General features: G+C 60.3%; 109 protein-coding genes, 1 other RNA gene and 1 pseudogene (2 of these 111 only partly in view). 42 read left to right on the top strand and 69 right to left on the bottom strand.

Annotated elements, in window-relative coordinates:
• The 3 genes in view from KI612_RS13015 to KI612_RS13025 are tightly spaced (at most 23 nt apart) and all read left to right on the top strand, a layout consistent with a single transcriptional unit that may run on beyond the window.
• Positions 1–150, top strand: the 3' portion of a protein-coding gene (locus tag KI612_RS13015) for a NifB/NifX family molybdenum-iron cluster-binding protein (protein ID WP_226440503.1). 237 nt of this gene lie to the left of the window's left edge; only the last 150 of its 387 coding nucleotides appear in the window; its start codon lies off the left edge, out of view; its stop codon occupies positions 148–150.
• Positions 134–589: a DUF2141 domain-containing protein gene (locus KI612_RS13020; RefSeq protein ID WP_226440504.1), complete on the top strand. Its 456-nt coding sequence runs from the start codon at positions 134–136 to the stop codon at positions 587–589. The genes KI612_RS13015 and KI612_RS13020 overlap by 17 nt, the downstream gene beginning before the upstream one ends.
• A gap of 23 nt (positions 590–612) precedes the next feature.
• A complete protein-coding gene (locus tag KI612_RS13025) occupies positions 613–1,002 on the top strand; it encodes a DUF6858 family protein (RefSeq protein WP_226440505.1) in 390 nt (129 codons plus the stop codon).
• A 109-nt stretch (positions 1,003–1,111) separates the two neighbouring features.
• On the opposite strand, the gene KI612_RS13030 is transcribed toward KI612_RS13025, so the two are convergent.
• Complete coding sequence (locus KI612_RS13030; RefSeq protein WP_226440506.1) at positions 1,112–2,086, bottom strand: arsenic resistance protein; 975 nt, start codon at positions 2,084–2,086, stop codon at positions 1,112–1,114.
• Between the two features lie 143 nt (positions 2,087–2,229).
• Between KI612_RS13030 and KI612_RS13035 the strand changes: the two genes are divergently transcribed.
• Genes KI612_RS13035 through KI612_RS13045 form a run of 3 tightly spaced genes read left to right on the top strand, consistent with a single transcriptional unit; the run spans position 2,230 to position 5,385 of the window.
• A complete protein-coding gene (locus tag KI612_RS13035; RefSeq protein WP_226440507.1) occupies positions 2,230–3,453 on the top strand; it encodes an efflux RND transporter periplasmic adaptor subunit in 1,224 nt (407 codons plus the stop codon).
• A gap of 5 nt (positions 3,454–3,458) precedes the next feature.
• Positions 3,459–4,685, top strand: coding sequence for an ABC transporter permease (locus KI612_RS13040; RefSeq protein WP_226440508.1), 1,227 nt, complete (start codon positions 3,459–3,461; stop codon positions 4,683–4,685).
• A complete protein-coding gene (locus tag KI612_RS13045; RefSeq protein ID WP_226440509.1) occupies positions 4,678–5,385 on the top strand; it encodes an ABC transporter ATP-binding protein in 708 nt (235 codons plus the stop codon). The genes KI612_RS13040 and KI612_RS13045 overlap by 8 nt, the downstream gene beginning before the upstream one ends.
• On the opposite strand, the gene gloB is transcribed toward KI612_RS13045, so the two are convergent.
• Positions 5,382–6,164, bottom strand: a complete 783-nt coding sequence (gene gloB / locus KI612_RS13050) for a hydroxyacylglutathione hydrolase (protein ID WP_226440510.1) — start codon at positions 6,162–6,164, stop codon at positions 5,382–5,384. The two genes, KI612_RS13045 and gloB, sit on opposite strands and share 4 nt — an antisense overlap.
• A 28-nt stretch (positions 6,165–6,192) precedes the next feature.
• Between gloB and KI612_RS13055 the strand changes: the two genes are divergently transcribed.
• From KI612_RS13055 to KI612_RS13100, 10 genes are all read left to right on the top strand, one after another.
• Entirely contained in the window at positions 6,193–6,915 is a 723-nt protein-coding gene (locus KI612_RS13055; protein WP_226440511.1) for a class I SAM-dependent methyltransferase, read from the top strand.
• Positions 6,912–7,358, top strand: coding sequence for a ribonuclease HI (gene rnhA / locus KI612_RS13060; RefSeq protein WP_226440512.1), 447 nt, complete (start codon positions 6,912–6,914; stop codon positions 7,356–7,358). The genes KI612_RS13055 and rnhA overlap by 4 nt, the downstream gene beginning before the upstream one ends.
• 2 nt (positions 7,359–7,360) lie before the next feature.
• Entirely contained in the window at positions 7,361–8,074 is a 714-nt protein-coding gene (gene dnaQ, locus KI612_RS13065) for a DNA polymerase III subunit epsilon (protein WP_226440513.1), read from the top strand.
• A 2-nt stretch (positions 8,075–8,076) separates the two neighbouring features.
• Complete coding sequence (locus tag KI612_RS13070; protein WP_226440514.1) at positions 8,077–8,970, top strand: esterase/lipase family protein; 894 nt, start codon at positions 8,077–8,079, stop codon at positions 8,968–8,970.
• Positions 8,967–10,271, top strand: coding sequence for a M18 family aminopeptidase (locus tag KI612_RS13075; RefSeq protein WP_226440515.1), 1,305 nt, complete (start codon positions 8,967–8,969; stop codon positions 10,269–10,271). The genes KI612_RS13070 and KI612_RS13075 overlap by 4 nt, the downstream gene beginning before the upstream one ends.
• A gap of 232 nt (positions 10,272–10,503) precedes the next feature.
• Positions 10,504–11,040 carry a phasin family protein gene (locus tag KI612_RS13080; protein ID WP_226440516.1) on the top strand — a complete coding sequence of 179 codons (537 nt, stop codon included), beginning with the start codon at positions 10,504–10,506 and terminating at the stop codon, positions 11,038–11,040.
• A gap of 385 nt (positions 11,041–11,425) precedes the next feature.
• Positions 11,426–11,620 carry a hypothetical protein gene (locus tag KI612_RS13085; RefSeq protein WP_226440517.1) on the top strand — a complete coding sequence of 65 codons (195 nt, stop codon included), beginning with the start codon at positions 11,426–11,428 and terminating at the stop codon, positions 11,618–11,620.
• Positions 11,621–11,703: 83 nt separating this feature from the next.
• A complete protein-coding gene (locus KI612_RS13090; RefSeq protein WP_226440518.1) occupies positions 11,704–12,315 on the top strand; it encodes an HD-GYP domain-containing protein in 612 nt (203 codons plus the stop codon).
• Between the two features lie 83 nt (positions 12,316–12,398).
• Complete coding sequence (locus KI612_RS13095) at positions 12,399–13,670, top strand: ATP-binding protein (protein ID WP_226440519.1); 1,272 nt, start codon at positions 12,399–12,401, stop codon at positions 13,668–13,670.
• Positions 13,671–13,675: 5 nt separating this feature from the next.
• Positions 13,676–14,203: a response regulator transcription factor gene (locus KI612_RS13100; protein ID WP_226440520.1), complete on the top strand. Its 528-nt coding sequence runs from the start codon at positions 13,676–13,678 to the stop codon at positions 14,201–14,203.
• Between the two features lie 60 nt (positions 14,204–14,263).
• Here KI612_RS13100 and KI612_RS13105 read toward each other — a convergent pair whose 3' ends face one another.
• Genes KI612_RS13105 through KI612_RS13115 form a run of 3 tightly spaced genes read right to left on the bottom strand, consistent with a single transcriptional unit; the run spans position 14,264 to position 15,809 of the window.
• Positions 14,264–14,725 (bottom strand): copper chaperone PCu(A)C, encoded by a 462-nt coding sequence (locus KI612_RS13105; protein WP_226440521.1) that lies wholly within the window; start codon positions 14,723–14,725, stop codon positions 14,264–14,266.
• Between the two features lie 14 nt (positions 14,726–14,739).
• Positions 14,740–15,342 carry an SCO family protein gene (locus KI612_RS13110; RefSeq protein WP_226440522.1) on the bottom strand — a complete coding sequence of 201 codons (603 nt, stop codon included), beginning with the start codon at positions 15,340–15,342 and terminating at the stop codon, positions 14,740–14,742.
• Positions 15,342–15,809 (bottom strand): hypothetical protein, encoded by a 468-nt coding sequence (locus tag KI612_RS13115; RefSeq protein WP_226440523.1) that lies wholly within the window; start codon positions 15,807–15,809, stop codon positions 15,342–15,344. Before KI612_RS13115 ends, KI612_RS13110 begins: the two co-directional genes overlap by 1 nt.
• Before the next feature lie 214 nt (positions 15,810–16,023).
• Between KI612_RS13115 and KI612_RS13120 the strand changes: the two genes are divergently transcribed.
• Complete coding sequence (locus KI612_RS13120) at positions 16,024–16,581, top strand: TlpA family protein disulfide reductase (protein ID WP_226440524.1); 558 nt, start codon at positions 16,024–16,026, stop codon at positions 16,579–16,581.
• 63 nt (positions 16,582–16,644) lie between these two features.
• Here the strand turns inward: KI612_RS13120 and KI612_RS13125 are convergent, their stop codons facing one another.
• Genes KI612_RS13125 through KI612_RS13155 form a run of 7 tightly spaced genes read right to left on the bottom strand, consistent with a single transcriptional unit; the run spans position 16,645 to position 25,900 of the window.
• Positions 16,645–18,438, bottom strand: a complete 1,794-nt coding sequence (locus KI612_RS13125; protein WP_226440525.1) for an acyl-CoA dehydrogenase C-terminal domain-containing protein — start codon at positions 18,436–18,438, stop codon at positions 16,645–16,647.
• Positions 18,439–18,460: 22 nt separating this feature from the next.
• Positions 18,461–19,408 (bottom strand): NAD(P)H-dependent flavin oxidoreductase, encoded by a 948-nt coding sequence (locus tag KI612_RS13130; RefSeq protein WP_226440526.1) that lies wholly within the window; start codon positions 19,406–19,408, stop codon positions 18,461–18,463.
• A 1-nt stretch (position 19,409) separates the two neighbouring features.
• On the bottom strand, positions 19,410–21,071 hold the full coding sequence (locus KI612_RS13135) for a long-chain-fatty-acid--CoA ligase (RefSeq protein ID WP_226440527.1): 1,662 nt from the start codon (positions 21,069–21,071) through the stop codon (positions 19,410–19,412).
• A 21-nt stretch (positions 21,072–21,092) separates the two neighbouring features.
• Positions 21,093–21,671, bottom strand: coding sequence for a chalcone isomerase family protein (locus KI612_RS13140; protein WP_226440528.1), 579 nt, complete (start codon positions 21,669–21,671; stop codon positions 21,093–21,095).
• Positions 21,668–22,177 (bottom strand): DUF4442 domain-containing protein, encoded by a 510-nt coding sequence (locus KI612_RS13145; RefSeq protein ID WP_226440529.1) that lies wholly within the window; start codon positions 22,175–22,177, stop codon positions 21,668–21,670. Before KI612_RS13145 ends, KI612_RS13140 begins: the two co-directional genes overlap by 4 nt.
• Before the next feature lie 29 nt (positions 22,178–22,206).
• The gene (locus KI612_RS13150) at positions 22,207–23,406 is read right to left on the bottom strand and encodes an acetyl-CoA C-acyltransferase (RefSeq protein ID WP_226440530.1); all 1,200 of its coding nucleotides are present in this window, start codon (positions 23,404–23,406) and stop codon (positions 22,207–22,209) included.
• Positions 23,407–23,428: 22 nt separating this feature from the next.
• Positions 23,429–25,900 (bottom strand): 3-hydroxyacyl-CoA dehydrogenase/enoyl-CoA hydratase family protein, encoded by a 2,472-nt coding sequence (locus tag KI612_RS13155; RefSeq protein WP_404818101.1) that lies wholly within the window; start codon positions 25,898–25,900, stop codon positions 23,429–23,431.
• A 320-nt stretch (positions 25,901–26,220) separates the two neighbouring features.
• Here KI612_RS13155 and KI612_RS13160 point away from each other — a divergent pair, with 320 nt between their 5' ends.
• Genes KI612_RS13160 through KI612_RS13175 form a run of 4 tightly spaced genes read left to right on the top strand, consistent with a single transcriptional unit; the run spans position 26,221 to position 31,934 of the window.
• Positions 26,221–27,294 (top strand): efflux RND transporter periplasmic adaptor subunit, encoded by a 1,074-nt coding sequence (locus KI612_RS13160; RefSeq protein WP_226440532.1) that lies wholly within the window; start codon positions 26,221–26,223, stop codon positions 27,292–27,294.
• Between the two features lie 2 nt (positions 27,295–27,296).
• A complete protein-coding gene (locus KI612_RS13165) occupies positions 27,297–30,383 on the top strand; it encodes an efflux RND transporter permease subunit (protein WP_226440533.1) in 3,087 nt (1,028 codons plus the stop codon).
• Positions 30,376–30,678, top strand: a complete 303-nt coding sequence (locus KI612_RS13170) for a DUF3240 family protein (protein ID WP_226440534.1) — start codon at positions 30,376–30,378, stop codon at positions 30,676–30,678. Before KI612_RS13165 ends, KI612_RS13170 begins: the two co-directional genes overlap by 8 nt.
• Positions 30,675–31,934 (top strand): TolC family protein, encoded by a 1,260-nt coding sequence (locus KI612_RS13175; RefSeq protein ID WP_226440535.1) that lies wholly within the window; start codon positions 30,675–30,677, stop codon positions 31,932–31,934. The genes KI612_RS13170 and KI612_RS13175 overlap by 4 nt, the downstream gene beginning before the upstream one ends.
• Positions 31,935–31,959: 25 nt before the next feature.
• On the opposite strand, the gene KI612_RS13180 is transcribed toward KI612_RS13175, so the two are convergent.
• From KI612_RS13180 to KI612_RS13195, 4 genes are all read right to left on the bottom strand, one after another.
• Positions 31,960–32,157 (bottom strand): hypothetical protein, encoded by a 198-nt coding sequence (locus KI612_RS13180; RefSeq protein WP_226440536.1) that lies wholly within the window; start codon positions 32,155–32,157, stop codon positions 31,960–31,962.
• Positions 32,158–32,166: 9 nt separating this feature from the next.
• Positions 32,167–33,306, bottom strand: coding sequence for an NAD(P)/FAD-dependent oxidoreductase (locus tag KI612_RS13185; protein ID WP_226440537.1), 1,140 nt, complete (start codon positions 33,304–33,306; stop codon positions 32,167–32,169).
• Between the two features lie 200 nt (positions 33,307–33,506).
• A complete protein-coding gene (locus KI612_RS13190) occupies positions 33,507–34,115 on the bottom strand; it encodes a cytochrome b/b6 domain-containing protein (protein ID WP_226440538.1) in 609 nt (202 codons plus the stop codon).
• Entirely contained in the window at positions 34,108–35,751 is a 1,644-nt protein-coding gene (locus KI612_RS13195) for a tetrathionate reductase family octaheme c-type cytochrome (RefSeq protein ID WP_226440539.1), read from the bottom strand. The genes KI612_RS13190 and KI612_RS13195 overlap by 8 nt, the downstream gene beginning before the upstream one ends.
• A gap of 229 nt (positions 35,752–35,980) precedes the next feature.
• Between KI612_RS13195 and KI612_RS13200 the strand changes: the two genes are divergently transcribed.
• Genes KI612_RS13200 through KI612_RS13220 form a run of 5 tightly spaced genes read left to right on the top strand, consistent with a single transcriptional unit; the run spans position 35,981 to position 39,466 of the window.
• Positions 35,981–36,385: a DUF1924 domain-containing protein gene (locus KI612_RS13200; RefSeq protein ID WP_226440540.1), complete on the top strand. Its 405-nt coding sequence runs from the start codon at positions 35,981–35,983 to the stop codon at positions 36,383–36,385.
• Between the two features lies 1 nt (position 36,386).
• Positions 36,387–36,851 (top strand): diheme cytochrome c, encoded by a 465-nt coding sequence (locus tag KI612_RS13205; RefSeq protein WP_226440541.1) that lies wholly within the window; start codon positions 36,387–36,389, stop codon positions 36,849–36,851.
• Positions 36,852–36,854: 3 nt separating this feature from the next.
• Entirely contained in the window at positions 36,855–37,460 is a 606-nt protein-coding gene (locus KI612_RS13210) for a cytochrome b/b6 domain-containing protein (RefSeq protein ID WP_226440542.1), read from the top strand.
• 12 nt (positions 37,461–37,472) lie between these two features.
• Positions 37,473–38,129, top strand: a complete 657-nt coding sequence (locus KI612_RS13215) for a response regulator (protein ID WP_226440543.1) — start codon at positions 37,473–37,475, stop codon at positions 38,127–38,129.
• Positions 38,126–39,466 (top strand): ATP-binding protein, encoded by a 1,341-nt coding sequence (locus KI612_RS13220; protein ID WP_226440544.1) that lies wholly within the window; start codon positions 38,126–38,128, stop codon positions 39,464–39,466. Before KI612_RS13215 ends, KI612_RS13220 begins: the two co-directional genes overlap by 4 nt.
• A gap of 62 nt (positions 39,467–39,528) precedes the next feature.
• Here KI612_RS13220 and KI612_RS13225 read toward each other — a convergent pair whose 3' ends face one another.
• The 10 genes from KI612_RS13225 to ssrA all read right to left on the bottom strand — a co-directional run bounded on the left by KI612_RS13225 (position 39,529) and on the right by ssrA (position 52,440).
• Complete coding sequence (locus KI612_RS13225) at positions 39,529–40,830, bottom strand: OmpP1/FadL family transporter (protein ID WP_226440545.1); 1,302 nt, start codon at positions 40,828–40,830, stop codon at positions 39,529–39,531.
• 195 nt (positions 40,831–41,025) lie between these two features.
• A complete protein-coding gene (locus tag KI612_RS13230) occupies positions 41,026–42,624 on the bottom strand; it encodes an FAD-dependent oxidoreductase (RefSeq protein ID WP_226440546.1) in 1,599 nt (532 codons plus the stop codon).
• Between the two features lies 1 nt (position 42,625).
• Positions 42,626–44,029 carry a coniferyl aldehyde dehydrogenase gene (locus KI612_RS13235; RefSeq protein ID WP_226440547.1) on the bottom strand — a complete coding sequence of 468 codons (1,404 nt, stop codon included), beginning with the start codon at positions 44,027–44,029 and terminating at the stop codon, positions 42,626–42,628.
• An 89-nt stretch (positions 44,030–44,118) separates the two neighbouring features.
• Entirely contained in the window at positions 44,119–46,026 is a 1,908-nt protein-coding gene (locus tag KI612_RS13240) for a 3-hydroxyacyl-CoA dehydrogenase NAD-binding domain-containing protein (protein WP_226440548.1), read from the bottom strand.
• 10 nt (positions 46,027–46,036) lie between these two features.
• On the bottom strand, positions 46,037–46,978 hold the full coding sequence (locus KI612_RS13245) for a DegV family protein (protein ID WP_226440549.1): 942 nt from the start codon (positions 46,976–46,978) through the stop codon (positions 46,037–46,039).
• Between the two features lie 2 nt (positions 46,979–46,980).
• The gene (locus KI612_RS13250) at positions 46,981–48,267 is read right to left on the bottom strand and encodes an acetyl-CoA C-acetyltransferase (protein ID WP_226440550.1); all 1,287 of its coding nucleotides are present in this window, start codon (positions 48,265–48,267) and stop codon (positions 46,981–46,983) included.
• 3 nt (positions 48,268–48,270) lie between these two features.
• The gene (locus tag KI612_RS13255; RefSeq protein ID WP_226440551.1) at positions 48,271–50,625 is read right to left on the bottom strand and encodes an acyl-CoA dehydrogenase; all 2,355 of its coding nucleotides are present in this window, start codon (positions 50,623–50,625) and stop codon (positions 48,271–48,273) included.
• A 33-nt stretch (positions 50,626–50,658) separates the two neighbouring features.
• Positions 50,659–51,372 (bottom strand): TetR/AcrR family transcriptional regulator, encoded by a 714-nt coding sequence (locus KI612_RS13260; protein WP_226440552.1) that lies wholly within the window; start codon positions 51,370–51,372, stop codon positions 50,659–50,661.
• Positions 51,373–51,671: 299 nt separating this feature from the next.
• Positions 51,672–51,989, bottom strand: a complete 318-nt coding sequence (locus KI612_RS13265) for a DUF5710 domain-containing protein (protein ID WP_226440553.1) — start codon at positions 51,987–51,989, stop codon at positions 51,672–51,674.
• A 118-nt stretch (positions 51,990–52,107) separates the two neighbouring features.
• Positions 52,108–52,440: a transfer-messenger RNA gene (gene ssrA / locus KI612_RS13270) on the bottom strand.
• An 86-nt stretch (positions 52,441–52,526) separates the two neighbouring features.
• Here ssrA and KI612_RS13275 point away from each other — a divergent pair.
• Entirely contained in the window at positions 52,527–53,087 is a 561-nt protein-coding gene (locus tag KI612_RS13275) for an OmpH family outer membrane protein (RefSeq protein WP_226440554.1), read from the top strand.
• 321 nt (positions 53,088–53,408) lie between these two features.
• On the opposite strand, the gene KI612_RS13280 is transcribed toward KI612_RS13275, so the two are convergent.
• The 18 genes and pseudogenes from KI612_RS13280 to KI612_RS13365 all read right to left on the bottom strand — a co-directional run bounded on the left by KI612_RS13280 (position 53,409) and on the right by KI612_RS13365 (position 75,162).
• Positions 53,409–54,785, bottom strand: a complete 1,377-nt coding sequence (locus KI612_RS13280; RefSeq protein ID WP_226440555.1) for a phosphomannomutase/phosphoglucomutase — start codon at positions 54,783–54,785, stop codon at positions 53,409–53,411.
• Between the two features lie 36 nt (positions 54,786–54,821).
• Entirely contained in the window at positions 54,822–56,768 is a 1,947-nt protein-coding gene (locus KI612_RS13285; protein WP_226440556.1) for a bifunctional diguanylate cyclase/phosphodiesterase, read from the bottom strand.
• A complete protein-coding gene (locus KI612_RS13290; protein ID WP_226440557.1) occupies positions 56,768–58,282 on the bottom strand; it encodes an O-antigen ligase family protein in 1,515 nt (504 codons plus the stop codon). Before KI612_RS13290 ends, KI612_RS13285 begins: the two co-directional genes overlap by 1 nt.
• A gap of 64 nt (positions 58,283–58,346) precedes the next feature.
• Positions 58,347–58,751 carry a hypothetical protein gene (locus KI612_RS13295; protein WP_226440558.1) on the bottom strand — a complete coding sequence of 135 codons (405 nt, stop codon included), beginning with the start codon at positions 58,749–58,751 and terminating at the stop codon, positions 58,347–58,349.
• Positions 58,752–58,878: 127 nt separating this feature from the next.
• Positions 58,879–59,886, bottom strand: coding sequence for a UDP-glucose 4-epimerase GalE (galE, locus tag KI612_RS13300; RefSeq protein WP_226440559.1), 1,008 nt, complete (start codon positions 59,884–59,886; stop codon positions 58,879–58,881).
• Positions 59,887–59,945: 59 nt separating this feature from the next.
• Positions 59,946–61,391 (bottom strand): mannose-1-phosphate guanylyltransferase/mannose-6-phosphate isomerase, encoded by a 1,446-nt coding sequence (locus tag KI612_RS13305; protein ID WP_226440560.1) that lies wholly within the window; start codon positions 61,389–61,391, stop codon positions 59,946–59,948.
• A gap of 31 nt (positions 61,392–61,422) precedes the next feature.
• Positions 61,423–62,838 carry an undecaprenyl-phosphate glucose phosphotransferase gene (locus KI612_RS13310; protein WP_226440561.1) on the bottom strand — a complete coding sequence of 472 codons (1,416 nt, stop codon included), beginning with the start codon at positions 62,836–62,838 and terminating at the stop codon, positions 61,423–61,425.
• 201 nt (positions 62,839–63,039) lie between these two features.
• On the bottom strand, positions 63,040–63,699 hold the full coding sequence (locus KI612_RS13315) for a VanZ family protein (RefSeq protein WP_226440562.1): 660 nt from the start codon (positions 63,697–63,699) through the stop codon (positions 63,040–63,042).
• A 619-nt stretch (positions 63,700–64,318) separates the two neighbouring features.
• Positions 64,319–65,355 (bottom strand): annotated as a pseudogene (locus KI612_RS13320) (IS630 family transposase).
• Between the two features lie 88 nt (positions 65,356–65,443).
• Positions 65,444–66,568 (bottom strand): glycosyltransferase family 4 protein, encoded by a 1,125-nt coding sequence (locus KI612_RS13325; RefSeq protein ID WP_226440563.1) that lies wholly within the window; start codon positions 66,566–66,568, stop codon positions 65,444–65,446.
• A gap of 30 nt (positions 66,569–66,598) precedes the next feature.
• A complete protein-coding gene (locus KI612_RS13330) occupies positions 66,599–67,498 on the bottom strand; it encodes a glycosyltransferase family protein (RefSeq protein WP_226440564.1) in 900 nt (299 codons plus the stop codon).
• Positions 67,499–68,620, bottom strand: coding sequence for an O-antigen polymerase (locus KI612_RS13335; RefSeq protein WP_226440565.1), 1,122 nt, complete (start codon positions 68,618–68,620; stop codon positions 67,499–67,501).
• Entirely contained in the window at positions 68,610–69,992 is a 1,383-nt protein-coding gene (locus tag KI612_RS13340) for a flippase (protein ID WP_404818053.1), read from the bottom strand. Before KI612_RS13340 ends, KI612_RS13335 begins: the two co-directional genes overlap by 11 nt.
• 258 nt (positions 69,993–70,250) lie before the next feature.
• Entirely contained in the window at positions 70,251–71,135 is an 885-nt protein-coding gene (gene rfbA / locus KI612_RS13345; RefSeq protein ID WP_226440567.1) for a glucose-1-phosphate thymidylyltransferase RfbA, read from the bottom strand.
• Between the two features lie 5 nt (positions 71,136–71,140).
• Positions 71,141–72,031 carry a dTDP-4-dehydrorhamnose reductase gene (rfbD, locus tag KI612_RS13350; protein WP_319002945.1) on the bottom strand — a complete coding sequence of 297 codons (891 nt, stop codon included), beginning with the start codon at positions 72,029–72,031 and terminating at the stop codon, positions 71,141–71,143.
• Positions 72,031–73,092, bottom strand: coding sequence for a dTDP-glucose 4,6-dehydratase (rfbB, locus tag KI612_RS13355; protein ID WP_226440568.1), 1,062 nt, complete (start codon positions 73,090–73,092; stop codon positions 72,031–72,033). The genes rfbD and rfbB overlap by 1 nt, the downstream gene beginning before the upstream one ends.
• Complete coding sequence (gene rfbC / locus KI612_RS13360; RefSeq protein ID WP_226440569.1) at positions 73,089–73,652, bottom strand: dTDP-4-dehydrorhamnose 3,5-epimerase; 564 nt, start codon at positions 73,650–73,652, stop codon at positions 73,089–73,091. The genes rfbB and rfbC overlap by 4 nt, the downstream gene beginning before the upstream one ends.
• Positions 73,653–73,878: 226 nt before the next feature.
• Entirely contained in the window at positions 73,879–75,162 is a 1,284-nt protein-coding gene (locus KI612_RS13365) for a transglycosylase SLT domain-containing protein (protein WP_226440570.1), read from the bottom strand.
• 252 nt (positions 75,163–75,414) lie between these two features.
• Between KI612_RS13365 and KI612_RS13370 the strand changes: the two genes are divergently transcribed.
• On the top strand, positions 75,415–76,050 hold the full coding sequence (locus KI612_RS13370) for a transglutaminase-like cysteine peptidase (RefSeq protein ID WP_226440571.1): 636 nt from the start codon (positions 75,415–75,417) through the stop codon (positions 76,048–76,050).
• 426 nt (positions 76,051–76,476) lie between these two features.
• On the opposite strand, the gene KI612_RS13375 is transcribed toward KI612_RS13370, so the two are convergent.
• The 7 genes from KI612_RS13375 to KI612_RS13405 form a co-directional block, all read right to left on the bottom strand.
• Complete coding sequence (locus KI612_RS13375) at positions 76,477–77,127, bottom strand: hypothetical protein (RefSeq protein ID WP_226440572.1); 651 nt, start codon at positions 77,125–77,127, stop codon at positions 76,477–76,479.
• Complete coding sequence (locus KI612_RS13380) at positions 77,124–77,927, bottom strand: tyrosine-protein phosphatase (protein ID WP_226440573.1); 804 nt, start codon at positions 77,925–77,927, stop codon at positions 77,124–77,126. The genes KI612_RS13375 and KI612_RS13380 overlap by 4 nt, the downstream gene beginning before the upstream one ends.
• Positions 77,878–80,112 carry a GumC family protein gene (locus KI612_RS13385; RefSeq protein ID WP_226440574.1) on the bottom strand — a complete coding sequence of 745 codons (2,235 nt, stop codon included), beginning with the start codon at positions 80,110–80,112 and terminating at the stop codon, positions 77,878–77,880. The genes KI612_RS13380 and KI612_RS13385 overlap by 50 nt, the downstream gene beginning before the upstream one ends.
• 57 nt (positions 80,113–80,169) lie before the next feature.
• Positions 80,170–80,766 (bottom strand): polysaccharide biosynthesis/export family protein, encoded by a 597-nt coding sequence (locus tag KI612_RS13390; RefSeq protein WP_226440575.1) that lies wholly within the window; start codon positions 80,764–80,766, stop codon positions 80,170–80,172.
• A 10-nt stretch (positions 80,767–80,776) separates the two neighbouring features.
• Entirely contained in the window at positions 80,777–82,207 is a 1,431-nt protein-coding gene (locus tag KI612_RS13395) for an outer membrane beta-barrel protein (RefSeq protein ID WP_226440576.1), read from the bottom strand.
• Between the two features lie 264 nt (positions 82,208–82,471).
• A complete protein-coding gene (gene pgm / locus KI612_RS13400; RefSeq protein ID WP_226440577.1) occupies positions 82,472–84,106 on the bottom strand; it encodes a phosphoglucomutase (alpha-D-glucose-1,6-bisphosphate-dependent) in 1,635 nt (544 codons plus the stop codon).
• A 137-nt stretch (positions 84,107–84,243) separates the two neighbouring features.
• On the bottom strand, positions 84,244–86,817 hold the full coding sequence (locus KI612_RS13405) for an EAL domain-containing protein (protein WP_404818102.1): 2,574 nt from the start codon (positions 86,815–86,817) through the stop codon (positions 84,244–84,246).
• On the opposite strand from KI612_RS13405, the gene KI612_RS13410 reads away from it, so the two are divergent.
• Complete coding sequence (locus tag KI612_RS13410; protein ID WP_226440579.1) at positions 86,698–87,081, top strand: hypothetical protein; 384 nt, start codon at positions 86,698–86,700, stop codon at positions 87,079–87,081. The two genes, KI612_RS13405 and KI612_RS13410, sit on opposite strands and share 120 nt — an antisense overlap.
• Positions 87,082–87,302: 221 nt before the next feature.
• On the opposite strand, the gene KI612_RS13415 is transcribed toward KI612_RS13410, so the two are convergent.
• From KI612_RS13415 to KI612_RS13430, 4 genes are all read right to left on the bottom strand, one after another.
• A complete protein-coding gene (locus tag KI612_RS13415; protein WP_226440580.1) occupies positions 87,303–87,875 on the bottom strand; it encodes a dihydrofolate reductase in 573 nt (190 codons plus the stop codon).
• On the bottom strand, positions 87,854–88,237 hold the full coding sequence (locus KI612_RS13420; protein ID WP_226440581.1) for a dihydroneopterin aldolase: 384 nt from the start codon (positions 88,235–88,237) through the stop codon (positions 87,854–87,856). Before KI612_RS13420 ends, KI612_RS13415 begins: the two co-directional genes overlap by 22 nt.
• Positions 88,238–88,361: 124 nt before the next feature.
• Complete coding sequence (locus KI612_RS13425) at positions 88,362–88,760, bottom strand: hypothetical protein (protein ID WP_226440582.1); 399 nt, start codon at positions 88,758–88,760, stop codon at positions 88,362–88,364.
• 41 nt (positions 88,761–88,801) lie between these two features.
• Positions 88,802–89,020 (bottom strand): hypothetical protein, encoded by a 219-nt coding sequence (locus KI612_RS13430; protein WP_226440583.1) that lies wholly within the window; start codon positions 89,018–89,020, stop codon positions 88,802–88,804.
• 233 nt (positions 89,021–89,253) lie between these two features.
• Here KI612_RS13430 and KI612_RS13435 point away from each other — a divergent pair, with 233 nt between their 5' ends.
• The 5 genes from KI612_RS13435 (at position 89,254) to KI612_RS13455 (ending at position 96,265) form a co-directional block, all read left to right on the top strand.
• Complete coding sequence (locus KI612_RS13435) at positions 89,254–90,570, top strand: PAS domain-containing sensor histidine kinase (protein ID WP_226440584.1); 1,317 nt, start codon at positions 89,254–89,256, stop codon at positions 90,568–90,570.
• 347 nt (positions 90,571–90,917) lie between these two features.
• Positions 90,918–93,518: an ATP-binding protein gene (locus KI612_RS13440; RefSeq protein ID WP_226440585.1), complete on the top strand. Its 2,601-nt coding sequence runs from the start codon at positions 90,918–90,920 to the stop codon at positions 93,516–93,518.
• A 2-nt stretch (positions 93,519–93,520) separates the two neighbouring features.
• Positions 93,521–94,648 carry an ATP-binding response regulator gene (locus KI612_RS13445; RefSeq protein ID WP_226440586.1) on the top strand — a complete coding sequence of 376 codons (1,128 nt, stop codon included), beginning with the start codon at positions 93,521–93,523 and terminating at the stop codon, positions 94,646–94,648.
• Positions 94,645–95,301 (top strand): response regulator, encoded by a 657-nt coding sequence (locus KI612_RS13450; RefSeq protein ID WP_226440587.1) that lies wholly within the window; start codon positions 94,645–94,647, stop codon positions 95,299–95,301. Before KI612_RS13445 ends, KI612_RS13450 begins: the two co-directional genes overlap by 4 nt.
• A 151-nt stretch (positions 95,302–95,452) precedes the next feature.
• Entirely contained in the window at positions 95,453–96,265 is an 813-nt protein-coding gene (locus KI612_RS13455) for a Crp/Fnr family transcriptional regulator (RefSeq protein ID WP_226440588.1), read from the top strand.
• A gap of 2 nt (positions 96,266–96,267) precedes the next feature.
• Here KI612_RS13455 and KI612_RS13460 read toward each other — a convergent pair whose 3' ends face one another.
• From KI612_RS13460 to nosZ, 12 genes are all read right to left on the bottom strand, one after another.
• Positions 96,268–97,014: a class I SAM-dependent methyltransferase gene (locus tag KI612_RS13460; RefSeq protein ID WP_226440589.1), complete on the bottom strand. Its 747-nt coding sequence runs from the start codon at positions 97,012–97,014 to the stop codon at positions 96,268–96,270.
• A gap of 2 nt (positions 97,015–97,016) precedes the next feature.
• Positions 97,017–97,508 (bottom strand): TlpA family protein disulfide reductase, encoded by a 492-nt coding sequence (locus KI612_RS13465; protein WP_226440590.1) that lies wholly within the window; start codon positions 97,506–97,508, stop codon positions 97,017–97,019.
• Positions 97,505–98,332: an ABC transporter permease gene (locus KI612_RS13470; protein ID WP_226440591.1), complete on the bottom strand. Its 828-nt coding sequence runs from the start codon at positions 98,330–98,332 to the stop codon at positions 97,505–97,507. Before KI612_RS13470 ends, KI612_RS13465 begins: the two co-directional genes overlap by 4 nt.
• A 95-nt stretch (positions 98,333–98,427) precedes the next feature.
• Positions 98,428–98,916 carry a nitrous oxide reductase accessory protein NosL gene (locus KI612_RS13475; RefSeq protein WP_226440592.1) on the bottom strand — a complete coding sequence of 163 codons (489 nt, stop codon included), beginning with the start codon at positions 98,914–98,916 and terminating at the stop codon, positions 98,428–98,430.
• Positions 98,917–98,918: 2 nt separating this feature from the next.
• Complete coding sequence (locus KI612_RS13480) at positions 98,919–99,776, bottom strand: ABC transporter ATP-binding protein (RefSeq protein ID WP_226440593.1); 858 nt, start codon at positions 99,774–99,776, stop codon at positions 98,919–98,921.
• Positions 99,777–99,820: 44 nt separating this feature from the next.
• A complete protein-coding gene (locus KI612_RS13485) occupies positions 99,821–100,786 on the bottom strand; it encodes a NapH/MauN family ferredoxin-type protein (RefSeq protein WP_226440594.1) in 966 nt (321 codons plus the stop codon).
• The gene (locus tag KI612_RS13490) at positions 100,783–101,670 is read right to left on the bottom strand and encodes a 4Fe-4S dicluster domain-containing protein (protein WP_226440595.1); all 888 of its coding nucleotides are present in this window, start codon (positions 101,668–101,670) and stop codon (positions 100,783–100,785) included. The genes KI612_RS13485 and KI612_RS13490 overlap by 4 nt, the downstream gene beginning before the upstream one ends.
• Entirely contained in the window at positions 101,667–103,031 is a 1,365-nt protein-coding gene (gene nosD, locus KI612_RS13495) for a nitrous oxide reductase family maturation protein NosD (protein WP_226440596.1), read from the bottom strand. Before nosD ends, KI612_RS13490 begins: the two co-directional genes overlap by 4 nt.
• A 4-nt stretch (positions 103,032–103,035) precedes the next feature.
• The gene (locus tag KI612_RS13500; RefSeq protein ID WP_226440597.1) at positions 103,036–104,013 is read right to left on the bottom strand and encodes a hypothetical protein; all 978 of its coding nucleotides are present in this window, start codon (positions 104,011–104,013) and stop codon (positions 103,036–103,038) included.
• A gap of 88 nt (positions 104,014–104,101) precedes the next feature.
• A complete protein-coding gene (locus KI612_RS13505; RefSeq protein ID WP_226440598.1) occupies positions 104,102–104,827 on the bottom strand; it encodes a c-type cytochrome in 726 nt (241 codons plus the stop codon).
• 103 nt (positions 104,828–104,930) lie between these two features.
• A complete protein-coding gene (locus KI612_RS13510; protein ID WP_226440599.1) occupies positions 104,931–105,239 on the bottom strand; it encodes a c-type cytochrome in 309 nt (102 codons plus the stop codon).
• Between the two features lie 84 nt (positions 105,240–105,323).
• Positions 105,324–107,615, bottom strand: coding sequence for a Sec-dependent nitrous-oxide reductase (nosZ, locus tag KI612_RS13515; protein ID WP_226440600.1), 2,292 nt, complete (start codon positions 107,613–107,615; stop codon positions 105,324–105,326).
• A 226-nt stretch (positions 107,616–107,841) separates the two neighbouring features.
• Between nosZ and KI612_RS13520 the strand changes: the two genes are divergently transcribed.
• The 8 genes from KI612_RS13520 (at position 107,842) to KI612_RS13555 (ending at position 113,075) form a co-directional block, all read left to right on the top strand.
• Positions 107,842–108,297 (top strand): copper chaperone PCu(A)C, encoded by a 456-nt coding sequence (locus KI612_RS13520; RefSeq protein ID WP_226440601.1) that lies wholly within the window; start codon positions 107,842–107,844, stop codon positions 108,295–108,297.
• Positions 108,298–108,367: 70 nt separating this feature from the next.
• Complete coding sequence (locus KI612_RS13525) at positions 108,368–108,703, top strand: hypothetical protein (RefSeq protein WP_226440602.1); 336 nt, start codon at positions 108,368–108,370, stop codon at positions 108,701–108,703.
• A gap of 92 nt (positions 108,704–108,795) precedes the next feature.
• Positions 108,796–109,473, top strand: coding sequence for a hypothetical protein (locus tag KI612_RS13530; RefSeq protein ID WP_226440603.1), 678 nt, complete (start codon positions 108,796–108,798; stop codon positions 109,471–109,473).
• Positions 109,474–109,511: 38 nt separating this feature from the next.
• Positions 109,512–109,880: a hypothetical protein gene (locus tag KI612_RS13535; RefSeq protein WP_226440604.1), complete on the top strand. Its 369-nt coding sequence runs from the start codon at positions 109,512–109,514 to the stop codon at positions 109,878–109,880.
• Positions 109,881–109,882: 2 nt separating this feature from the next.
• Positions 109,883–110,488 carry an SCO family protein gene (locus tag KI612_RS13540; protein WP_226440605.1) on the top strand — a complete coding sequence of 202 codons (606 nt, stop codon included), beginning with the start codon at positions 109,883–109,885 and terminating at the stop codon, positions 110,486–110,488.
• Between the two features lie 44 nt (positions 110,489–110,532).
• On the top strand, positions 110,533–111,171 hold the full coding sequence (locus KI612_RS13545) for a hypothetical protein (protein WP_226440606.1): 639 nt from the start codon (positions 110,533–110,535) through the stop codon (positions 111,169–111,171).
• A 114-nt stretch (positions 111,172–111,285) separates the two neighbouring features.
• Positions 111,286–112,212 (top strand): 1,4-dihydroxy-2-naphthoate octaprenyltransferase, encoded by a 927-nt coding sequence (menA, locus tag KI612_RS13550; protein WP_226440607.1) that lies wholly within the window; start codon positions 111,286–111,288, stop codon positions 112,210–112,212.
• Positions 112,212–113,075, top strand: a complete 864-nt coding sequence (locus KI612_RS13555; protein WP_226440608.1) for a bile acid:sodium symporter family protein — start codon at positions 112,212–112,214, stop codon at positions 113,073–113,075. Before menA ends, KI612_RS13555 begins: the two co-directional genes overlap by 1 nt.
• Here KI612_RS13555 and fur read toward each other — a convergent pair.
• Positions 113,072–113,509, bottom strand: coding sequence for a ferric iron uptake transcriptional regulator (fur, locus tag KI612_RS13560; protein WP_226440609.1), 438 nt, complete (start codon positions 113,507–113,509; stop codon positions 113,072–113,074). The two genes, KI612_RS13555 and fur, sit on opposite strands and share 4 nt — an antisense overlap.
• Positions 113,506–114,135 carry the end of a DUF2325 domain-containing protein gene (locus KI612_RS13565; RefSeq protein ID WP_226440610.1) on the bottom strand. The gene runs 645 nt beyond the window's last position, so 630 of the gene's 1,275 nt are visible here — the last part of the coding sequence; its start codon lies off the right edge, out of view; it ends in the stop codon at positions 113,506–113,508. The genes fur and KI612_RS13565 overlap by 4 nt, the downstream gene beginning before the upstream one ends.

Below are 114,135 nucleotides of genomic sequence, written 5' to 3' on the forward strand. Positions count from 1 at the left end.
AGCGGCATCCAGCCGGTCATCACCATGGAAGAAGACCCCGACCAGGCGGTCAACGCCTTCCTCAGCAACAATCTTGACCTTCTCCCGGTGGACCGGGAACATCACTGCTCCGAACACGGTCATGGACACAGGCATGGACACTCACACTAATCACTCGCGCATGAAAGCAATCCGCCCGGCACTTCTGCTGCTCGCCCTGATGAGTTCGGGCCTCGCCTCGGCGGAAGAAGGCAGCATCGTGGTCAACCTGAAAAACATCCGCGACGACAGCGGCATGTTGCGCGCCTCGCTGTATCGCGAAGCCGAGACCTTCCGCAAGGAAGACAAGGCGCTTCAGGTGATCGCCGTGCCATCCGTCAAGGGCGCGGCCCGGCTCGTCTTCAATGGCGTCCCGCCCGGCCGCTACGCCATCATGGCCTATCACGACGAAAATGCCGACGGCAAGCTCAATCTCCGCCTCGGCATGTTCCCCAAAGAAGGCTACGGCCTGTCGAACAATCCCGCGATATTCGGGCCGCCAAAATTTGCTGACAGCGCTTTCGAGCATGCCGGCCCGAGCACCCCTGTTAATATAAGCATTTCCTACTAAACCATTCACATGGCCGACACCCAATGAAACAGACCCTGCTACAGGAAAAATACCCGATCTTCGTTGCCGAAATTGCCAAGACGGAAACCACCTATCAGACCGTTGACGCCCTGGTCGACTACTACAAAGGCAAAATTGCCGAAAACCCGAAGGTGCAATTCATCGGCGTCTTCGACCATTACGCCCACACCAGCAAAATCGGTGGCGACATCGTGGCCGGCCTGAGCGCCGCCGTCGACATCATCTTCTGCTTCGGCTTCGCCATCCCGACACCGCAAATGCTCGCTGTCCGGCCGCGCTCGATCGGCATTGCCGACATGGGCGACAAGTTCGTCGTCAGCTTCATGGAAGCGCCGATGCAACCGGCCAACCAGGCCATGGAAGCCTGGACGCGCGCCCTGCGCAACTGCTAACCACCCGCCTCTGGCTTTCCCCCGCTACGCCATGCGTAGCGGGGTTTTTTTTATCTTCGCCCAGATCGGCAAGTGCCGCTCCCGGAAGCGGCAGCCAGCCCGGTTAGCATCAGGCCTGGGCCAGCTTTTTGCCGAAGATGCGATCGGTCAATCTGACATACCAGGCGGCCGACTGGACTTGAATGATATAGGCCAGCGTGATGACCAGCGCCGCATCCGAGCTACCGGCGCCGAAGGCATTCATGGCCAGGGCCAGAGCGATGGAAAGATTGCGCATCACCGTCCCGTAAACCAGCGCAATGGCATCACCGCGCGGCAGCATCAGGCGGGCGATCAAGGTGCTCAGGGCGTAATTGACAAGGTAAAGCAGCAGCAAGGGCAGGATCAGATTGAGCAACTCCTCGGGCCGGGCCGCCAGTTCCTCGGCCTTGAGCGCGATGGCGACAAAGACGATGCCGAGTACGCCGAGTGTCGAAAAGGGCGGAAAGCGCGGCGCCCATTCACTCTGAAACGCCTTCTGGCCGTGCTTTTTGATCAGATAGCCCTGCGTCAGATGACCGGCGATCATCGGCAGGAAAACGATGACCACGATCTGCCGGAACACCGCGAGCAGATCGACGGGCACCTCGGCACCGATCAGCCATTGCACGTAGAACGGCGTGGCGAGCGAACCGAGAATCAGGCCGAGCACGGTCATCTTGACCGCGGCGCCGAGATTGCCGCCGGCAAAACCGGTCCAGGAGATGGTCATGCCACTGGTCGGCAGCAGCGCGGCAAGCAACAGGCCGACCGCGTAATACGGCTGACCGGGAAAGAAGAAACGGCCGATCCCGTAGGCAATGAAAGGGATGATGCCGAAATTGATCAACTGACTCAGTATTTGCGCCTTGCCATCGCCACCTTCGAGCACTTTGGCCAGTTTCAGGCTGACCATCATCGGATAGACCATCAGGAAAGTCAGCGGGATGATCAGGCTCTTCAACCAGGCGGTCGGCGCCAGCAAACCGTAGGCAAAGCCAAGCAAGAGCATGACCGGTATGGCAAAAATGAAGTTCTTGGAAATTACTGACAAGATCTTGAGCACGAGATATCTCCGAAAAGCATTCTTGTCCCTGCCCGGAAAATCCCGGGCAAGGATAACGAATATTAGAGTTTAATTATATAGCTATTCCTTGGCCGCTGGGCTAAGATTCGCCGCCTCTCCTTCGGCAAAAACAGCGCCCGCCCATGTCACAATCAGGAACACCCGGTCGTCCTTCGCTTCGCACCCGCCTGCTGGCCGGAGCCTTGCTGTTGCTCGTCGCCGGCCTGGCGCTGATCCCGTCCCTGTTGGGTGAAAAAGCCGTCCTGATCACGGTCGACCGCGGCGAGCTGGTTCAATCCGTGGTTGCCAGCGGCAAGGTCCGCTCGCCGCAACGCATGGAACTGGGCAGCCAGGTCAGCGGACGCATTCTCAAGATCGCGGTTCGCGAAGGCCAAAGCGTGGCGGCCGGCGACCTCCTGCTGCAACTCGAGGCCGCCGAATTGCAAGCCGCCGCAGATCAGGCCCAGGCCGGACTGACGCAGAGCACGACCCGTCTCGAACAGATGCGTCAACTGGCCCAGCCGCTGGCCGGCCAGGCCTTGCGCCAGGCGGAAGCCAATCTGGCCCAGGCCCGCCGCCATTTCGAACGGACCCGCGACCTCGCCGCGCGCGGCTTTTACAGCCCCACCCAGCTTGACGATGCCCGACGCAATCTCGATGTCGCCGATGCCCAGTGGCAAAGCGCCCAGTTACAGGCGCAAAGCAACCAGAGCGGCGGCAGCGATTACCGCCTGGCCGAGGCCGCCGTTGCCCAGGCCCGCGCCGGCCTCGCCCTGGCCCGTTCGCGCCTGGACTACGCCAGGATCGTCGCGCCCCGTGCCGGCACCATCCTGACCCGCCATGTCGAGCCCGGCGACACGGCCCAGCCGGGCAAGACGTTGCTCACGCTGGCGCCGGCCGGCACCACCGAACTGATTGCCCAGATCGACGAAAAAAATCTCGGCCTGCTCAAAACCGGCCAGAAAGCCCTGGCCTCGGCGGATGCCTATCCCGACCGGCATTTCGCCGGCGAGATCAACTTCATCAGCCCGGCCATCGACCCCTTGCGCGGCTCGGTCGAGATTCGCCTGCTCGTTCCCGAGCCGCCGGATTACCTGCGCCAGGAAATGACCGTTTCGATCGACATCGAAACCGCCCGCCGGGTCGATGCACTCGTCATTCCCCTCGCCGCGGTACGCGATGCCGACAGTGCGCAGCCCTGGGTTCTCGTCGTACGCGAGGGCATTGCCCGGCGCCAGGCGATCGAACTGGGCGCGCGCAGCGATGGCCGCGTCGAAATCCGCCGCGGCCTCGCGGCCGGCGAGCAGATCGTCGGCGGCCAGAGCGCCGTCCGCGATGGCAGCCGCGTCCGTGCGGCCAACGGCTAGGCGCGATGCATCCCTGGCTGCCTTTCGAATGGATCGCCGCAACCCGCTTCCTGCGGGAAGGACGCATGCAAAGCCTGCTGATCATCGTCGGCGTCGGGGTCGGCGTTTCGGTCATCGTTTTCATGTCGGCCCTGCTGTCCGGGCTGCAATCCAACCTGGTGCGGCGCACCCTGAGCTCGCAAGCCCACGTCGTCCTGCTCCCGCCCGAGGAAATCGCCCGCCCGCAACGCAACAGCGGCGATAGCGGGTTCGGCCCGCTGCTCCAGAAGCAGGCGCAACGCCTGCGTTCCATCGACCAGTGGCAAAAATTGCGCGACCGCCTGAACCGCCTGCCCGAAATTGCCGCCGTCTCGCCGATCGCTTCCGGTCCGGCCTTTGCGGTACGCGGCGATGCCAACAAATCGGTCACCCTGCTCGGCATCGAGCCTGAAAACTACACGCGCGTCATCACCCTTGGCGAGCGCATCGTCTCCGGAAAATTGCGCCTCAATGCCGGCGAAGCGGTGATCGGCATCGAACTGGCGCGCGACCTCGGCGCCGCCGTCGGCGACAAATTACGCATCAACAGCGGCAATGGCGCAACCGACACCCTGACCATCACCGGCCTGTTCGACCTCGGCAACAAGGGGGTCAATGCGCGCAACGTCTATGTCGGACTGCGTACGGCGCAAACCCTGCTCGACCTGGTCGGCGGCGTCTCCAGCATCGATCTTGCCCTGCACGACCTGTACGGGGCGGAGGATCTTGCCCGCCGCCTGCAGGCCGAAAGCGGACTGCAGGCCGACAGCTGGATCAAGACCAATGCCCAGTTCTTCACCGCCCTCAGCTCGCAGAAAATCTCGAGTAACGTCATCCGCTTCTTCGTCGGCCTCTCCGTCGCCTTCGGCATTGCCAGCGTGCTGGTCGTCTCGGTCGTCCAGCGCGCCCGCGAGATCGGCATCCTGCGCGCCATGGGCGCGACGCGCGGTCAGTTGCTGCGTACCTTCCTGCTCCAGGGCGGCATCGTCGGCCTGTGCGGCTCGCTGCTCGGTTCCGCCCTCGCCTGGCTGTTTCTCGCGCTCTGGCAAAGCCTGGCGCGCAACCCGGACGGTACGCCGCTCTTCGTGATCACGGTCGAACCGGCACTGGTGCTGATTGCCGCAGCCGGCGCCACGGCAGTCGGCATCCTGGCCGCCTTCATCCCGGCCCGCCGCGCGGCCGGCCTCGATCCGGTGGTGGCGATCCGTGGCTGAGCGCGCCCCCGTTCTCGACCTGCGCGCCGTCCGGAAATCCTACGCCGCCGGCACGCCGCTCGAAGTCGAAGTCCTGCACGGCATCGACCTGCAACTGCAGGAGGGCGAGTTCGCCGCACTGATCGGCCCGTCCGGCTCCGGCAAAAGCACCCTGCTCAACCTGATCGGCCTGCTCGACCGGCCGAGCAGCGGCCGGCTGGCCATCGACGGCCAGGCCACCGGCGAACTCGACGACGCCGCGCTGACCCGCCTGCGCGGACGGCGCATCGGCTTCGTCTTCCAGCATCACCTGCTGATTCCGGCGTTCACTGCCCGCGAAAACGTGATGATGCCCCTGCTCATCGAACGCGGCCGGCCCGATGACGATATGCGCCGGCGCGCCAGTGCGCTGCTCGAACAGGTCGGCCTCGGCGAACACATGGACAAGCTGGCCAACCGGCTTTCCGGCGGCCAGCAACAACGCGTCGCCATCGCCCGCGCCCTGGTCATGCAACCGGCCCTCGTCCTTGCCGACGAGCCGACCGGCAATCTCGACACCCATTCGGCGGACGGCGTCTTTGCATTGATGCGCGAGATCAACCAGGCCGCCCGCACCACCTTCCTGATCGTCACGCACGATCCGCGACTGGCGGCGCGCTGCGACCGGATTATCGAACTGGTCGACGGAAGCCTGCACGCCCCGTCCGGCAAGCTGGTCTAAAAGCCGTTTCGCCAGTCGCGGATGGCCGCGAAAATTGCCGTTTTTGAACGGTCGACCGCTCCGGAAGCAGAAAAACCCTTGGCCGCCGCGTGCCGCAGTCCGGCGGCAACGACCGTCGGCTCGCTGCAGCGCAGGAAGGGATTGCTCGCCTTCTCTTCGGCCAGCGTCGATGGCACGCTGGACAAGCCGGCGGCGCGCAAGGCGGCGACTTTTGCAACCCGCGCCTGCACAGCCGGATTTTCCGGCTCGACGGCCAGCGCAAAGCGCAGATTGGCTTCCGTATATTCGTGCGCGCAGTAAATCAGCGTTTTATCGGGCAAGGCTGCAATGCGCTCGAGCGACGCCGCCATCTGGGCCGGCGTGCCTTCGAACAAACGGCCGCAACCGGCCCCGAACAGCGTGTCGCCGCAGAACAAGGCGCCCGGCACATGGTAGGCGAGATGGCCCAGCGTATGCCCGGGCACGGCCAGCACATCGACCGCCTGCCCGAGAACTTCGATGCTTTCGCCACCGCTCAGGGGCCGGTTGCAGCCTGTGATAGACTCGCTGGCGGGTGCAAAAACCGTGGGCTGCCAGCGCTCGACGAGGGCGGCGACACCGCCCTGATGGTCGGCATGGTGATGGGTGATCAGGATCGCTTCCAGTGTCAGACCGTCGGCTTCGAGCCGGGCCAAGACCGGGGCGGCATCGCCCGGGTCGACAACTGCGGCACGCTGCCCGCAGGTCAGCAGCCAGATGTAGTTATCCTTGAATGCGGGAATGAGAGATATCGAGAACATGCCGGAACTATCGAGTCAGCCAGACCGGATGTCAAATCCCGATCTGCGGCGCTGGCTCGATTCCGCCCAGGGCCGCTACGTGCTGGACTGGGAACAGGCCAGGTTCGATGCCGCGGTTGCCGACGTTTTCGGTTTCAACGCGCTGCAGATCGGCCTGCCGCAATTCGACTTCCTGCGCAGCAACCGCATCGCCCTGCGCCAGACCGCCGGCCCCTGCGCCGGGGTTGATGTCGTCTGCGATCACACCGCCCTGCCCTTTGCCGCGCAAAGCCTGGATCTCGTGCTGCTGCCGCACGTCCTCGAGTTCAGCGAAGATCCGCACCAGATCCTGCGCGAGATCGAACGCGTCCTGATTCCCGAGGGTCAGGTCATCATCACCGGCTTCAACCCGCTCTCGCTCTGGGGCGTCAAGCGCTACCTCAAGCGGCACGGCGACTTCCCGTGGAACGGCAGCTATCTCGCGGCGGCCCGTCTCAAGGACTGGCTGAAACTGCTCGGCTTCGAGGTCGACCGCGGCAGCTTCGGCTGCTACGTGCCGCCGCTCGAACAACAACAATGGCTGCGCCGGCTCGATTTCATGGAAAAGGCCGGCCAGCGCTGGTGGAACTTTTCCGGCGGGGTTTACATGCTGCGCGCCATCAAGCGCGTGCACGGCATGCGCCTGATCACCCCGAACTGGCGGAAAAAGATGGTGCGCGCCAAGGCTCTGCGCCCGATCGCGCAAAAAGGATGCAACAAGGAAAGACAATGAGTAGCGAAGCAAGCATAGAGATTTATACCGACGGCGCCTGCAAGGGCAATCCCGGCCCCGGCGGCTGGGGCGCCATCCTGCGCCAGGGTCCGCACGAGAAGGAGCTGTGGGGCGGCGAAAAGGAAACCACCAACAACCGCATGGAACTGACCGCCGCGATCCGCGCCCTGGAAGCCCTGAAGCGCCCGGTCGACGGCAGGATCTACACCGACTCGCAATACGTGCTGAAGGGCATCAACGAGTGGATCCACGGCTGGAAACGCAATGGCTGGAAAACTTCCGACAAGAAGCCGGTGAAGAACGCCGACCTCTGGCAGCAGCTCGACGCCCAGGTCAAACAGCACAAGCTGGAGTGGGTCTGGGTCAAGGGCCATGCCGGCCACCCGGAAAACGAAAGGGCCGACGCCCTGGCCAATCGCGGCATTGAAGAATTGAAGGGCTGAACATGCGACAGATCGTTCTCGACACCGAAACCACCGGCCTCGACCCACGCTCGGGCCACCGCATCATCGAAGTTGCCTGCATCGAAATGGTGAATCGCCGCCTGACCGGCCGCCATCTGCACAAATACACCAACCCGGAACGCGCCATCGACGAAGGCGCCCAAGCGGTGCACGGCATTTCGCTCGAGTTTTTGGCCGACAAGCCGAAATTCGCCGACATCGCCGACGAGTTCCTCGACTTCATCAACGGCGCCGAGCTGATCATCCACAACGCGCCCTTCGACATCGGCTTCCTCAATGCCGAGCTGCGCCGCCTCGACCGCGTGCCGGTCGAAACCATCTGCAGCGGCGTCATCGACACCCTGCGCATGGCCAAGGACCTGCACCCGGGCAAGCGCAACAGCCTCGACGCGCTGTGCGAACGCTACGAGATCGACAACTCCGGCCGTACCCTGCACGGCGCCCTGCTCGATACGGAACTACTGGCCGACGTCTTCCTGGCCATGACGCGCGGCCAGAACAGCCTGATGATCGAACCGGATGCCGAAGTTCGCCCGCAACTGGGCGCCGACGGCCTGGTCCGGCAAAGGAAGCCACTCATCGTACGCCGTGCCGCCGCCGAGGAAATTGCCGAACACGAACGCGTGCTGGCCGGCATCGACAAGGAATCCAAGGGCGCCTGCATCTGGTTGCCGAAGCCCGAAGCGACCGCCTGAGCATGGTGCCGCTCGCCCTGCTGTTCTGGCTGGTCATTGAAATCGGTACCTATCTGGCGATCGGCCGCCTCGGTCTGCATGCCGACTGGCCGCTCGCCCTCGCCGGTGCCATCGGTTGCCTGCTCGGCCTGCGCGCCGGCATCAACACGACGACCTGGGTCTTTGCGATCATTCTCGGCTCGCCGGCCAAGCCGATGAGCAGCAAGGCGATGCTCAGGATGATAGCCGTCGAATACCTCGCCTTCCTGCGCCTGTTCATCCTGACCCTGCCCTTCGAACGCCTGTGGATGCCGGCCGACCGCCTGCGTCCCTGTGCCCGGCCGATCGTGCTGGTACACGGTTACGGCTGCAGCCGTGGCGCCTGGAGCAGCCTGCGCCGCCGCCTCGAAGCCGCCGGCCATGTCGTCGCCACGGTCAGCCTGACGCCGCCGGTCGCCAACCTGGGCAAACTCGAACCGCAACTCAAGCAGCGCATCGAAGAGGTCTGTGCCGCCACCGGTGCCAGGCGTGTAACGCTGATCGCGCACAGCATGGGCGGCCTGGTCTGCCGCTGTTACCTGGCGCGCCATGGCGGCAGCCGGGTCGGCAAGCTGATCACGCTGTCCACGCCGCATCAGGGCACGGCACTGGCCCGCTTCGGCATCGGCCACAACGCGCGCGAGATGGAACCCGGCTCGCTGTGGCTGACCGACATGGCCGGCGAAAAGCCGGGCGTTCCCTGCGTCAGCCTGCGCAATCCCTACGACAATTTCGTCATGCCGCAGGACCTGCAGAAACTGCCCGGCGCCCGTGACGTCGAACTGCCACCGAGCGGCCACATCGCCCAGCTCTACGACCCGGCCATCGCCGCGATCGTCATCGCCGAATGCGCCAACACCGGAGAAAACAACGCATGAAGATCACCGCCGCCCAGTACGCGCAAGCCCAGGACCTGCTCGATTTCATCGATGCCAGCCCGAGTCCGTGGCATGCCGTGCAGACTTGCGCAAACCGCCTGCAGGCCGCCGGTTTTTGCCGTCTGGAAGAGGTCGACCGCTGGGCGCTTGAAAGCGGCGGCAAGTATTACGTCGTGCGTGGCGGCTCCTCGATCATCGCCTTCGCCGTCGGCAGCCAGCCACTCGCCGACAGCGGCCTGCGCCTGATCGGCGCGCACACCGACTCGCCCGGCCTGCGCCTCAAGCCGAAACCGGCCGAAGACGCCGCCGGCATGGTGCGCCTCGGCGTCGAAGTCTATGGCGGGCCGATCCTCGCCACCTTCGCCGACCGCGACCTGTCGCTGGCCGGCCGCGTCAATGTGCGCAGCGGCAGCGGCCACGTCAGCCGCCTGGTGCGCTTCGACACGCCGCTGCTGCGCCTGCCCAATCTCGCCATCCACATGAACCGCGAGGTCAACGAAAGCGGCCTCAAATTCAACAAGCAGACCGAACTGCCCCTGCTGCTCGGCGTCTCGGCAGACGGCAGCAAGGCCGAGGCACGTTTCCGGGCGCCGATCGCAGCCGCCCTCGGTGTTGCCCCGGACGATCTGCTGACCTGGGAACTGAACGCCTACGACACGCAAAAAGGCAGTTTGTGGGGCGTCGACCGTGAATTCATCGCCAACAGCCAGCTCGACAACCTGGCTTCCTGCCATGCCGCGCTGAGTGCCCTGCTCGCCACGCCAGCCCCGGCCGCCACCTGTCTGTGCGCCTTTTTCGATCACGAGGAAGTCGGCAGCGAAAGCGCCGCCGGTGCCGGCGGCAGTTTCGTGCAGGATGTACTGGCCCGCCTTGCCGGCCAGGCCAGGCTAGATGCCGAGGATCAGCGCCGCATGCTGGCGCGCAGCTTCTTCATCAGCGCCGACATGGCGCATGCCTGGCACCCGAATTTCCCTGCCGCCTACGAGCCCTGCCATCGCGTGACGGTCAACGCCGGCCCGGTGATCAAAAGCAATGCCAACCAGCGTTACAGCACGGACAGCAACAGCGCGGCGCGCTTCATGGCGATCTGCGCCAAAGCCGGCGTGCCTTGCCAGCAGTACGCGCACCGCACCGATCTCGGCTGCGGCAGCACGATCGGCCCGATCGTCGCCGCCCGGCTCGGCATTGCCAGTGTCGATGTCGGCGCGCCGATGTGGGCCATGCACAGCATCCGCGAAAGTGCCGGCGTGCTCGACCATCACTACATGATCGCGGCCCTGTCCGGTGCGTTCGCCGAATAAGCCAACACCAAACCGATATTTGATCGTAATATCCGTTTTCGTCATTGCCCAAGTTTTGAGCAAACGCATGCCGCGTTTGGCAAAAATGAATTGATCACCGTCGATGCAGCAAACTGGCAAAAAGGCAATGCGATCTTCATCAGCAAAAACATTTTGTTGCAGTGCACCATTTTGAAATTTAGTGCGTTATACTGAACGCGAACACATCGACACTCAAACTCTGGAGACATACATGTCCATCAATACCGAACAATTCGCCGCCGCCAACAAAGCTACCGTTGACTCCCTGCTGTCGGTTGCCAACACCGCCCTGGCTTCTGCCGAACGCATCGCTGCCCTGAACCTGAACACCGCCCGCGCTTCCCTGGAAGACACCGTTTCCGGCGTCAAGGCCGTGATGGGTGCCAAGGATCCGAAGGAAGCCCTGGCCGCTCAAACCGCCCTGGCCCAACCGGCTGTTGAAAAGGCTGTTGCCTACACCCGCTCGGTTTACGAAATCACCTCCCAGACCCAGCAAGAACTGGCCAAGATGGTTGAAGCCCAGTTCGGCGACTTCCAGAAGTCGGTTGCCGGCATGCTGGAAATGGCTGCCAAGTCTGCCCCGGCTGGTTCCGAAGGTGCTGTTGCCGCCATCCAGAACGCCATTGCTGCTGCCAACTCGGCTTTCGGCAACATGAATTCGGTTGCCAAGCAATTCGCTGAAGCTGCCCAGGCCAACATCGCCACGGCAACCAAGGCTGCAACTGCTGCTGCCAAGAAGACCAAGTAATACTCAGGTCAGGCAACGCCGAAAACCCCGCACTGGTTGCGGGGTTTTTTATTGCCTGAAATTCGGGGGAAATGGCCGCCACGACAGGGCTATGCGCGAATATCTTCGCTTGTTACCAAATGACACAATTTTTTTTGTTGCAGCGCAGCATTTAAATGGGCATACTGATTCCTGTCTCCTCCATCTCCTCCAAGAAATGGATTTAAGCCCACCTCGTGTGGGCTTCTTTTTGCCTATCGATACACAGGCGCCATCGCCCGCAAACCGACTGTGCAATGGCGGTTCGCCGGATTTGGCGCGGCGCCGTTGATCATGATTTCGCTTTCCGCTTTACTCACCGCCGAGAAACGGTTAAAAGCTGCGACTGTTCCGATTGGAGATTGCAATGCCTGAAAATGACCTGAACGCAGAAGCTGATCGCATGCTTGAAGCTGCCCTGGGTGGCCGAAGCCTGCATCAAGTGCTGATCGAAAACTCGCAGGCCGAAACAGCCGATGTCGCCGGCCGCGCCGCCGCCATTGCGAAGAACCGTGAGCGCGCCCTGCGCCTGCTTGCCGAGATCGAGAAAACACTCGACTGAAAGCGCCAGCAGCCCCGGGTACTGAACCTCTGGTCAGCACCAACGGTCAACACTTCACATTTGCACAAATCCGGAGCCTGCCCATGTCGCACAGCCAATGCGATGCCGTTCCCCTGATCAAGATTGCCCAATCCCTGAGCACGGCATTGGGCGAGCGTGACCTTCACACCCGGGCGCACTCCGAACGGGTCGTCCAGCTCTCTGCCGAACTGGGCATTCATCTCGATTTTTCGCAGCGCGAACTGGAACTGCTGGCACTCGGCGCGCAGTTCCACGACATCGGCAAGATCGGCATCCCGGATCAGGTGCTGCACAAGGCAACGCCTTTTGAAGAGGACGAATGGGCCTGCATGCAGCAACACACCGTGATTGGCGAGCGCATCATTCTGGCGCTGGGCAGCGACAAGTCGGCCGAAGTCGCCCGCATCATCCGCCACCATCACGAGAATTTCGACGGTTCCGGCTATCCTGACAAGCTGAGCGGCACCGACATCCCCTTGTTCGCCCGCATCCTCTCGCTGGCCGACAGCTACGATGCGATCGCCGTCACCCGCCCCTATCACCAGGCCAGGCGCCATCAGGCGATCATGGACATCCTGGTCAGCGAAGGCGGCATCAAGCATGACCCGGATCTGCTGCATGCATTTACGGCCGTCATCGAAAAATCGGAAATGCGCGCCCGCGACGACGCCTGAAACCGCGCCGATGCACCGCTGCGGCAAATTGTCGCAGCCGGCCAGGCAGTGAAACCGGCCGCAAATCGCGGATAATCCGCGGCATGCCTTTTATCTCCAGCACCTCAGACGGAAGCGACTACCTGGCCAACCTGCGCCGCCTGGTCGCCAGTCGCTGGCTAGTTCTCGGCGCCACCGCCCTGCTCGTGATGATCGCCCCCGGCATGCTCGCCATCGCCGTGCAGCAACCCCTGCTCCTGGCCATCATCGGCATCACCGCTCTGTTCAATGCCCTTGCCCAGTGGCGCCTGCGGGATGCAACTGCCGCCACTGCGCATGAGTTGTTCAGCCAGTTGCTGGTCGATATCGCCACCCTGAGCGCCCTCGTCTTTTTCAGCGGCGGCGCCACCAACCCGCTGATTTCCCTGCTCCTGCCGCCCGTAGCCATCGCCGCCCTGAGCCTGCCGGCGCGCGGCGTGCTGGGTATCGTGCTGGTCGCAATTTCCGCCTACTCGCTCCTGATGGTCTTCTACATCCCGCTGCCGGTGGCCGATGCCAGCCGGGCGACCCAGCTGCACCTGATCGGCATGTGGCTGACCTTTGTCGTTTCTGCGGCGATGATCGCCTGGTTTGTCGTGCGCATGACCCGCCTGATCCGCGAACGCGATGCCGAACTGGCCGCTGCCCGCGAACAGAGCCTGCGCGATGAGCGGGTGATGGCGATCGGCACCCTGGCCGCCGGCGCCGCCCACGAACTCGGCACGCCGCTCGGCACCATGGCCCTGCTCGCCGGCGAACTGGCACATGACTTCGCCGCCAATCCGGCGCTGCCGGAAAGTGCCCGCCAGGATATTGCGCAACTGCGCCAGCAAATCGGCGTCTGCAAACAGATCATCACCGGCCTGTCGCGCCGGGCTGGCGCCGAACGCCTGGAAAACACCCCGCGCCAGCCAGTCGACCGCTGGCTGGACGAAATTCGCCTGCACTGGCACGCCAGCCGGCCGCAGGCGAACAGCCGCCTGCTCTGCAACAGCCCCGGCCCGGCACCCGAAATTGCCGCCGATCCGCGCCTCGAGCAGGCCGTCCTCAACCTCCTCAACAACGCAGCAAACGCCTGTGGCGGCGAGGAAATCGAACTCACCCTGAACTGGTCCGCCAAGGACTTCAGCCTGGACGTCCTTGACCGGGGGCCGGGCTTCCCTGCAGCGGTTCTCGCCGTTGCCGGACAAAGCAAACTGCCGGCTCACGCCCATGGCAGCGGTATCGGCCTGATGCTGACCCGCTCCGCCATCGAACAACTGGGCGGCAAGCTCCTGCTCAGCAATCCGGATGCCGGCGGCGCCCGCGCCCGCATCGAACTCCCCCTGACCAACTGAAGACGATGCCCACCCTGATCATTGACGACGACCCCAGCTTCAACGCCATCCTGATCCGTACACTGGAGCGCCGCGGCCATCACGCACTCGGCGCACTCGAACCTGCAACGGCACTGAGCCTGGCACGCGAACACCTGCCGCCGCGCATCGTGCTTGATCTCAATCTCAACGGCGCCTCCGGCCTTGCCCTGATTCCGGAACTGCTGGCCATCAACCCGGCCTGCCGCATCGTCGTCCTCACCGGCTACGCCAGCATCACCACAGCCGTCGATGCGATCAAGCTGGGCGCCATCCAGTACCTTGCCAAGCCGGTCGAAATCGAAGCCATACTCGGCGCCTTCGACAATGACGAAGGCCCCGACCTCGACCTGCCGGCGCCCGACGAGCCGCTATCGGTCGACCGTCTGGAATGGGAACATATCCAGCGCGTGCTCAACGAAAACGACGGCAACATCTCGGCCACCGCCCGCGCCCTCAAGATGCATCGACGCACCCTGCAGCGCAAACTGTCGAAACACCCGGTCAAGAATTGAAAAGGGCCGGACAAATCCGGCCCCTGCACTGAAAAATGCCCATTTCAGGGCGTCGACCGTCTAGTGATGGTGATGCGACATTGCTGCTTCAGGCGCAGCCCGAAGAACTTTGGCATCAAGCTTCTTGCTGCTGCCATCATCGAAACCCAGCGTAATCGGCACGACATCGCCTTCCTTCAACGGCACCTTGAGGTCGATCAGCATGATGTGCAGGCCGCCTGGCTGCAACAGGGCTTCACCCTTCGCCTTGATCTCGATCGCGGCGACCGGGCGCATCTTCATGATGCCACCTTCGTTGAGATGGGTATGCAACTCGGTCACCCGCGAGGCCGGATTGTCGGCCTTGACCAGCTTTACGTCCTTGTCGCCAGCGTTACGGATCACCATGAACGCCCCCGTTGTCTGGACACCTGGAGGCAACAAACGGACATAGGGCTTGTCCACGCTGATCTGATCAGCGGCAGCCGCCAGCACACCGGCCGAAAACATCAGACATGCGGTCAGCAAAGACAACTTCTTCATGGGCCTGCACTCCTTCACGGTTGATTCAAGTATTTGCGGATCGCCAGCACCACCTGATCCGGCGGCGTCGCATGCGCGATCTTGCCAACCAGCTTGCCGGCAGCGTCGACGACATAGGTATCGGCCGAATGATCGACCACGTAATCGCCACCGGCCGTCGCAACCGGCTGACGGGCATAGAAGACGCCATAGCGCCGGGCAATTTCGGCCAGATTTTCCGGTGTACCGGTCACGCCCAGCATCGCCGAATGGAAGAATTCGGCATACTCCTTCAAGCGCGCCGGCGTATCGCGCTCCGGATCAACCGAAATGAAGACCATCGCCACCTTCGCCAGCTCGGCCGGCGTCAGTTGCTTCAACCCCTCGGCGGTCGCCGCCAGCGAAGTCGGGCAGATGTCCGGACAATAGGTGTAACCGAAATAAAGCAGCACGACCTTGCCGCGCAAATCGTGCAACGAGAACGGGCCGTTCGCCGCCTGCAACGTGAAGTCGCCGCCCGACAAGGCAGCGGCAGCCGGCAACGGACGCTCCGGCAACTCGGGTTGCCAGAACAGGGCAAGACCGAGCACGGCGGCAGCCAGCAAGCCGGCAATGACCAGCAGAATACGTTCGGACATCAGTCATGCCCTCCACTGAAACGATAGGGAACGGCAATGCGCTGACTGCCGGTTTCGACAAGCACGGTCGCTTGCCAGTCCATCCAGCCGGTAATGCACACCGGCAGCGTTGCTTCGGCAACGAAACGGCCATCACCCTGATCGAGCAACTCCGGGCGATTGAGGCCCATGTTCATGTCTATCCCGGCAAAATCAACCATCACCCGCGACGGCGCCAGACCACGCACGACCACCTGCACCGTGAAGGGCTTGACCATGGGAATTGGCTGCACGCTGCTCGACAGCTCGATACTGCCGCCGCCCGGCAGCAACGCCTTGCAGGCACGCCGGTGCAGGTCGCAGCCGGGCTCCGGCGCCACCGTCAGATCAGCCTTGGGCAACAGGATGGGGGAAAGCTTGTAGCCAACGACCACAACCAGAGCAATCAGCAGGATACCGATGGCGTCAATCAGGATTTTCTTGTTCAAAGCGGTAACCGGTCTTTCGCCAGAAGGAAATACGCCATTGTCCGCCAGAGCGGGCAACTGCAATCAACGGGATGCAATTCTTTCACGATTTGGGGGCGCCGTAGCCTGCGGCAAATTGTCGCAGGCTACGCCAGAGCAGCAAGCAGGAATAAGCCACCAGGGCACCCCGCTCTTGTTTATCATCGAGCCCCCACAAGAAAGTCGCGGCCCAACCATGAAAAACCTCCTCGCCATTTTCTGCCTCGCCATCAGCAGCCAGGCATTCGCTCAGAACATGCCGGCCTCGACCCCGTTGTTCGCGGCGACGCTGCACGACCTTGACGACAAGCCGGTTGCGCTGGAGCGCTACAAGGGCAAGCCGCTAGTCGTCAATTTCTGGGCCCGCTGGTGCGCCCCCTGCCGGGCAGAAATTCCCGAACTGATCAAGTTCCGGCAGGCACAAAAAGGGAAGGTCGAGATTCTCGGCATCGGCATTGAAGACCAGGCCGGCCCGGTCCGCGAATTCGTCAGTACGCAGAAGATCGACTACCCGGTCTTCATCGCCAAGGACAAGGGAATTCCGCTGATGCTGGCGCTGGGCAACAAGCTCGGCGGCCTGCCCTACACGCTTTACATTGACCGCGATGGCCGCGTCGTCGGCCAGAAGACCGGCGTTCTCAAGCCAGGCGATCTCGAAGCCGCGGCGGTTTTGCTGATGAAGAACGAAAGCCCTGCCGCGTTAGATAAGATCATCAAGCCGACCAAGGCATCACAACAGACACCTGGCAGATAGAGAACAAGAAAAAGGCACCGCTCGGTGCCTTTTCCTTGCTACATCAAACAACGGCTCGCGAGTTCAGAAAATTTCCTCGCCCATACCAGCCAACGCCGCATCACCCGCCTTGACCGTTTCCGCATAGGAATAAGCCTGCGGCAGCAACTGGTCGGCGTAGAAGCGGGCGGTGGCGATCTTGGCGCGGTAGAAAGCCTGATCGCCCTCGCCTTTTTCCAGATAGCCGGCCGCGGCCAGGGCGGCCTTGGCCATGAACCAGCCGCCGGTGACGGTGACGGCCAGGTGCAGATAAGGTACCGCAGCGGTCAACACGCCAGAAAGACCGGTTTTGGCATTGGCGGCCAGCCACTCGGTGGCATCGGTCCAGGCTTTGAGTGCGGCACCGAGACGCAGGCCGATCGCCTGCAGTTCCGGCTTGCCGGAAGCACCCAGCGCCTTGGTGGTGGCGTGGATTTCGCCAAAGACAACTTTGGCCGTGGCCCCCTGGTCGCGCATCAGTTTGCGGAACAGCAGGTCGTTGGCCTGGATGCCGGTCGTGCCTTCGTAGATCGTCGTGATGCGCGAATCGCGCCAGTGCTGGGCAGCGCCGGTTTCTTCGATGAAGCCCATGCCGCCGTGGATCTGGATGCCGAGCGAGGTGACTTCGATGCCCATCTCGGTGCCGCCGCCCTTGACGATGGGGATCATGAATTCGGCGAGGTAAAGCTGGCGCTTTTTCTCGTCGGCATCGGTCGCGGCGTGGGCGCGGTCGAGCAGGCCGGAGGTGTAGTAGGTCATGGCACGGTTGGCTTCGACGCGACACTTCATCAACATCAGCATGCGCCGGATGTCGGGATGGTGATCGATCGTGACCAGCGCCTCGCCGGTCAGCGCATCGCGGCCCTGCTTGCGTTCGCGGGCGAAGGCCAGGGCCTGCTGATAGGCACGCTCGCCAAGGGCGATGCCCTGCAGGCCGACGCCGAGGCGGGCTTCGTTCATCATGATGAACATGTATTCGAGGCCGCGGTTGGCTTCGCCGAGCAGATAGCCGACCGCACCGCCATTGTCGCCGTAGGCCATGACACAGGTCGGGCTGGCGTGGATGCCGAGCTTGTGCTCGATGGAGACGCAGTAGGCATCATTGCGTGCGCCGAGCGAGCCGTCGGCATTGACCAGGAATTTCGGCACCAGGAACATCGAGATGCCCTTCACGCCAGCCGGCGCATCCGGCAGGCGGGCGAGCACGAGATGGACGACGTTGTCCGTCATGTCGTGATCGCCGTAGGTGATGAAAATCTTCTGGCCAAAGACGCGGTAGGTGCCGTCGGCCTGCGGTTCGGCGCGCGAACGGATCAGCGCCAGGTCGGAGCCGGCCTGCGGCTCGGTCAGGTTCATCGTACCGGTCCACTCGCCGGTGACCATCTTTTCCAGGTAGATGGCTTTCAGCTCGTCGCTGGCGCAGGTGATCAGCGCTTCAACGGCGCCGGTGGTCAGCAAGGGGCCGAGCGAGAAGGACAGGTTGGCCGAGCAGACCATTTCCTTGACGGCGATGCCCAGGGTGTCGGGCAGGCCCTGGCCGCCGAAATCGGCAGGCGAGGAAATGCCGTTCCAGCCGGCGTCGCAAAACTGCTTGTAGGCCTCTTTCCAGCCGGTCGGCGTGGTCACGCCGTTCGCGGTCAGCTTGCAGCCTTCCTTGTCGCCAATGCGATTAAGCGGCGCCAGGACTTCGCCAGCGAACTTGGCCGCCTCGTCGAGCACGGCATCGGCCAGATCGGGCGTTGCCTCCTCGTAGCCGGGAATGGCGCTCAGCTCCTTGAAGCCGGCCAGTTCGTCCATGACGAAACGCATGTCTTTGACGGGTGCGCGATAGTCACTCATTTGCTTGTCTCCAGTTTATTTTTCAGAACGGGTTGCTGCACAGTGCCGTCTTGGCGCTGCGGTACTCTTGCTGCATGCGGGCCACCAGTTCGGCGGTCGGCAGCACTTCACCGATCGTGCCGACACCCTGCCCGGCCCCCCAGATATCTTTCCAGGCCTTGGCGCCGGCAGCGGCGCCGAAGTTCATCGCCGACTTGTCCTTCTCCGGCAGATTGGCCGGATCAAGGCCGGAGGCGATGATGCTCTTGCTCAGGTAGTTGCCATGCACACCGGTGAAATACGGCGTGTAGACGACATCCTTGGCAGCGGAATCGATAATTGCCTGTTTGTAGGCGTCGACCGCGTTGGCCTCTTGCGTGGCGATGAAACGCGTGCCGATGTAGGCAAAGTCCGCCCCCATCGCCTGCGCGGCGAGAATGGCGCTACCGTTGGTGATAGCACCGGACAACGCGATCGGACCGTCGTAAAACTTGCGGATTTCCCCGACCAGCGCGAACGGGCTGAGCGTGCCGGCATGGCCGCCGGCCCCGGCGCAGACCAGGATCAGGCCGTCGACACCGGCTTCCAGCGCCTTTTCAGCGTGACGCACGCTGATCACGTCATGGAAGACCTTGCCGCCGTAGGCATGCACATGCGGCACGATCTGGGTCGGCGCTGACAGGCTGGTGATGATCAGCGGCACTTCGTGCTTCACGCACAGTGCCATATCGTGTTCGAGGCGCTCGTTCGACGGATGGATGATCTGGTTGACCGCAAACGGCGCCGCCTTCGGATCGTTGGCCAGTTCGCTCTTGATGCGCAGCAGCCAGTCGTCGAGCAAGTCCTTGGGGCGGGCATTGAGGGCCGGGAAGGAGCCGATCAGGCCGGCCTTGCACTGGGCGATGACGAGGTCCGGGTTGGAAACGATGAACATCGGCGCGCAGATGACCGGCAGGCTGAGGTTCTTGTTCAGGGAAGCGGGGATGGGCAATTCAAGCTCCTTCTTTGAGGGCGCGACGCAGGATCTTGCCGACGTTGGTACGCGGCAGGTCGTCGCGGAATTCAACATGTTTCGGCACCTTGTAGCCGGTCAGCTGGCTGCGGCAATGCTCGATCAGCATGCGTTCGTTGAGCGCCGGGTCCTTGCGCACCACGAATATCTTCACGGCTTCGCCGGAGTGCTCGTCGGGCACGCCGATGGCGGCGACGAACATGACTCCGGGATGCATGGCGACAGCTTCCTCGACCTCGTTCGGATAGACGTTGAAGCCGGAGACCAGGATCATGTCCTTTTTACGGTCGACCAGGAAAACGAAGCCTTTTTTGTCCACGTAGCCGACATCGCCGGTACGCAGGAAGCGATCCGGGTAGAAGACGAGATCGGTTTCTTCCTGGCGCTGCCAGTAGCCGGCCATCACCTGCGGCCCGCGGATGCAGATTTCGCCGATCTGGCCCTGCGGCACTTCGGTGCCGTAGTCGTCACGGATCGAGACTTCGGTCGAGGAAATCGGCAGGCCGATCGAGCCATTGAACTCGTGCATGTCGAGCGGGTTGATGGTCGCCGCCGGCGAGGTTTCGGTCAGGCCGTAAGCCTGCAGGATGGGCACGCCGGTGACCTTCAGCCAGTGCTCGGCAACCGCGCCCTGCACCGCCATGCCGCCGCCCAGCGTGACGTTCATGGTCGAAAAGTCGAGATCCTTGAAGCCGGGATCGTTGAGCAGCGCGGCAAACAAGGTATTGACGCCCGTCACCACGGTCACCGGGTATTTGCCCCACTCCTTGACGAAGCCCGGGATGTCGCGCGGATTGGCGATCAGCAGGTTCTTGGCGCCGATCATCAGGAAGGTCAGGCAGTTCGCGGTCAGCGCGAAGATGTGATACAGCGGCAAGGCGGTGATGATGAATTCTTGGCCTTCGTGCACCACCGGCTTGATCCAGCTGTACGCCTGCATCACGTTGGAAGCGATGTTGCCGTGCGTCAGCATGGCGCCCTTGGAAATACCGGTCGTGCCGCCGGTGTATTGCAGGAAGGCGATGTCGCTCTGCGCCAGTGCCACCGGCTTGAAGCCGTGCTGGCGCCCGGCGGCGAGTGCGGCGTTGAAGCGGATCGCGTCGGGCAGTTGCCAGGCTGGCACCATCTTCTTGACGTGGCGCAGCACCAGATTGACCACCGTCCCCTTGAGCGCCCCGAGCATCTCGCCCATCGGCGTGACCACGACATGCTTGATCGCGGTGCGCGCAACCACCTGCTCCAGCGTGTGCGCAAAATTCTCGACGATGACGATCGCCGTCGCGCCCGAATCCTTCAACTGGTGCTCAAGTTCGCGCGGCGTGTAGAGCGGATTGCAATTGACCACGACGCAGCCGGCGCGCAGCGTGCCGAACAGCGCCACCGGATATTGCAGCATGTTCGGCATCATCAGCGCGACGCGTTCGCCGGGCTGGATGCCGAGCGACTGCAGCCAGCCGGCGAAGGCCTGCGTGCCCGCGTCGAGTTCGCCGTAGGTCATTTCCTTGCCCATGCTGATATAGGCGACCTTGTCGGCGAATTTCGTGCAGGCGTTCTCGAACAGGGCGACCAGCGACGGAATGTGCTCGATGTCGATTTCGGCCGGAATGCCTTGCGGATAGCTTTGTAGCCAGATTTTTTCCATTTTTGTCTCCTCCGGTGTGCCCTAGCTGCCGAGCATGGCCTTCTTCAATGCCGCATCGGCCGGCTTGTCGCCGAGCCAGACCTTGAGCAGGGCGCGGGCAAAGGCCGCACCCGCCACCTTGCCGCGCGCCTCGCCGTTCTGGCTGACACTGACGCCGGCCTCGGAAAAATCGATGGCGACGGTATCGCCTTCCTTGACCTTGCCGATGCCCTTCATGATGCCGGCCAGTTGCTCGGCCGGCCCTTTCAGGTCGGACAACTCGGCCGGCGAAAGGTTGTTGCGCAAGCCTTCATCGAGCGCCGAGTGCAGCGACTCGGCTTCGAGGTCGCGCAGCAGGCGCAGGCTGACCCTGCGCGGCGCGTTGCTGTCGATGATGGCAGCCGGCGACGAGGCCTTCTCACCAACATAAAGCGCCCCGACATAGACCTTGATGAAAAAGCGGGTACGCAGCCCGGCGCCGTTGAGCACCAGTTCGTTGCTGCCGACGCGCAGTTTTTCCTCGACCCGAACGCCGGCGACTTCCGCCGCCTGCAGACCGGGTACGGCGAGCAGCACAGCAACCAGGGCGGCGCGGCGAACGCATTGCGATGTAACCATCATTTGTCTCCTCCGGCTTTTTGCCGGTAGTAGTTTTTTTCGGCGATATAGACCGTTCTTTCAACGATCGTGTGTACCGTACCCTGGTCGTCCTTGAGTTCGACCAGGAAGGTTCTTTCCAGCTCCGGCACGTCCAGCAACGCGGCACGAATCTCGGCAATCTCCTCCTTACGCAGCACGAAATCGCCGTACAGCGTCGTGTAACCGGGCTTGCGGTAGCGGATGCTGGCCGCCTTGTCCCAGACGATGTAATTGTCGCCGAGCGCCGCCATCAACATCATCGGATGCGCCCCATCGGTGATTGCAAACAGCGAGCCGCCGTACAGCGAGCCGACAATGTTGCGCGTCTTCCAGCTGAGCGCCAGGCGGATGCGGATATGGCGCAAGTCCTTCGCCACATGCACGACCCGCCCGCCGGTACCGCGAAAGGCCGGGTGAAAATTGAAGCCAAGACGCACCATGCGCGCCCGCCAGCTGGGAGAAAGCCGGGCCAGCCAGGCGGGTTTCATGGTTTTTGCCTTTTTTGCACGGTCGACCGTCAGAGACGTTCGATAATGCCGGCTGCACCCATACCGGTGCCGATACACATGCTGACCATGCCGTAACGACCGCCGGTGCGCTGCAAACCGTGCGTCAGCGTCGCGATGCGGATCGCACCGGTGGCGCCGAGCGGGTGACCGAGCGCAATGGCGCCACCGAGCGGATTGATCTTCGCCGGGTTCAGGCCCAGTTCCTGGGTCACGGCCAGCGCCTGCGCCGCGAAGGCTTCGTTGAGTTCGATCCAGTCGAGGTCGTCCTGATGGATGCCGACTTGCGCCAGCACCTTCGGGATGGCCGCAATCGGGCCGATACCCATGATCTCCGGTGCGACACCGCCGACGGCATAGCCGGCAAAGCGGGCGAGCGGCGTCAGGTTGTGTTCCCTGAGCACCTTTTCCGAGACCAGCATGACGGCAGCGGCGCCGTCCGACATCTGCGAGGAATTGCCGGCGGTGACCGAACCGCGCGCATGGAACACCGGCTTGAGCTTGCCGAGGCGCTCCAGCGAGGCATCGGCACGCGGGCCTTCGTCGGTATCGGCAAGACGCTGGCGCAACTTGATGTTGCCGGATGCCAGGTCAGGCAGGCTTTCGCTGATCGCGTACGGCGTCGTTTCGGCCTTGAAGTGACCGGCGGCAATCGCCGCACAGGCCTTCTGGTTGGAGGCGAGCGCGAAGGCGTCCTGCGCATCGCGGGAAATTTTCCACTGGTTCGCCACCTTCTCGGCGGTCAAACCCATGCCGAAGGCGATACCGAGGTTTTCCTCCTTCGCGAAGATGGCCGGGTTCATCGACATCTTGTTGCCCATGATCTGCGGCATCACCGACATCGACTCGGTACCGGCGGCAATCATCACGTCGGCCAGGCCGAGGCGGATCTGGTTGGCGGCATCGGCCACCGCCTGCACCCCGGAGGAGCAGAAGCGGTTGATCGTGATGCCAGGCACGGTGATCGGCAGGCCGGCGAGCAGCGCGCCGATGCGGGCGACGTTCATGCCCTGCTCGGCTTCCGGCATCGCACATCCAACGATGACGTCGCCGATGCGTGCCGGGTCGATGCCCGGCACCTGCGCGACCACCGCCTTGATGACCGCGGCCAGCATGTCGTCCGGCCGCACGTTCTTGAACATGCCGTTACGCTTGGCAACCGGCAGGCGGGTCGCGGCGACGATGTAGGCGTCTTGAATCTGTTTGCTCATTTTTGTTTGTCTCCTGACCCGATTAGTTACGAAGCGGCTTGCCGGTTTCGAGCATGTGCTTGATCCGGGCCTGGGTTTCGGGGGTTTTCAGCAATTCGACGAAGAGGCGGCGCTCGACGGTGATCAGCCATTCCTCGTCGACCAGGCTGCCGGTTTCGACTTCGCCGCCACACAGTGCGATGGCGGCCGATTTGGCGACCTTGTAGTCGTGCGCGGAAATCATGCCGCCTTCCTTCATGTTCACCAGCATCATTTCCAGCGTCGCGATGCCGTTCTTGCCGGCAACCGGGATACCGCGTGCCATCGTTGGCGGCGCGTAACCGGCATCGGCCATGGCGCGCGCCTCCTTGATGGCAACGAAGAGCAGCTCGTGGGCGTTGAACAGGATGGTGTCGGACGGCTTGGCAAAGCCCATCTCGATCACCTCGACGGCGCTCTTGGCGACCTTGGCCATGGCGATGGTCTGGAACACCGGTTGCAGGAAGTTGAACACTTCACCCGGCGTGGCCGACTGGGCAGCCCATTCGGCAGCGCGCACAGCAAACTCCTTGCAGCCGCCACCGGCCGGAATCAGGCCGACGCCGGCTTCAACCAGGCCGACATAGCTTTCCAGCGCCATGACGCGCTTGCCGGCATGCATGACGAACTCGCAACCACCGCCCAGGGCCAGGCCCTGCACCGCGGCGACGGTGGGCACTTGCGCATACTTGAGCGTCTGCGAGGCACGCTGGAATTTTTCGACGGTTTCTTCCAGCTTGTCGAACTGGCCGGCGGCACAGGCTTCACCGACCTGCTGCAGGTTGGCACCAACGGCAAACGGCGCTTCGTGCCAGAGTACGACGCCGTCCAGCGTCGTTTCGCCCTGGCGCACGGCGGCGATCACGCCATCGAGCACTTCGTCGCCGATGGTATGCATCTTGGACTTGAAGGAAATGATGCCGATTTTGCGGTCGACCGCCGGCAGGCACCACAAACGCACGCCATCGTTTTCGAACAGCGTCTCGCCCGACTTTTCCGGGTTGAGCGCCGTTTCACCCAGCACGCGCTCGGGGAAGAGCTGGCGCTGATAGACCGGCAGCGTCGAGCGCGGCACATAGGCATTCTTGCTCGCCGAGTAGGAACCTTCGGCGGTATGGACACCTGTGCGACCGGTTTCCAGCGCCCAGGCCGGCAGCGCGACGCTGCTCATGCTCTTGCCGGCGGCGATGTCGGCGGCAACGGCTTGGGCGATGTCGCTCCAGCCGGCGGCCTGCCAGGTTTCGAACGGACCCTGCGCCCAGCCAAAACCCCAGCGCATCGCGAAATCGAGATCGCGCGCATTGTCGGCAACGCTTTCAAGCTGCACGGCGGCGTAATGGAAGATGTCGCGGAAGATGGCCCACAGGAACTGCGCCTGCGGCTGGCTGGAAGCGCGCAAGGCAGCGAACTTCTCGGCCGGGTTCTTCATCTTGAGGATGGCGCCGACTTCTTCGGCGATTTCGCCGGCCGACTTGCGGTAATCCTGCGCAGCCAGGTCGAGCACCTGGATTTCCTTGCCCTGCTTGCGGAAGATACCGCAGCGCGTCTTCTGGCCGAGCGCGCCCTGCCCGATCAGCGCCTGCAACCAGGCCGGCGTCGTGAAGTAGGCATGCCACGGGTCATTGGGCAGCGTGTCCTGCATGGTCTTGACGACGTGCGCCAGAGTATCGAGGCCGACCACGTCGGCGGTGCGATAGGTGGCGCTCTTCGGACGACCGATCTTCGGGCCGGTCAGCGCATCGACTTCGTCGAAACCGAGGCCGAAGGCCTGGGTGTGATGCATCACGGCGAGAATGGAAAAGACGCCGATGCGATTGGCGACGAAGTTCGGCGTATCCAGCGCGCGGATGACGCCCTTGCCGAGGCGCGAGGTCAGCCAGGTTTCCAGTGCGTCCAGCGTACCGGCATCGGTACTTTGCGTGCCGATGATTTCAACCAGGTGCATGTAGCGCGGCGGGTTGAAGAAGTGGATGCCGCAGAAGCGCGGCCGGATGGCTTCCGGCAGGCCCTGGGCCAGCGCGTTCATCGACAGGCCGGAGGTATTGGAAGCGACAATCGCGTCGGCACCGATGTGCGGCGCGATCTTCGCGTAGAGGTCGTTCTTCCAGTCCATGCGCTCGGCGATGGCCTCGATGATGAGGTCGCACTCGGCGAGCAGCGGCAGGTGTTCGTCGTAATTGGCGGCGTCGATGAACTTGAGCTTGCCCTTGCTGGCGAGCGGCGCCGGGTCGAGCTTCTTGAGGCCGTCGAGGGCCTTCTTGACGATACCGTTCTTGTGACTCGCTCCGGCCTGAAGGCCTGAGCCTCGTCGCCACAAGCTTGTTGAGCCTTCGGCTCCTGAATTGTTTGTCTCGCTTGCCCCGCCATGAATGGCCGGGCTGGCACTCGCCCCGTGGTCACCATCTTTCGCCGGCAGGTCGAACAGCACGACCGGCACGTTGGCATTGGCGAGGTGCGCGGCAATCTGCGCCCCCATCACGCCGGCGCCGAGTACGGCAGCCTTTTTCACGATCAGCTTTTTCAAGCGCTTCTCCTTTTGGTCTTATCTTGCGTTCTTGGAATAAAACGAACGTTTGAATTATAGAGCGAGCGCTTTACCGGTCAACTGTTTTTTTGCACTGTTTTTCAAACCCGTCGCTGCCCAAGCCCGAACCCGCACAAAAAAAGCTGCCACCTCCAGACCGGAGGGACAATGATCGGAAAGTGATTAGCCGAAACAACCCGGTTTCCCCTACTGTTAAGGCAGGCTTAATCCTGCCTGCCTAGACTTGCGAAAAACCACTATCGGACGGGCTCATGGCTATCCTTCATCGTTTGCTGGCAATCACCTTCTGCACCGTTGCCCCGCTCGGCTGGGCCGGCGAAACCCTGCAACTGCAGGCCGCCCAGGTCAAGGCACTGGGTATCGAAACCGTCGTCGCAGGCAGCCCCCGGAGCGGCCGCAACGGCGCCCTGCCGGCTCGCGTGCTGGTGCCGACCGAGCAGATGCGCGTCGTCTCCGCCCCGGTCGCCGGCCTGGTCGAGATGCTTGCCGTCGCGCCCGGTTCGACCGTAAAACGCGGCCAGGTGGTCGCCCATCTGGCCAGCCCGCAGGCGCTCGAACTGCAACGCGACGCCCTGCAATCAGGCAGCGCCGCCGCGCTGCAACAACAGAATCTGAAGCGCGACGAACAATTGTTCGCCGAAGGCCTGATCGCCGAATCCCGCCTGCAGGCAACGCGCAGCGCCGCCGCCCAGGCCGAGGCACAGGCCAGCGAACGCCGTCAGGGCCTTGCCCTGGCCGGTGTCGCCGCCGGCAAGCTGGGTGGTCCGCTCGCCTTGACCAGTCCGCTCGACGGCGTCGTGCTCGAACAGAGCGCCCAGCTCGGCCAGCGCGTCGAGGCCTCGACCCCGCTCTACCGCATCGCCAGGCTGTCACCGCTGTGGCTGGAAATCCAGGCACCGCTCGAGGTCGCCGCCGCCCAGAAACTCGGCGCCACCGTCAAGCTGGCCGACAGCCCGATCAGCGGCAAGCTGATCGCCATCGGCCGCGCGGTCGACGCCGCCAGTCAGACGGTTTTGCTGCGTGCCGCGGTGTCGACCGGTGCCGACAAGCTTTACCCCGGCCAGGTCGTCGAAGTTGAAATGAGCACGCCGGCCGGAGAGCAGCAAAGCCTGCCGACTGCCGCGCTGGTGCGCGACCAGGGCAAGACCTTCGCTTTCGTGCAGACCGCCGGCAGCGACCAGGGCTACAGTTTCGAGCCGCGCGTCGTGCGCATCGTCAGCCAGGGCGGCGACAGCGTCGTCGTCGATGGCATCGCCGTCGGCGAGCGCGTCGCGGTCAAGGGCATTTCCGGCCTCAAGGCGATGTTGACCGGCGTCGGCAAATAATCATGCTGGCCGCCCTGATCCGTTTCTCGCTGACCCAGCGCCTGTTGCTGCTAGTCCTCACCGCCATGCTGATCGGCGCCGGCATGCAGGCTTTCATGGGCCTGCCGATCGACGCCTTTCCCGATGTCTCGACGACCCAAGTCAAGATCATCCTGAAGGCGCCGGGCATGACGCCGGAAGAGGTCGAAACCCGCCTCGCCGTGCCGGTCGAGCAGGAAATGCTCGGCATCCCGAACCAGCGCCTGCTGCGCTCGACTTCCAAGTACGCGCTGACCGACATTACCATCGACTTCGAGGACGGCACCGATATCTACTGGGCCCGCCAGCAGGTCGGCGAACGTCTCAATTCGGCGATGGGCAACCTGCCGCCCGGCGTCACCGGCGGCATGGCGCCGATCACCACACCGCTCGGCGAAATGTTCATGTTCACCATCGAAGGCGATCTGTCGCTGTCGGAAAAGCGCGCCCTGCTCGACTGGGTGATCCGGCCGCAACTGCGCACCATTCCCGGCGTCGCCGACGTCAACAGTCTGGGCGGCGAAGTACGCACCTTTGAAATCGTGCCGCAACCGCAAAGCCTGGCCGCGCGTGGCCTGGCCCTGAAAGACCTGCAGGCGGTGCTCGAAGCCAACAACCGCAACGACGGTGCCGGCCGCCTCAATGACGGCGAGGAATCGCTGCTGGTGCGGGCCGAAGGTGCCATTCGCGATGCCGACGACGTGCGCGCCATCGTTTTGCAGAACAAGGATGGCAACATCGTCCGCATTGGCGATGTCGCCGAAGTCCGCCTCGGCGCCCTCACCCGCTACGGCGCAGTGACCAAGGGCGGCAAGGGCGAAGCCGTCGAAGGCCTGGTCCTCGGCCTGCGCGGCGCCAATGCGCAAACCGTGGTGGCCGGCGTCAAGACCAGGCTCGCCGAAATCGCCCCGACCCTGCCGGCCGGCGTGACGATCGAAGCCTTCTACGACCGCAGCAACCTGATCGAGCGTGCCGTCGGCACCGTCGCGAAGGCGCTGTTCGAAGCCATCGTGCTCGTCGTGCTGCTCTTGCTGGCCTTCCTCGGCAACCTGCGCGCCGCCATTGTCGTTGCGCTGATGCTGCCGCTCTCGGCACTCGCCACCTTCATCCTGATGCGCATGGCCGGGCTTTCGGCCAACCTGATGAGCCTGGGCGGTCTCGCCATCGCCATTGGCATGCTGGTCGATGCCGCCGTGGTCGTCGTCGAAAACGTCGAAAGCCAGTTTGCCGAAGCCCGGGACAACCAGCCCACCCTGCACCTGATCTTCCGCGCCGCACGCGAAGTTGCCGCGCCGGTGACTTCGGGCATCGTCATCATCATCATCGTCTTCCTGCCGCTGCTGACGCTGCAGGGTCTGGAAGGCAAGATGTTCGGGCCGGTCGCGCTGACCATCGTCTTCGCGCTCGCTTCGTCGCTGCTGCTGTCGCTGACCGTAGTCCCGGTGCTGGCCTCCTACCTGATCAAGCGCGGCGTGCAGCACGAACCCTGGCTGGTCAAGAAGCTGGCCGCGCTTTACGACCGCGTTCTCGATGCCGCACTGGCCAACAGCCGGACCTTCATCCTCGGCGCAACCATCGCCCTGGCTGCCGCCGCCGGCGCCTTCCTGCTGCTCGGCAAAAGCTTCATGCCGACCATGGACGAAGGCGACATGATCATGCAGCTGGAAAAGCTGCCCTCGATCGGCCTGGACCAGACGCTGGAGATCGACAGCCGCGTGCAGCGGGCCATCCTGGCGAAGATCCCGGAAGTGAAGGACATCGTCGCCCGCGCCGGCTCCGACGAGCTCGGCCTTGACCCGATGGGCCTGAACCAGACCGACACCTTCATGGTGCTGCAGCCGCGCGACACCTGGCGCGTGCCCGACCCGGCCTGGCTGGCCGACCAGATGCGCGCCGTGATGGAGGACTTCCCGGGCATCGGTTTCTCCTTCACGCAGCCGATCGACATGCGTGTCTCGGAAATGCTGACCGGCGTGCGCGGCGACCTGGCGATCAAGATTTACGGTACGGATCTGCCCACCCTCAACCAGCTGGCGGTCGACATCGAAAATACGGTAAAAAAGGTGCCGGGTGCCGAAGACACCTTCACGCTCAAGAACGACGGCGTGCAGTATCTCAAGATCGCCGTCGACCGCCTGGCGGCCGGCCGCTTCGGCCTCAACGTCGATGACATCCAGAACGACCTCAAGGCCCTGCTCGAAGGCAGGAATGTCGGCACCGTGATCGAACAGGGACGGCGCACGCCGGTGATCCTGCGCGGCCCGGAAACGCTGCGTGGCTCGGCCGCCGACTTTTCCGCCCTCAGGTTGAGTCTACCGGCTGGCGGCAGCGTGCCGCTCGCCGCGATCGCCAAGATCGAGCGCATCGACGGCCCGGTCAAGGTCGACCGCGAAAACGCGCAGCGCTACGTCGTCGTCCAGTCCAATGTCCGCGACCGCGATCTGGTCGGCTTCGTCGACGAAGCCAAGGCCGCCGTCATCAGCCAGGTCAAGCTGCCGCAGGGCTACCGCATCGCCTGGGGCGGCCAGTTCGAGAACCAGCAGCGCGCCGCGGCACGCCTGATGATCGTCGTGCCGCTCGCCCTGCTGCTGATTTTCTTCCTGCTTTTCTCGACCTTCGGCTCGGTGCGCCAGGCCCTGCTGGTCTTGTCCAACATCCCGTTCGCGATGATCGGCGGCATCTTCGGCCTGCTCATTGCCGGCGAATACCTGTCGGTACCGGCCTCGGTCGGCTTCATCGCCCTGCTCGGCATCGCGGTGCTCAACGGCGTCGTGATGGTGACCTACTTCAACCAGTTGCTGGCGCGCGGCCTGTCGGTCGCCGAAGTCGTCGTCGAGGGGGCCAAGCGTCGCCTGCGCCCGGTCATGATGACGGCCAGCATCGCCGCCTTCGGCCTGGTGCCTATGCTGTTCGCGAACGGCCCCGGCTCGGAAGTGCAGCGCCCGCTCGCCATCGTGGTTATCGGCGGTTTGCTGACGTCGACCGCCCTGACCCTCGTCCTGCTGCCCATCCTGTTCCGCCGCTTCGGCGTGGCGCGGAAGGTCAATCTCCCGGAGAACACGCATGGCTGATGTCCTGCTCACCCTGATCATGCCCGACAACGTCGCCCAGCACGTCGAGGACCTGCTGCTCGCGCGCCCCGACCTGGTCCCCGGCTTCACAGTCAATGCAGCCGAAGGCCACGGCGCGCTGATCCCGCTCGTTGAAGATGCCGAACTGGTGGCCGGGCACGCGCCGCGCACCGTCATTCGTACGGTCGGCCCGGAAGCCGCGAAGCGTGAAGTCCTTACCCTGATCAAGCAAAACATGCCGAACGCCAACATCTTCTTCTGGCTGGTACCGGTCATCGATATGGGACGCCTGTGAAAAAACTCATTCCGCTCCTGCTCGCCGGCTTCGGCCACTGCGCCCAGGCCCTCGAAGCCACGCCCAACCTGCCGCCGGCCGAAATCGTCGCGCAGGTCCTGCGCGCCAACCCGGGTGTCCAGGCCGCGGGTTCCAACGTGCGCGCCGAAGAAGCCAACCGCACGCGCCTCGAAGCCGGGCAATACGAATGGAGCCTACGGCTCGGCGGGCAACAGCGCAAGACCAATCCGGCGAGCGGCCCGAACGAGCGCTACAACGAATGGAATGCCGCCATCGAACGGCCGCTGCGCCTGCCCGGCAAGGGCACGCTCGACAGCCAGCTCGGTGCCGCCGGGGTCAGCGTTGCCGCAACCATGCACGGCGATGCACTGCACGAAACCAGCCGCGCCCTGCTTGCCGCCTGGTTTGTCTGGCTGCGGGAAAATGCCGCCGCCGCGCAGTGGACCGAACAGGTCGCCCTGTTGCAAAAACAGGCGGCCGCCGTCAGCCGCCGCCAGCAACTGGGCGATGCCGCGCATCTGGAAACCATTCAGAGCGAAGCCGCCCTCGCCCAGGCCGAGGCGCAACAGACCATGGCCAAGGTGCGCCAGCAGCGCGCCGCGGAAGACCTGCGCCGCCGCTTCCCCGGCCTGCCGCTCAACGTCCCGGCCAGTATCGCCGAACCGCAGCCGGTCAGCGGCAGCCAGAACGAATGGGTCGAAGCCATTCTCGAACACAGCCATGAACTCGGCGTCGCCCGCGGCGAAGCGCAGAAGGCGACCATCGTCGCCGGTCGCGCCGGGCGTGATCGCCTGCCCGACCCGCTGGTCGGCATCCAGTTCTCGCGCGAACGCGCCGGTGAGGAAAGCGTGCTCGGCGCCTATGTCAGCATCCCGCTGCCCGGTACGGCGCGCCGCGCCACGGCCGATGCCGCCCTGGCCCAGGCCGATGCCGCCGGCAGCCGCGAAGCCGCCGCAACGCAAAGGATAGCCGCCGAAGCCGCCGGCCTCTACCAGTCGGCCAGCGCCGCGCTCGCCACCTGGCAGGCCGGACAAGGCGCCGGCGAACGCCTGAGTCGCGCCGCCGAAATGACGGCGCGTGCCTACCAGCTCGGCGAAGGCACACTCAACGATCTGCTCACCGCCCGCCGCATGGCGAACGAAGCGCAACTGGCGGCCCGCCTGCTGCAGCTTGATGCGCTGGAACTGCGCTACCGGCTGTTGCTCGATGCACACCGGCTATGGGTGCTCGACGAGGAAAAACACCCCGGCGATTAGGTCGACCGTCTGGCGGGGCAAGTGCTCAGTGCTTGTCTTCGCCAGCCGGCGACTGCCCCGTTGCGCGCGCCTGCTTCTCGCGCAAGCGCCGGTTCTTCTCTTCGTTGCCGGCGAAAACGTAGCGCCCGGCCAGTTCGCAGCCTTTCATGCCGGGATCGCAAACCAGATTATTGACCTTGGTGCACAAACCCTTGATTTCGTGTGGACAGCCCCAGGAAGACATGCTTTCTCCTTATTTGAAGGTGCGCAGGTAATGCATCTCGAAATAGCGCTTGGCCCAGTGAAGCAGGCGCGAGGCGGGGAGCATGAAACTGCGCCGCGGATCGCGATAGACCAGCATGCCGCTGTTCACGCTATCGACGATGCAGATCAGTTCAGGCCGCGGACGCGCCACCGGCGCCTTGCCCTGCAGGACGAGCAGGAGATTTTCCGCCGCCGCCTTCGCTTGCAGGTCGGCCATGTGCGCCTGTTTCGGCAGCCAGTCCGGGCCGGGATAACTGCCTGCATCGCCGGCGACAAAAACCTTGCGGCAGGCCGTCACGGCGCAGAATTCGTCGGCCGGGAAAAAGCCGCCGGCCGAGAGTTCGATGCCGCTCTCGGCGGCCCATAGCGGCCCGGTCAGGCCGGGCATGAAGAGGATCAGCTCGGCCGGCAGGCTGGCCGTTTCGGTATCGACCGAGTGGTCGGTGAAACGCAGGATCTTTTCGCCGAGATGGGTTTCGATGCCGCGCCGCGCCATTTCGGCGAGAAGATTCCGGACGGCCTTTTCGCCAAGGCGCTTGCCGGGTTCGGCGGCAGCATTGAAGAAGGTGAGCCGGAACTTGTCGCGTCGGCCCTGCTGGCGCAACATCGTATCGACGCCGAACAGCAGTTCGAACATCGGCCCGCCGCGCATCGCCGAAGGCTCCTGCGGATTGCCGCCGAAACCGAAGGCGATGTTGCCGCCGCTCATGTTGTCCAGGCGATCGCGGATGCGTTCGGCCGCAGCCACGCCTTCGCACAGGGTCAACGCATGTTCTATGCCCGGCATGCCCTTGAGGAAACGACCGCCGGTCGCAATGATCAGGGCGTCGTTGGCGACTTCGCCATGGTCGGTAATGACCGTCCGGCCGCCATCCTTGAGACCGGTGACGGTGCAGGCGCAGTGATTGATACGGTATTTCTGCAGGAAACTCTGCAGCGGGATGACCAGGTCGCTGCCCTTGCGGATGCCAGGCGGCACCCAGATCAGGCTGGGCAGATAGACAAATTCGGCGCGCGGGGCGATCAGCGAGATCATCGCCTTGGGCGCCCGCCGGCGCAGTTCGCGCGCCGCGCTGAGCGCGGCAAAGCCGGCACCGAGTATGACGATACGGGAATTTCCGTTGGGCATTGGATTTTCTTTAAGGACGGATACGCGCCCCCCCTCCCGGGAAGGGCACGCAAAGTCAGGCAGTATCAAGATACATGCCATCCTGAATCCCCGGCCGGACGGCCGGATTCGCCGGCGGCTGCACGGCTGGCGTGCCACGCCTGTCACTTCAGGACAAAAATGGCGAAGCCACGCTCCGCCATTTTTGTCCGCATGCCGCCTCAGTGTTCCTCGGCATCCTCCCAGCCGGTGATCATCGCCTTGATGTGGGCGAAGACGGTATGGCCGGTCGTGGTCAGATAGACGTGGATGAAGAAGAAGGCGGTGATCATGAAGGCGCCGATGGTGTGGGCGATGGCTACCGCTTCCAGCGACAGGTAGCGGTCGACACCGAGCGCCGCCCAGTTTCCGTAAAACAGGTAGAGCAGCCCGGAGCCCCAGATCAGCGGCGAAATGAAGGCGAGCAGCGCCAGGTAGGCGAGGCGCTGCAGCGGGTTGTGCTTCTGCTGCACGGTTTTCTGGAAGGGATGCGGCGCCCCGACAAAAATACCGAAGACGTAGTACTTGATCATCGCCAGCACATTCTTGAGCGATGGCAGGTACTGGCGCCATTCGCCGGTGGTGAATTGCCAGAAAATGGTGAAGGCCCACAGCACGAGCAAGCTCCAGGCGGCGACGGTATGCAGCTGGACCGCCTTCTGGAAACCGAGCAGGTCATAAGTGCCATGCACCTCGAAGCCGGAGATCATCATCACAATGATCAGCAAGGCCTGCGACCAGTGCCAGAAGCGCTCATAGCGCTTGTAGATATAGATGCGTTCCTTAGTCATGGCGGCCTCCTTGGCGACGGCGGGTGACGAAGCGCACGATGCCGTGCGTCAGGCCGACGACGATGGCGGCGGCAACGGCGAGCCAGCCCAGCGTATCAACCAGCGCATTGCGATCACGGCCGGGCAGGTAAATATCGGTGATTTCGGCGAGTCGACCGTCGGCGGCACGCGTGTGGCATTCCTGGCAGGGCACGGCCTTTTCCTTGGGCGCAACCATGTGGGTGATGAACCAGTTCATCTGCGTTTCGATGAAACCGAACTTGCCGCTGTAGGGCAGGCCGGCGTAGTCCATCCCCGCCTTGATCGACTTGGCGTAGTCGTAATTTTTCCAGAGCGCCGTGTCGTCATCGCCGAAGACGTGATTGACCACCAGCGTCTTGTTTTCGGTGTCGTAGGCCTGCTTGCCACGCATGACCTTGAACGGCCAGATGCGCGCGTTCGGGTCGGCGGCCGAGCCTTCGACGCGATTCAGTTCGAGCACCTTGCTGTCGTCGATCTTGTCGGTGATGCTGACCGGATGGACGATGCCGTTGTACCACTTGTACACCGGCCGGACGTTCTCGCCGTACTTGAAGTCGCCCTTGGCTGCCGAATACGACAGATGGCCGTGCTCGTCCTTGACGAACAGCGGCTTGCCGTCGGCATCCATCTTGCCGGCCGTGGACCAGTCCCACCACATCTTGGTGGCAATGCCGCCGCGCGCGAACTCGGGAATATGGCAGGTCTGGCAGGCCACCTTGCTGGTGTGGTTATTGATCTTGGCTTCCTTGTGCGGCACCGGACCGTGACAGGACTCGCAGGTCGCGCGATTGTGGTCGTCCTTGGGCAGGTCGAGGCCATGCGTGTCCTTGGCGGTCGCTGCGTAACGACTGCCCGAGGGCTGATGCGCGTTGAAGGTGTGGCAATCGGCGCAAACCAGATTGGCGCCGTCCTTGGCCATGTGCACGTCGAGGGCGCGCGGCGGATTCTTCAGCGAAGAATCGAGGTCGCCGTGCTTGACCGCATCGCCGCCCCCGCCGTTGAAATGGCAGGCACCGCAATTGGCATTACCCGGCTTGCCGACATGCTGGGCAATTTTCGTCAGGTCGGGCGCCTTGAATTGCTTCTTGCCCGGCGGGCCTTCCATGGGCTCGAACTCGCGGTCCGCGTACAAGGGATGGCCGGCGTCGGTGCCGAATTTCTTGTAGGTGCCGGTCTTGTCGTGACAGGCCAGGCAGTCGACGTTGTCCTGATTGGTGAAATCGAAGTTCTTGTCGCTCCAGCCATAGCCGGCATGGCAACTGGTGCAGCGCGCCTCGTTGGAAATCGGCGAGCCGCAGAAATTGTTGGCCGTCCATTTTTTGCCAACCTTCTTGCCGGTCGTCGGACTGCTCGCTTCCCAGGTCCAGTGAATGCTTTTCATGACCTGGTGTCCGGCCATGTTATGGCATGACAAACAGGCCTTGGTGACTTCCGGCCCCGTTTTGAACGGCCCCTTCAGTGCATCCAGCTTGCTGTGATCGGTCGTCGATCGTGACGCTTCCGCCCCCGCGGACGCAGTCGGTGAAGCTTGTTGCGCCGCCGCTCCTGTCGCTTGCGCGAACAAGGCGAACGCCAAAAGCCCCGAGCCGACCAGTATGCGCACATGGTTTCTCATGGTGTCTCCTTCTTGTATCGGTCCTCGACCACTGCGATCGAATGCCTCAGCCCCGCTAGCTGCCCCCAGATTATAAGCAAATAATTAAATACTGTTACAAAAGACATAAGTAAATCGCGACAAAGCTGACCAGAAACAGGCTTTAAGCCCGCCTTAAGTTTCACCTAATCGCGCCTTAAGACTCGGGCCGCAGACTCCTTTCCCTGCAACTAGAAAAGGAGAACAACAAATGAAAACCCTTTCTGCCCTCTGCCTGCTGCTTACCAGCCTGGCTGCCCAAGCCGAAACCCCGCAGCAGATCCGCCAGGCCTACTGCGCTGAAGCGGCCGGCCAGCAAGCCGGCTTTACGGCTTCGGCCAAACGTGGTGAAGCCTTCTTCCGCCAGCGTTTCAACCAGAACGACAAGATGCCGGCATGCACCAGCTGCCATACCGACCAACCGGTCAACGCCGGTCAGCATGCGATAACCGGCAAGACCATCCGGCCGCTCGCCGTGTCCGCCAATGCCGAACGTTTCAGCGATCCGGCCAAGGTTGAGAAGTGGTTCGGCCGCAACTGCAAGGAAGTCGTCGGACGCGCCTGCACGCCGGGCGAAAAGGCCGATTTCGTTGCCTACATGAGCGAGGTGCGCTGAGATGAAACGCCTTTGCCTGATCACGCTAGTCGCCGTCGCGCTGCCCGCCTTCGCCGACCGCCTGCCCTTGCCGGCCGACACCCCGGCCAGCTTCAGGACGGAATGCGGCAGCTGCCACCTCGCCTATCCGCCCGCCCTGCTCGGTGCCGCCGACTGGCGCCGGGTCATGGCGACACTGGACAAGCACTTCACCAGCGACGCAACGGTCGACGCCCGCCAGAAGCAGGAAATCAGCGCCTTCCTGGAGAAGCATGCCGGCAAGTCCGGCACTGCGCCGAGCCTTGCCGGCGAACCGCCGCGCATCAGCAAGACGGCCCGTTTCGTGCGCAAGCATGACGAGATCCCGACCCGCTTCTGGCGCGACCCGCGCATCAAATCGGCCGCCAATTGCGAGGCCTGCCACACGCATGCCGCCGCTGGCCGCTTCAGCGAGCACGACATCGCCATTCCGGAACTGCGGGAGTAGAACATGCAAAAGATCCTCGTCTGGGACTGGCCGGTCCGCATCGGTCACTGGCTGATGGCCATTGCCTTCGCTGTCGCCTGGCTGACCGCCGAAAGCGAAACCTTCCGCCTCGTTCATGTCTTTGCCGGCGCCACCGTGTTTGCCGTCGCCGCCTTCCGCCTGCCCTGGGGCTTCATCGGCACGCGCCATGCCCGCTTTGCCGAATTCGTGCGCGGCCCACGCGCCGTCAAGGACTACATGAACGGCCTGCGCAAGCTCGACCCCGCCCACCATGTCGGCCATAACCCGGCCGGCGGCTGGGCCATTGTACTGCTGCTCAGCCTCGGGCTGCTGACCAGCCTGGCCGGCTGGGCGACCTATAACGAACTGGGCGGCGACCTGTTCGAAGAACTGCACGAGGGCCTGGCCACCGCCATGCTGATCGTCGTCTTCGTGCATCTGGCCGGCGTCGTGTCCGGCAGTTTCCTGCATGGCGAAAACCTGGTCCGGGCGATGTTGACCGGTAAAAAGGAAGGTCGGCCCGACGCTGCGATCCGTTCCGCCCGTCCGCTTGCCGCCGTCGTCCTGCTCGCCTGGATCCTGCTCGCCGGCTGGTGGATGGCTAGCTGATAGAATCCGGCCATGCGCATATTGCTCGTTGAAGACGATCCCCAACTCGGCGACGGCCTGACCGTCGGCCTGCGCCAGGCCGGCTTTGCGGTCGACTGGCTGCGCGACGGCAATTCCGCCGATGCCGCATTGCAGACTGAAATTTTCGATTTCGTCGTGCTCGACCTAGGCCTGCCCAAGCTGTCCGGCATGGAAGTCCTGAGCCGCGCCCGCAGCCGCGGCCTGGGCGTGCCCATCCTCATCCTGACGGCGCGTGACGCGACCGGCGACAAGGTCTCCGGGCTCGACGCCGGCGCCGACGACTACCTCGTCAAGCCGATCGACCTCGACGAACTGACCGCCCGCATCCGCGCCCTGACCCGGCGCAGCGCCGGCCGCGCCGCCCCGCTGCTGCTCCACGGCGAACTGGCGCTCGATCCGGCGGCACACAGCGTGACGCTGGCCGGCCAGCCGGTCGAACTGTCCAGCCGCGAATTCTCGCTGCTCCAGATGCTGCTCGAAAGTGCCGGCCGCGTCCTCACCCGCAGCCAGCTCGAACAGTCGATGTACGGCTGGCGCGACGAACCGGACAGCAACGCGCTCGAAGTCCATATTCACCACCTGCGCAAGAAGCTGGGCAGTGATCTGATCCGCACCCTGCGCGGTGTCGGCTACACAATCCCGAAATGAGCACCGTCTGGTTCTCGCTGCGCCGGCGCCTGCTCGCCCTGCTGCTCGGTGGCGTTGCCGCCGCCTGGCTGGTGACCATGGTGTTCAGCTACATCGACGCACACCACGAAGTCGATGAACTGTTCGACGCCCAGCTGGCCCAGGCGGCACAAACCCTGCTCGCTCTTGCCGCGCACGATCGCGACCACGACATCGAGGATTTCGGCGAAGCCGCGCACAAATACCAGCGGCGGCTACGCTTCCAGATCTGGCGCGCCGACGGCAAGCTGATGATGCGTTCCAACAACGCCCCGGAAACCGCGCTGACCGCCACTTCCGGCTTTTCCGAAACGCATGACGATGACGGCCACTGGCGCCACTTCAGCCGCTGGAACAACGAACGTACGCTACAGGTCCAGGTCAGCGAGAACCACCACATTCGCGACGAACTGATCGGCCACATCGCCTGGCGCCTGCTCTTTCCCGCCCTCTTCGGCCTGCCGCTGATCGGACTCTGGGTCTGGCTCGCCACCCGGCAAGGCCTGACCCCGCTGCGCGACATCGCCAGCCAGATTGCCAGCCGCGCCCCGCAACAATTGCAGGCGCTGTCGCCAGGATCGGCCCCGGAAGAAATCCGGCCCATGCTGGAAGCCCTGAACAGCCTGTTCCGCCGCGTCGAAACAGCACTTGAAACCGAACGCCGCTTCACCGCCGATGCCGCACACGAACTGCGCACGCCGCTCGCCGCCCTGCAGGCGCAATTGCAGGTCGCCATGCGGGCGCGCGACGACGCCGAACGCGACCGCTCATTGCGGCAATTGCAAAGCGGTCTCACGCGCGCCTCGCACCTCGTCGACCAGATGCTGCAACTGGCCCGCCTCGATCCGGAATCCGGCCTGCCTAACGCCCAGACGGTCGACCTCGCGGAAATCACCGAATCCGTCTGCGCCGAACTCGGCATCCTCATCCTCGACAAGAATCTCGATTTCGATTTCACCAGCGAGCCGGGCTGCACGGTAAGCGGCCAGGGCGAATGGCTGCGCGTGCTGATCCGCAACCTCGTCGACAACGCCATCCGCTACACGCCAGTCGGCGGCCGCGTCCGGGTCAGCATCGGCCGCGCGGCCGGCAGTTGCCGGCTCGAAGTCACCGACAGCGGCCCGGGCATCCCGGCAGCTGAACGGGCTGCGGTCCTGCGCCCCTTCCATCGCCTCAACGAAAGCGAACAACCGGGCAGCGGTCTGGGCCTGGCCATCGTGACGCGCATCGCCGAACTGCACGGCGCCCATCTCGAACTGGCGGATTCCCCCATCCCGCCAGGCCTGAGCGCCAGCATTGTCTGGCCGGTAGTGTCGTAAAAAAGCGCACAAAAAAAGCCCCGAACCAGCCGGGGCAAATTTGACGCAGGGATGTTTCCGGATCAGAAGCTCATCGAGTACTGGGCACCGATGATCCAGGCGGTTGCTTTGTACGAGCCGGTAACGCGGCCACGCCCATCTGAGAATTGGTCATTATCGATTTTGGAATCTTGAACAAAGAGACGGGTTACACCGAGATCAAGCGTCGAATCCTTAGTCGCTTTCCATTGGGCACCCAACGACAACCACCAGCGATTATTGTCAGGCAGGGAAACCAGACGCGTATTTTCCCCCTTGACCGGGGTCTGATCGTAGGCAACACCAAATTTCAGCTTCAGCGCATCGTTATAACGATAGTTGCTACCGAGGGCAACGCGCCAAGTATCGCGAAATTTGGTATGTAGAGTCTGAGCAGGCAACCCCTCAGTGGATAATGGCGAGCCGACACCTTTTGTTTCAGTATTGATTACGGCTACCTCTTGAATGCTGCTCCAGCCAGTCCAGGAGAGATCTCCCAGCAGTTCAACCTGATCATTAAGTGCATGCGTCAAGCTCAAAATGAACGTATCCGGCAGTTCCAACGAAGCCTTGGCCCCCCGATCAGTTGTCGATCCTGCTAATTGCGCCACCGGGCCTTCAAACTTGATGTCCCCCTTGAGATCGTATTTCATCGTTGAGCGATAGGAGACACCCAACTTGGTTTTGGGGGTCAGCTTGAATAACGCACCAATATTCCAACCCCAGGCATCGTCATCCAGCTTGAGCAGCATTTTTGTCGCTGCATGATTCGCGCTAAGAACAGCCACTTGTCGATGATAATCAGCCTGAATAGTCTGCCAATTCAAACCAAAACCCAGCGATACGGACTCATTGACGCGCCAGGCAATACTCGGATTGACGTTGATGGTCTTGATATCGAACATCAGGGACTGTGCCCCCCCCTTCCAGGGATTATCAAACTCGGTTTTCAGGCCAAACGGAGCGCCGACACCCAGACCGATGTACCAATCCTTGTTGAGCGCCCACGAAGCGTAAGCATTCGGGAGATAACCCCAGCCCCCGCCATCGCCGCCATTGCCAGCCGTTGCAAGCGCACCGACGTTCGAACCATTGTCGGTGAATTTATAGCTTGTATTGATTGCCGTCAGACCACCGGAAATTTCCCGGTCCTTCAACTCGGTCATACCTGCCGGGTTGTAGAAAATCGTGCTGGCGTTTTCAGCAACCGCAGCCGAACCGGCATAGGCATTGCCCAGACCGCTGGCGTTCTGTTCCAGCAACTGGAAGCCCGAAGCGCTGGCCGTGCCCGAGAAGGCAACGGCGATCAGGGCCGGAATCAGGCGCGGGGTGATCATTTTGTTCATTGGTTTGTCTCCTGTTTTGTTTATATCCGGACTGAACATCCGGTACTGCTGTTGCATTAAAACTCAAACAAACGTTTGAAATACCGTTTGATCGAAAATATTTTTTAGCCTTGTTGCAAACAAACAACACTCATTCTCAACAACCTGAAGATTTTCCTTTAAAGCCTTTTAAAACAAGGCTAACGAGCTGATCTATCAGCCAGAACGTGGCGTCACCTGCGCCATGATGTATTCGCTGATGGCCGTAATTGACAGCGAGGGATTGACTCCGGGATTGGCCGAAATCATCGATCCATCGCAAACCAGCGCGTTTTCGTAACCGAACAGACGCCCCACCCGGTCGATCACACCGGATTCGGGATCCGCCCCCATCACTGCGCCGCCGAGGATGTGGGCGGTCGAGGGAATGTTGAGCAGTTGCTCGGTAAACAAGGTGAATGGCTTGCCGCCCACCTCCTCGGCATAGAGACGGGCCAGCGCTTCGGCACGCGCAATGTGCGCCGCTGGCGGTGGCCCGACATCAAGCTCGGAGGCCAGACCGCCCAGCGCATTCAGGCGAAAGCGCAAGCTTGAGTCGAGATGCTGCATGAACAGCAGGATCTGGCTGTGCTTTGCCCAATGCCGGACGCTGGCGATGCGCAGATAGGCGAGCGGATGACACAGCAGCTCGCGCAGCATCTTGCCCAGACGGATGAACGCATTACTGCCATAGGCCATGGGCAACATGCCGAGGCGCCAGGTGCCCGAGCCCGCCCCGTAACGCACCGGTTCGAGATGGCTGTCCGGATCGGCATGCAGCACCGAACCGATGGCAATGCCCTGCGAGAAATCTTCGCCCGTCTGCGGCGTGGTCACCGCGATCAGGCATTCGTTGTTGGTCCGGACACCGCGCCCGAGCCGGGCGGAAATCGCCGGCATCGACGCTTGCCGCAGTTTGAGCAGCAACTTGACCGTACCCAGCGCCCCCGCTGAAAACACGATGCCACGTGCGCGCAGTATGCGCCGGCGCGGCCACCAGCGGGTCGAGTCCTGAACATGCACGACATAGCCCCGCTCGCCCGCCTCACCCAGCGGGCGAACGTCATCGACCTGCGTTTCGGCGAGTATGCGTGCGCCCTTCTGCTGCGCCAGATGCAGGTAATTCTTGTCGAGCGAGTTCTTGGCGTTATGCGGGCAGCCCGACATGCAGGCGCCGCAATGCCGGCATGGCGAGCGCGCGGGACCGGCCCCGGCAAAAAAGGGGTCGTCCACCTCGCGCCCGACCTCCTCCCCATGGCGGGCGAAGAAAATACCGACCTTTGAAGCATGAAACTCGTCGCTGCGCCCGATACGCGCGGCCACCCGTTCGAGCGCCCGGTCGCCGGGACCGGACTGCGGATTGTCGGCGGCGCCGAGCATCCGGTAAGCCGTCGCATAATGCGGCTTGAGCACGGCTTCCCAGTCATTGAGTCCGGCCCAGCTGCCCGAGTTGAAAAACTCGCTTTTCGGCACCGGCAAGGTTGCCGCATACACCAAAGAACCACCACCGACGCCCACCCCGGACAGCACGCTGACATGCCGGAAGAAGCTCAGTCGCATGATGCCGGTCAGCTTCAGTGATGGCAGCCAGATCCAGCGCCGCAGATTCCAGGTACTGCGCGCGAAATCCTCCGGCTTGAACCACTTGCCCTTTTCGACGACCAGGACCTTGTAGCCCTTTTCCGCCAGGCGCAGGGCACTGACCGAACCACCAAAGCCGCTGCCGACGACGATGTAGTCGTATTCGCAATCGAGATCGATATCTGGCGCTGCCATCTCAATCCCCCAGCATCAGGCGCAACAGGCGCCGGGCCCGTGCGCCATAGGGCGCAGCGAGCAGCGGCAAGGCATTGAAGCGGCTCTGACGAAAGATCGGGCGCAGCTTGGAGAAGGTAATGAAGCCTTCGCGGCCGTGGTAATGCCCCATGCCGCTGGCGCCGACGCCACCGAAAGGAAGATCGTCCTGCGCGACATGCAGCATGCAGTCGTTGACCGTAACGCCGCCCGAACGGGTCGCCGCAATCACCTGCTCGACACGGCGTCTATCGTTGTCGAAGACGTACAGTGCCAGCGGCCGCTCGCGTGCATTGATGAAACGGATGGCCGCGTCAGTATCGGCGTAGGAAATCACCGGTAGCAGCGGGCCGAAGATTTCCTCCTGCATGATCCGGCTGTCGAGCGGCACATCGAGCAATAGCTGCGGCATCAGGCGGCGCGCCCCGAGGTCGCCGCGGCCTTCGAACAGGGGCAGGCAGCGCGCCCCGGCCGCCCGCGCGTCTTCGAGCAGGCCGCACAGGCGGGCATGCTGGCGGGCGTTGATAATGCTGGTGTAGTCGGCCGTGCGACCATCGCCGTAGAGTACCGTTGCCGCCTTTTTCACGGCCGCCGCAAAAGCGGCTTCGGTCCCTTGTGGCAACAGCACATAATCAGGTGCGACGCAGGTCTGGCCGGCATTCAGGAGTTTGGCCATGGCGATGCGCCGCGCCGCCAGCTCGAGATCAAAGCCGGGCGCAATCAGCACCGGTGATTTGCCGCCGAGTTCGAGCGTCAGCGGCACCAGGGCATCCGCCGCCGTACGCATGACCTGCCGACCGACCGCCGTCGATCCGGTAAACAACAGGTGATCGAAAGGCAAGGCGGCAAAGGCCTGCGCTACCTCGACGCCCCCCTGAACCACGGCCAGTTCGTCAGCAGCGAAATAGGCGGCCACCCGTTCGGCGAACAGGGCGGAAAAGGCCGGCGTGAATTCCGAGAGCTTGAGCAGCGCCCGGTTGCCGGCCGCGAGCGCAGCGGTCAACGGGCCAATGGCAAGGAAAAGCGGATAGTTCCAGGGCACGATGATGCCCGCCACCCCGAGCGGCTGGTAACGCACGCGGGCCCGTCCGGGCTGGAACCAAATCGAGACATGCCGCCGCTCGTCGCGTATCCAGCGCTTGAGATGGCGCCGGGCGTGCGTGATGCCCTGCAGGCTGGGGAAAAACTCGAGCAGCGCCGTTTCGCTCGGCGAACGCCCGGCAAAGTCGCTGTCGATGGCCTGCGCAAACGCGGCGCGATTCTCGCGCAACAGACGCTCCAGACGGGCCAGACGATCCAGGCGAACTGCCAGCGTCGGCTCCGGTTCGGCGAGAAAAGCCTCGCGCTGCACATGCAGCAAGTTGGCAAGATGCTCGATACCGCTCATGCAGCCACCTTTCCAAACAAACAATGTGTCGTTTAGCCGGAACCCTTCGGTCCCGGCCAAACCGTTTCGACAGCAATCAGGCTTGCCGCTTATTTGCCCAAATTCAGCGGTCCACCGGTAAACGGTGCGAACCCGGTGCCGAAGATCACGCCGGCATCAGCCAGTTCGGCATCAGCCACGACACCGTCGGCAACCAGTTGCTCGACGCGCTCGATCAGCGGCCGGACCAGACTGTCGGCGAGACCGGCCGGCACGGCAGCGGCGCTGCCCTTGCTCGGCTTGCCATCGGTCCAGGCATAAAAACCCTGGCCGCTCTTCTTGCCGAGCTGACCGGCTTCGACCCGGCGCAACAGGCAGGCCGGCGCATCTGCGCCGCCCGCCAGTTGCTTGCCGGCAGCCATCGCGATGTCGAGGCCGACGGTGTCGATCAGTTCGATCGGGCCCATCGGCATGCCGAAAGCGAGCATTGCCTCATCCACCGTTTCCGGCGAAATTCCACGGTCGACCGCCCGCATCGCGGCCAGCATGTAGGGCGCCAGCACCGCATTGACCAGGAAGCCCGGCGCGCTCTTCACCGGCAGAGGCAATTTGTCGATCTGCCGCACAAAGGCGCAGGCGGCCTGCACCATCCGCGGATCGGCGCCCTCAGCCTCAACCACTTCGACGAGCGGCATCATCGCCACCGGATTGAAGAAATGGATGCCGACCAGGCGTTCCGGCCGGGCCAGCACCGTGCGCAGGTCTTCGAGGCGCAGGCTGGAGGTATTGGTGGCAAGCACCGCCCCCGCCTTCATGCGCGGCTCGAGCGCCGCGAACAGCGCGTGCTTGGCGGCGACATCCTCGAAAATGGCTTCGATGACGACATCGGCGTGCGGCACACCGTCGCCATGCACATCGGGAATCAGGCGATCGAAGGCAGAGCGTGCCTTGAGCGGATCGCGCAAGCGGCGTTCGAAAAGCTGGCGGGCGCGCTTGAGGGCCGGCCCCATGCGCTCCAGGCTCTGGTCCTGCAGCGTCACCGTCATGCCGCGCAGGGCGCACCAGGCGGCAATGTCGCCGCCCATGACGCCGGCGCCGATGACATGCACGCGCTGCGCCTTGAAGTCCGACTCCTTGCCGAAGGCCTTGAGGCGTTCCTGCATGAAGAAGACGCGCACCAGGTTGCGCGCCGTCGGCGAACGGATGATGCGATCGACGATTTCCGGCGCCGCCAGCGCATTGCCGTTGTGCTTCTGCCAGATGTCGATGATCGCGTACGGCGCCGGGTAATGTTCGGGCCGCGCCTTTTTCGCCACCTGCTTGCGCGCACCGCTCGCCACCACGCCCTTGAGCGGGCCGTTGAGCAGGCGCTGCAGCACAGGCAAGGACCGGCGCGGCTGGCCGGAGAGCACCAGCTGGCGGGCCGCCATTTCCATGATGCGCGGCGGCACGCAATCATCGGCGAGGCCGGTTTTCTTCGCTTTTTTCGCGTCGACCGTACGGCCGGTCAGCATCATGTCGAGTGCCGCCGCCGGACCGACCCGCTGCGGCAGACGCAGCATGCCGCCCCAGCCGGGGAAGATGCCGAGCATGACTTCGGGCAAGCCGAGCTTGGTCGACGGCTCGTCGATGGCGAGCAGATAGCGGCAGGCCAATGCCAGTTCCAGGCCACCGCCAAGGCAGTGACCACGGACCAGGGCCAGGGTCGGGTATTTGACCGCGGCCAGGCGGTTGAACAGTTCCCAGCCGCGCGCCACCAGCGCCCGCCCCTTTTCCGGGGTGTCGAGCTGGGTAAATTCGCCGATGTCGGCGCCGGCCACGAATCCGGCGTCCTTGCCGGAACGGATGATCAGCGCCTTCGGGGTGTAGACGTCGAGGCGGTCGAGGATTTGTGCCAGTTCGCCGGTCACCGCCGTGGACAGGGAATTCGCCGACTCGCCGCGCTTGTCGAGGATGGCCCAGGCGATACCTTCGGCATCGACTTCCAGGCGCCAGTGTTGCAGATCAAGATCGCTCATGTTTTTTGTCTCAGTGCATGCTTTGTTTGGCCGCGAAGGCCAGGGACAGGGCGCCGGGCCCGACGTTGACGGCCGCCGTCTTGCTCATCGGCGAGATCAGCAGGCTGACACCGTTGTCTTCGGCTTCTTTCGCCAGCTGGCGGTAACCGGGCAGGCGGGTAACCGCCACCGGCTCGCCGCCATAGCTGATACAGACGCTCGGCGCCTCAAGGCCGGCGAGCAGGCGTTGCGCCGCCAGCGAAAAAATCTTCTCGACGCCGGTTTCGAAGCCGCGCACCTTGTCGACCGTGCTGGTCACATCGCGGTTGCAATACAGGATGGGTTTGACGTCCAGCCACGAGCCCAGGGTGTAGGAACCCCAGCCGATGCTGGTATCGCCCTTGCGGGAAGCCCGCTTGTAAATATGGAACAGATCGGCCGGCACCAGATAGGTATGGGTGTGCTCGATCAGATGCTGCAGGCGCATGCCGATTTCGCTCGGTGTGCCGCCCAGGCGGATCAGGCGCACCGCTTCGGCAACCGGCACTGCCTGACCGGTAAACAGGTTGCGCGTCGATAAAACCGCCAGGCCGAAACGCTCGGTCATCCCGAGCGCGCGCCGGATCGGCTTGTAGCGGTTGAGGATGGCGCGCGAGGCCTGCATCGCATGCGTAAAGATCGGACTGCGCGTCGCCGTGATGGTCAGGCAGAACACATAGTCGTAGTCGATCACCAGACGCTCGAGAAACAGCATCTCGATCTGGGTCGGCGAATAGGGAATCGACTCGGCGAAATCCTCGCTCTTGCGATCCAGATGCGTCGCATAGAAATTCTGGGTCGCCCCCGGATCGCGCTGATCCTCGATCAGGTTCTCGCCAATGCGCAGCGTGATCGGCATCACCACCACATCGTGCCGGTCGAGAAACTCGCGCGGCAGATCGCAGGCGGAATCGACAACGATACCGATGCGCATCGTCAGTTCGCCGCCTCGACCAGCATCGCGCCGCCCAGGCCGCCGCCGATGCAGATCGTGGCAATGCCGCGTTTGGCCTGTTGCCGGCGCAGCACATGCAGCAGGTGCAGCACGATGCGCGCACCGGAAGCGCCGACCGGATGGCCGAGCGCCACGGCACCGCCGTCCACGTTGAGTTTCTCTTCGGCAATGCTGCCCAGCGCGCCGGGCAGACCAAGCTGCTCGCGGCAATAGGCGTCGGACTGCCAGGCCGCCTGGCAGCCCATGACCTGCGCCGCAAAGGCTTCGTTCAGTTCCCAGGCATCGATGTCGGCCAGACCGAGGCCATGCCGCTGCAGGATGGGCGTCGCCGCATGCACCGGGCCGAGGCCCATCTGCGCCGGATCGAGACCGGACCACTGGCTGTCGACGATCTTGCCGAGCGGCTTCAGGTTCCACTTCTGCACGGCCTCTTCCGAGGCCAGGATCAGCCAGGCGGCGCCGTCGGTGATCTGCGAACTGTTGGCGGCCGTGATGTTGCCGTACTTCTTGTCGAAGAAGGGCTTGAGCTTGGCCATGCCGGCCATGCTGGCGTCGGCACGCACGCCGTCATCCTCGGCATAGACCTTGCCGTTGCCGTCGACCACCGGCACGATCTCATCCAAATGACCAGCCACGCGCGACGCCAGCGCGCGCTGGTGGCTGCGCACGGCGAATTCGTCCATCTGCTGCCGGCTGATGCCGAACTTCCAGGCCAGATTCTCGGCAGTCTGGCCCATCAGCAGGCCAACCACCGGATCGGTGAGGCCCTTCATCAGGCCAATCACCGGGCTCAGCAAGGCGCCCGGCTTCAATTTCAAAAAGTGCCCGATTTTCTGGTTGACCGTGCGCAAGCTCATCATGCCGGCGAACCAGCACACCATCGTGTCCGAATAGAGCAAGGGCGCGCGTGACAGCGCGTCCACACCACCGGCCAGGATCAGCTCGGCACGGCCGCACTGGATGTTGGCGATGGCCGAATCGAGCGCCTGCATACCGCTGGCGCAATTCCTCATCACCGTCCAGCCCGGCACCTTGTTGCCGCAACCGAGGCGCAGCGCGACCATGCGGCCGATATTGGTCTCGTCCGGCGAGGGCGCGGCGCAGCCGAGAATCACCTCGTCGAGATCGGAGGGCAGGAACGGCTGGCGCAGCAGCAGCGCCCGTCCGGCCTGGGTTGCCAGGTCGGAGGCCGCGAACGGCCCCGGCCCCTTCTGCGCCTTCAAAAACGGCGTCCGCGCGCCGTCGACCACGTAGATCGTCTTGCCCATGATTTACGCCGCCATCCGGTCGCTGGCCGGCTTGTTGGCCGTCGCCACGTTGTAGTCGAAGGGGAAGTCATCGACCTGGACGACGATGTCGCGCAGGTGGTTGCGCCGCTTCATGATCTCGAACTCGGCAGCATTGATGACGCCCGCCTCGAAGGCGACGATGGCGATGTCGCGCACATTGGCCAGCGGATTGTTGGCAAACTTGCCATCCTTCTCGGCCGTACGGATCTTGGCCTCGATACCTTCGGCTTCGAGCGTCGCCTTGAGCGCCAGTTCGATGGCGCCGACCGGCTCGTTCTCGGTGAGCGGCAGGAAGCATTCGGCAGTCAGGCGGTTGCGGGTTGCCGACGGCGCAATCAGTGCCTTGGCGACCTGGTGGCCGACCGCGTCGGATGGCACGACATACGGATGCCCCCACGGGAAGATGGAACGCTGCAGAAAGGCGGCGATGAAGCGCACCGGGAAGTTGGCAATCACGCCGTCGAAGGCCTGCTGCGCCTTGTACATCGCATCCCAGATCGCCCAGTGGGCGAGCGGCGCGTCTTCCTTGTTGCGGCCTTCTTCCTCGTAGCGCTTGAGGGTGCAGGAAATCAGGTACATCTGCGCCAGGATGTCGCCCAGGCGGGCCGACAATTTTTCCCGGCGCTTGACGCTGCCGCCGAGCACCAGCAGGGAGATGTCGGACATGAAGGCAAAGGCCGCCGAGAAGCGCGTCAGTTGCTGGTAGTAGCGCTTCATTTCCGGTGCCGTATCGACGTTGACCGCTGCGAAATGCGAGCCGGTCAGGCCCAGCCAAAGGGCACGCAAACCGTTCTTGATGGTAAAGCCGATATGGCCGAACAGCGCCTTGTCGAAATCGACCAGGCCTTGCTTGGTATCCGGATTCTGCGCCGCCTGCATTTCCGGCAGCAGATACGGATGGCAGCGGATGGCGCCCTGGCCGAAGATGATCAGCGAGCGGGTCAGGATATTGGCGCCTTCGACGGTGATGCCGATCGGCACCTGCTGGTAGGCGCGGCCGAGGAAATTCGACGGGCCGAGGCAGATGCCCTTGCCGCCGATGATGTCCATGCCGTCGTTAACAACCTGGCGAGCCCGTTCGGTGACGTGGTACTTGGCAATGGCCGAGACCACCGACGGCTTTTCGCCGAGATCGACGGCGCCGGCCGTCATCTTGCGCACGGCGTCCATCATGTAAGTGTAGGCGCCGATGCGGGTCAGGCCTTCCTCGACACCCTCGAACTTGCCGACCGCCATCTTGAACTGGCTGCGGACGCGGGCATAGCCGCCAACGGCACGCGCCGTCATCTGCGCCATGCCGGTGTTGGACGACGGCAGCGAGATCGAGCGCCCGGCCGCCAGGCACTCCATCAGCATGCGCCAGCCCTGGCCGGCCATCGCCGGGCCGCCGATGATGAAATCGAGCGGCATGAAGACTTCCTTGCCACGCGTCGGGCCGTTCATGAACATCGCGTTGAGCGGGAAGTGACGGCGCCCGGTATCAACGCCCGGATGATCGTAAGGTACCAGCGCGCAGGTGATGCCGATATGTTTCTTGTCGCCGAGCAGGCCGTCCGGGTCATAGAGGTGGAAAGCCAGGCCGAACACCGTGCACACCGGGGCCAGCGTGATGTAACGCTTGTCCCAGTTGACGCGCATGCCGAGCACTTCCTTGCCCTGATACAGGCCCTTGCAGACGACGCCGCTATCGGGAATGGAGGCCGCATCGGAACCGGCCCACGGGCTGGTCAGCGCGAAGGCCGGCACTTCGATGCCCTTGGCCAGGCGCGGCAGGTAATGGTTTTTCTGTTCTTCGGTGCCGTAATGCAGCAGCAGTTCGGCCGGGCCGAGCGAATTCGGCACCATGACCGACACGGCAAGCGCCGAGGAGCGCGTCGACAGCTTGGTCACCACCTGCGAGTGCGCGTAGGCCGAGAACTCCAGGCCGCCGTACTTCTTCGGGATGATCATGCCGAGGAAGCCCTTGTCCTTGATATAGCGCCAGGTCTCGTTCGACAAGTCGTAAAGCTCGTGCGTCACCTTCCAGTCGTCAACCAGACGGCAGGCGGCCTCGACTTCATTGCTCATGAAGGCGGTTTCTTCGGCGGTCAGCTTCGGCTGCGGGTAGGCGTGCAGTTTCTGCCAGTCGGGTTTGCCGCGGAACAGCTCGCCCTCCCACCAGACACTGCCGGCTTCGAGCGCATCGCGCTCGGTGTCGGACATCTGCGGCAGAACCTTCCGGTAGGCGGAAAAAATGGGCCGGGTGACCAGGCTGCGGCGCAAGGGCCGCAACATGATCAACCCGGCCAAAACCACCAGGATGGCAATACCCAGCAGAGGGATGAGGTTTTGAAACATGCTGTTGTCTCCTTTTATTTTGGTTTTGGTCGTTTATTTGCTGTCGACCGCACCCGGAGGGGAAACCCCTGCGGATTCAGCATTGGAAAACTGCGGCAAAGGCGCACGCAGGCCGCCGAGCAGGAAGGACATCAGGCGCGGCACCAGGCGATCCAGGCGATCCGTCGAATCCGCCGCCTCGATCTGCCAGTCGGTGACCAGACGCAGGGCATCGGTCCCGGCAATGGCGTAGGAAGTGGCACCGAGCATGAAATGGAAGCGCCAGACGATCTCGGCCTTGGGTACATCGGGCAGCGCCTTGAACAGCGCTTCCTTGTAGCGGTCGACCACCGTGGCGTACTCGTGTGCGAGGAAGGTGCGGATGAATTCGGAAGGATCGGTCAGCGTGCGCCCCAGCAAACGCAGGAAGGTGATGCCGCCGCGCGCCTCGTCATCGGCCATGCGCAGCAGGGTGCCGAAAAAGCCATCGACGATCAGCGAAGGCTTGACCGGCTTGCCACCTGCCTCGCTCTCGTAAACGTTGAGCACGCGCAGGCGCTCTTCGTTCAACCAGTCGAGACGGCGCCGGAAAACTTCCTGCATCAGCGACTCCTTGGAGCCAAAGTGATAATTCACCGCCGCCAGATTGACCCCGGCACCACCCGTAATCTGGCGCATCGACGTACCATCGTAGCCGTGCGCCATGAAAAGCTGCTCGGCTGCATCCAGAATGCGTTCGCGCGTATCGACTGACTTCACTTCTGCCATGGCATCACCTGTTATTTGTTGTTGTGATTCATACGTTCGTTTGAATCATAGGGGAAAATGCCTGCGCCCTGCAAGCACTTTTATTGCAAAAGGAATTTTACGTCACCGCCCGAAGTGGCGGCGCATTGTTGCCGGCAGCCTGCACAGGCCACGGCACAGCCGGTCAGCTCAAGAAAAAGCGCTTGCCGGCGCGGAGCAGCCAGCGCAAACAGCGCGATTCGCGAAGCGGAAAATTGCGCCAGCAAGCGGGTCGACCGCTAACGGCCGCTGATCGGCCAAAGACTTGACGCTGCTAGCGCTCAGAGACCCGATACAAACGCGAAGGGGCGGCATTGATCGCACAACTCCCAGGGCGGACAGGCACACACCGACGGGTGCGCCACATAGGCACTCCCCTGCATCGCCTTGCCCGTACTGACCTGCCGCGCGCCCGCTGCCGAGACTTGCCCCGACGCGCCACCTGCCGAATCGGCACGCGGTGTCGGCGCCCATTTGGCAAATGGCGCCAGATCCAGCTTGTCTTCGACATACCAGACCTTGCGCGCCGCATCCCAACGCGCTCCGAGCTTCTTTGCCGCATCCTTCTCGGCAAAGGGAACCTTCAAATCCATTTTCATCGCGTTTCCACCCGGAGTTTCTTGATCAGGACCAGCCCAAGGGGGCCAGCTTTGCTGTAAAGCGTGCGCATTATAAAGAATCCCCGGAGAGGAAACAGGCACGCAGGCTTTGCAGACGTGACAACGGGGACCGAAGTCCCCGTCGGCTGTCTTTGGTAACAAGGCTCCAGCAGCCCCGGCTAGCCGTTTTTAGGCGGCGATAGCGAAATGCTCATCGTTGGCATTTATAGGATTTGCGCGGATTACGTCCGTCGCCTGTCGAGTTGCCTGCTTACCTTCGCCCGCCCTGTCGAAACCGGGACATCCCCATCAAAAAAGCACTGTATCAATGCGCTTTTGGTGGAGATGGGGGGAATCGAACCCCCGTCCAGAACGCCTCCAGCTTGCCGGAATTACAACCATGCCTTGATTATGGGGGCAGGCCTCCCTTTAATCAAGATACGCGTAAAATTCACGGCACACCGCGCCATTTGCCCATCCACTGCCATCCACTCGGCGACAGACTCCTGACCATCGTTTTCGGCGACAATCAAACTGTTGACCGTCAACCACGCAGCATTTCCCAACCCACCTCAAGATATATCTCCCGCCATGCAACAGAGCACACCCCGCACACTGGCACTAGCCGCGCTGGTCGCCCTCTTCTCCTCCACGGCATTCGCCGAAGGCACGAAAATCGCCTTCATCAACTCGGAACGAATCGTCAGGGAAGCGCCGGCATCGATCCTGGCCAGCAAGAAAATCGAAGGCGAGTTCAGCGCACGTCAGGCAGAACTGCAGCGCAGCGCCAACGAACTGGCTGAAAAGCAAACGTATCTCGCCGAGAAAAAGGGCTCATTGTCGGAAAGCATGCTGCGCAGTAAGGAAAGCGAGATCAAGGATCTCACCATTTCCTTCGAGCGCCGCCAGCGCGAATTCCGGGAAGAGCTGCAAGCCCGCCAGATCGAAGCCACCTCGGGAATCCTTGAGAAAGCCAACGAAGCGATCCAGCGCCTCGCCAAAAAAGAAAATCTGGACATGGTGATTCAGGATGCCGTGTCAGTATCCCAAGGCGTTGATATTACTGACCGCGTACTGAAACTGATGGCCGAAGAGTAATAAACCAGCCCAGGCGGCCGGCCGGACAAACATCCGGCAAAACCCCGGCTGACTGAAAGCAGCCGCGCCGCGAAACTGGCTGGCACAGCGGCGGCCTTCCACCGTAAGGCCACCCGCATCACGCACTCAGAAGCTGTTCATGATTTTTCGCTTGTCATTCAAACCCCTCCCCAACCCTCCCCTTATCAGGGTAGGGAGCTCGCCGATGTGCAACTTGGGCTGCTCCTCCCCTGTCAAGGGGAGGTCGGGAGGGGTTTTACAGATGTGTCAAATGATGCCATAGCCTGGTTTCATGACTTTCGGAAGAAAGTGAACAGCTTCTCAGAACGGCAGCGAAATCCCCGGCCAGAGCGCCGTCAGCGCCGTCCGGAAAGCGCCCTGGATGCGCTCCAGCGCGGCATCGTTGTCGGCCTCGAAACGCAGCACGACGACTGGCGTGGTATTTGAGGGCCGGGCCAGACCGAAGCCATCCGGATATTCAACGCGCACGCCGTCGATGGTGATCATTTCCACCGAACCGGGGAACTGCCCTTCGGCCTTGAGCTTGTCGATCAGCGTAAAAGGCTCGCCTTCGGCCATCTTGATATTGAGTTCGGGCGTCGAGGGCGAATTCGGCAGCTTTTTGAGCTCCGCATTGGCGTCGACCGTACGCGCCAGGATTTCGAGCAGGCGGGCACCGGTGTAAAGACCATCGTCGAAACCGTACCAGCGCTCCTTGAAGAAGGTGTGGCCGGACATCTCGCCGGCCAGCGGCGCGCCGGTTTCCTTGAGCTTGGCCTTGACCAGCGCATGGCCGGTATTCCACATCAGCGGCTCGCCACCATGCTGGCGAATCCACGGCGCCAGCAAGCGGGTGCATTTGACGTCGTAAATGATGGTGCCACCCGGCACGCGCGACAGCACATCGGCCGCAAACAGCATCAGCTGGCGGTCCGGATAAATGATCTCGCCATCCTTGGTGACCACGCCGAGACGGTCGCCGTCGCCATCGAAGGCAATACCGATTTCGGCATCGGTTTCCTGGAGCGCCTTGATGACATCGGCCAGGTTTTCCGGCTTGGACGGGTCCGGATGGTGATTGGGGAAATTGCCATCGACTTCGCAAAAGAGCGGCACGATCTCGCAACCCAGACGCTTGAACAACTCCGGCGCAATCGCCCCCGCCACGCCATTGCCGCAATCCATGACAATCTTCATTGGCCGCGCCAGCTTGACGTCACCGACGATCTTTTCGACATAGGCCGGCAGCACATTGGCACTGCGACGCTCGCCCTTGCCGTGGCGCAAATCGCCGGACTCGGCACGGCGCTTCAGATTCTGGATCGCCTCCAGCGCCAGCGTCGTACCGCCGATAACCATTTTCAGACCGTTGTAGTCCGGCGGATTGTGGCTGCCGGTCACCGAAACGCAGGAATGGCAGCCCAGTTCATAGGCGGCAAAATAAGTCACCGGCGTCGGCACGCAACCCACATCGATCGCATCGACCCCGGCCGCGCAGATACCGTCCATCAACGCCCCGGCCAGCTCCGGGCCGGACAGGCGGCCATCGCGACCGACTGCAATTGCCGTCTGGCCCTGCTCTGCAGCGAGCGAGCCCAAGGCATGGCCGATCCGGCGGACAACGTCAGCCGTCAGCGATTTATTGACGATGCCCCGAATGTCGTAGGCCTTGAAAATCTCTGCAGGTAGCTTGGTCATGAATCAGGTCCGAAATGAATGATGGAAAACGATGAATCAGGAATTGATCTGGTCAGCCGACGGCGCACCGAAGTGATAGCCCTGGCCGCCAGCGATCTTGTCGTTGATCAGTTGCTCGACCTGATCGGCATTCTCGACGCCCTGGGCGATCACCTCGACCTCCAGCGAACGCGCCAGCGTCACGATGGACTTGAGGAGCGAATGGGCGCTGTCGCTGACCGGCACTTCCTGGACCAGGCCGGTATCGAGTTTGATGTAATCGGGCGGCACTTCGCGCAGGATCTGCAGCGAGTTCGGTGCCAGACCGAAGTGGTCGATACCGAAACGCGCCTGATGCTCACGCACCAGCGCGGCAAAACGGCGTGTCGCCTCGACGTCGATCGAACAGCCGTACTCGGTCAGTTCGAAAGACAGACGAGCCGCCAGCGGCCCAAGGCGGTTGAGGCGACCGGCCAGCCACTTGACGAAACTGCCGCTCTCCAGACTCTGCGTCGACATATTGACGGCAAGGTGGGTCGTTGAAGTCGCATCCGCCTCAAGAATCCGGAAAACCAGCTCAAGCAATGCCTGGTCGATATCGGCCATCAGGTGATGGCGCAAGGCCATCGGCAGGAATTTCGACGCCGGCACCAGGTGGCCATCCTTGCCGACCAAACGGGTCATGATTTCATGGTGGATCAGGTGCCGGGTTTCGAGCGAAACCACCGGTTGACCGAGCAGCGTCCAGCGATTCTCGGTCAATGCGTTCTGGATCAACTCGCGCCAGGCCAGCGAACCGATCGACACGTCGCTGCCCTCGTCCTCGATCAGCAACTGCAGTGCATTACGCCCTGACTGGCGAGCCGTCTCGATAGCCAGGTCCAGCCTTGCCATGACCTGCGAACGCTTGTCGCCCTTGTTGAAATTGACCACACCGAGGCTGAACGAAACATCTTCCTCGCCGGCGGCGCGCTCGATCTCGGCACGCAACTCGCGGCAAAGGCCTGAAATCCCCGGCGTATCGAGTCCGAGCACGACAAAGCCGAACGACGTACCGCCGATCCGCCCGAGAATCACCGCGCGCTGACCAAGCAGCTCGCTGGCGATCCGGGTCAGCGACACCAGCAGCGCATTACCGCGCTGGTAGCTGGTCTCGGTATTGAATTCCTTGAGGTTATTCACTTCCAGACCAATCAGCGAACCGTCGGAGAAATGAACGTCACCCTCAAGCAACTGGTTGAAACGCAGATCGAAACTGCGCCGGTTATCCAGCCCGGTCACTTCGTCCTGGTAAGCCTCACGACGGAACGCGTCGGCACGCCGGGTTTCGCCATCGAGAATCTCGGCAATGCGCCGCGACATGCCATTCATCGCCTTGACCACGCGCAGCAGCTCAAGCGCCTTGGGCACAATCCCGATCTGTCCGAAACGCCGCTCCTGGATCTCCAGTGCGGTACGCTCGATGGCCGACAGCGGCAGCAGGATCCAGCGCAGCACCATGCGCGAAAGCAGAATCGCCACCACATAGGCCAGCAGCATCCAGCCGGCAGTTTCCAGGCAGGACGACCACAAATGCTGATAGGCGTAGGTTGGCTGCGAAATCACCACGACCCGGCCCAACTGGCGCCAGCCGGACGACACCAGCGCCTCGCCTGGCGGTGCTTGCAGGCTGATCAGGGACGAGAACCACAGCGGCACACCTTCGATCTTGGCCGGCAACTCACGATCGACAATCGATGAACCATCGGTCGCTCGCACCGTAATCCGCTGAAAATAGCCGCGGTCGAACAGCGTAGAAACCTGAATCGACGCCAGCCCGGCATCGCCCTTGCCCAGCGACTGTGAGAGCGGATAGGACAGGGAGGACGCAGCATCCTGCGCATGCGACCCCAGTTGCTGCTCAAGATAGCTCCGCGTGCTCTGGATGCCGGCCGCAATCAGGCCAACAAAAACCAGCAAAAAAACCGCTGAAATACCGATCAGCAACTGTCGCTTCAAAGTCATTACGCCACTCCCTGCATGCCCGAACGATAGGTGGATTTGCCTCTGGAACTCGAACTACGCCGCTCTTTTCCGCCAGAAGCCGTGCCGCCGCCCGGCAACTCACTCGCCAACCAGGCCATCGCCATCACCAGCACCAATAGCAAGGCATTGGCCGGTAACTGCAAATTGAAATCCACCGTGCTGTGAATCGCCAAGGCCACAATTGTCATCAACGAACCAAAAGCAATACCTCGCGGCAAGCTTGAGCGCCTGCGCAACAGAATCTTCACGGCAACCGCAGCGGTCAACAACACAAAACCACCCAAAATGCCCAACCCCAGCAAGCCATTGTCGGCCGCCAGTTCGACATAGTCGTTGTGAGCGTGATCCCAATAGGACTCACGCGGGGTACGGTAACGCAAATATGTGTTGTAGAAGCTGCCAGCCCCCGTTCCGAACACGGGAAAATCCGGCACGATCTCTGCAGCATGCCGGGCAACATCGGTACGCAACTCGACCGACTCCTCCTTGGCGCCAATCTCCTGCACGATAGCCGTCTCGCGCACCCGGTTTACAACCTTCTCCAGCCCCACCCAGGAACCAATAACCAGCACATCGATAACGACCAGGCTGGCAATCAGCCCGATGGTGGCAGGCGACAACTTGCGCGACAACACGATGGTGAGCAGGCCGACAATCAGCATTGCGGCGAAAAATCCGGCATTTCCCATGCGCGAACGGGTCAACACCAGGGCAATCACCATGATGACCAGCATCATCCGCAAACGCATTTTAGGGCTGAGGATAAAATCAAAAACCTTGACCAGTTTGTGACGCCAGTTGCCACGCTGCCCCGGCTCCGTCCCCAGGCGCGCCAGCATCAGGCCAATACCGACCGACAGGCAAAGCTCCATGTAGCCGGCAAAGTGATTATGGTAACCAAACGTACCAAACAAGCGGGTATGAGCAATATCGAAAAAGAAAACCCGGTAAGTCGCCCCTACCGAAAAAAGCAGCACCCCGATCACCGCCTGGAACAAACCGGCACAGACGATGGCCAGCGCCATGAAATCGAGTCGTTGATCGTCGCGCACGGTGAGCAAGGCAACGATAAAGCAGGAAAAATAGGCAAACGACAGCGCAGCATAAATTTGCGTCTGGAACGTATCCAGACTTAGCTGCAAGGCAGAAATGCCTTGCTCGACGCGCAGGGCTTCTGGCGACACCACGGCTAAAACACCTGCGGGCAGCGGCAAAAGCTGTATCCAGGGCAAGGCTGCAAACAGGCCAAGCAAAAGAACAGGCCATTTGAACAGGGTCAGACGCGCGAAAGCAGCATCTGCTGCATGCCGCCAGGCAAACATGGCGCCAAACAGCAAAACCTGTGACCACAGAACCAGAACACCAACAGCCCAGGTTCGATTGCTGCCCAAAGGAAGTGGCGCCCAGAAAAGCAGGAGAAGCAAACCTGCAAACAACCAGCGGTCATTCACGCCAAAGTTTGAGGTGGATCGAGCAGACGAAACAGTGTTCATTTAGCCAATATCTGGGTAAAAAAAATGGCAGCCCGAAGCTGCCATTTTGGGAAAATAGCCCGTATCAGGAACGGCTACCACCGCCGCTGCCACCACCATTGAAGGTGGAACCGTTGCTACCGGCAAAACCACCACTACCACCGGTTTGACCAGCACCGCCTTGATTGCCGGCACCACCAGCTGCCGTGGCATTCAGGACAGAAGTGGTTTCAGCACCGGAGTTGATCAGCGCGGTCTTGGTTGCGCTTTCATCGTAGCCGGCAGCGACCAGCGCCTTGAGCAGAGCAGCACCATCCTGATCCTTCTTGACCAGCGCGTCGGTCAAGGCAGAAACCGGGAGGCCCTTGGCCTTGGCATCCTTGAGAATAGCGTCAAGGCTTTCGGTTGCCGAACGAGACAGAACTTCGCTCTTGATATCGGCTGCCGATTGATCCTTCGTGAAGGCCATGGCAGAGAAACTCGCAGCCATCACACTCACCAACAAAACAAGCTTAAATTTCTTCATGGGAACCTCACAAAAATGTACGCTCTCAGGATACCAGCCGGCACATGCTCACGTCAATACAGAACAAGGAAAACCAATAAATAACACTGGGTTAATCGTAGCCGGTCGGGTTGCTGGATTGCCAGCGCCAGGTATCGGAACACATCGCGTCCACACCTCTTTCCGCGCGCCATCCGAGCACTTCAAAAGCCCTCTCCGGAGCGGCATAACAGGCTGCGACATCACCCGCGCGGCGCTCCACGATGCGGAACGGCACGGCCTTGCCGCTCCCCTGTTCAAACGCCTTGATCATATCGAGCACGCTGTAGCCCTGCCCAGTCCCCAGATTGACGGTCAGAACACCAGCTTGACGCCCCAGCGCGGACAAAGCTGCAAGATGGCCGAGCGCCAGATCCACCACATGGATGTAGTCACGCACGCCCGTGCCATCCGGTGTTGGGTAGTCGCCACCAAAAACCGAGAGCTCTGCCCGCTTGCCTACAGCCACTTGGGCAATAAACGGCATCAGGTTGTTCGGAATTCCGTTCGGGTCCTCGCCAATCAACCCGCTGAGATGCGCGCCAACCGGGTTGAAATAACGTAGCAGTGCAACTCGCCACTCGGGATCTGCCACAGCGAGATCGCGCAGGATTTCTTCGATCATCAGCTTCGAGCGGCCATAAGGGTTCGTGGCCTGCAGCGGAAAGTCTTCCGAAATCGGCACCGCATGCGGATCGCCATAAACCGCTGCCGACGAACTGAAAACGAGTCGCTTGACACCAAACTCGGCCATCGTTTCAAACAGCACCAGGCTACCCTGCACGTTGTTGTCGTAATAGTACAAAGGCTTGGCGCCTGACTCTCCAACCGCCTTGATGCCGGCAAAATGAATGACATCGGAGATCGCAAAGCGTGAAAACACCCCACGCATCGCCTCCCAATCGCGAATATCCGCCTGAACAAATACAGGCCGCCGGCCGGCAATGCGCTCAATGCGATCCAGCACCGCCAATTTGCTATTGCTCAGGTTGTCGACAATTACCAACTCGGCACCGTCATTGAGCAGCTCGACAACGGTATGCGAACCAATGTAGCCACAACCACCGGTGACGAGAATCATTTTTTCACTTATGCCCGACCTCAAAGCGAATCCGTTGCCATTCACCGAAAACCCGTCGGTCAACGCCCGTAAATATCCTCAAATCGAACAATATCGTCCTCACCCAGATAGCTGCCGGACTGCACTTCGATCATCTCCAGCGGCAGCTTGCCCGGATTTTCCAGACGATGCAGGGTGCCGAGCGGGATGTAAGTCGACTGGTTCTCCGAAACCAGCAGGGTTTCTTCGCCGCGCGTCACCTTGGCTGTACCGGAAACCACAATCCAGTGCTCGGCGCGATGGTGGTGCATCTGCAGTGACAGGCAGCCGCCCGGATTGACCACGATGCGCTTGACCTGGAAGCGATCGCCAAAATCGATGCTGTCATACCAGCCCCAGGGCCGGTAGACCTTGCGGTGCGAGTGCGATTCCGAACGCTGCTTGCCCTTGAGCTGGCCGACAATATCCTTGACCTTTTGAATCTCCGAGCGATTGGCCACCAGAATGGCATCCGGCGTTTCGACAATCACCACGTCACTCAGCCCGACGCAGGCCACCAGCCGGTCTTCGGCAATAACCAGGGTATTTTGGGTGTCGACCGTCAGGACATCGCCCATCAGCACATTGCCGCCTGCATCCTTGTCGCCGATTTCCCACAGGGCACTCCAGGCGCCCACATCGGACCAGCGCGCATCAAGTGGCACCACGGCAACCTCGCCCGTATTGGCACCAAGGCGCGCCAGGCGCTCCAGCACCGCATAGTCGATGGAATCCGACGGACAATTGGCAAACACCGTCTTGTCCGGCCGCAGAAAATCGTGATCCTGCTGGCGGGCATCGAAGGCCTTGAAGCAGGCGCCGGCGATATCGGGCCGGCATTGCTCCATCTTGGCCAGCCAGACCGACGCCTTGATGACAAAAATGCCACCATTCCACAAGAAACCGCCGCTCGCCAGATACGCCTCGGCGGTGGCGGCATCCGGCTTTTCAACAAATTGCTCGACCAGGCAAGCCCCATCGGCCAGCGCCGCACCCTGTTTGATGTAGCCATAACCGGTTTCCGGCGCCGTCGGCTTGATGCCAAAAGTCACCAGCCTGCCCTGCTCGGCCAGTTGCGCGCCCTGCACCACGGCCTGCCGGAAGGCTTCTTCATCCTGAATCACATGATCGGCCGGCATGATCACCAGCACCGGGTCAGCGCCCTCAGCCTGCGCAGCCAGCGCGGCCAGCGTCAGTGCCGGAGCGGTATTGCGGCCGCAGGGCTCAAGAATCAGCGAGGGGTGCGCAACGCCCACCTGGCGCAACTGCTCGGCAATCAGAAAACGGTATTCCTCATTCCCCACCAGCAAGGGCGCCGCCAGCACATCACCCGCTGCCAGCTGCATGCCAGCCAGGCGCAATGCCGTAGCCTGCAACATGGTGTGATTACCGTTCAAGCACAGCAACTGCTTGGGGTATTGCTCGCGTGATAGCGGCCACAAACGCGTACCGGAACCACCACAAAGAACAACGGGTTGAATGACCATGAAAGTTCCAAAAAATGCCGAAAAATGACGCTCAATAAGCGTTCTTGTTCACAAAACCTTTGAATACCGTCAAAAAGACGATCTTCAGATCCAGCCACAGCGACCATTTCTGCACATACTCAAGGTCGTATTTGACGCGCATGGACATCTTGTCCAGCGTCTCCGTCTCGCCACGCCAGCCGTTGATCTGCGCCCAGCCGGTGATCCCCGGCTTGACCTTGTGGCGCAGCATGTAGCCGCGGATCAGACCACGATACTGCTCGTTGTGCGCCACAGCGTGCGGGCGCGGCCCAACCACCGACATCTGCCCCTGCAGCACATTGAAGAACTGCGGCAACTCATCAAGCGACGTACGCCGCAAAAAACCGCCAAACGGCGTAATCCGCGCATCGTTCTTTTGTGCCTGAACAATCTTGTCGCCGTTCTCGGTCACCGTCATGCTGCGGAACTTCCAGACTTCCACCACAGAACCATGCAAGCCATACCGCCGTTGCTTGAAGAGCACGGGGCCGGGCGACGTGAGCTTTACCCCGGCAGCGATAATAAGCATGGGGATGGAGATCAGCAGCAAAATCAGGCTGGCCACGACAATATCCTCAGCCCGCTTGACCCAGCCATCCACCCCGTAGAAGGGGCTTTCATGCAAGCTGAGCACAGGGATGCCATCGAGGCTTGCCAATTTGCCATGCAGCAAATCGAAAATGAAAAAGTTGGGCACCAGATAAACCGATGCAGTGGTATCGGCCAGATCGGTCACCAATTGCACAATGCGGCCCTCGGCACGCATCGGTAGCGTGATATAGACGTAATCGACCTTGCCGGCCCGAGCCAGATCAACCAGCTCATCAAACCGCCCTACACCATCCACATGATTGGCGGCATCCTTGCACTCGCGCGCAGCCAGGCGGTCATCAAAAAAACCGATGAACTTCATACCCAACCAGGGCGTGCGCTCGATCTTCTCCAGCACCTGCGACCCCAACTGGGTTTTACCAGCAATAGCCAAGGTACGAGTATTTTTGCCACCAGAGCGCAAAGACTTGAGTACTACACGCAAACCAACGCGAGAGATGGCCAGCAGTAACGGAGTAAGGCCAAACCAAACCATGGTGACCAAGCGCGAGTAATCGGAAGAAGTCTTGGTCAAAAACGCCAGCAGGACCAAGCACATTGCAGACCAGAACCAAGTGACGAGGGTCGCAAAAACCGCCCTCGGAAGAGACTCAGTACGCCACGAACCATAAATCTGGCGCGCCCCGCCAAAGGTCAAAAACAGCATTACCGCCCAAGCTGCAGCCTGCGCGTAATGACGATCAAACTCGAGATCGTGGGTAAGCTGCATCGCAATGAACAGAGCAAAAAGAATGACCGCTCCGTCCAGGACGCGATGCAGGAAGGCAATTTTTGAACTATGGGGCCTGACCAAACCCGAAGACATCAAGGACATATTGGAACGCTCGGCTACTCAAGGTTGTCGTGACATTGTTGCAGTGCATCAATCATGCCATGAACAAATGAAATCCCATATATGACAATCGTAATAGTTCAGGGGCAAGCATCAGAAAAATCGAAACGATGAGATTTGTGAACAAGGCGAGAACGCCGCCGCCAGAGCCAGGCTGACCGGACAATCCTCGCTAAAACACGATCACTGCCCGCGAACCATCCAGTCAAGTACAGAAGGAAACTGCCAGCCCAGCGCAGTCTGAATCAACAACAACACAACCAACACCGTTGCGGTCGACACCAGCAAAAACCCTAAAATCAAGGCCCATACGCTCCAGCGCGCAATCGTTTGCTCCGCCGGCCCCAAGGCCCGACGCTCACGCCCACCGAGCATGACCAGATAAAACCCCCATCGCCACACTTTGAAGGTCCATCGCCAATCCAGTGCGTGCTTCCTCCAGCCCGATACCTCACGGCGCTCCAGAACAACCAGGGCCTCGCGCTCGCCGACGCTTGCGCGCAGCAACCAAAGCAAACGCCCCAGCAGATAAATTACCGCAGCCAAACTTACCCCGACAATATCGGCATACCAATCCTCCAGACTGGGCACATGCCCCTCCTGGAAAAACTGGTGAATTTCCTCTGCTCCGCCACCCACAACTGCGATCAGCGTGATCCACAGCCAGGAACCCCGCAGGCTCCAGCGCGTAATCCACCAGATGACAAAAAACACCGAGGCGTGCAGTACCTTGTCCCAACTTGCGTAAATAGCACGAGACTCAGCTTGGTTAAGACCCCAATACAAACAGAGCACCACCATGGCGGAAACAAATAAAGGAACGAGGCGGAAAGGCAATTTCATCGAAATCACACGGTCGACCGCAGCAACCTGCCTCGCCAAAGGCTTGATCGCAATGTTTGGCAGGAGGAAGCAAATTGACACCCGGCCTCATCGAAGCCGGCGCGCTGGGCCAAGAGCTGTTCACCATCGATACGCTCTGACAGGCTCCCGATGTCGCGCTCCGTCACCCCCGCCCGCAAAAAATGCGCCGGCCGAATGTTCGCAGAAAGAAGATACAGGAGGGCACAAGCAGTTTTAGGCATACATCTAGTGTCTATATAAAGGCAATTTTTCGTCAATATACCTATTCATCACACCACTCCAGAATTTTACAAAAACCACTCCAAATCAAACCAAGCTAGTGTCGGTGACCGCCTCGAGAACGCCTCACAACCCTCGGTGAGGGCATGGGCAGGCGTCGGCCGGGTCGCTTCAAGACGTCGATCACCGACCGCCAGACCACCGTTTGCCAGCCAACGCGCGTAGGTCAATCATCTGATCGAGTCGGGCGCAAAAAAAATCAGTGGTCATCAGAATTTCCTTCAATTTCTCCTGGGTTTCTATGACCAATATTTTAATTTCTCGGGGATTTTTTTGAGGTGAATTTCCAGCATATTAACCCGGCAATCCAATAGGTTCATTAGGCAGCATATTGGATTTTCCGATGTCTAAAATAGGACATAACCCGTTTTGGACGATTCTGTATTTTCATCATTGCGCCTCGCACCTTTGATTCCAGTTCATCCCGATTCTTGGCGGGTTTTCCGCCATGAACCAAGGCCTTCAAGTCACAGTTCAGATATTCGTCCGGGTTGAGTTCCGGAGAATAGGCGGGCAAGAAGAACACCTCTATGTGTTCGCTGTGCTTTTCAGCCAGTCCCGAACCTTGTTGCTGTGATGCACACGCAGGTTGTCCAGAATCAAAAATACCTTGCGTCCGGCATCCCGAACCAGGCGTGCCAGAAATCGAATCAGCACCGGGGCGGTCATCGTTTCCTGATAGAGCATGAAGCGAACTTTCCCCTGATTGGTGACGGTCGAGATCATGTTCGTGGCAAACCGGCTGCCGGGCACCCGTTGAACAGGTGTTTTCCCCGCTGGCGCATAGCTTCGACCGTGCTGGCAATCGCTACGGATGCCCGTTTCATCGCCCCAGTAAATCTCTGCCCCTTCTTCCTTGGCGCGCTGCGCAATGCCTGGGTAGCCCTCCTTGAGCCAGGCATCCACCAATTCAGGTTTCTGCTCGTACGCCTTCTTCAGTGGCTTCTGCGGCGTAAAACCCCAGCGCTTGAGATACTCACCTACCGTCCGAATCGGCATGTCGACCTTGAAACGACGATAGATCAACTCCTGAACGGCGGCCCGTGTCCACAGCGCAAATGACAGCTTGAGTTGGTCAGGCATCTTCTCGCTGATCAACTGCTGCACAGCCCACTCCCGTTCCACGCTCAGCGTGCGTCGCTCGCCCACATCGGTGCCACGCTTGCCACCCTCTACCGCCGACTTGAGGCCTTCTGCCTGATAGCGCGACCACCAGTATTGGACCGTACGGGGATGAACCCCGACCGTTTCTCCAATCTCGGCAAATTCGCGTCCGTTCATTCGCATTCGAAGCGCTATCTTGCGCTTCTCCTTCTGTTGCTCTGGCTTGAGCTTGCGGGCATCGTCTTTATGCATGTCAGTATCATATCACAAATGCCCTATCAATTTGCCGGGTTAATAGAACCTGTTCATGAGCCTTTCGAGATTTTGCAGGGCCGACTAATTAATGCTTCTTGAGTATCTTCTTATTCCGAGACAATTCACTTTCATAAACAACACAAAGTTCTTCATGCAGTCTATCAATCGAAAAAAAATCTCTTACCCGCTTGCGTCCCATTTTTCCCATATCCCTAAGTTGCAGGTCAGTTCGACTGAGAATAGCATTAGCCAGCGCGACAGGTGAGCAAGGCTTAATGACGATACCAGTTACATCATGGTCGACTACTTCCGGTAACCCACCAACAGATGAGGCGATAACAGGTACACCTGACCGCATTGCCTCCAAAGCAACCAAACCAAACCCCTCCCATCTTGACGGAACAACTAAAATCTGAGCGTTTTGCAATAATGTTTCAAGAATATTAGGGGAAACCCAACCCACACAAGTGGCATTCACTGGAATTTTTCTCTCTACCTCATCTCCTCTGACCGGAGCACCAGCAATAACTGCATGTACAGAACCGCCTAGTAAAGTTAATGCCTCTAGCAAAATATCGAACCCTTTTTGTCGATCAAAACGCCCTATAAAAAGCACCCGCCGAACCGATTCTGGCCAAACTGAATCAAAAATAGGTGATGCTATAGGAGATGTTAGGCTGATTGCATTTCGAACCACAATTAGCTTATTTTCTGGCAAACCCACTTCAATGGCGGTTCGACGCTCATATTCAGAAATGCAAACAATTTTATCTGTAATATGGGCGAAACCTCGCTCTAGAAAACAGGTAAGGAATTTGCCAAATTTAGACATAGAGCGATCCCAAGCCCACCCATGAGGACAATACACCACTTTCACGGATCGGTTAATTATTGCGAACAATGGCCTTACGCTTGCACCAGCAAATGTTGAGTGAATATGCAAAACTCGCGGGCTATACAATCTAACTAACATCAATAACTTTATCGCCAATCGAAATGCAACAAAAAACCGATACCCCTTATCGTTAAATGTTTCAAACCTAACACCAGGTATGCTAGGCAAATCATCCTGTTGCGATGCTGGAATAAGCAAAACAACACATCCCCAACCAAAATCAAAAACCTGAAGAGGCAACAACTCTCTTAGATATGATGCCACTCCCCCTTTTATAGTTTCAGCACAGTGAATTACTTCAACTCTTTTATGCATATAAAACTCATCAACCAAGACAATATAATATTATCGATTTAAATTATCATCCAATTTACCGCCAATATTTTTTAATCCATGCATCAGCCCAAGCAGGGCAAAATTAAATCTAATTAATAAATTCCTATCACTAAGCCCATTCAAGGAGACCACCATGAATCTTTTAACAATCTCTTTTATTGTCCAAAGAAGAGGAGCCCCACCACGACTAGATGACAAAAGAGTGTTTCTTACTTGATAATATCCACGATACGGCTCAGAAATTGGACAAATTATTTTTCCAAGAAATCTAACATCTCCCTTCCCAACAATATGCGTAAAAATAGACTCTTCGTCGATTAGAGTCTTTAAGCCGTGTTTGTGACATTGCCAACAAAAATCGTAATCGATATGATCAATAAAGAAATCCTCTTGAAATAGTCCAGTTTTCTCAATTGCAGACTTTGGAATAATGGAGAAGCTACTTATAACCAAAAGAGCATTTACATATTTACCAACCCCATCATACGAATAAGCCTTGTATCGATACGCAGCACCATCAGCCCTAATAGGCTTTCCACCAATAACACCAAGACCAGTTATGTTTTTTGCCAAATGATAAGAATTTATCAAAGATAGCAAACTGGATTTTTCAAGATCTGTATCTTGATCAAGAATCAAAAAAGCCTCTACTTCATTATTACCAAGACACGACTCAATACAAGTATTATAAGCTTTACCCAACCCATAATTAACGCCATCCCCAAAATAGCCAATCAATAAATTATTATTTCGAGCGGTAATAGCCCATTGCATATTAGCGCCATGGCATTCACCAGGTGTATTGTCATAAACAATAGTTGAAATATTTAATCTAGTCAAAACCCGAATATTAGCCCCGAGTACGCTTATATCCGGATTGTAAAGTGTCATTATTGCTACGATTGCCATTCACCGCCCCTCAAATTTTTCAAGCCTAGTAAATGAAATTAATACAGATGCCATATAAAACACAACCCATGTCTTCAAAGACATTAAGAAATAATCTTCAAAGAATGTAAACAACAACGGAAGCAAAGAGAATGTCGTCATAAACCTTCCCTGAAGAGTTTTTGAACTCCACATTATCTTATAGGCAAAACCGATAAAAAAAGAAATAACAGCAACCCCCAACAGGCCAAAATCATTCCACCAGACGCCCAAAGCGGTATATATATTCGTCATCCATCCATAATCAATAGAAACCCATGGAAGAATATTAATATTTGGAACCCAATCTAATTTAATTGGAAGAAGCTGATTTATTCCATAAAACGAACGCATCTCAGGCAAAGAGGCATCATTATTTAGAACTATTTGAAAGGCGCCAATTCCACTGAGTAGATAAACTTCAAAAGTTTTAAGAACGGCATCCGTAATTCCATCTTCAGGATCGGCGGAATATTTCTCCAACACAATGTGCGACAGCGCAAAAAGGGAAAATAAACAAACCACGCCGATCAACACATGCCGAAGCCTAATCCTATTTAGGCTAGGAAACATAAAAAAAGCAAACAAAAAAAGATACATTTTAGAAGTAGAAAGAATTGCCAAGAAAAACAAAAAAACTGAGAAAAAAACAATAATACGCTTATCTTTGCTTTCTTTTGAAACAACCAACGAAGCAGCGACCAATGGAAATGAAACACCAACTTCTAATGAACTTTTATCACTATCAGATGTGTAAAAAAGGGTTTCCCTAAAATCCAGAGCTGACTCGAACCCCCCTGAACCAACCAACATCAAAAACAAATATCCCGTATACAATATTGAAATACACGAAATAACGTAAAGTGATTGTTTATTAAAAAAATACTTGGGTACCCGCTCAACATTTCCCACCGCCCCACCAAACCACTCACCAATTACCATAAACAACACAAAAGTAGCCACAATAACCAAAAAAAATGGATTGAGCTTTTGCAAATCAGCCATACTTGCCTGATAAGCAATCAATAAAAAAGTCCACTGGATAAAAACTACAAAAGACGGGCTGGAGAAAGCAGATTTTTTAATTAAAAAATTACTTTTCATTAAACATAAACCTCAAACCGAATTTTTTTAGTAAAACAAAACCAAAAAAAGCCACTATCCCATACCTTATATAATCATACTTAACATAACATAAAGCAACCAGTGTTAATGCGCAAAAAACCATCATAAAAAAAGCATTCGATATTTCCCGCCTCTGCAAATGAAATACTTTAGAGGCCGCTAAAAACAATAAAGAGCTATCGAAAACAACCCTCAAACTCCATGCAAATGCAGCTCCCTCTATACCTAAAAAACTTATACAAAAAAACATTAAAACAAGGTATGGAATTAACTCAATCACATGAATTTTCGCTGTCACATCAGAGCGCCCAGCGCTTTGAATAATATTATATGGCAAATGAGAAAACCCATTGATAAATACGCCTACTGCCAATATATACCAAACATTTACAACATGTGATGAAACTTCACTACCAACCCACCAACTCAAAAAGTCATCCGCCACCAATATCGCAACTCCGATAGCTGAAAACCAAACAGTTGAAAACATAATCGCCGCCGACCTAACAACTTTAGTGGTTTCTTCTGGTAACAAAAAATGTGACTTAGACAATAGTGGAAATAACACCCCCATAATCGCGATAGGAAGAGCTGTTAATCTAACGAGAACATCTTGCGGAATTGTGTAATACGTAACAGCAGTCATTGACAGCATTGCGCCAATAAAAAAACGATCAAAATATGCGAGTATCGGACTAACAATATTTGATATGGTGAGCCACCCACCAAAAAAAAACAACTCACGCATTTCATTTTTATCACAAGAAGCAACTTTTCCAGAACAACTAGGCCAATTAGCAACCAAGCCAAAACTGATAGCAGCACATACCCTTACCCCTAACAGGGATGCCAAAATATATTCTATATTTTTATCAAAATACGACATACCTAGAGGGGCTATAAAGGTCGCCATGCCCAATGGAATCTTAATAGCGTTTACTCTACGAAACCTCTGCTGCCCTTCAAGAATCGCAACACGCGAAGTGGCGTACAGCATAAAAGGAACTGCCACTGCCAACCACAAAAACCCTTTTTTTGCCTCGATTTGCAAATCATTTGGTATGTTCAACAATTTCTCAGTAACAAAAGGTGCTATTGATACTATTACAATCATCCAAAAGACACCAACTAAAACCATATATCGAGTTGCTTCTCGCGAAAGACTTATTTGTTTATCAACTATAACACCTCGGGCATTTTGCTCACCAATAGCGCGAGTTAGGGCTCTACCCAGACCAAGATCAAGGACACCGAGATAACCAACCAACATCCATGCAATCGATAAAACCCCAAGTCTTTCAGCTCCAATCTTATTCAGCAACTCTGGCACTGTTATCAATCCGACAATCATGGGCAAAACCACACCCGCCAAGTTCCAAATGATATTCCTACGCATATTTATGAGTCACTTTAATGCAATCCAATTAGTTTTCACACACCATTAAAATTAAAAACAACAACAAATACAAAACATACAATACCAAAAAAACACACCAAATAAAATAATCAAACTATTAACATAACAAATATTGACACACACCTAGTCGATATATTTATTTCAATAAAAACACAAGAAATTGATTATCACCTCAATAAATGGATTCTGAGTTCAAAAAACATTTTCCATCAAAATTGAATTAAGGTACTGCCCATATCCATTCTTAAGCATTGACTGCGCTAGAACTTCAAGTTGCCCAGCACTAATCCATTCTGCCCGATATGCAACCTCTTCAGGACAAGCAACTTTAAGCCCTTGGCGTTTCTCGATGGTTGCAATGTACTGCCCTGCCTCAAGCAGAGAGTCATGGGTACCAGTATCAAGCCACGCATAGCCTCGCCCCATAATTTCTACGCTGAGTTCATTTTGTTTAAGATAGCGCGCATTAACATCAGTAATTTCAAGCTCCCCCCGGTGTGAAGGCTTGATGTCAGCAGCAATTTCACAAACCTGCTCGTCATAGAAGTAGAGGCCCGTCACGGCGTAGTTGGACTTAGGTTGTTGCGGCTTTTCTTCGATAGAGAGGGCTTTTTGCTTGCTATCGAATTCGACAACGCCATAGCGTTCCGGATCGGTAACATGGTAGGCAAAGACGGATGCGCCACTGTTCATGGCATCAGCCCGCTTGAGCAAACCATTAAAATCATGGCCATAGAAAATATTGTCACCCAGCACCAATGCGCTGGGGTTATTGCCAACGAAATTGCGGCCAAGGATAAATGCCTGCGCCAAACCATCCGGACTGGGCTGAATACAATAGCTGAGGTTGATACCCCATTGACTACCGTCACCCAGCAGGGATTCAAAGCGAGGGGTGTCCTGCGGAGTGGAGATGATAAGAATGTCGCGTATCCCCGCCAGCATCAGCGTGGTCAGGGGATAGTAGATCATCGGCTTGTCGTACACCGGCAGGAGCTGCTTGGAGACGGAGAGCGTAGCCGGATGCAGACGGGTGCCGGAACCGCCGGCGAGGATGATGCCTTTGCGTGTGGTCATGGTATTTAGAGTATCTGTTGAAGTACGTGATTAAGGCCGTTTTGCCACGGTGGCAGAATGAGACCAAAGGTTTCTTGCAGCTTGCAGGTATCAAGATGCGAGTTCGTGGGTCTGGGCGCGGGCAACGGGTATTCTGCCGTCGTAATAGCCTTGATATTTTCCGGGCTTAGCTTGAGTGGTTTGCCAGCAGCGATGGCAGCGCGAACCACCGTTTGTGCATAGTCGTGCCAAGTCGTCAAGCTGCTGGCCACAAGATGGTAGATACCAAAAGGCTGGGCAGCACGACCTTCGCGCTGGTATCGTGCAATAACATGGGCAGTGATATCAGCCAGCAGGGCGGCTGAGGTGGGCGCGCCAAATTGGTCGACGACGACATTTAGCGTGTCGCGGTCGACAGCCAACCGTAGCATGGTTTTGGCGAAATTGTTGCCGTGCGCACCGAAAACCCAACTGGTCCGAAAAATAAAATGATCGGCAGCACTTCGCAGTAATGCCTGTTCGCCGGCCAGCTTACTTTTACCGTAGATGCTTTGCGGATTAGGAGCATCGTTCTCGCTGTAGGCCCCCTGCTTCGTGCCGTCAAAAACGTAATCAGTTGAATAGTGGATGACTAGCGCGCCCAGTTTTTTGGCCTCTTCCCCTAAAACCCCCGGCGCCATACCGTTGACCGCATAAGCTAGATCCTGGTCCGTTTCGGCCTTATCAACTGCGGTATAAGCGGCTGGGTTAATAATGATGTCAGGCCTGGTTTCGGATACCAACCGGCGAATGGCATCAGGATTAGAGAGGTCACATTCAGCCATATCAACCGCAACGATCTCCCCCAATGGTGCGAGCGCACGCTGAAGCTCAAAACCTACCTGACCGTTTTTTCCGGTAAGAAGCAGCTTCATCATCAGGCTCCGTACTGCTTGCCAACCCAGCCTTGATATGCACCGCTGGTCACATTCTGTACCCACGCCTGGTTGTCCAGATACCACTGTACGGTTTTCCGGATACCTGTTTCGAAGCTTTCTGCCGGCTTCCAACCCAACTCGCGCTCAAGCTTGCTGGCATCGATGGCATAACGGCGATCATGCCCAGGGCGGTCTTTAACGTAAGTGATCTGTTCTTTGTAGGCTTTGCCATCGGCACGTGGTGATAGCTCATCAAGAATGGTGCAGACGGTGTGCACTACATCAAGGTTAGGCTTCTCGTTCCAGCCACCGACGTTATAAACCTCACCAATACGCCCAGCCTCAAGCACCCGACGAATCGCACTGCAGTGGTCCTTGACGTAGAGCCAGTCACGTATCTGCTGACCATCACCGTAAATTGGCAGGGGTTTTCCTGCCAGAGCGTTGTGAATTACCAGCGGAATCAGCTTTTCCGGGAAGTGGTAGGGGCCATAGTTGTTTGAACAGTTGGTCGTCAGTACAGGTAGTCCGTAGGTGTGATGATAGGCGCGGACCAAGTGATCACTTGCTGCCTTGCTGGCAGAATACGGGCTGTTTGGTTCGTAGCGGTTGGTTTCGGCAAAAGCGGGGTCATCCTTGCCGAGCGAGCCATATACCTCATCGGTCGACACGTGCAAAAAGCGGAAATTGGCTTTGGCATCATCCCCAAGTTGACTCCAATAGGCACGTACAGCTTCGAGCAGGTGAAAACTGCCGACAATGTTTGTCTGAATAAAATCTTCCGGGCCGTGAATACTGCGGTCAACATGCGATTCGGCTGCAAAATTGACAACAGCACGAATCTGATAAGTGTTTAGCAGCTTGCTAACCAGATCAAAGTCTCCGATGCTGCCTTGAACAAAAGCATGCCGTCGATCACCTTGCAGACTAGCCAGATTGCTCAAGTTTCCCGCGTAAGTCAGCGCATCGAGATTGACTACTGACTCATCAGATTGCGCCAGCCAATCCAGAACAAAATTGCTGCCAATGAAACCGGCTGCTCCCGTAACAAGAATAGTCATTTGTCAGCCTCCAATGCAGCTATTGCAACTTTAAACCGCAGCCCATCCTTATCTTTGGCAGAAAGCATTGGCTCAGTGTCATTGAGCAACCAATCAATCGCGAGATCAGGATCGTTCCAGGCAATGGAACGTTCAGCCGATGGTGCGTAGTAATCGGTCGTCTTGTAGAGAAATTCAGCCGTTTCACTCAAGACAACAAATCCATGGGCGAACCCAGGGGGAATCCAGAACTGGCGTTTGTTCTCGGCAGACAGCTCAATCGCAACATGCTGGCCCAAGGTTGGCGAACCAGGACGAATATCGACAGCGACGTCAAGCACGCTCCCTGCCACCACACGCACCAACTTGCCCTGAGCATGAGGCGCAACTTGATAGTGCAAGCCACGCAAGACACCACGCCCTCCCTTTGAATGGTTGTCTTGAACGAATGCCACCTCACTCCCGAGGATTTCGTTAAAGCGCTGCTGATTGAAGCTTTCAAAAAAGAAACCTCGCTCATCACCAAAAACGCGAGGTTCTATGATCAAAAGATCAGGAATAGATGTCGGACTAGCAAGCATTGTGGCTCCAATTTAACAATCTGCATTTTTTATGACCTGATTTTGCCACCGTACAAAGCGATGATAAAGAAATATTTTGCAGTGCAGCAAAATGGGATATTCATCTATGAGCTTAGTGATAGCCGCCTTGTTTTTCCTCACCATAAATCCCCCTACCCGCCCCTCTGTTGGAAACCAGCCATTATTTGAACAGTCACTTCCCTGATGATTTATTTGATGGTCGAAATCAGTTACGCGGTGGCTGCAGCGTGCTGGCCGCCTTTGATGTCAGCCCAACCCCCTTGGTCAACAAGATCGCGCCCCGGGCGAGTTGCTGAGGTATTTCTTCGGCGACCTGGTCGCCTTTGAGCGGAATCAGCAAGGTCGCGCCAACCGCGTAGTAATGGCCTTCCGGCAAGGGGTTCACCTGGGCAATCAGTTTGGCCGGCACGTTATTGCGACGGGCCAGTTCGCCTGGGCTGGTCGGGCGGGTAATGCGGATCAGGCGCCAGGAAACCCAACTTCCCTTATGCACGCCCATGCGCAGGGCGAGTTGCAATGCGGCGGCGTGTGGCAACAGCAGTTGCGTGTGGTTGTTGCCAATGATGATGGGCGCCTGTAGCGAAGGATTGAGTGCGAGAAATTCATTGAGCTTCAACCCGGCCAGTTGCGCCACCAGGCTGACGTCGATGTCGCGATGCATTTCGATCACAGTATGGCGGCTGGCGTTTTCAATGGGCGGCAAGCTCGCCTTGTAAGCCGCCGGATTGGCAATCAGGCTTTTGAGCGCCAGGATGCGCGGCACGTAGTCGCGGGTTTCCTGCGGCAAAGAGGCGGCAATGTCGTTGAAGCCGGGTTTCTTGATGCCGCGTGCTTTCGCTCGGTTGACCTCGGCCAGGACGCGTTTTTCACCGCAGTTGTAGGCGGCCATGGCCAGCGGCCAGCTGTCGAACATGCCGTTGAGCATGCTCAGGTAGTCCATGGCGGCACGGGTGGAGGCAACCAGCGAGCGGCGTTCATCGCGAAAGCGGTCGATATTGAGCTCGTAGGTGCGTGCCGTGTTTTCGATGAACTGCCAGGCACCATGGGCTTCTGCCTGCGATTTGGCTTCCAGCGTATAGCCGGATTCAACAAAGGGAACGAGCACCAGCTCCATTGGCAGTTTGCGGGCGTCGACTTCTTCAACCACGTAAAACAGCAGGTTGCCGGCTCGTTGTGCGGTGTGATCGAGAAACTTGTCGGCAGCAAAGCGCCGCGCGCCACGAATGACCTGCGGATCCTTGTCGAGATCGGGAACCCTGAAGCCCTGGCGAATTCGATCCCAGATGTCCTGGTAATGGACTTTCCCGGTTTCTGGCAGGCCGATCATTTCGTGCAGATCGCTGGGTGTCACTTCCACCAGGGGATGCGGATCGGAGACTGCTTCCGGGCCTTCGGTTTCAATCTCTTCGTAGGGAGCATCGAAGACCGATGCACAGCCACTCAGAACAAAAACAAACCAGGAGAGCAAAAACCAACGGATACAGCGCAAGGGGAAATTCCTGTAAAAAATCTGTTTTAAGTGCTCAGATTTACTTGAGCCTGTTGCTTTTCGCGAATATAACAAATATGACATTTGCGACAATCAGCCATGAATATAGCATTCTTTACCACTACCAGAAACAGCCTTCTTGCACAGGCAAAAGCCTGTGCATGTAGAATGCCAAAATCACCATGTTTGCCAAGCTTCGGGATGCTTTTGTCGCGACGAAATGTTCGTTATTTGACCTGTGTTTTTCTACTCGTGACAGCCGTACCGGTCGTCGCTGGCATCGTCGACTTTTCGCAAAATCTTCTGAATTACGTTTCTCGCCGTTTTTCGGCCGACGCCCCCAAACGCCTGATGATCTGGCAGCGCCTGATCAACGACATGAAGGCAGCAGAAGCGGCAACTGCCAAGCAAGGGGATGCCAGGGCCGAGGCGCTGACCTTGCGCAAAACCAATGAGTTCATGAACCAGATTCCCTATTACAGCGATATTGCTCACTGGGGTCAGGAAGACTATTGGGCAACACCGGTTGAATCGCTGAGCTCGTTTGGTGCCGACTGTGAGGATTACTCGATTGCGAAGTATCTTTCGCTGAAGGAGTTGGGCATTCCCGCCGAACGCCTGCGTATTACTTACGTCAAGGCGCTCAACATCGGTGAGTCCCATATGGTTCTCGCCTACTACCCACGGCCGGATGCCGATCCGCTGATTCTCGACAATCTCGTCAAGGAGATTCGCCCGGCTTCGCAGCGCACCGATCTTGAGCCGGTATACAGCTTCAACGACGACGATATCTGGTTGCCATCAGGCGCCTCGCGCAAGGGTGGCGCTTCGCAGGTTCGCTTGTGGCGTGAGTTGTTGGAAAAGCTGGTTCGCGAACAAAAGATGTAAGAGGCTGTTCACGATCTTCAGAAAGTCATGAAGCCGGGCTGCGGCTTTATTTGATACGTCTGTAAAACCCCTCCCCAGCCCTCCCCTTGTCAGGGGAGGGAGCCCGTCCATGCGCGATTTGGGGTGCCCCTCCCCTGACAAGGGGAGGTCGGGAGGGGTTTGAATGACAAGCGAAAAATCATGAACAGCTTCTAAGAAAAGCTGTCCATAGTCTTTGAGTGGTCATGTTCGAGCATTGGTATCGCTTCACCTAGCCCCCACCCCCTCCCCAGCCCTCCCCTTCTCAAGAGAGGGAGGCCGAGTCAACGCCGGAAGCAGCGACTCCGCCCCTGAAATGGGGCGCTTGGGATAAGCAATAACTCGCGGGCAGCTTCTAGGCCCGCTTCTAGCTGTTTTCTGGACCATCACGACCGGCCCTCGCGGCGCTTACTGGCCGAGCAGCGTGTCCTTGCGGTATTTCCGGGCGATATCAACCAGACTGCCTTTGGCATGCGGGTAAGCGCCATTGACCATGGCGAGCAGCTTTCCCTGCCGCTCGCTACCCATCTCATCCCAGCGCGCAAAGCCCACTTCGGCCAGAATACGCTGCACTCCGGCCTCTTTTTTGCCGTAAAGATATGCCCGGTCAAATTCCGGCCAGATGCTGCCAGACAGTTCTTTACGCAAATGCCGGGCTAGCATCAGGTTGGCCCAGGGATAGGGCGACATCGGACGCAAGCTTGTTGCGGCGCCAAAGTACTTGATGGCGTCGTCGAGCATTGCCTGTTCAAGCTCAGGAATAGCCCGCAGATCTGCAGCCCGCATTCCGGACAGATAGCCAAGGTTCTCATAGAGTTGTGGGTCATCCGGGGTTACACGCTGGGCAGCGAGCAATTCAGCCCTGGTCTTGGCCCACTCGAGGGGTTTGGGTATGGCTTCCCGCCCCAGTTGCCATTGAGTGGTTTGCCAACGAGCCTGCATCGACATTGCATCGGCCCAAGCCGCACGCAACCCGAAATACAGGGATGCCAACGAAACGGTGACCACCACTGCAATGACAAGACGCTGAAACACACTCATGCCGGCAGACTTTTTCACGCCAAGCCCAGTATCTGGGCCGGCCGTTCACGCAACAATTGCCAAGCTTTTTTCTCGCCAAGCAAAGTGGTGACTACATCTCTGGCTTCGCTCAGTATCGGTGGCCGATGGTCCATATTGTGGGCGTCGCTCGCGATCACATGCGCCCACCCCTCGGTGAGAAATGAATGGGCGGTCTTGCGGGAAACTTCACCAAAGCGCCCCGCTATCGAACCTGCCGTGAGTTGCAACCAGCAACCCGCATCAAGAAACGGGTGAATGCGATCGGGCTGAGCCATGATCGCCTTGTTACGCTCGGGATGCGCAATCAGCGGGCGAATTTTCATTTCTAGCAGCTTGTCGACAAATTGCTGGCTACCTACCGGGATCATCTGGTGCGGAAACTCAAGAAGCATGATGCGGTAACCGTCGACCGTACCAAGAAAGGGAACTTCACCTTCCAGGATCAGCTCAAGCGACTCGATGCTCAAGCGAACCTCGCCCCCCAGCATGACCCGCAAGGGAATGGCATGCTCATCGAGCTCGCGCTGAAAGGTCCGCACCTTGCCTTCGAGCTCGGAGCGGATATTGCTGTAACGCCCGGGATGAATGTGAGGCGTCAAGGCCATGGCCCGGATGCCGTCATCAACGGCAACCCTGGCCAGCGCCAGGGAGTCGTCCAAGGTTTCAGCACCATCATCAACGCTATAAAGCAGGTGCGAGTGAAGATCGATCATGCCCTTGCCCTCACTTTCGGCGGGGAGTTCGATATCAGCTGCTGCTTTCCTCACCGTACACGGTGCCGTAACCGTATTGGCCATAGCCGGAATATTCGCCGTAGTATTTTTCGGCGTGGGCAAAGTCAAACTGGTTCAGGACAACACCGAGAATCTGGCCTTCGGCCCGACGAATACGCTGCAGACCGAGTTTGACCAGAGGATACGGGGTAGACATCGCCTTGGTCACATAGATCACGCCGGTCGTCAGGGCACTGATCACCAGCGCATCGCTGACCAGTTCAACTGGAGGCGAATCGATGATGATGATGTCGAATTTTTCCGACAGCAGTGCCAGCGTGTCTTTGAACTTTTGTGACAACAGCAATTCCAGCGGGTTTGGCGGAATGGTGCCGGACGGCAGAATCATCAGATCAGAGCCGGCGACAGGCTGCAAACACTCTTCCAGTGTGGCGGTACCGGATACCAGATTGGACAGACCCTTGGCACCCTTGGACATTTCCAGACCCTTGCTGATTGCAGGACGGCGCATGTCAGAGTCAATCAAAAGCGTCTTTTTGGTATGGGCATGGGCCATTGCCAGATTGATGGAAAAGGTTGTCTTACCTTCACCTGGAACGCTCGAAGTCACCAGCAAAATACGCTTGGTCAGGTCAATTGCCGAAAGCAGGACACCGGTTCGCGCCGTGCGAATTGCTTCTGAATAAAGTGACTTCGGCTGATCAAGGAAAAGACGCGCTGTTGCCGTCCGTTCAATTTCATCCTTTGCCAGCAAGGGCAAGGTCGTCAGCAACGGCTGCTTCAGCTTGCTCTCAACGTCTTCCGTCGTTTTCAAAGTGTTATCAAGGCGGTCCAGCAACAGCGCACTCAACACACCGATAAACAAACCGAGCACGAAGGCGATCATGATGATCTGCAGTTTCTGCGGCTTGACCGGCCGGTCGGGAATCACGGCAGCATCAACCACCCGCGCGACTGCAGACTGCAGATCACCCGCCACATTGGTTTCCTTGGCGCGCTTCATGAACATGTCGTACATCTGGCGATTGGCGTCGACTTCACGCTCAAGAACACTCAACTCGAATTCCTTGCGGTTGATGTTCTGTACCGAACCGCGGGCCGAGGCCATGATTCCTTCCAGCGCCTTTTCGGTACCGCGGGCAGCTTCGTATTCACGGGTCACACTCTGCACGACGTTATCGACCTGGCGACGGGTGTTGTCGCGAGCGGCTTTCATTTCCCCCTCGGCCTGCAGATATTTAGGATGTTCAGCTCCATAGCGCTGTGCGGCTTCGGACAAACGACGCTCGGCTTCGAGTTCCTGCTTTCGGGCTTCGGCAACAATCGGGTTACGAATAACCGCCGGCAGCGAACTCAGGTCCGCCCCTTTTGCCGCCATTTTGATCTGGTTGTAGGCATTTTCCGCTTCAGCCCGCTTCATGCGGGTTTCAACCAGGCGCTGGGTTACTTCTTCAATCTGCTTGCCGGCTCCGCTCTGGGCCGCATTCTTGATATCTACGATGCCTTCCTTTTCGCGATAGTTCTGCAAACCGCGCTCGGACTCATCAAGTTTTGATTTCAACGAAGCAAGGCGCTCCTGCAACCAGGTGCTCGCCTGCTTGGTCATCTTGTAACGAGCTTCCAGATCGCTTTCGATGTACATCTCGGCAACGGTATTGGCGATCCGGGTTGAAAGCTCAGGACTATTTGACTCAAAACTGATTTTCGCCAGTTGACTCAAACGAATTGGTTCAATGGTCAGTTTTTTGGAAAAATTGCCATAGACAGCCTCCGCCAAGGCAATGTCTGTCCATTCCTTTTTACTTTGATCGTCCGCGAAACCGACATTTACCAGCAACGAACTTACCCATGAGTCAGCTTTTGGACGGGGATCAAACTCTTCGTTCTCCCACAGCTTGGCTTTGATAATCGACTTGATCGCTACTTCTCGGGACTTGATGATTTCGACCTGCGTCTGAAAATATTCGCGATTCTGAGTGATCCCGGAATAAACATCCTCAATCGTCACCACCTTGGACTTATTCGCCTCGATCAGGACAGTGACCGTAGAACGATAAACAGGCGTCATCACAAAAACGACCACCGCTGCCAACAAGGCTACTGCCAAGGCAAAGGCAATAATCGGCACTTTGCGCTTGGTAATACTGCGCCAGTATTCAACGATGTCCAGCTTATCCTGCAGATCTTCCGGGTCATGCAGAAAAATCTGTTTGTGCTTGTTTTGATCAGTAGATGCTTGAGTCGACATTCGGGTCAGCCAGGTTCGGTGCCATTCGGCACACGAGCATTAAGAAGCAAGGGGCGCTTAGAAGAAGCTTTCTTCAACGGTGACGATATCACCGGGCAATACGTAGGTATTCAGTTCGGCCTTTTGGGAGCGCTGCAACGGATCACCATCCCTGATGATGTAAATCTTGTTGATGGATGCGCGCTCCTTGAATCCACCAGCCAGGGAAGCAGCCTTGCGTATCGTCAGCCCCGGTTGATAGGGGTAACCACCCGGTTTATCAACCAAACCATTGATGTAGAAGGGACGGTATTCCTCAATCTGGACGGAGACTTTCGGATTGACTAGATAACGCCCCTTGAGGCCGGTCGTGATGATGCGTTCGAGATCACCGGTTGTCAGCCCCAGCACCTTGACTTCGCCAAGGGCCGGGTAGGAAACAGATCCGGCATCGGTAAGCCGGATCTTTTCCTTACTGAGATCTTCTTCACCCAGAACACGGATGGTGATGACATCACCTGCTGCCAAACGGTAGGTGGAGAGGCCTGTCGGGGCACCTATCACTGCCCGGTCATTACCGGGGAGAGATGGAACATCTGACTGGGCATGAACCAGGGAAATGGAAAATACCAATGCCAAAAAAAGCCGCATTAAAACCACAAACAGACCTCGCATCTTCGGTTACTTAAAGTACAAATTCTACGGTACCCATCACCACGTTACGCTTGAAATCATTGGTATCGATGGTGGAATTACGATCGGTACGCGTAAAATCGACACCAACACGTGTACGGTAACCGACTTCGGTGTAGAAACCGATACCGTAATTCTTGGTATTGTCCCGACGATCAACACCGGTGAAATCGGTCTTCACCAAACCAGCACTTACCCGCGATGAAACATAGCTCGCCCATTTGTGGTTCCAGGTCAGTGAGGTTGCGGAATTGATCACATAGTCACCAACACCGGTGGAGTCTGAGGGGGTACGTGAAGAAGCCAGATCAAAAGTCGAGTAGGTCAGCGGCGACCAGCGCAGATTGCCTTCCCAGCTCAGCGAAGAAGAATCGGAAATATTGGCATCTGCAAAGCTCTTGTAGGCACGCCCCAGCTTGATCATACCTGTGGTTTTTGCCGTTGCATCCCAAGTCAGACCCGCATACAGGCGCAAATCGGAGTTGTCACCCGGGAAGGCTGCCGTGGAAACATAATTCGCCCAAGTATTGCGAGCCTCGAAAACCAGCGAGGTACGCGGCAACACACGATAGAAGAAACGGCCAGAGAGCATGGTCAGATCGACATCAGCCACCTCGGTATAAGCGCGGTTGTTCTCGTAACGCTTTTGCATGAAGGAGGTTTCAAGCTCCAGGCGACCAATCGCACCCTGAGCACCGTAGATACCCAGTGCACGAACAACCGGCGCATGCCAGCGATCCGGCTCGGCAGAAGAAACACGGTTGGTCGAACCTCGCGGATCGGACCGTTCGATGTAACCGACGCCCCATCCCAGACGGGCACGCGATGTAAAGTAGTTGTCGCCAGCCATCCATAGTTCATGGTGATTGAAATCGTCGGATGACGAATTTTCATAATGACCATAGTTACCAAGATAGCTCAGGGTGTAGCGACCACCATGCGTCTTGATCTCGGTGACCAATTCGGGGCGAAGCACCCAAAGGTTGGAACCAACGCGATTATCTTTCGTCCCGCCCACATTGTCGTTATGACCAAAGCCAAGCAGCACCGAGGGATAAACAAAAATGCCGTTTTCGAAACGAATCGGACGTCCATGACCCGTCGCCGTCAGGATTGCACCTTCAGCAGGCACACGCCCACCGGCAATCCCGGTGCCACCAAGCTCATACCCGGCGGTAACCGATTGTTGAGCGGCACCGACACTGACGTCGTTACCGAACACGGTGGCCGAGGCTCCGGAATAATTCCCCCAGTTGGCGCCGGCTTCGGCACTGGTTGAAGCATCAGGCGTAGCGGCTACCTGAGATTCACTTCCGTCAGCAGAGAAAGCAGGATTAGCAACCAACCCCATGGCAAGAAGCAGCACGATGGCCGAACGAGTTTCTGGAATGTACAAAGTAGTTCTCCTGAAGATTGCTGGCATAGTCTGTTTGCCCTTGATCTGTCACGGGCGAAATTTTGGCCGATTCTAACACTGCGCCCATGCACTTCGTATAACCGCAAGTGCAAAATTTGCCCGCAGCAGAGCAAAAAAAGCGTTTCAAAATTCCTCGAAACGCCCGCCACACGGCAATTTACAAAAAAATACATTTCTTTGCCGCAGTGCAACAAAACCCCATCGAAATCCGGCAGATATAGGACCGTTTTAAACGCGCAAAGCCGTCAAAGAGCACATCGAGCCCCCTCCTCAGGCTAGCGCCTGCGTGAGTATCGCCTGTGCTTCGCCAACAATCGTCTGCAAATGCCCGGCACTGACGAAACTTTCGGCATAGAGCTTGTAGATGTCTTCGGTTCCGGACGGTCGGGCAGCAAACCAGCCATTCGCCGTGCACACTTTGAGGCCGCCAATCGCTGCTTTATTCCCCGGTGCGTGCGTCAGGCGAGCGGTGATCGTGTCGCCGGCCAGGGTCGGCGTCGTGATCCGCTCAGCGGTCAACCGCTTGAAAGCGGCCTTTTCTGCCGGGCTGGCCGGGGCGTCGATACGCACGTAATGCGGCGTGCCGTATTCGGCGGCCAGCATCTGGTAATACTGACCGGGATCCCGGCCGGAAACGGCGGTGATTTCAGCCGCCAGCAAGCCGAGGATGATGCCGTCCTTGTCGGTGGTCCAGACCGTGCCATCGCGCCGCAGGAAACTTGCGCCGGCGCTCTCCTCGCCACCAAAACAGAGGCTGCCGTCCTGCAGGCCGGCGGCAAACCACTTGAAGCCGACCGGCACTTCCAGCAACGGCCGGTCCAGACCGGCAACCACGCGGTCGATCAAGGCGCTGGAAACCAGGGTCTTGCCCACCGCAGCGCTCGCCGACCATTGCGGCCGGTTGTTGAGCAGGTAGTGGATGGCGACGGCGAGGTAGTGGTTCGGGTTCAGCAGCCCCAGCGACGGCGTCACGATGCCGTGGCGATCGACGTCGGCGTCGTTGCCCCAGGCAATGGCAAAGCGGTCCTTGAGCTCGACCAGGCTGGCCATGGCATAGGGGCTGGAGCAATCCATGCGGATCTTGCCGTCGTGATCCAGGGTCATGAAGGCGAAGGCCGGATCGACCGCCGGATTGACGATTTCGATATCGAGGCCGTAGCGCTCGGCGATCGGCTGCCAGTAGGCAACAGCGGCGCCACCCAGCGGATCGACGCCGATCTTGAGGCCGGCGCGACGAATCGCGTCCATGTCGATGACCTTGCCGAGATCGGCGACGTAAGCTTCGACGAAATCCTGTTCGACGATATGGGCACAAGCCATCGCCTCGGCCAGCGGCAGGCGTTTGACATCACGATTGCCGTCCGCCATCAGCGCGTTGGCGCGCTGTTCGATCCAGCCGGTGACATCGGTATCGGCCGGACCGCCGTTCGGCGGGTTGTATTTGATGCCGCCATCGCGCGGCGGATTGTGCGAGGGCGTGATGACGATACCGTCGGCCAGCTCGGCCGACTGGCCGCGGTTATGCACCAGGATGGCCCGCGAGATGACCGGCGTCGGCGTGTAGCCGTCAGCGGCCTGCAAATGCGTCAGCACGCCATTGGCAGCAAGCACTTCAAGTGCGGAACATTGCGCCGGTGCCGAAAGGGCGTGCGTGTCCTTGCCGAGGAAAAGCGGGCCACTGATGCCCTGGGCTGCGCGGTATTCGCACACCGCCTGGGTAATGGCCAGAATGTGCGCCTCGTTGAAACTGCCATTAAAGGCGCAGCCACGATGGCCGCTGGTGCCGAAGGCGACGCGCTGGGTCGGGTCGCTGGTATCGGGTGCGGCACGGTACGCTGCGAGCAAGGCGGGAATGTCGGTCAGGTCGCTGGAATTGGCTCGCTGGCCGGCGCGGGGATGGGTCATGATCAGGAATTCCGGAAGGCTGTCGTTTGCATGCGTAATATTTTACCTTGCCGGCATGACGATCTGACGCGGATCATGCGGCAAAGCGTCGCGGCGGCAAAATTGCCGGTTTTTACCGGTCGACCGTCAAAAAAAGGTCAATTTGCCGAGTTGGTCTGGCGAATGAATGCCAACACCTGATCGGCCGGTACCGGCCGGCTGAATAGATAGCCCTGCACGAAGTCGCACCCCTTGCTTTTCAGATAGTCGCGCTGCGCCTCGGTTTCGACACCCTCGGCGACCAGCTTCAGGCCCAGGCTGTGGGCCAGGCCGATGGTGGCGTCGCAGATTGCGGCGCTGTCCTGATCCTCGCCGATTTCCATGACGAAGGAACGATCCAGTTTGAGGTGCTTGATCGGGAACATGCGCAGGTAGCTGAGCGATGAATAGCCGGTGCCGAAGTCGTCGATTGCCAACTCGACGCCCATGTCGTGCAGCAGATCGAGGATGCGGACGGTTTCGTCCGGCTGGTTCATGGCGACCGATTCGGTAATTTCGAAGATCAGCGTTTCCGGCGCCAGACCGAAGGCCTCGATGGCGCCACGGGCGAGAATCGGCAGATTGCCGTTGCGCAATTGCAGGGCCGAGATGTTGATGCCCATTTTCAGGCCACGCAAACCGGTTTCGTTGAATTCGGCCAGCTGCCGGCATGCCGTCCAGAACACCCATTCGCCGATCGGCTGGATCAGGCCGGTTTCTTCGGCAATGCCGATAAAGTTGCCGGGTGGCACCATGCCCATTTCCGGATGCTGCCAGCGCACCAGGGCCTCAAGGCTGACTACCTTGCCGGTCTGCATGTCGAGGATCGGCTGGTAATGCACGCAGAATTCGTCGCGGGCCAGGGCCTGACGCAGGCTATGTTCGATTTTCAGGCGTTCGAGGGCGGCATCGTTCATCCGCGCATCGAAGAACTGGAAGTTGTTCCGTCCGGCCGCCTTGGCGTGATACATCGCCGCGTCGGCATTTTTCATCAGCGTTTCGCCATCTTCGCCGTCAGTCGGGAAGAGCGCGACGCCGATGCTGGGCGTGGTGTAAAGGTCGTAGCCTTCGATCACATAAGGGTCGCCGATGTTGCGCACGAGCTTCTCGGCGATGATCGCCGCCGAACCGCTATGCTCCATGCCGCTCAGCATGATGACGAATTCGTCACCGCCCAGGCGTGCCACGACATCGCTGTCGCGTACGCTGTCACGCAGGCGGTCGGCGACTTCGATCAACAGCTTGTCACCGATGTGATGACCGAGGGTATCGTTGATCACCTTGAACCGGTCGAGATCGATGAAGAGCAGCGCCACCTTGGTACCTTCGCGCCGCGCTGCGGCCAGCGCCTGGTCGAGGCGCCCCTTCAGGCTGAGGCGATTGAGCAGGCCGGTCAACACGTCGTGATGGGCCATATGCTGGAGTTGGGCTTCGGCAGCACGCTCCGACGAGACATCGGTAAAGTGGGCAATGTGGTTACCGATCGAACCGTCTTCATTGCGGATCACCGAGACCGTCATCCACTTCGGGTAGATCGCGCCATCCTTGCGCCGATCCCAGATTTCGCCCTGCCAGAAGCCGCGCTCGCCGATGGTCAGCCACATCTCCTTGTATTCTTCCTGCGTCGTGCGCCCGGCGGAGAGGATGCGCGGGTTGCTGCCGATCACCTCTTCCGGCTCGTAGCCCGTCAGCTTGGTGAAAGCGGGATTGACCGTCACGATTTTGTTGTCGCCGTCGGTAATCAGGATGGCTTCACCGCTGTAATGGAACGCGCTGGCGAGCAACTGCATGCGTGATTCCATCTGATGCTGACCGGTCACATCCTGCGATGTCCCGACAATCCGCAGTACCCGGCCATCCTCGCCATAGTGCGCCTCGCCGGTTTCGAGCAGGTATTTGACCCGACCATCGGGCATCAGCAGACGGTGCCTGACCATCAGGAGGCTGCGCTTGCGCATCGCCTCGCGATACTCGCGATTGACGGCGTCCCGGTCTTCCGGGTGCACCAGGGCAACAAAATCGTCGTAGCTGCGCTCCGGCAAAAACGGCTCGAACTCGAAGATCTGTTGCAATTCCTCGGAGCACACCACCCGACGACTGGCGAGATCGAGTTCCCAGCTGCCCAACTGGGCTATGCGCTGCGCCGTCTTCAGCTGATCCTTGCTTTTGTGCAAATCGGCGAGTGCCAGCACTTCCCGCTCCTGGGCGCGGAACAGCCAGAACAGCAGCAGCGCCAGACCGGAGAGCAACAGCAGGCTGACCAAACTACCAGCCCACACACGCTGCCGCCAGTTGCTCAACACATCACTTTCTGCGACCCCGGCCATGACATAAAACGGATAGCGCTCAAGCACGCGGTACGCGACGATTCTGGGCACGCCATCCACCGCAGACGGAAATGCCAGCACCCCGAAACGACTTCCTGCGGCGAGAACATCCACCATCGGGAAATCCTTGCCAGGATGTTCATTGAACTTTACCGGCATCGCCGGCGCGACAAAAACAAGCGAATGATCGTCAAGCCTGCGGATGGAAAATGCCCCCTCAGGCCCAAGCTTCAGTGAATCGAAAAGATGGGCAAAATACTCAAGACGCAAAGGCACAATAACCAGCCCGAGGAAACTGCCATCCTGATGCCGTATGGCCCGGGCGGCAACGATAGAAGGACTACCGTTGAGGCGCGAAGTCACCATCTCAGAAAACACCGTGCCGATATCTGGCTGATCTCGTACCAGGGCAAAATAACTCCGATCAGCGACGCTGACATCTCCACTCACGAACAGCATTTTCCCGGACGCGTCCACCAACTGAAAATCCCCCACCTCGGGAAAGTCGATGCGATAGCGCTCAAGCTCCGCTTCCAACGCCAGAGATGCCAAGCCAATGACACCGGGATTCAACAAGGTTTTCGGGAAGCGGTCAGCAAGACGAACCAAGTCGGCATCTATACGGCGTAGCGTCGAGTCCAGCCTCGCATCAATCAGCTCTGCATAATTTTTTGCCGTCAACTCGGCTTCAGCACGTGTTTCCTGATATGCAGACCAGAGGTTGTAGGCGAGCACAAGAAAACTGCCGGCGACAAGCAGGACCATGACCCGCCATAACTGACGTCCCTTCCGGATATATTTCTCTGGCGCCTGTGGCGCTTGCCTCACCATTTTTGTCTTCTTGTGATTGGTTAGACCAATTTTGATGAGACCGGGCCTTTTTTGCAATCATCTTGCACGACAAGGCGAGGCATTGGCTGTTCATACAGGATAAAACGACACACTACGTCCTGCCCCGTCTTGCGCTCGCGGTAGGTCTTGCGCTCGTCGCTGACAACCCGCCAGTCTGCCAGCGGAATGCTATCCGGGAACAAGGTATCGCCGGCAAACGGCATTTCTATGCGGGTCAGGTAAAAGCGCTGGCAGTACGGCCAGGCAGCGGCATAGACGGAGGCGCCGCCAATCACGAAAACCGGCTTGCCGGTTGCCACAGCGGCCGCCAGCCCCTGCTCGACGGAATCAACACGCTGGCAACCCGGACGCAGGGAAAGGTCCGATTGCCGGCTGACGATAAAGGAATCGACCGGCACGACGTCCATCGACTCATAGGTCAGCCGCCCGATGACCAACGCCGCACCGGCAACAGTGGACTCGAAATAAGCCAGCTCTTCCGGAATATCCCAGGGCAACCAGCCATCAAGGCCAAGCATGCCGTTGCTGGCAACAGCACCGATGGCCGCGATCAACGGGGCGTTTTCAGCCATTGTTCGCGCGTCATCGACAAGGAAATGGCCGGAGTTGCCTGTCCGTTGTAAACATGGGGTTTATGCATGGAGATAAAGGCCGAGCTGACGATGGGCATGCCAAAGATCGCATCCATGACTTCGAGAATGCTCGATTCCAGACATTCGCAGTGAGCGTTGCCTTCGAGCTTGCGGATCGCAAGAAAAATGACTTCGTAATCGACAACCTGACGGATGTCGTGCGGATTGGCAATGGCATCCATCGGCGCCCAGGCGTCCGCGTGCACTACAACCGCCTGCGGACCATGTTTCTCCAGCGGGTTACACCCGGTTCGCAGTTGAATGGTGGCATCCACCGATGCGCACCAGTGATTGACTGGCAAAGTACTCTCCTTCATGTATCTCGAATAATCGACGCCGGCAAAGATACCAGAGCGCCAGAACATTACCGGCGAAAAAAATCGCAGGCCGGTTTCACCTGCGATTTGTGTTTCAAAAGCCAGCCAGTCAGGCGACGACGTTAACCAGGGTTCCGGTGGTTTGCCCCTCGGCGTTGACTGTCGGCGAGGCGGGCGTGGTGACCTTGCTTGCCGTGGTATCAAGCGCCTTGGTCAATTGCTGGTGCCAGTCACTGAACTGACTGTCCAGCTTGGCCTTCGATTGCTGTGACACCACATTCAGCCGGGCATTCGAAGCCTCGCCTTCGGCCTGCTCCGACTGCACTTGCAGCGAACGGGCATTTTCCTGTGCGCGATTGGCAACCGATTTCGCATCCCGAGCCTGCGCCTGCAGGGAGCGCGCTTTTTGCTCAGCCTGATCGGCGGCACGCTGGGCCTGTTGCTGTTGCAACTGAACCCACAAGCCACTGCTCAGGCTTTGCGCGCTGGAGGTTGAACTGATCGCCATTTGATCACCCGATGAGTCCTGTCATCAGCCGGGCGGCTGCCTCAGGCAGTCACGTTAATCAGGGAACCCGTGGTTTGCCCTTGCGTATTGACCACCGGACGCGGCGTTTCTTCCTTGCGTTCGTTGGCTTCCTGCAGGCGGGACTCACGCCGTTCTGCCTGCTGCGCTTGCTGCGTCTGCTGGGCTTGCTGCGTCTGGCTGGCGGGAGTACTGGCGCTGGTATAAGAACCCAGACTGGAAGTGACAGAGGAGATATCCATGACAATCCTTTCAATAAAACAACTGCTTAATCTGACTTTACACCATCCAGAAAAATCTGCCAGCAGAAAAATGGCCGGGGTCTCCGGCAACCGGGCAAGAGAACGGGGCTGGGCCCATTCTTGAACAACGGCCCACACCTATAAATAATAATAACAACAAATATGAAAAATTCGATGTAGAATTAGCCCCGTTGATCGCGCAAACCTCACCGCCAATTCAGGAAAGCAAGAAAATGCCAGACCAGCTCCCGGACGCCAGCCCAAAGACCTGCCACGTTTCGACGGCAAGCCATGGCATTTCTGCCGCGGAGCTCCCATCCAGCCCGGTGCCCTGTGCTGACATTCTGGACACCAGTCCGGTGCCCTGTTTCGTGATTGATGCCCAGCATCGCGTCATCAAGTGGAACAAGGGGTGCGAACAATTGCTGGGGATCAGTGCCGCTGAAATGCTGGGCACCAGCAATCATTGGCAGGCTTTTTATCCCAGCCGTCGTTCGACCCTGGCTGACCTGATTGTCGATGGACGGGTGGAAACCCTGGCCGAGGAGCTTTACCGCGACAACCACCTGCGGCGTTCGCCCATCATCGTCGATGCCTACGAAGCCGAAACCTTTTTCCCGCAGATGACGCCGGAAGGACGGCATTTTTTCTTTACCGCAGCACCGCTGCGCAGTGAGGATGGCAAGATCATCGGGGCTGTCGAAACCCTCCAGGACGTCAGCGCGCAACGCCGGGCGGAGCAGGCATTGCAGGACTCGCACGACCGGCTGGAACAGGAAGTCGCGCTGCGCACCGCCGAACTGCAGGAATCAAATCGCCAGCTCGCACTCAGCCTGCAACGCGCAGAAGAAGCCAGCCAGCTGAAATCGGCTTTCCTGGAAATGCTCACGCTCGAACTCAAGACTCCCCTCAACGGCATCATCGGCATCGCCGAACTGATCCGCAATGATCCGAACGCAGCGGAGAACACCGAGTACGCGGCCATCATCCACGAAAGCGGTGCGCGGCTGTTCAAACTGCTCGACGACATGCTCAATCTCAGTGAAATCAAGGCAGGCGAGGCGAAAGTCATGGCCTCACCGAGCTGCACGCACGAACTGATCGAGTCGCTGATCCGGGAAAACGCACCGACCGCAGAAAAAAAGGGAATCGTGCTCAACCTGCAGTTTGCGCGAAACAGCCCGGAGATCGTGTGCAATGACCCTCGGCGGATGACCAGAAGTCTGGCGCCGCTCATTGAGAACGCCATCCGATTCACACAAGAAGGCGAGATCAATATTGCCGTCGAACGCGACCACGAAGATATCGTCATCTGCATTGCCGACACCGGCCCCGGCATTCCACCAGCCGCCCGCGACAACATTTTCGAAATCTTCCGGCAGGGACAATTGCACCAGCAGCAGTTTCAGGGAGGCTTGGGGCTGGGCCTTGCGCTGGCCCGCGCCGAAGCGGAACTTCTCGGTGGCAGCCTGATCCTCGACCCGCAGCAAGGAAGGACAGGGGCGCGTTTCATTCTGCGCCTGCCGATCGAGGCACCCTGCCTGCACTGACCGGGAAGGGCAAATTCGGCCGTCGGGCAGGGTCGACCGGATGGGGCGGCAATTTTCGCCAATTTTGCATACATCAATTTTTCTCCCGGCCCGGATTGATACCATCAACCGAGTCACCCTGGAGATACAGGCCTAGCGGGTGACAGGTCCCCGTCCTGCTGCAGGCTGCGCCACGCCAGTCCGGCAGCGGGAAAGCTTTGTTCAGCCCTCCCTCTCAGGCCCTTGAACGCGACGATGAAACGCCCATCCGCTGCCAGCTGCTTCAGGCAACGCACCTCCAGAGCGGAAAACGCCCCAGGCCTGTTGCAGACAAAAACTGACGTCGCCAACGGCAAGGGACGATAGCGATGCGCAATGCGGCAAACCGCTCGACCCACTGGCCCGGCGTGAAAGCCATCCTGCTGCTGATCGTCATCTGGACAATTCTCGTGCTCTCCTCGCTGCTCACCCAGCGCGAACAACTGAACCGGACGGCGAACGCCCTCGCCCGCATCGATGCCGTTGCCAACCTCAAGAAAGACATGTCGATCCGCAAGTGGGCATCGAGTGTCGGCGGTGTCTTCATCCGCGAGGCACACCTGCGCCCCTTCAACTCACTGGAGGAAGCCGAGCACGTTTTCGTCGCCCAGGCCAATGGCGAATACCTGCGCCTGGTTTCCGTGACGCCCATGCATCTGCTGCTCGCCATCCAGGAAACCAGCAACAGCGCCTTCGGCGGGCGCGAACGGCTGACCTCGAAGCAGTTGCGCAATGTCGAAAACGCCCCCGACGACTGGGAGTCAAGTGCGCTGGAGGCGCTGAGCAAAGGTTCCGAGCTGGTCACCGAATCGGTGCCGGCCAAGGGCTCGCACGGCCTGATGCGGGCGATGATCCCGATGCGCATGGAAAAGGAATGCCTGGAATGTCACCGCGACACCCTGGTACCGGTGGGCGGCCTGCGTGGCGGCGCGACCATCTCGATCAATCTGAACGCTTACCGCACCGCTCAGGAGCCCACCTGGCATGCCATCCAGCTCTGGCACTTTGGCATCTGGATCATCGGTCTGGCCGGCTTTCTGAGTTTTGGCTACCTGGCCCGCCGGCGCAATATCGAGAGAACCCGGCTCGATGAGGAGCGCCACGAAAACGAGATGGCCTTCGGCGCCATGGCCGAAGGTGCCGTGATTACCGACGCCAACGGCAGCATCCTCTGGGTCAATGATGCCTTCTGCCGGATCAGCGGCTACAAGCGTGACGAAGTGATTCACCAGAACCCGCGCCTGCTCAAGTCGGGCCGGCACGACGCTGCCTTTTACCAGCAGTTGTGGGCCCAATTGACGGAAAAAGGCCACTGGCGCGGTGAACTCTGGAATCAGCGCAAATCCGGCGAGATCTTTCCCGAGGAAATCTCGATCCAGGCCCTGAAAGGGCCGGATGGCCGGATACGCCGCTTCATCTCGATCTTTTCCGACATCACCGAGCGCAAGCGTATCGAGCAGGAATTGCAGAACTACCGCGAAGACCTCGAGGAGCAGGTCCGCAAGCGCACCGAGGAACTGACCGAGGCACGCGATGCGGCCGAGGCGGCGAATCGCTCGAAATCGACCTTCCTCGCCAACATGAGCCACGAACTGCGCACCCCGCTCAATGCCGTGATCGGCTTTTCGCAGCTGATGGAAAAAGACCCGGCCCTGGCCGACCTGCAGCGCCGCCACGTCGAAATCATCAACCACTCCGGCAATCACCTGCTGACCCTGATCAACGACGTCCTGGAACTATCCAAGATCGAGTCGGGCAAGATGGAGATGCACCAGGAAGAAATCGATCCGGCCAGCCTGCTCGAACAAGTCGTCGGCATGATGCGCCTGCGTGCCGAACAGGCCGGGCTGGCGCTGCATCTCGAGGCTGCCGACCTGCCGGCAACGGTCATCCTCGACCCATTGATGCTGCGCCAGGTCTTGCTCAACCTGCTGTCGAACGCGATCAAATTCACCCCGCACGGCAAGGTGGCCCTGAGCGTGCACAGCACCAGACTGGATGACGTTCGGGTACGCTTGTCTTTCAGCGTGCGCGACACCGGCATCGGCATCCGCCCCGAGGATCAGGAACGCATTTTCCGCCCCTTCGAACAGGCCGGGGTGCCACAACAAGGCGGCACCGGCCTCGGCCTGAGCATCAGCCGGCAATACGTGGCAATGATGGGCGGCGAACTGGCGCTTGAATCGACGCCGGACGTGGGTTCCTCTTTCAGTTTCGCGCTGGCGGTAAGCGCCGGCAAGCAAGCCCTGAGCACCCCGCCGAAAGGGCGTGTCGTCGCACTCGAAGCGGCGCAGCAGGGGCACCACGTTCTGGTGGTGGATGACATTCCCGAATCCCGCCTGCTCGTGCGCTCGCTGATCGAACCGCTGGGTTTCCGGGTCAGCGAAGCCGCCAGCGTTGGCGAGACGAAGAGTGCCATGCGGAGCGAGCTGCCCGACCTCGTCTTCATGGACTGGTTTCTGCCCGACGGGAACGGTCTGGATGCCATCCGGCACATTTGCAGCACGCACGGACCAGCCCGGCCGCGCATCGTCATGCTGACTGCCAACGCCCTCGAACAAAGCCGCGAAGCCGCACTTGCCGCCGGTGCGGATGACTTCCTGAGCAAGCCTTACGAGGAAGACGAACTCTATGCGACACTGGAAAGGCAGCTCGCCATTCATTTCACCCGTCGGCAGACGCAAACCGAGCCGGCAACATTCGGCAGCGCCGGCGAGATTTCCGCCGCCGACCTGCTTGCCCTGCCGCCCGAAATTCGCGCCCGCCTGGCCCAGGCTGCCATTTCACTGAACCCGGAACAGATCGCCACGGCCTTGCGCGAACTCGCCGGCGACTATCCGGAACTGGCCAGGGGACTGGGCGAATTCTCTGATACCCGCCGCTACCAGCGCCTCTGGCAGGTGCTCGGCATACTCGACAACGAGGAATGAGCATGCAAAACACGTCGACCGCCCGCACCGAAGTGATGATTGTCGAAGACACCTCGGCCTCGCTCGAACTGCTCTGCGAACTGCTGACCCAGGCCGGCTACGCCGTGCGCCCGGCCCCGGAGGGTGCGATGGCGCTGCGTTCGGCCCAGGCCAAGCCGCCGGAACTGATCCTGCTCGACATCCGCATGCCCGGCATCGACGGTTTTGAAGTCTGCCGTCGCCTGAAAAGCGACGCACGCACGCGCGACATTCCGGTCATTTTCCTTTCCGCACTGCGCGACGAGGCCGATACCCTGCGCGGTTTTGCGCTCGGTGCCGTCGATTTCATCGCCAAGCCCTACCGGCCCGAGGAAGTGCTGGCCCGGGTGCGCACCCATGCCGAGTTGCGCCGCCTGCAGAGCGGCCTCGAAGAGCGCGTCAAGGAACGTACCGCCCAGTTGCTCGAAGCCCAGGCCCGGCTGATCGAATCGCAAAGCCGCCTGCAGGAACTGGCCGGCTTCCTGCAGGGCGTGCGCGAGGAGGAGCGCACCCGCATCGCGCGCGAACTGCACGACGAACTCGGCCAGACGCTGACCTCGCTGCGCATCGATCTCGGCTGGTTGCGCAATCAAAGTGAAAAACTCGGTGTACAGGCGGTCGACCGGGCGAACGGCGCCTATATCCTGGTCGAGCGCACCATCGACACGCTGCGCCGGATCTCGGAAGGTCTGCGCCCCGGCATGCTCGACGTGCTCGGACTGGCCGCCGCCGTCGAGCACCACGTCACGCAATTCGAGGAGCGCACCGGCATCGCCTGCCGGCTGCACATGAACCGCGAGGAATTCAGCCTCGGCGGCGAGCTCGCCATCGCCATTTTCCGCCTCGTCCAGGAGGCGCTGACCAATGTCCTGCGCCATGCCGCGGCCGGCCAGTTGAGTATCGAGATCAACGACGCCGAGGACAGCATCCAGGTCTGCATCGAGGATGATGGCCAGGGCTTTCTGCCCGACCAGGGCAAGAAGACCTTCGGCCTGCTCGGCATGCAGGAGCGCGTCAAGATGCTCGGCGGCCACCTGACCATCGCCAGTCAACCCGGCCGGGGTTGCCGGATTGACGCCACTTTTCCGAAACCGGGAGATGCTGCAACATGATCCGCATCCTGATTGCCGACGACCACGACATCCTGCGTGCCGGCCTCAAGCACATCCTGCACGATACCGGCGACATCGTCGTTGCCGGCGAGGCCTGCGACGGGCACCAGGCGCTCAGCCTGGTGCGCACCGGGCAATGGGACGCCCTGGTACTCGACCTGTCGATGCCGGGCAAGAGCGGCATCGAACTGATCAAGCAGATCAAGGGCGAGTTTCCCCGCCTGCCCATCCTGATCCTCAGCATGCACAAGGAAGATCTCTACGCCGTCCGCGCGCTGAAAGCCGGCGCCTCCGGCTACCTGTGCAAGGACAGCGCCGAGGCCCTGCTCGCCCAGGCCATCCGCAAGGTGGTTGGCGGCGGCCTCTTCGTCAACCAGGCAGTGGCGGAAAAGCTCGCCATGGACATGTTGACCGGTGCCGGCAACGGCGCGCCGCACAGCCGGCTGACCGACCGCGAATACCAGGTCTTCATGCTGCTGGCGCGCGGCCTGGGCGTTACCGACATCGGCCGCGAGCTCAATCTCAGCGTCAAGACGATCAGTACGCACAAGACGCGCATCCAGGAAAAGATGAATCTCGCCAACACGGCCGACCTCATCCATTACGCCATCCGCCACCAGCTGATCGGCGGCCCCGACGGGCTCGATGCCTGAGCGGCGCCGCCCTAGGAATATTCCTACCCGCAATCGATGTTATTCCTAGGCAACAATCAGGGGATGTCTGCTGCCGGCAGCGCCGGGCCAAACCTACACTGACTCCATCGCAGCGACCATCAGACTGCGGTCAGGAATCAGGAGAATCACCATGGCCCCGTTCATTTCACGTTACGCATGCGCCCGCGTCGATCCGGCAATCCCGGACGGCATCGTCACGCAACTGGCCGCCCTGCCCCTGTTCAGCCCCCTGTCGGCGCTCGAACTGGAGCGCATCGCCGCTTCCGCGCGCAACCTCCAGGCCGGCAAGGGAGAAATCCTCTTTCACAAGGGCGATCCCTGCCACGGCTTCTATCTGATCGTTTCCGGCAAGGTCAAATTGCTCTTCAACTCACTGGGCGGCAGCGAGAAAGTCATCGAAATCCTGATGCCGGGGCAGAGTTTCGGCGAATCGGCGATGTTCATGGACCAGCCCTACCCGCTCAGCGCCCAGGCCCTGAGCGATGCGAGCTTCATCTACATCACCAAGACATCGGTGTTGCAGGCGCTGGAAACAAATGCCCAACTCGCCCGGCAGCTGATCACCTGCCTGTCGAGCAACCTGCATCAGCTTTTCCAGAACCAGGAATTCAATGGCATGCGCTCGGGCAAGCAGCGCATTGTCGATTACATCCTGCGCCAGATGAAGCCGGCCGCCGTCCTGAGCACAGTGCCGGTCGTCATCCTGCCGGCGAGCAAGGGAACCATTGCTTCGCATCTGGGCATCACGGCCGAACACTTTTCGCGCATCCTGCACGAACTGGTCGAGCATGAACTGATCACGGTCTACGGCAAGAAAATCGAGATTCTCGATCTGGCGCAGCTACGCGCCGTGCTCGACAGCCAGGGCGAGCGCGAGCATGCGCCAGCAGCGCCCTGCCGCCTGGTGAAAACCACGCCAGCCGCGCACGCCGGTCGCTCCTGAAATCACCAGCCTGCCGCTGCCGGCGGCTTCTCGCCGAAATGCAGGCAGGCAATCCCGAACGACAGGTTTTCCCAGCGCACATTGATCAAGCCGGCTGCGCCGACCAGTGCGGCAAACTCCGCCTGGTCGGGAAAGCGCCGGATCGATTCGACCAGGTACTGGTAGGCGATCGGCTGGCCGGCCACGGCCGCCCCGAGACGGGGAATCACCAGCCAGGAATAGAGATCGTAGAAGGGTGCCAGCCAGCGCACCGGGCGCGAGAACTCGAGACAGACGAAATGCCCGCCCGGTTTCAGCACGCGCTGGATTTCGGCCAGCGCCTGACTGAGCCGGGTCGCGTTGCGCAGCCCGAAGGAAACGGTGAGCAGATCAACGCTGTTGGCGGCAAAGGGCAGCGCTTCGGCCTCGCCGGCCAGCCAGTTGAGTGCGACACCGCCTTGCGCCCGACCGGCCGCCATCATCGCCAGGCTGGGGTCGCAGACGGTGACAATGCGTTCACCATCGGCGAGCAGGCGCGCCACGTCACCGGTACCGCCGGCGAGGTCGACGACCTGCCCGGTGATGCCGGCGCAACGGCGGCGCAGGCAGCGCTTCCACAGGCGGTGGATGCCGAAGCTCATCAGGTCGTTCATCAGGTCGTAGCGCGGCGCGACGACTTCGAAGACTTCGCGGATGCGCGCCCGGCGTTCGTCGGTGACGACCGGCTGACGGCCGAAGCTGTGTTCGAGCGGATCAATGCTTTCCGGCATGGCTACTTGAGCAGCGCTTCGGCGAGGGCGGTCAGCTCGGTCGGACTGATCCGCCCGGCGCGCGCAAGAATGACCCTGCCGCTGCGGTCGACCGCCACGGTGAAGGGCAAGCCCATCACCTTGTCGCCGAGCGCCTGCATCAATTCCAGGCCCTGCGTCTTGCCGATCAGGACGCGGTAGTCCATCTCGTAGGCCTTGGCGAACTCGCGCACCGGATCGGCCTGGTCTTCGATGCCGATGCCGAGCACGACCAGCCCCTTACCCCTGTACTGGCGGTCGACCTTGGCAAAATCGGGAATTTCGGCGCGGCAGGGGCCGCACCAGCGCGCCCAGAAATTGACGATGAGCGGCCTGCCCTGCCACTGGCGCAAGGCCTGCGGCTGGCCGGCGAGATCATTGAAAGTGGTCGCGAAGAGCGGATTGCCCGGCGTCGGCTCGGCCAGCGCCAGGGCAGCCCAGCCAAGCAGGGCGAACAGCGCCAGGCGGTATTTCATGGCAGGTCGCCCCGCTTGAACACGAAGTAGCCGGCACAGGCGCTGAGCAGGCCGATCAGTGTCGGATAGACCAGCGCGAACAGGCGGAAGCCCTCGGCGCCGAACAGGTCGAGCACGACGTAGGCGGACGGCCCGAGCACGATCAGTTGCGGGTCAAACATGGCAAGCGCCGCGGTGCGGAAGACCTGCAGCGGATTGAGCAGGGCGAGCATGACGGCGACTTCGGGCGCCACCTTGCCCTGGATCATGACGCCGAGCAGGATCAGATCGAGGAAGAGGAGCAGGCCGAGCCAGACCATGAAGGCAGCGCCCTGCGCCATGTCGGTACTGCGCGCCAGGGCCGAGATCAGCATGCCGATGCCGAGGAAGCAGGCCGACATCACGGCGAGCAAGGCGCTGTAGTAGCCGAAGATCGCCCAGGGCACCTCGATGCCCAGGATGGTCGCCCAACCGACCGCGGCCAGCATGGCGAGGAAGACCGGCGCGAAGACGACGATGTAGCGGCCGATGATCTTGCCCCAGAACCACGCGAACAGCGACACCGGCAGCGACAGCAGGTATTCGAAGACGCCTGCCTCGCGGTCGCCGGCCACCGAGCGCACCGTGGTGATCAGCACGAAGATGGGCAGGATCGCCATGGTCAGCTGGATATAGGTGACGAGCAGGCGCGACAGGCCGATGAAGCCGAGCACACGCGACTCGGTCAGGCCGAACAGGAAGAGCAGCGCGACGATGCCGCCGAAGATCAGCGTGTAGATCTGGAACCAGCGCGCACGCAGGGATTCGACAATATCGAGCTTGGCGGTCAACCACAGTTGTTTCATTTGAGGATCCAGTATTCAGGATTCAGGAGCAAGTTGGCAGGGAAAGACGCGAGTGCAATGCTTACTAACATCTCAAATTCCTGACAACTACCAACTTACTTTCCCTTGGCCAGCGTCAGCCGGCGCATTTCGTTGAAATCGACGCTGCCCGGCAGCGGACTGCCGACAGCGCCAAAGTTGTAAGCCATCGGCGACGACTTGGCGGCGTAGTGCACCTGGCGCGGATCGAACCAGCGCATCTCGTCGCGACTCGGGCTGTCGCTGTCGGCCACCCAGAGCCGGGTCGCCGCATCGGTCAGCCACGGGTACTGGCCCGCCTTGTCGCGCAGCCAGAACACCAGGCAACCGACATCGTCGAAGAAGAAGGCGGTGTTGTTCGGCCCGCCGACGATCTCGGCGGCGAAACGCCGGTCCGAGATGACCATGCCGCAGCGGTGGCAGGTCGTGCGATCCCAGTGGATCTCGACCATGCCTTCCGGCCAGTTGCCCTTGCGACAACCGGACAGCGCGGCAGCCAGCGGCGTCAGGAAAATGCCGCCGAGGGCGAGTCGACCGATGAAGTGACGACGTCCGGACTGGCACACGTTCAGGCCCTCGCCTCGGCCAGCGACAAGTCGCTGACCAGCGCCGTGTAGCGCGACACGATGCCGAGGAAACGCAGGCGATCCGGGCCGGCGATGGCGCCTTCCCAAACCAGGTTGTCGGCGCTGGCCGTGAATTTCCAGCCATCGAGTGCCTTGGCGAAGGCCGGCTCGAAGCGGCTCAGGGCGATGCGGCAGTCAAGCACCGCAGTCAGCGTCACGGCATCGGCGACCTTGTCATCGAGGACGATCTTGCCCATATCCATCTCGATCACCCGGTTGACCAGGGCCGAGACCTCGTCGAGGCGGTGGCTGGAGATGATCATCGTCACCTCGTCCATACGTTCGGCGAGCAGATCAAAGAAGATCTTGCGCGCTTCCGGGTCGAGATTGGCGGCCGGCTCGTCCATGACCAGCACCTTGGCATCGCGGCCGAGCGCGATGGCGATCAGCAGCTTCTGCTTCATGCCGCCGGACAGGCGCACGAACTGGCGCGCCAAGATGCTTTCGAGATCGAGCCCGAGACGGCGGGCAATGGCGTGGATGCGCTGCGGATCGGTGCCGCACAGCGCCGCCGAGAATTCGATCAGCTGGCCGACCGGCATCTTGAGCGGCGGCGGCAGCTGCGGCACGAAGCCGATGTTGCCGAGCACCTCGGTGCGGTTCTGGCGCGGATCGAGGCCGGCGATGGCGACCGTGCCGTCGAAGGTGTATTCGCCGAGCAGGCAGCGGATCAGCGTCGTCTTGCCGGCGCCGTTCGAGCCGATCAGCGCGACACGCTCGCCGAGTCCGATGTCGAGGCTGATGCCGTCGAGGACGCGGGCGCGGCGGAAGGTCTTGGCCAGGTTGTTGAATTGGATCATGGGAGTCATCGAGTGAAAATGCCTGTTTTTATCGGGTCGACCGCTCAGAGCAGTTGCGACAGACCCTTGACTTCATAACGCAGGGCGCCGGTCGGGCAGACATCAACGCACAAACCGCAGCGCGTGCAATCCGGCCCGAGACTCATGCTTTCCTCGCTCGCCCGGCCCTTGACCGTGACGTCGAGCACGTGCGGCACGAGGCAGACCTTGCGGCAGTCGCCCTCGTGGAAACAATGCTCGACGTGGAAGCTGACGCGCAGCGGCGACAGGGCGCCGACCGCACCGTAGGTGAGACCGATCGGGCAGACGTAGCGGCACCAGGCTCGGCGCGAATAGACGATCTCGAACACCAGCAGCAACCCGACCCAGCCGAGCGCCAGGCCCGGCCCGTAGATCAGGGCGCGCGACAGGATGCCGGTCGGCGACAGGGTTTCGAACACGGTGTAGCCGGTGACGATGGCGAGCAGCGCAAAGAGCAGCCAGAACACGGTGCGCGTGCCGCGGTGGAACTCGTGATCGGTGACCAGCTTCTTCTCGACCAGCTTGAGATGCAGCGCCTCGGCCCATTCGGCAAGCAGGTGGTAGGGACAGACCCAGGAACAGAAGGTCCGGCCGCCGAGCAGCACCCAGATCAGGAAGACCGTGAAGGTGCCGATGAACAGGTTCACGATGATGTGCTTGTGAGCGAGCATCACCTGCAGCGCCGAATTGAGGTCGATCAGGTGGAAGCCGACAAAGCGCGAGGCGGTCAGCGCCCCTTCGAGAATCTGGATGTCGAGCCAGAAGCTGAAGACGAACAGCAGGTTGACCGCCAGCAGCACCGCCCAGCGCCGGTTGCGCCACTTGTGGCTGACCAGGTGATGGTCGCGGGCGTGCATCTTTTCCTTGATGTAGCGATCCTTGTCCTCGTACTTGCGGAACATGATCGTCTGCACCCGCTCGGACACCACCTCGGGCTTCTTCGGCGCGGCGCCGAGCATGCCCATGAACAGATCGGCAAAACGGCTCATGACGGCTCCTTCGGCGTGACGGCCGGTGCCAGCGCGACTTCGCCGTGCCAGGTCGCCTGCGCATCGACGATGATCGCCGCCGGCTCGGCCGGGCAGACCATTTCGCAGACGCCGCAGCCGACGCAGGGTTCGAGGACGACCGGCTGCATGCGCGAGGTACCGTCAGCCGCCGTGAAGGGGCGCAACTCGATGGCGCCCTTGACCGGGCATTCGCGCACGCACAGGTCGCACAGCGGCAGGTCGTAGGGATGCTCGGTGATCGGGATCGGTTTCCAGCGGTCGACGTCCATGTAACGCATTTTTCCGGCAAAGCCGGCGCCGCGCGCCTGCCCCTTGAAGCCCTTGCCCTGCACGGCAAGACAGGCGGACGGCCGGGCCAGGCGGGCAACGCCGATGCGTTCCTTGAGATTGAGCGTCGGCTCGGGATCGTTTTCCTTGGCCTTGAGGATGGGCGCTGCGGCGAGCAAGGCACCCTCGCGGATATTCAGGAAAGGCGGTTTCTTGTAGGTCAGCGAGCCGGTCGGACAGGCCAGGATGCACTGCACGGCATCGCAGGAAAAATCGCAGGCCTGCTGGCGCGGGTCGATGTGCGGAACGCCGACGCCAAAGCCGTCGATCAGGTCACCGAGCTTGATCGCCTGCACCGGGCAAACCTGGACGCACTGGCCGCACTTGATGCACGAGGACAGGAAGTCGGACTCGTTGAGCGCGCCGGGCGGACGCAGGCGTTGCGCCGAGGCGCTCAGCACCGGGATGTAGCCGAGCAGCGAGAGGCCGACCACACCGCCGGTCAGGCCGACCGACTGGAGAAACTTGCGCCGCGCCTTGGCGGCCTTTTCCAGCGACATCGCCGGCTTTTTCGGTTTTTCGACAGGTGCGTTCATGACAGGGCCAGGCGTGCGGGCTTGATGAAGCGTGGCTTTTCGTCGCGCAGGATCAGGTCGGGGGTTGAGAACGGGGCCAGGCGCTCGAGGAAATCGAGCAGTTCCATGACCGGCGAGCTGCGGAAGAAGCGGGCAATCGGCATTTCCATCCAGATCTGGTCGGCGTAGGCGTAGAGCTCGTGCTTCTGGTCGCCGTAGCCGTCACCATCGCGGTCGAAGCCCTGGTAGTCGTCCCAGTAATTGCCCTGCCAGACATTGCGCGCATTATTGTTGTTGTCGCCGCGCCCGCCGTAGCTGACCTGGGTCAGGTTGCCCTCGAAGACGTTGTCGACGACGTTGTTGCCGCCCGTCTCGCTGTTGAACTGGATGCCGATGCCGTTGTAGGCGAAGCGGTTGCCGCGGATCTCGATGGTGCTGTCGGGCTGAAAGGGCGACAGGTCGGAGCCGATGCCGATGCCGCAATAGATGATTTCGTTGTTCTCGAGCAGCGTGCCGGAGGCTTCCTTGAAGCCGAAGCCCATGCCGGTGGCGCCGGTGGCATGCGAGATGACGTTGTTGCGGGCGACACCACCCTCGGTGTACATGAAATAGACGCCGACCGCGTTGTCGTAGAAACGGTTGCGCTCGACCACGTTGTCGTTGGCGAACATGAAATGCAGCGAGTAGCGGCTGCGCCGGCCGAGATTGCCGCGAAAGACATTGCGGTGCGAATACCAGGCGACCATGTCACGCGAATCGATGACCTCGTTGCCCTCGATCAGGTTGTCGTTGCTGTACCACAGGCGCAGTCCGTCGCCACGCGCGCCGAGTTCGCGGTCCTTGGAACGCACCTTGTTGTTGCGCACGACGCTGTTGCTCGACTGCTTGAGGTCGATGCCGAACAGGCAGTTGTCGGCAACGTTGTTTTCGACGACGTTATGGTTGCCGCGTACGTCGAGACAGGAATCGTCGGTATCGTGCGAATCGCCGGAACCGGTCAGGTGCAGGCCGCGAATCACCGCATGGTCGGCATTGAGCACCATGACCGTACCGCGGTCGCCGGCATCGATGGTGACCTGGCCGCCGCCATCGATGGTCAGCGGCTTGTCGATGACGACCGGGCCGGCATAGACGCCGGGCGCCGGCTTGATCACCGCCCCCGGCGCCGCCTGGTCGACCAGCGCCTGGAAGGGCTTCAGGCCGTGCACGCGCTTGTCGCGCTGCATCAGCATGTAGGTCGGCTTCGGGCGATCGATGCCGACCCGCGGTGCGGTGCTCAGGTCGGCCGTGGCGCCCAGTTGCTGCTCGGTCTTGCCAAGCGGGATGACCAGCAGCATGGCCGCAGCCAGTCCGGCCCGGCCCAGTGTGCTCAGGTACCGCATGACGCTACTCGGCCTGGCCTTCGCGCAACTGCTTGCGCCGGATCAGCAGCGCCAGCATCAGGCAGGCGAAGATGATGACAAGCAGGCCATAGCCCCAGTACGGATAGGAGAAGGTCGAGAACTGCGCAACCTTGCCTTCGCCGAACACGGTAGGCATGAAAGGCTTGACCGTGAAGGCGCCCCACGGGTGCATGTTGTGGCCGAAGAACCACAGCCAGCCGGCGTAGGTGATCACGAAGAAGACCGGCAGCAGCGCCGGGACCAGCGCCAGCAGCAACTGGAAGGGACGGATCTTCGCCGTACCGGCGATGACGACACCCATCACCGCGAACAGCCCGAAGATGACGAATTGCGACACCTGGCGCACGTTGTCGCCCCATTGCTGGATGCGATCCATGTCCTTGAAGAACGTACCGGATTCGCGCATGTAATCCTGGACATGGCTTTCGAGGTGGCCGAGCACGAACTGGTCGACGATGATCCAGGCGGCGACGGCGGCGAAGCCGGCGGTCAACACGATCAGACGCGGCTTTTTCCTGGGCAGGGCAAAGGCCAGCATCATCACCGCGAAGAAGCCGAAGAAGAACTTGGCGAGCGGCTTTTCGACCGGCGCGCCGGTGGCGATCGGGAACATGCCGACATAGTGGTTGATGGTGTTCATTTCATGCACGCAGTCGAGGCCTTCGGCGCCCTTGTCGACATTCTTGGCGGCATCGGTGATCGGGTTGTAACGTTCATCCTCGGCCGCGAGATCCTTCTGGATGATTTCGCCGGCCATGCGCGTGCCCTTGCCGGCCGCCTTGCAGCCGTTATAGACGCCATCGAAATGAAAATGGATGCGGATGCCGTCCGGGAAGGCATCGGGCGGATAGTTCGGAGCGGTCAGCGAGACCCACCAGATCGGTGCGAAATAGGCGGCGATCAGCGCGACCAGCGCAATGAAGGTCAGCCCACCGACGATTTTGTTCTGTTTTTCCATCATGCTGCTCTCTGTTCCTTTGGCTCCCGGATTTCCTGCGGGAGAAACGCTGCCCACCTCGGGCGGGCAGCGGGCAAAACAATGACTGCTCTTACTTCTTCTTGCCGGCCTTCGGCTTGCACATATTGCCCGGCATCACCAGGCTCGACTGGTAGGCGGAGATCGCCACCAGTTGCTCGTTGGTATAGGGCTTGATGACCTTGACCATGTCCGGGTTGGCGTTACGACGATGGCCGTCGCGAATCTCGGTCATCTGGCGCAGCAGGTACTTGTAGTGCTGGCCGGCGATCACCGGATAGAACTTGGCCTTGTCGCCCTCGCCGTTCTTGCCGTGACACTCGAGGCACTGCTTTTCGTACAGTTCCTTGCCCTTGGCAATCTGCATGGCGGCATCGACGCCTTCATACTTGCCGTGTTCAAGCGGGATGCACAGGCTGTTGATGTAGGCGGCAGCGTCGGCCAGTTCCTGCGGATCGGTCAGCGTGATGGCAAACGGATACATGGTCGGGTTGTCGCGCAGACCGGCCCGGATGTCGGCCATCTGCTTGATCAGCACGGTCGAGTGCTGGCCGGCCAGTTGCGGGAAGGTGCCGTCGGGACGACCGGCGCCGGACGGCAGGTGACAGGCGCCGCAGACTTCATAGGCTTCCTGGCCGTTCTTGACGTCGCCCTTCTTGTGCAGCGCCTCGACCTTTTCGCCCTCCTGGGCATTCCACTTGTAATTCTTGCCTTCGATACCTTCCTGCTTCGGGGCCGGCGGCCCCGCCAGGGCGATGCCTGCACTGAGCAAGCCAATAAGCAACAGTGATGCTTTCATTTTCGATGTCCTCGATGGTGTGTTGTTCGAAATGCCAGACCATTGTCGGCAGTCGAAACCCCGGATTCCTTGATAAGTATCAGTTCCGGGGAACGGCAACGATCTATTTCAGTTTGGCGAGGAAAATCGAGATCGCCTTGATTTCCTCGTCGTTCACCAAGTGCATGACGCCCTTCATGGCGGCCGTCTGGCCGTTGTTGCGGGCACCGCTCTTGATGTCCTTCATCTGCTGTTCGGTGTAGGCCGCGTTCTGGCCGGCAATCTTCGGGTAATTCGGCATCAGCGGCTTGTCGCCCTTGGGGCCGTGGCAGGCATTGCAGGTTTTGTCGGCGTACAGCGCGGCGCCATCCGGGGCCGCTATCACGGGGCTGGCAACGAGGCCAGCGGCAAGCAGTGCAAGAACCAGTTTCATCTATCTCTCTCCTGAATCGGGAAACAGGGGACGGCGCTCACCGCCCCCTTGGGTCAGCCTCGATCCGGGATCGAGGCATCAGACTTACTTGACCTTCTTGGCGCCGTTCTGCTCAAGATAGGTCTTGGCACGCAGACCGATGTCGGCGGCCTTGACCTGGTATTGCCAGACTTGCTCGGCCCACAGGTTGGCCTGGTCCCAATCCTTCTTGGCGGCAGCGGCTTCATGCTTGGCCTTGGCTTCCTTGGTCTTGTTGAGCTGGTCGGTTGCGTCTTCGACCATGTTCACCACGTCCGGGAAGTCCTTGTAGTTGGTGCTGACGATGTAGCCGACCACGGAATCGATGACGGCTTGCGTATCGACCACCTTCTTCACCGTCGCCTTGTAGTCGGCTTCGGTGTAGCTGGCCTTGACTTCGACCGTCTTGCCCGGCTTCCAGCCCTTCGGCTTGACCAGCAGGTAACCCTGCATTTCAAGGTGCAGCGCCGAGCAGAATTCCGTGCAGTAGTACGGATAGACGCCTTCCTTGTCAGCCTTGAACTTGACGGTGACCGTCTTGCCCGGCTCGATCGAGGCATGCACGTTGAAGGTCGACACGGCGAAACCGTGCGTTTCATCCTGGGCCCGTTCGAGGTTGGTCAAGTGGATGGTGATTTCGTCACCCACTTCGGCCTCGATGGTTTCCGGCGTGATGTGCGAGCGGATCAGCGTCCCGAAGACTTCGATCTTGTTGCCCTTCTTGACGATCTTTTCCTCGCCGGCACGGACTGCACCCGGATTCGGCTTGTCGGTACGGGAGTCGGTCCCGACCTTGTAGCGCACGCCCGGCTTCAGCTTCGAAGCTTCGATGGCAACCACGTAGTGCGGCTCGCCGAGCGGAATCGGCATGTCGTACAGGAGTTGCATCTTGTCGTTCGAGATGTCGATCAGCTGGTGGTTTTGCGGATGCAGCGGGCCGACCGGGTTGAAACGGTCGATCGACAGCTTGTTCAGCGCCACCAGGTAACGGCCCTTCGGATCAGCCGAGTCGCCTTCCATGGTCATCAGGTGACCGATGTTGTAGTGCACCGAGATCTTGTCGAGCACCTTGCCCTGACAGTGATCCCATTTGACGACCTGCGAATCGACGTAGAGCGAGGTGTAGGCGATACAGGACTTGCTGTCGTACTGGGTGTGCAGCGGGCCAAGGCCGAGCTGGACCTGGGTATGCAGCGCATCCTTCATGCCGATCACGGGAATGCCGTACGGATCCTTCGATTCGAATTTGCCAGCCTTGATCGCGGCCTGGATCTTTTCAAAGGAGAACACGGAAACGTGCGTATCGAGCTTGCCGGCGACGGTCAGGAACTTGCCGTCCGGGGTCACGTCGACGCCGTGCGGCGACTTCGGTTCCGGCACCAGGAAGAGGATGCCTTCCTTGATGGCCGTTTCCATCATCAGCACATCGTGGCCGTTAATTTTCTTGGCCTTGCCCTGGGCAACCAGTTCGGCCGCCTTCTTCCAGTTGATCACGTGCAGGTAGTCGGTGTCCTTGGCGGAACAGCCGGCTTCATACGGCGGACGACCCTTTTCGATGCCGCCGACGTAACGCTCGGAACAGAAGGAATTGGTGAACGACCAGCCGTCGGACGGGCCCTTGCCGGCATCCGACAAGTCCTGCGAATACGGCGGCAGTTCGATCGAGAAGGAGTGCTTCGGATCGATGCGGCCTTCCTTGCGGTCAAACTTCCAGTAGGTGATGCCGCCGCGATACTTCTCGTTGAACTCTTCGAGCGGGTAGAACTTCTTGTTCTCGAGCGGCGAGGCGTACTGGGCGGCTTCGATGATGTAGTCGGTATTCGGCGTGACGAAGGCACCGCCGTGTTCCGACTTGAAGATCGGGTTGACCACGATCTGCTTGGTTTCAAAGTCGCGCAGGTCGATCACGGCGAGGCGCGGATTGGCCTTGTCGTTGATGAACAGGAACTGGCCGTCGTACTTGCCCTGGGTTTCGGAAATGGCCGGGTGGTGCGTGTCGCCCCAGTTGATTTCCTTGCCGTCGATGTTGCCCTGACGCAGGACTTTCTTCGACTCTTCATCGAAACCGTAGCCTTGCCAGGGTTCTGGCGTAAAGACACCGATATATTTCAGGATGCGCATGGACGGAATCCCGTAGACCAGCATCTGTCCCGACTGGCCACCCGAACTGAAGGCGACGAAGTCGTCGCGCTTGCCGGTCGGCACGTAGGTCTTGGATGCGGCCAGCAGATCCTGCTGACTGAGGTTGCGACGTTTCATCACGTCCTGTAACGACTCGGCGGCCCAGGCGCTTGCGGCGCTGAGCCCGATCCCGGCTGCAATGAGCAGCACGCTGGATTTGACTGCAAATTTTTGCATTTGAATATCTCCCAACAAAACAGAAGTAATACGGCCTGCCCCCATCGTCGCCTGCGACCAGATGCCGCAGCGGCAATTTGTCGCACTGTAAGCCGGGCCGATTTTTAAAAAATTGATGTCTGTTAAATCCAATCCGGTAATTGTGAGGAAAATACTGGCAAGCCTTGTGGCGCCGCGATCCGGGCGCCCCGGAACAGCCCAAACCCTCATCCAGAAAGGATCTTCCATGCGCCATCCCGTCTTTTTCGCCGCCGGCCTGCTCTTCTCGGGCGGTCTGCTTGCCGCTGCCGCCGACCAGATCGAGATCCATCAACCCTATGTCCGGCTCGCCCCGCCCAATGCACCGGCAGCCGGCGCCTTCATGGTGATCAGGAATACCGGCAGCAAGGACGTCAAAGTCGTCAAGGCCGACAATCCGGCAAGCCGGGTGACCGAACTGCACACGCATCTGAACGAGGCCGGCATCATGAAAATGCGCCAGGTGCCGGCCATCGAGATCAAGGCCGGTGGCGAAGCCCTGCTCCAGCCGGGCGGCCTGCACATCATGCTGATCGACCTCAAGGCACCACTGCAGGAAGGCGACAACATACCGATCACCCTGGGCTTCGACGACGGCAGCAGCAAGCAGGTCAACGCCAAGGTCATGCGTCCGCTGCCGACCGGCATGCGGATGCAGCACTGAACCCGCATTTTTGCGTTTTCCAGGCGGTCGACCGCCTGGAAACGGGATTTTTCCGCCGCCAGGCCTGGATATGAAAACACTGCTCACCACCCTGCTTGCCCTGCTCTGCATGGCTTCCGCCCAGGCCGAACACGCCCACGGCAAGATCGACGACAGCCTGCCCGATGCCGAGCGCATCCGTTTCTGCGAGCGGATGCGCGACCAGGCATTGCAGGCTTTTTACGACCGCGAGCATGGTCGACCGATGAAACTGTTTGCCGAAGACGGCAGCCGCGGCCCGCGCATCGCCAACCAGATCACCCGCCGCATTTACGCCGAACCGCAGATCGCCGCCCGCCGCCACGCCGAGACCTTCGGTCGCGCCACCTGCAACGAAATGATGGGAGCAGCGCCAGACAGCGACTGAGGCAAGTCGCACGCCAAATTGATCAAGATCATTTTTGTCGACCGCCAGGCGCGAAAGAATGGCGGCTCCTTGCTCCCGGACGCAAAATCCTCATGCTGTCGCTGCCCCGCCTGTTTCTTCCGCTGCTGCTGATCGCGGCACTGCCCGGCAGCGCGCATGCCGAAAGCGGCGCCAGCCTGTATGCGCGTCTCGCCGGCCAGGCCAAAGCCGGCACCTGCTTCGAAGTCGACATTGACCTCGACAACGGGCCGGGACTGAACGGTGACAGCGGCGAACTGACCTACCCGATGGCCTTCAACAACGTCGCCGAAGGCTGGAGCTGGCAACCGGGCAGCCAGCCCGATGTGGAAGACTATTACCGCTACAAGTTCCTGCCGCTCGGCTCAACCGAGGAGGCCCGCGGCGAATACCGGGCGGAAGACCGGATCGGCGAAATGCAGACCATGCAGGTGCGCTGGCGCTACGATTATTTCCTCGCCTTCGACAACATCTATGATTTCTACCGGCGCGAAGTCAATGACGCCGCCGGTTTTGCCAGCCATCTGCCGGCCGGCCTCGCCGCCAACACGGCCATGCGCGCCCGGGCCTGTCTGGAGGAACCGCTGAGCAGCGAAAGCACAACCTTCTGGAAGGCAACGCACGGCCAGCCGGTCGATTTCACCCTGAAAAAACGTTACCTGATCGGCAAGCTGCAGGCCATCGACTTTGTCGACCGCCACAGCGCGACCATCGTCAGCAGCGTCATTCCCCTGCCGCAGGCGGCACCCTGATGCCCAGCCCGCGCTCCACTCCTGATCACGGATATGCCATGACCCACCCCAAGCCCAGCCTCACCCGCACGCTCGTTTTTGCCCTGACCAGCGCGTTGACCGCCGGCAACTGCCTCGCCGCCGATGAACTGCCGCCGGCCCTGCAGGCCAGCGTCAGCAGCCTCGGTCAACTCAATGGCCAGGCCCTGGCCTGCAAGCAAATGGCGCTGAGTACCCGCCTGCGCGACATCCTGATCCATGACGCGCCCAAGGAGCGGGCGGTCGGCGAAGCATTCGAACAGGCCACCCAGGAGGCGTATCTGGCACAAGGCCAGGCCGGCAAGGCCTGCCCGGACAGCAAGTCGCTGGCCGGCCGGGTTGATGCCGTCGCCGTCGAGTTGCGCCGCGCCGTCGGGCAAGCACACTGAGCATGAGCATGCTGCGACGCTGCCTGCTCATGCTTTACCTCGGCTCCCTGCTGATTGCCCTGCCGGCGCTCGCCGAGCCGGCCCACAAGCTGCTCGCCGGCGAAGCCAGTGCGGTCAATCCGCGCTATCTGCTGATCGGTCCGGACGGCCAGGCGGTCAGCGACCAGGACTGGCGCGGCCGTTTCCAGCTGATTGCTTTCGGCTACACCTATTGCCCGGACATCTGTCCGACCACGCTGGTCGACATGGCCGAACTGCTCAAACAGCTCGGCCCCGACGCCGACCGCGTCCAGGGCATCTTCATTTCGGTCGATCCGGAGCGCGACACGCCGCGCGTGCTGCAAACCTACACGCGCTTCTTCGATGCCCGCATCCTCGGCCTGAGCGGCACGCCCGAACTGGTCCAGCGGGCGGCGCGCAACTACCGGGTGCGCTATGCCAAGGTCGCCGGCAAGGATGCCAAAAACTATGCGGTCGACCATTCGGCAGGACTCTATTTGCTCGATCCCGCCGGCCAGTTCGTCAAGAAATTCGCCTACGGCCGACCGGTTGATGAAATCCTCGCCGAACTCCGCGTCTTCCTGAGCACGTTCGAAACGCAGCGCTGAATCCCGGCATTTAACCGAAGCCACCCGGCTTCCCAGGAAAGATCATGGCTAAACATCCGCTCCACCATTTCATCGCCCTTTGCTGCGCCACGCTGCCGCTGTTCGCCAGCGCGGCCGACGCCGCGAGCGCCCCGGCCAGCGAGAAAATCGCCCGCGGCCTGTTGCTGCAACACGCCGGCCGGATGATCTTCACGCCCTGCCGCGAGCGCACCTACGTCCAGCTCGAAGACACGTCGCCCGACCAGCAGCTCAGCGCCGCTCTGGTCAAGCTCGGCCTGGCCGAGAACAAGCCGCTCTACGTCGAATTCACGGGGCTGGCCGAAGCCGATCGCCTCAAGGTGTCGTGGATCAACTTTGCCCACACCGATGCGCGCTGCCAGGCCAGCGCCAATCCGGACGAGAAATGGCGCGCCCTCGGCGCTGCGCCGGACTGGACGATGCACCTGAGCGAGCAGCAAGTCCGGCTGAATGAAGCCGGCCAGCCCGAATTCCGCCACCACGAGGTCGTCATTGCGGCGGGCAGCGCAACCGTCGCCATCACGGTCGGCAAGGAGCAGCCCGAACAATGGCAGTTGACCCGGCAGTTATGCCGCAGCCAGGACAAGAACAGCCTGTTCGGCTGGCAGGCCGAACTGCGACGTCCGGGCAAGGTCCTGCGCGGCTGCGCCTGGCAAGGCTATTGAAAATCCGCGGCCGAACGAATCCGCAGCCGACCGATGTTTTTAGGTGAAAATACGCCCTGCCCGCCGGTCGACCGCTGCGGGCCTGCCATTCTCCCTAGCCGAAAGTCCATTCCGTTGAGCAAACTGCCGCCGCCCCTGTCCTACCCGGTCATTCGCCCCAAAGCCTGGCGCATTGCCTGGCTGGCGATCCGGCCGCGCACGCTGAGCGTGTCGGTGGCGCCGGTACTGGTCGGTTCCAGCCTGGCCTGGGCCGAGGGCAGCAGCGTGCACTGGCTGGCCTTGGTCGCCGCGCTGTGCTGCGCGACGCTGATCCAGATCGCGACCAATCTGCACAACGATGCGGTCGACTGCGAAAAAGGCAACGATTTGCCCGACCGTCCCGGCCCGCTGCGCGTCACCGCGGCCGGCTGGGTGACGCCGGGCACAGTGCGGCGCGCCGCGCTGGGCAGCTTTACCGCCGCTTTCCTGCTCGGCATCTACCTGGCCGTGGTCGGCGGCTGGCCGATCGTCGGCATCGGGCTCGCCTCGCTGCTCGCCGGCTGGTCCTACTCGGGCGGCCCACGCCCGATCTCCTATTCGCCCTTCGGCGAACTGTTCGTGCTTTTCTTCTTCGGCGTGCTCGCCGTCGGCGGCAGCGTCTGGCTGCAAGGGCACGCGCCCGATCTCAGCACCCTGCTCGCCGGTCTCGTCTGCGGCCTGCCGGCCGCCGCCGTGCTGGTCGTCAACAACACACGCGACCGCGTCGCCGACCTGCGCGTCGGCCGCCGCACGCTGGCCGCGCTGCTCAGCCGGGCCGGCGCGACCCGCGCCTACGCGGCAATGATGCTGCTGCCTTTCGCGCTGCTACCGCTGCTCGCCTGGTTCGGTCACAGCGGCGCCCTGCTCGGCCTGTTCGCCCTGCCCAACGCGCTCGCCAAGGTGCGCGCCTTCGCCGCCGCCAGCAGCGATCCGGCACTCAATCCCCTGTTACCGGCCACCGCGCGCTGCGGCCTGATCCTCGCCGTGCTGCTCACCGCCGGCTTCCTGCTTGAACTCGCCTGATGGACATCCTGCTGCCGCTCAGCCTCGCCTTCATCATGTTCTCGCTCGGCGTCAGCCTGCAGCCGGCCGATTTCCGGCGCGTCTTCGCCAGCCCGCGTGCGATAGCCATCGGGCTCGGCATCCAGATCCTCGGCCTGCCGCTGCTCGCCTTCCTGCTGCTCAGCCTGTCCGGTATCGGCGGCGAGATGGCGGTCGGCGTCATGATCCTGGCCAGCACGCCGGGCGGCGTCAGCGCCGGTTTGCTCACGCTGCTCGCCGGCGGCGAAACGGCGCTTTCGGTTTCGTTGACCGCAATCACCAGCCTCGGCGTGCTGTTCACGCTGCCGCTCACGGTAGGACTGGCGCTAGCGCATTTCGCCGGCGGCGAAGCCAGCCTGCAGATGCCGGCCATGCGCACCGGTGTCGGCGTTTTCCTGATCACCGTGCTGCCGGTCTGCCTCGGCATGTTCTTCCGGCAACGCAAACAGCAATTGGCCGGCCGCCTGGAAAAGCCGCTCGCCCGGCTGTCGACCGTATTGTTCATCCTCATCGTGCTCGCCACCTTCGTCGCCCAGCGCGAAGTCGTGCTCGGCAACCTGCCCAGCCTCGGGCCGCTGCTCGTCGTGCTCAACCTGCTGACCATGGGGCTGGGTTTTCTCGCCGGCGGTCTCGGCGGCCTGCCGCGCCGGCAGCAACTGGCGCTGGCCATGGAATGCGGCCTGCACAACGCGGCGCTCGGCATTTTCGTCGCCAACCTGCTGCTGCAGGTGCCGGCCCTGGCCGCACCCAGCGTGGTCTATGCCTTCCTGATGAATTTCTCCGCCTTCGGCCTCGTCTTCCTGGCCCGCCGGCGCTGCCCGGCAACGGACGCCAGCCCGGCCTAGTTCGCTTTTTTCGGCGCGCCGTCCGGCTCGCAGTCGGGGCAATAGCCGTACAGCGTCAGGTGGTGCTCGGCCAGGCGGTAGCCGTTGCTGGCGGCGATTTCCTGCTGCCGCGTCTCGATCAGCGGGTCGCCGAATTCCTTGACCCGGCCGCACTTGAGACAGACCAGGTGATCATGGTGCTTGCCGTCGTTGATCTCGTAGACCGACTTGCTGCCGTCGAAAACCTGGCGCGACAAGGCGCCCACCTCGTCGAACTGGGCCAGGATGCGATACACCGTGGCCAGGCCAATGTCGTCGCCCTGACCGAGGAGCAGGCGATGCACCTCCTCGGCACCAAGATGGGTGCCGGCGTGACCGCTGAACACTTCGAGGACTTTCATGCGCGGGTAGGTGACCTTGAGACCAAGGCGGCGCAATTCTTCTTTCGCGTTCATTTGTCAGTCCCGGCGCCGGAATTGCCCTTGCCCAGCGCGTTGACCGCCCGCCCGAAGCTGCCCAGGCCGCTGTTCTTGACGAACATGCAGGGCTTGCCGGTACGCTTGCACTGTTCCTTGACCCGCCAGTAGGCGTTGTGACTGATGCAGCCGGCCTGGCAGATGACGATGTCGGCCGCGGCCAGCGCGCCGTCGATGCGGTGCAGGCTTTCCTCGAGACCGCCGTCGTGGTGCAGGAAATGGCCGCCCGACTGCTCGACCACCTCGCGGTAGGAATTGACGCTGCCGGAACGCCCGCCGACGCACAGCACGCACTTGCCCGACAACTGCGGCCCGGGCAGCTCCGCCAGATCGTCTTCGTCGGCCCGGCTCAGCGACTCGATGGTCTCCTCGGCGTATTTGGCGAAATCGCGCAGGCGGGTCAGTTCGCGCGTCAGCTCCTCGTTTTCCTGGCGCGTCGCACGCGCCCGTTCTTCGGCATCGGCCAGGCGCTGCGCCAGTTTCTGGCGCGATTCGAGATCGGGCAGCGCTTCGCGCAGCGTATCGGAGGCGCGCGCCAGATTGCTCGCCCGCGCTTCCCTGGCGACCAGTTCGGCACGCAGCTGGGCGATCGTCTGCGCCGCTTC

It is taken from the genome of Quatrionicoccus australiensis, assembly GCF_020510525.1.
GTDB classification, from domain to species: Bacteria; Pseudomonadota; Gammaproteobacteria; order Burkholderiales; family Rhodocyclaceae; genus Azonexus; species Azonexus australiensis_B.

Excerpts from the sequence above, each read along its gene's own strand:
- KI612_RS13020 (WP_226440504.1), top strand. The coding sequence starts at position 134 with ATGGACACTCACACTAATCACTCGCGCATGAAAGCAATCCGCCCGGCA.
- KI612_RS13025 (WP_226440505.1), top strand. The coding sequence starts at position 613 with ATGAAACAGACCCTGCTACAGGAAAAATACCCGATCTTCGTTGCCGAA.
- KI612_RS13035 (WP_226440507.1), top strand. The coding sequence starts at position 2,230 with ATGTCACAATCAGGAACACCCGGTCGTCCTTCGCTTCGCACCCGCCTG.
- KI612_RS13040 (WP_226440508.1), top strand. The coding sequence starts at position 3,459 with ATGCATCCCTGGCTGCCTTTCGAATGGATCGCCGCAACCCGCTTCCTG.
- gloB (WP_226440510.1), bottom strand. The coding sequence starts at position 6,164 with ATGTTCTCGATATCTCTCATTCCCGCATTCAAGGATAACTACATCTGG.
- KI612_RS13055 (WP_226440511.1), top strand. The coding sequence starts at position 6,193 with ATGTCAAATCCCGATCTGCGGCGCTGGCTCGATTCCGCCCAGGGCCGC.
- rnhA (WP_226440512.1), top strand. The coding sequence starts at position 6,912 with ATGAGTAGCGAAGCAAGCATAGAGATTTATACCGACGGCGCCTGCAAG.
- dnaQ (WP_226440513.1), top strand. The coding sequence starts at position 7,361 with ATGCGACAGATCGTTCTCGACACCGAAACCACCGGCCTCGACCCACGC.
- KI612_RS13070 (WP_226440514.1), top strand. The coding sequence starts at position 8,077 with ATGGTGCCGCTCGCCCTGCTGTTCTGGCTGGTCATTGAAATCGGTACC.
- KI612_RS13075 (WP_226440515.1), top strand. The coding sequence starts at position 8,967 with ATGAAGATCACCGCCGCCCAGTACGCGCAAGCCCAGGACCTGCTCGAT.
- KI612_RS13080 (WP_226440516.1), top strand. The coding sequence starts at position 10,504 with ATGTCCATCAATACCGAACAATTCGCCGCCGCCAACAAAGCTACCGTT.
- KI612_RS13085 (WP_226440517.1), top strand. The coding sequence starts at position 11,426 with ATGCCTGAAAATGACCTGAACGCAGAAGCTGATCGCATGCTTGAAGCT.
- KI612_RS13090 (WP_226440518.1), top strand. The coding sequence starts at position 11,704 with ATGTCGCACAGCCAATGCGATGCCGTTCCCCTGATCAAGATTGCCCAA.
- KI612_RS13095 (WP_226440519.1), top strand. The coding sequence starts at position 12,399 with ATGCCTTTTATCTCCAGCACCTCAGACGGAAGCGACTACCTGGCCAAC.
- KI612_RS13100 (WP_226440520.1), top strand. The coding sequence starts at position 13,676 with ATGCCCACCCTGATCATTGACGACGACCCCAGCTTCAACGCCATCCTG.
- KI612_RS13105 (WP_226440521.1), bottom strand. The coding sequence starts at position 14,725 with ATGAAGAAGTTGTCTTTGCTGACCGCATGTCTGATGTTTTCGGCCGGT.
- KI612_RS13110 (WP_226440522.1), bottom strand. The coding sequence starts at position 15,342 with ATGTCCGAACGTATTCTGCTGGTCATTGCCGGCTTGCTGGCTGCCGCC.
- KI612_RS13120 (WP_226440524.1), top strand. The coding sequence starts at position 16,024 with ATGAAAAACCTCCTCGCCATTTTCTGCCTCGCCATCAGCAGCCAGGCA.
- KI612_RS13125 (WP_226440525.1), bottom strand. The coding sequence starts at position 18,438 with ATGAGTGACTATCGCGCACCCGTCAAAGACATGCGTTTCGTCATGGAC.
- KI612_RS13135 (WP_226440527.1), bottom strand. The coding sequence starts at position 21,071 with ATGGAAAAAATCTGGCTACAAAGCTATCCGCAAGGCATTCCGGCCGAA.
- KI612_RS13140 (WP_226440528.1), bottom strand. The coding sequence starts at position 21,671 with ATGATGGTTACATCGCAATGCGTTCGCCGCGCCGCCCTGGTTGCTGTG.
- KI612_RS13145 (WP_226440529.1), bottom strand. The coding sequence starts at position 22,177 with ATGAAACCCGCCTGGCTGGCCCGGCTTTCTCCCAGCTGGCGGGCGCGC.
- KI612_RS13150 (WP_226440530.1), bottom strand. The coding sequence starts at position 23,406 with ATGAGCAAACAGATTCAAGACGCCTACATCGTCGCCGCGACCCGCCTG.
- KI612_RS13155 (WP_404818101.1), bottom strand. The coding sequence starts at position 25,900 with ATGGGGGCGCAGATTGCCGCGCACCTCGCCAATGCCAACGTGCCGGTC.
- KI612_RS13160 (WP_226440532.1), top strand. The coding sequence starts at position 26,221 with ATGGCTATCCTTCATCGTTTGCTGGCAATCACCTTCTGCACCGTTGCC.
- KI612_RS13165 (WP_226440533.1), top strand. The coding sequence starts at position 27,297 with ATGCTGGCCGCCCTGATCCGTTTCTCGCTGACCCAGCGCCTGTTGCTG.
- KI612_RS13170 (WP_226440534.1), top strand. The coding sequence starts at position 30,376 with ATGGCTGATGTCCTGCTCACCCTGATCATGCCCGACAACGTCGCCCAG.
- KI612_RS13180 (WP_226440536.1), bottom strand. The coding sequence starts at position 32,157 with ATGTCTTCCTGGGGCTGTCCACACGAAATCAAGGGTTTGTGCACCAAG.
- KI612_RS13185 (WP_226440537.1), bottom strand. The coding sequence starts at position 33,306 with ATGCCCAACGGAAATTCCCGTATCGTCATACTCGGTGCCGGCTTTGCC.
- KI612_RS13190 (WP_226440538.1), bottom strand. The coding sequence starts at position 34,115 with ATGACTAAGGAACGCATCTATATCTACAAGCGCTATGAGCGCTTCTGG.
- KI612_RS13195 (WP_226440539.1), bottom strand. The coding sequence starts at position 35,751 with ATGAGAAACCATGTGCGCATACTGGTCGGCTCGGGGCTTTTGGCGTTC.
- KI612_RS13200 (WP_226440540.1), top strand. The coding sequence starts at position 35,981 with ATGAAAACCCTTTCTGCCCTCTGCCTGCTGCTTACCAGCCTGGCTGCC.
- KI612_RS13205 (WP_226440541.1), top strand. The coding sequence starts at position 36,387 with ATGAAACGCCTTTGCCTGATCACGCTAGTCGCCGTCGCGCTGCCCGCC.
- KI612_RS13210 (WP_226440542.1), top strand. The coding sequence starts at position 36,855 with ATGCAAAAGATCCTCGTCTGGGACTGGCCGGTCCGCATCGGTCACTGG.
- KI612_RS13215 (WP_226440543.1), top strand. The coding sequence starts at position 37,473 with ATGCGCATATTGCTCGTTGAAGACGATCCCCAACTCGGCGACGGCCTG.
- KI612_RS13220 (WP_226440544.1), top strand. The coding sequence starts at position 38,126 with ATGAGCACCGTCTGGTTCTCGCTGCGCCGGCGCCTGCTCGCCCTGCTG.
- KI612_RS13225 (WP_226440545.1), bottom strand. The coding sequence starts at position 40,830 with ATGAACAAAATGATCACCCCGCGCCTGATTCCGGCCCTGATCGCCGTT.
- KI612_RS13230 (WP_226440546.1), bottom strand. The coding sequence starts at position 42,624 with ATGGCAGCGCCAGATATCGATCTCGATTGCGAATACGACTACATCGTC.
- KI612_RS13235 (WP_226440547.1), bottom strand. The coding sequence starts at position 44,029 with ATGAGCGGTATCGAGCATCTTGCCAACTTGCTGCATGTGCAGCGCGAG.
- KI612_RS13240 (WP_226440548.1), bottom strand. The coding sequence starts at position 46,026 with ATGAGCGATCTTGATCTGCAACACTGGCGCCTGGAAGTCGATGCCGAA.
- KI612_RS13245 (WP_226440549.1), bottom strand. The coding sequence starts at position 46,978 with ATGCGCATCGGTATCGTTGTCGATTCCGCCTGCGATCTGCCGCGCGAG.
- KI612_RS13250 (WP_226440550.1), bottom strand. The coding sequence starts at position 48,267 with ATGGGCAAGACGATCTACGTGGTCGACGGCGCGCGGACGCCGTTTTTG.
- KI612_RS13255 (WP_226440551.1), bottom strand. The coding sequence starts at position 50,625 with ATGTTTCAAAACCTCATCCCTCTGCTGGGTATTGCCATCCTGGTGGTT.
- KI612_RS13260 (WP_226440552.1), bottom strand. The coding sequence starts at position 51,372 with ATGGCAGAAGTGAAGTCAGTCGATACGCGCGAACGCATTCTGGATGCA.
- KI612_RS13265 (WP_226440553.1), bottom strand. The coding sequence starts at position 51,989 with ATGAAAATGGATTTGAAGGTTCCCTTTGCCGAGAAGGATGCGGCAAAG.
- KI612_RS13280 (WP_226440555.1), bottom strand. The coding sequence starts at position 54,785 with ATGACCAAGCTACCTGCAGAGATTTTCAAGGCCTACGACATTCGGGGC.
- KI612_RS13285 (WP_226440556.1), bottom strand. The coding sequence starts at position 56,768 with ATGACTTTGAAGCGACAGTTGCTGATCGGTATTTCAGCGGTTTTTTTG.
- KI612_RS13290 (WP_226440557.1), bottom strand. The coding sequence starts at position 58,282 with ATGAACACTGTTTCGTCTGCTCGATCCACCTCAAACTTTGGCGTGAAT.
- KI612_RS13295 (WP_226440558.1), bottom strand. The coding sequence starts at position 58,751 with ATGGCTGCGAGTTTCTCTGCCATGGCCTTCACGAAGGATCAATCGGCA.
- galE (WP_226440559.1), bottom strand. The coding sequence starts at position 59,886 with ATGATTCTCGTCACCGGTGGTTGTGGCTACATTGGTTCGCATACCGTT.
- KI612_RS13305 (WP_226440560.1), bottom strand. The coding sequence starts at position 61,391 with ATGGTCATTCAACCCGTTGTTCTTTGTGGTGGTTCCGGTACGCGTTTG.
- KI612_RS13310 (WP_226440561.1), bottom strand. The coding sequence starts at position 62,838 with ATGTCCTTGATGTCTTCGGGTTTGGTCAGGCCCCATAGTTCAAAAATT.
- KI612_RS13315 (WP_226440562.1), bottom strand. The coding sequence starts at position 63,699 with ATGAAATTGCCTTTCCGCCTCGTTCCTTTATTTGTTTCCGCCATGGTG.
- KI612_RS13325 (WP_226440563.1), bottom strand. The coding sequence starts at position 66,568 with ATGCATAAAAGAGTTGAAGTAATTCACTGTGCTGAAACTATAAAAGGG.
- KI612_RS13330 (WP_226440564.1), bottom strand. The coding sequence starts at position 67,498 with ATGGCAATCGTAGCAATAATGACACTTTACAATCCGGATATAAGCGTA.
- KI612_RS13335 (WP_226440565.1), bottom strand. The coding sequence starts at position 68,620 with ATGAAAAGTAATTTTTTAATTAAAAAATCTGCTTTCTCCAGCCCGTCT.
- KI612_RS13340 (WP_404818053.1), bottom strand. The coding sequence starts at position 69,992 with ATGATTGTCGGATTGATAACAGTGCCAGAGTTGCTGAATAAGATTGGA.
- rfbA (WP_226440567.1), bottom strand. The coding sequence starts at position 71,135 with ATGACCACACGCAAAGGCATCATCCTCGCCGGCGGTTCCGGCACCCGT.
- rfbD (WP_319002945.1), bottom strand. The coding sequence starts at position 72,031 with ATGATGAAGCTGCTTCTTACCGGAAAAAACGGTCAGGTAGGTTTTGAG.
- rfbB (WP_226440568.1), bottom strand. The coding sequence starts at position 73,092 with ATGACTATTCTTGTTACGGGAGCAGCCGGTTTCATTGGCAGCAATTTT.
- rfbC (WP_226440569.1), bottom strand. The coding sequence starts at position 73,652 with ATGCTTGCTAGTCCGACATCTATTCCTGATCTTTTGATCATAGAACCT.
- KI612_RS13380 (WP_226440573.1), bottom strand. The coding sequence starts at position 77,927 with ATGGCCAATACGGTTACGGCACCGTGTACGGTGAGGAAAGCAGCAGCT.
- KI612_RS13385 (WP_226440574.1), bottom strand. The coding sequence starts at position 80,112 with ATGTCGACTCAAGCATCTACTGATCAAAACAAGCACAAACAGATTTTT.
- KI612_RS13390 (WP_226440575.1), bottom strand. The coding sequence starts at position 80,766 with ATGCGAGGTCTGTTTGTGGTTTTAATGCGGCTTTTTTTGGCATTGGTA.
- KI612_RS13395 (WP_226440576.1), bottom strand. The coding sequence starts at position 82,207 with ATGCCAGCAATCTTCAGGAGAACTACTTTGTACATTCCAGAAACTCGT.
- pgm (WP_226440577.1), bottom strand. The coding sequence starts at position 84,106 with ATGACCCATCCCCGCGCCGGCCAGCGAGCCAATTCCAGCGACCTGACC.
- KI612_RS13410 (WP_226440579.1), top strand. The coding sequence starts at position 86,698 with ATGGGCAAAATACTCAAGACGCAAAGGCACAATAACCAGCCCGAGGAA.
- KI612_RS13405 (WP_404818102.1), bottom strand. The coding sequence starts at position 86,817 with ATGGTGACTTCGCGCCTCAACGGTAGTCCTTCTATCGTTGCCGCCCGG.
- KI612_RS13415 (WP_226440580.1), bottom strand. The coding sequence starts at position 87,875 with ATGGCTGAAAACGCCCCGTTGATCGCGGCCATCGGTGCTGTTGCCAGC.
- KI612_RS13425 (WP_226440582.1), bottom strand. The coding sequence starts at position 88,760 with ATGGCGATCAGTTCAACCTCCAGCGCGCAAAGCCTGAGCAGTGGCTTG.
- KI612_RS13430 (WP_226440583.1), bottom strand. The coding sequence starts at position 89,020 with ATGGATATCTCCTCTGTCACTTCCAGTCTGGGTTCTTATACCAGCGCC.
- KI612_RS13435 (WP_226440584.1), top strand. The coding sequence starts at position 89,254 with ATGCCAGACCAGCTCCCGGACGCCAGCCCAAAGACCTGCCACGTTTCG.
- KI612_RS13440 (WP_226440585.1), top strand. The coding sequence starts at position 90,918 with ATGCGCAATGCGGCAAACCGCTCGACCCACTGGCCCGGCGTGAAAGCC.
- KI612_RS13445 (WP_226440586.1), top strand. The coding sequence starts at position 93,521 with ATGCAAAACACGTCGACCGCCCGCACCGAAGTGATGATTGTCGAAGAC.
- KI612_RS13450 (WP_226440587.1), top strand. The coding sequence starts at position 94,645 with ATGATCCGCATCCTGATTGCCGACGACCACGACATCCTGCGTGCCGGC.
- KI612_RS13455 (WP_226440588.1), top strand. The coding sequence starts at position 95,453 with ATGGCCCCGTTCATTTCACGTTACGCATGCGCCCGCGTCGATCCGGCA.
- KI612_RS13460 (WP_226440589.1), bottom strand. The coding sequence starts at position 97,014 with ATGCCGGAAAGCATTGATCCGCTCGAACACAGCTTCGGCCGTCAGCCG.
- KI612_RS13465 (WP_226440590.1), bottom strand. The coding sequence starts at position 97,508 with ATGAAATACCGCCTGGCGCTGTTCGCCCTGCTTGGCTGGGCTGCCCTG.
- KI612_RS13470 (WP_226440591.1), bottom strand. The coding sequence starts at position 98,332 with ATGAAACAACTGTGGTTGACCGCCAAGCTCGATATTGTCGAATCCCTG.
- KI612_RS13480 (WP_226440593.1), bottom strand. The coding sequence starts at position 99,776 with ATGATCCAATTCAACAACCTGGCCAAGACCTTCCGCCGCGCCCGCGTC.
- KI612_RS13485 (WP_226440594.1), bottom strand. The coding sequence starts at position 100,786 with ATGAGCCGTTTTGCCGATCTGTTCATGGGCATGCTCGGCGCCGCGCCG.
- KI612_RS13490 (WP_226440595.1), bottom strand. The coding sequence starts at position 101,670 with ATGAACGCACCTGTCGAAAAACCGAAAAAGCCGGCGATGTCGCTGGAA.
- nosD (WP_226440596.1), bottom strand. The coding sequence starts at position 103,031 with ATGCGGTACCTGAGCACACTGGGCCGGGCCGGACTGGCTGCGGCCATG.
- KI612_RS13500 (WP_226440597.1), bottom strand. The coding sequence starts at position 104,013 with ATGATGGAAAAACAGAACAAAATCGTCGGTGGGCTGACCTTCATTGCG.
- KI612_RS13505 (WP_226440598.1), bottom strand. The coding sequence starts at position 104,827 with ATGAAAGCATCACTGTTGCTTATTGGCTTGCTCAGTGCAGGCATCGCC.
- KI612_RS13510 (WP_226440599.1), bottom strand. The coding sequence starts at position 105,239 with ATGAAACTGGTTCTTGCACTGCTTGCCGCTGGCCTCGTTGCCAGCCCC.
- nosZ (WP_226440600.1), bottom strand. The coding sequence starts at position 107,615 with ATGCAAAAATTTGCAGTCAAATCCAGCGTGCTGCTCATTGCAGCCGGG.
- KI612_RS13520 (WP_226440601.1), top strand. The coding sequence starts at position 107,842 with ATGCGCCATCCCGTCTTTTTCGCCGCCGGCCTGCTCTTCTCGGGCGGT.
- KI612_RS13525 (WP_226440602.1), top strand. The coding sequence starts at position 108,368 with ATGAAAACACTGCTCACCACCCTGCTTGCCCTGCTCTGCATGGCTTCC.
- KI612_RS13530 (WP_226440603.1), top strand. The coding sequence starts at position 108,796 with ATGCTGTCGCTGCCCCGCCTGTTTCTTCCGCTGCTGCTGATCGCGGCA.
- KI612_RS13535 (WP_226440604.1), top strand. The coding sequence starts at position 109,512 with ATGACCCACCCCAAGCCCAGCCTCACCCGCACGCTCGTTTTTGCCCTG.
- KI612_RS13540 (WP_226440605.1), top strand. The coding sequence starts at position 109,883 with ATGAGCATGCTGCGACGCTGCCTGCTCATGCTTTACCTCGGCTCCCTG.
- KI612_RS13545 (WP_226440606.1), top strand. The coding sequence starts at position 110,533 with ATGGCTAAACATCCGCTCCACCATTTCATCGCCCTTTGCTGCGCCACG.
- KI612_RS13555 (WP_226440608.1), top strand. The coding sequence starts at position 112,212 with ATGGACATCCTGCTGCCGCTCAGCCTCGCCTTCATCATGTTCTCGCTC.
- fur (WP_226440609.1), bottom strand. The coding sequence starts at position 113,509 with ATGAACGCGAAAGAAGAATTGCGCCGCCTTGGTCTCAAGGTCACCTAC.